The organism is Pseudomonas marginalis, from assembly GCF_900105325.1.
Taxonomy (GTDB): Bacteria; Pseudomonadota; Gammaproteobacteria; order Pseudomonadales; family Pseudomonadaceae; genus Aquipseudomonas; species Aquipseudomonas marginalis.
The window spans coordinates 1-115343 of the sequence record NZ_FNSU01000003.1 but is presented as its reverse complement, the minus strand read 5'-3'; the positions used below and the strand labels follow the sequence as shown (position 1 = coordinate 115343).

General features: G+C 63.1%; 98 protein-coding genes and 6 pseudogenes. 55 read left to right on the top strand and 49 right to left on the bottom strand.

The window, feature by feature from the left end; genetic code table 11:
• Positions 1–1344: 1344 nt before the first annotated feature.
• From BLW22_RS09985 to BLW22_RS09940, 10 genes are all read right to left on the bottom strand, one after another.
• Entirely contained in the window at positions 1345–3144 is a 1800-nt protein-coding gene (locus BLW22_RS09985; protein WP_074845976.1) for a glycosyl hydrolase family 28 protein, read from the bottom strand.
• Positions 3145–3185: 41 nt separating this feature from the next.
• Complete coding sequence (locus tag BLW22_RS09980; protein WP_074845972.1) at positions 3186–3554, bottom strand: 5-carboxymethyl-2-hydroxymuconate Delta-isomerase; 369 nt, start codon at positions 3552–3554, stop codon at positions 3186–3188.
• 62 nt (positions 3555–3616) lie between these two features.
• Positions 3617–4528: a 5-dehydro-4-deoxyglucarate dehydratase gene (gene kdgD, locus BLW22_RS09975; protein WP_065923974.1), complete on the bottom strand. Its 912-nt coding sequence runs from the start codon at positions 4526–4528 to the stop codon at positions 3617–3619.
• Between the two features lie 198 nt (positions 4529–4726).
• On the bottom strand, positions 4727–5503 hold the full coding sequence (locus tag BLW22_RS09970) for an ABC transporter ATP-binding protein (protein ID WP_065947983.1): 777 nt from the start codon (positions 5501–5503) through the stop codon (positions 4727–4729).
• 11 nt (positions 5504–5514) lie between these two features.
• On the bottom strand, positions 5515–6354 hold the full coding sequence (locus BLW22_RS09965) for an ABC transporter ATP-binding protein (RefSeq protein ID WP_065923972.1): 840 nt from the start codon (positions 6352–6354) through the stop codon (positions 5515–5517).
• Between the two features lie 14 nt (positions 6355–6368).
• A complete protein-coding gene (locus BLW22_RS09960; RefSeq protein ID WP_027603510.1) occupies positions 6369–7286 on the bottom strand; it encodes an ABC transporter permease in 918 nt (305 codons plus the stop codon).
• Positions 7287–7328: 42 nt separating this feature from the next.
• Entirely contained in the window at positions 7329–8939 is a 1611-nt protein-coding gene (locus tag BLW22_RS09955) for an ABC transporter substrate-binding protein (protein WP_074845969.1), read from the bottom strand.
• Between the two features lie 45 nt (positions 8940–8984).
• Positions 8985–10022: an ABC transporter permease gene (locus BLW22_RS09950; protein WP_065923970.1), complete on the bottom strand. Its 1038-nt coding sequence runs from the start codon at positions 10020–10022 to the stop codon at positions 8985–8987.
• Positions 10023–10042: 20 nt separating this feature from the next.
• Positions 10043–11653: an ABC transporter substrate-binding protein gene (locus tag BLW22_RS09945; RefSeq protein ID WP_065923969.1), complete on the bottom strand. Its 1611-nt coding sequence runs from the start codon at positions 11651–11653 to the stop codon at positions 10043–10045.
• Positions 11654–11738: 85 nt separating this feature from the next.
• Complete coding sequence (locus tag BLW22_RS09940) at positions 11739–12893, bottom strand: mandelate racemase family protein (protein WP_065923968.1); 1155 nt, start codon at positions 12891–12893, stop codon at positions 11739–11741.
• Positions 12894–13252: 359 nt separating this feature from the next.
• Here BLW22_RS09940 and BLW22_RS09935 point away from each other — a divergent pair, with 359 nt between their 5' ends.
• Both BLW22_RS09935 and BLW22_RS09930 read left to right on the top strand, forming a co-directional pair.
• A complete protein-coding gene (locus BLW22_RS09935; RefSeq protein ID WP_065923967.1) occupies positions 13253–13978 on the top strand; it encodes an oligogalacturonate-specific porin KdgM family protein in 726 nt (241 codons plus the stop codon).
• An 81-nt stretch (positions 13979–14059) separates the two neighbouring features.
• Complete coding sequence (locus tag BLW22_RS09930; RefSeq protein ID WP_074848126.1) at positions 14060–14893, top strand: NAD-dependent epimerase/dehydratase family protein; 834 nt, start codon at positions 14060–14062, stop codon at positions 14891–14893.
• Here BLW22_RS09930 and BLW22_RS09925 read toward each other — a convergent pair.
• Positions 14833–15612, bottom strand: coding sequence for a FadR/GntR family transcriptional regulator (locus BLW22_RS09925; RefSeq protein ID WP_065923966.1), 780 nt, complete (start codon positions 15610–15612; stop codon positions 14833–14835). The genes BLW22_RS09930 and BLW22_RS09925 overlap by 61 nt on opposite strands.
• 314 nt (positions 15613–15926) lie before the next feature.
• Between BLW22_RS09925 and BLW22_RS09920 the strand changes: the two genes are divergently transcribed.
• The 23 genes from BLW22_RS09920 (at position 15927) to BLW22_RS09815 (ending at position 43322) form a co-directional block, all read left to right on the top strand.
• Complete coding sequence (locus BLW22_RS09920) at positions 15927–16592, top strand: response regulator transcription factor (RefSeq protein ID WP_074845966.1); 666 nt, start codon at positions 15927–15929, stop codon at positions 16590–16592.
• Complete coding sequence (locus BLW22_RS09915; RefSeq protein WP_074845964.1) at positions 16579–17970, top strand: sensor histidine kinase; 1392 nt, start codon at positions 16579–16581, stop codon at positions 17968–17970. Before BLW22_RS09920 ends, BLW22_RS09915 begins: the two co-directional genes overlap by 14 nt.
• A gap of 136 nt (positions 17971–18106) precedes the next feature.
• Positions 18107–18307 (top strand): Flp family type IVb pilin, encoded by a 201-nt coding sequence (locus tag BLW22_RS09910; RefSeq protein ID WP_074845961.1) that lies wholly within the window; start codon positions 18107–18109, stop codon positions 18305–18307.
• Between the two features lie 21 nt (positions 18308–18328).
• Positions 18329–18889 (top strand): A24 family peptidase, encoded by a 561-nt coding sequence (locus tag BLW22_RS09905; protein ID WP_074845958.1) that lies wholly within the window; start codon positions 18329–18331, stop codon positions 18887–18889.
• Between the two features lie 15 nt (positions 18890–18904).
• Complete coding sequence (gene cpaB / locus BLW22_RS09900; protein WP_074845955.1) at positions 18905–19810, top strand: Flp pilus assembly protein CpaB; 906 nt, start codon at positions 18905–18907, stop codon at positions 19808–19810.
• A 69-nt stretch (positions 19811–19879) separates the two neighbouring features.
• Entirely contained in the window at positions 19880–21397 is a 1518-nt protein-coding gene (locus tag BLW22_RS09895; RefSeq protein WP_083381357.1) for a type II and III secretion system protein family protein, read from the top strand.
• Between the two features lie 17 nt (positions 21398–21414).
• Positions 21415–22071 (top strand): CpaD family pilus assembly lipoprotein, encoded by a 657-nt coding sequence (locus BLW22_RS09890; protein ID WP_159440241.1) that lies wholly within the window; start codon positions 21415–21417, stop codon positions 22069–22071.
• A gap of 15 nt (positions 22072–22086) precedes the next feature.
• Positions 22087–23304 carry a CpaE/TadZ family protein gene (locus BLW22_RS09885; RefSeq protein ID WP_074845949.1) on the top strand — a complete coding sequence of 406 codons (1218 nt, stop codon included), beginning with the start codon at positions 22087–22089 and terminating at the stop codon, positions 23302–23304.
• A gap of 17 nt (positions 23305–23321) precedes the next feature.
• Entirely contained in the window at positions 23322–24683 is a 1362-nt protein-coding gene (locus tag BLW22_RS09880; protein ID WP_074845946.1) for a TadA family conjugal transfer-associated ATPase, read from the top strand.
• Positions 24683–25684: a type II secretion system F family protein gene (locus BLW22_RS09875; protein ID WP_218023880.1), complete on the top strand. Its 1002-nt coding sequence runs from the start codon at positions 24683–24685 to the stop codon at positions 25682–25684. Before BLW22_RS09880 ends, BLW22_RS09875 begins: the two co-directional genes overlap by 1 nt.
• Positions 25681–26640, top strand: a complete 960-nt coding sequence (locus BLW22_RS09870) for a type II secretion system F family protein (RefSeq protein ID WP_074845941.1) — start codon at positions 25681–25683, stop codon at positions 26638–26640. The genes BLW22_RS09875 and BLW22_RS09870 overlap by 4 nt, the downstream gene beginning before the upstream one ends.
• A 26-nt stretch (positions 26641–26666) precedes the next feature.
• A complete protein-coding gene (locus BLW22_RS09865; RefSeq protein WP_159440240.1) occupies positions 26667–27530 on the top strand; it encodes a tetratricopeptide repeat protein in 864 nt (287 codons plus the stop codon).
• On the top strand, positions 27530–28060 hold the full coding sequence (locus BLW22_RS09860) for a TadE/TadG family type IV pilus assembly protein (RefSeq protein ID WP_074845935.1): 531 nt from the start codon (positions 27530–27532) through the stop codon (positions 28058–28060). Before BLW22_RS09865 ends, BLW22_RS09860 begins: the two co-directional genes overlap by 1 nt.
• The gene (locus tag BLW22_RS09855; RefSeq protein ID WP_074845932.1) at positions 28060–28653 is read left to right on the top strand and encodes a TadE/TadG family type IV pilus assembly protein; all 594 of its coding nucleotides are present in this window, start codon (positions 28060–28062) and stop codon (positions 28651–28653) included. The genes BLW22_RS09860 and BLW22_RS09855 overlap by 1 nt, the downstream gene beginning before the upstream one ends.
• A 109-nt stretch (positions 28654–28762) precedes the next feature.
• Entirely contained in the window at positions 28763–28885 is a 123-nt protein-coding gene (locus tag BLW22_RS35580; protein WP_259194492.1) for a hypothetical protein, read from the top strand.
• Positions 28882–30438 (top strand): TadE/TadG family type IV pilus assembly protein, encoded by a 1557-nt coding sequence (locus tag BLW22_RS09850; RefSeq protein ID WP_143045119.1) that lies wholly within the window; start codon positions 28882–28884, stop codon positions 30436–30438. Before BLW22_RS35580 ends, BLW22_RS09850 begins: the two co-directional genes overlap by 4 nt.
• A 35-nt stretch (positions 30439–30473) precedes the next feature.
• Positions 30474–35612 carry a beta-propeller fold lactonase family protein gene (locus tag BLW22_RS09845; RefSeq protein WP_074845929.1) on the top strand — a complete coding sequence of 1713 codons (5139 nt, stop codon included), beginning with the start codon at positions 30474–30476 and terminating at the stop codon, positions 35610–35612.
• A gap of 133 nt (positions 35613–35745) precedes the next feature.
• The gene (locus BLW22_RS09840) at positions 35746–37413 is read left to right on the top strand and encodes a TolC family protein (RefSeq protein WP_083381355.1); all 1668 of its coding nucleotides are present in this window, start codon (positions 35746–35748) and stop codon (positions 37411–37413) included.
• 64 nt (positions 37414–37477) lie between these two features.
• The gene (locus tag BLW22_RS09835) at positions 37478–38263 is read left to right on the top strand and encodes an efflux RND transporter periplasmic adaptor subunit (RefSeq protein ID WP_074845926.1); all 786 of its coding nucleotides are present in this window, start codon (positions 37478–37480) and stop codon (positions 38261–38263) included.
• A complete protein-coding gene (locus BLW22_RS09830; protein WP_074845923.1) occupies positions 38260–39582 on the top strand; it encodes an efflux RND transporter periplasmic adaptor subunit in 1323 nt (440 codons plus the stop codon). Before BLW22_RS09835 ends, BLW22_RS09830 begins: the two co-directional genes overlap by 4 nt.
• Positions 39579–41684: an HlyD family efflux transporter periplasmic adaptor subunit gene (locus tag BLW22_RS09825; RefSeq protein WP_218023879.1), complete on the top strand. Its 2106-nt coding sequence runs from the start codon at positions 39579–39581 to the stop codon at positions 41682–41684. The genes BLW22_RS09830 and BLW22_RS09825 overlap by 4 nt, the downstream gene beginning before the upstream one ends.
• Before the next feature lie 93 nt (positions 41685–41777).
• Complete coding sequence (locus BLW22_RS09820; RefSeq protein WP_074845916.1) at positions 41778–42362, top strand: biliverdin-producing heme oxygenase; 585 nt, start codon at positions 41778–41780, stop codon at positions 42360–42362.
• 96 nt (positions 42363–42458) lie between these two features.
• Positions 42459–43322 carry a sensor domain-containing diguanylate cyclase gene (locus BLW22_RS09815; protein ID WP_074848118.1) on the top strand — a complete coding sequence of 288 codons (864 nt, stop codon included), beginning with the start codon at positions 42459–42461 and terminating at the stop codon, positions 43320–43322.
• A 62-nt stretch (positions 43323–43384) separates the two neighbouring features.
• On the opposite strand, the gene BLW22_RS09810 is transcribed toward BLW22_RS09815, so the two are convergent.
• The 6 genes from BLW22_RS09810 to hpaA form a co-directional block, all read right to left on the bottom strand.
• Entirely contained in the window at positions 43385–44833 is a 1449-nt protein-coding gene (locus tag BLW22_RS09810) for an amidase (RefSeq protein WP_074845913.1), read from the bottom strand.
• A gap of 16 nt (positions 44834–44849) precedes the next feature.
• Positions 44850–46082 (bottom strand): MFS transporter, encoded by a 1233-nt coding sequence (locus BLW22_RS09805; RefSeq protein ID WP_065947989.1) that lies wholly within the window; start codon positions 46080–46082, stop codon positions 44850–44852.
• 10 nt (positions 46083–46092) lie between these two features.
• Complete coding sequence (locus BLW22_RS09800) at positions 46093–47025, bottom strand: SphA family protein (protein ID WP_074845910.1); 933 nt, start codon at positions 47023–47025, stop codon at positions 46093–46095.
• Between the two features lie 68 nt (positions 47026–47093).
• Positions 47094–48074 carry a helix-turn-helix domain-containing protein gene (locus BLW22_RS09795; RefSeq protein ID WP_065923962.1) on the bottom strand — a complete coding sequence of 327 codons (981 nt, stop codon included), beginning with the start codon at positions 48072–48074 and terminating at the stop codon, positions 47094–47096.
• 168 nt (positions 48075–48242) lie between these two features.
• A complete protein-coding gene (gene hpaR, locus BLW22_RS09790; RefSeq protein ID WP_074845908.1) occupies positions 48243–48665 on the bottom strand; it encodes a homoprotocatechuate degradation operon regulator HpaR in 423 nt (140 codons plus the stop codon).
• Positions 48666–48839: 174 nt separating this feature from the next.
• A complete protein-coding gene (gene hpaA / locus BLW22_RS09785; protein WP_027603496.1) occupies positions 48840–49745 on the bottom strand; it encodes a 4-hydroxyphenylacetate catabolism regulatory protein HpaA in 906 nt (301 codons plus the stop codon).
• Positions 49746–49906: 161 nt separating this feature from the next.
• Between hpaA and BLW22_RS09780 the strand changes: the two genes are divergently transcribed.
• The 8 genes from BLW22_RS09780 to hpaI all read left to right on the top strand — a co-directional run bounded on the left by BLW22_RS09780 (position 49907) and on the right by hpaI (position 57295).
• Positions 49907–50575 (top strand): fumarylacetoacetate hydrolase family protein, encoded by a 669-nt coding sequence (locus BLW22_RS09780; RefSeq protein ID WP_065923961.1) that lies wholly within the window; start codon positions 49907–49909, stop codon positions 50573–50575.
• Positions 50572–51342 (top strand): fumarylacetoacetate hydrolase family protein, encoded by a 771-nt coding sequence (locus BLW22_RS09775; protein WP_074845903.1) that lies wholly within the window; start codon positions 50572–50574, stop codon positions 51340–51342. The genes BLW22_RS09780 and BLW22_RS09775 overlap by 4 nt, the downstream gene beginning before the upstream one ends.
• 5 nt (positions 51343–51347) lie before the next feature.
• Entirely contained in the window at positions 51348–52808 is a 1461-nt protein-coding gene (hpaE, locus tag BLW22_RS09770; protein WP_065947991.1) for a 5-carboxymethyl-2-hydroxymuconate semialdehyde dehydrogenase, read from the top strand.
• Between the two features lie 148 nt (positions 52809–52956).
• Complete coding sequence (hpaD, locus tag BLW22_RS09765) at positions 52957–53814, top strand: 3,4-dihydroxyphenylacetate 2,3-dioxygenase (protein ID WP_074845900.1); 858 nt, start codon at positions 52957–52959, stop codon at positions 53812–53814.
• A 99-nt stretch (positions 53815–53913) separates the two neighbouring features.
• Positions 53914–54306, top strand: a complete 393-nt coding sequence (locus BLW22_RS09760; RefSeq protein WP_065923958.1) for a tautomerase family protein — start codon at positions 53914–53916, stop codon at positions 54304–54306.
• Positions 54307–54357: 51 nt separating this feature from the next.
• On the top strand, positions 54358–55662 hold the full coding sequence (locus BLW22_RS09755; protein WP_065923957.1) for an MFS transporter: 1305 nt from the start codon (positions 54358–54360) through the stop codon (positions 55660–55662).
• Positions 55663–55674: 12 nt separating this feature from the next.
• Positions 55675–56478, top strand: a complete 804-nt coding sequence (hpaH, locus tag BLW22_RS09750; RefSeq protein WP_065923956.1) for a 2-oxo-hept-4-ene-1,7-dioate hydratase — start codon at positions 55675–55677, stop codon at positions 56476–56478.
• Between the two features lie 13 nt (positions 56479–56491).
• Positions 56492–57295, top strand: a complete 804-nt coding sequence (hpaI, locus tag BLW22_RS09745; RefSeq protein WP_065923955.1) for a 4-hydroxy-2-oxoheptanedioate aldolase — start codon at positions 56492–56494, stop codon at positions 57293–57295.
• A 543-nt stretch (positions 57296–57838) separates the two neighbouring features.
• Here hpaI and hpaR (BLW22_RS09740) read toward each other — a convergent pair.
• Positions 57839–58261 carry a homoprotocatechuate degradation operon regulator HpaR gene (gene hpaR / locus BLW22_RS09740; RefSeq protein ID WP_027603487.1) on the bottom strand — a complete coding sequence of 141 codons (423 nt, stop codon included), beginning with the start codon at positions 58259–58261 and terminating at the stop codon, positions 57839–57841.
• A gap of 239 nt (positions 58262–58500) precedes the next feature.
• On the opposite strand from hpaR (BLW22_RS09740), the gene BLW22_RS09735 reads away from it, so the two are divergent.
• The 6 genes from BLW22_RS09735 to BLW22_RS09710 all read left to right on the top strand — a co-directional run bounded on the left by BLW22_RS09735 (position 58501) and on the right by BLW22_RS09710 (position 63376).
• On the top strand, positions 58501–59799 hold the full coding sequence (locus BLW22_RS09735) for an NAD(P)/FAD-dependent oxidoreductase (RefSeq protein ID WP_065923954.1): 1299 nt from the start codon (positions 58501–58503) through the stop codon (positions 59797–59799).
• 31 nt (positions 59800–59830) lie between these two features.
• Positions 59831–60196, top strand: a complete 366-nt coding sequence (locus BLW22_RS09730; RefSeq protein WP_065923953.1) for a cupin domain-containing protein — start codon at positions 59831–59833, stop codon at positions 60194–60196.
• A gap of 57 nt (positions 60197–60253) precedes the next feature.
• Positions 60254–60913, top strand: a complete 660-nt coding sequence (locus BLW22_RS09725; protein ID WP_065923952.1) for a response regulator transcription factor — start codon at positions 60254–60256, stop codon at positions 60911–60913.
• A gap of 85 nt (positions 60914–60998) precedes the next feature.
• Positions 60999–61820, top strand: coding sequence for a molybdenum cofactor biosynthesis F family protein (locus BLW22_RS09720; protein WP_065923951.1), 822 nt, complete (start codon positions 60999–61001; stop codon positions 61818–61820).
• On the top strand, positions 61813–62613 hold the full coding sequence (locus BLW22_RS09715; protein ID WP_074845894.1) for an SDR family NAD(P)-dependent oxidoreductase: 801 nt from the start codon (positions 61813–61815) through the stop codon (positions 62611–62613). Before BLW22_RS09720 ends, BLW22_RS09715 begins: the two co-directional genes overlap by 8 nt.
• On the top strand, positions 62606–63376 hold the full coding sequence (locus tag BLW22_RS09710; RefSeq protein ID WP_065923949.1) for an SDR family oxidoreductase: 771 nt from the start codon (positions 62606–62608) through the stop codon (positions 63374–63376). The genes BLW22_RS09715 and BLW22_RS09710 overlap by 8 nt, the downstream gene beginning before the upstream one ends.
• 23 nt (positions 63377–63399) lie before the next feature.
• Here BLW22_RS09710 and BLW22_RS09705 read toward each other — a convergent pair whose 3' ends face one another.
• The 4 genes from BLW22_RS09705 to BLW22_RS09690 all read right to left on the bottom strand — a co-directional run bounded on the left by BLW22_RS09705 (position 63400) and on the right by BLW22_RS09690 (position 67188).
• On the bottom strand, positions 63400–64029 hold the full coding sequence (locus tag BLW22_RS09705) for a TetR/AcrR family transcriptional regulator (RefSeq protein WP_065923948.1): 630 nt from the start codon (positions 64027–64029) through the stop codon (positions 63400–63402).
• Positions 64030–64044: 15 nt separating this feature from the next.
• Positions 64045–65007, bottom strand: a complete 963-nt coding sequence (feaR, locus tag BLW22_RS09700; protein WP_027603480.1) for a transcriptional regulator FeaR — start codon at positions 65005–65007, stop codon at positions 64045–64047.
• Positions 65008–65123: 116 nt separating this feature from the next.
• On the bottom strand, positions 65124–65744 hold the full coding sequence (locus BLW22_RS09695; protein WP_065923947.1) for a DUF3156 family protein: 621 nt from the start codon (positions 65742–65744) through the stop codon (positions 65124–65126).
• On the bottom strand, positions 65689–67188 hold the full coding sequence (locus BLW22_RS09690; protein WP_074845891.1) for an APC family permease: 1500 nt from the start codon (positions 67186–67188) through the stop codon (positions 65689–65691). Before BLW22_RS09690 ends, BLW22_RS09695 begins: the two co-directional genes overlap by 56 nt.
• 291 nt (positions 67189–67479) lie before the next feature.
• On the opposite strand from BLW22_RS09690, the gene BLW22_RS09685 reads away from it, so the two are divergent.
• Positions 67480–68808 carry an alginate export family protein gene (locus BLW22_RS09685; RefSeq protein WP_065923945.1) on the top strand — a complete coding sequence of 443 codons (1329 nt, stop codon included), beginning with the start codon at positions 67480–67482 and terminating at the stop codon, positions 68806–68808.
• Between the two features lie 45 nt (positions 68809–68853).
• Here the strand turns inward: BLW22_RS09685 and BLW22_RS35930 are convergent.
• Positions 68854–69135 (bottom strand): annotated as a pseudogene (locus BLW22_RS35930) (methyl-accepting chemotaxis protein); the annotation flags it as partial.
• Between the two features lie 15 nt (positions 69136–69150).
• Positions 69151–69393, bottom strand: a pseudogene (locus BLW22_RS35925) (PAS domain-containing protein); the annotation flags it as partial.
• A gap of 684 nt (positions 69394–70077) precedes the next feature.
• Between BLW22_RS35925 and BLW22_RS09675 the strand changes: the two are divergent.
• The 4 genes from BLW22_RS09675 to BLW22_RS09660 all read left to right on the top strand — a co-directional run bounded on the left by BLW22_RS09675 (position 70078) and on the right by BLW22_RS09660 (position 74396).
• Positions 70078–71055 (top strand): helix-turn-helix transcriptional regulator, encoded by a 978-nt coding sequence (locus tag BLW22_RS09675; RefSeq protein ID WP_065923943.1) that lies wholly within the window; start codon positions 70078–70080, stop codon positions 71053–71055.
• Between the two features lie 132 nt (positions 71056–71187).
• Positions 71188–72069, top strand: a complete 882-nt coding sequence (locus BLW22_RS09670; protein ID WP_141691232.1) for a transporter — start codon at positions 71188–71190, stop codon at positions 72067–72069.
• Between the two features lie 22 nt (positions 72070–72091).
• The gene (locus BLW22_RS09665) at positions 72092–73255 is read left to right on the top strand and encodes an MFS transporter (RefSeq protein WP_074845887.1); all 1164 of its coding nucleotides are present in this window, start codon (positions 72092–72094) and stop codon (positions 73253–73255) included.
• A gap of 34 nt (positions 73256–73289) precedes the next feature.
• Complete coding sequence (locus tag BLW22_RS09660; RefSeq protein WP_074845884.1) at positions 73290–74396, top strand: class II histone deacetylase; 1107 nt, start codon at positions 73290–73292, stop codon at positions 74394–74396.
• Between the two features lie 50 nt (positions 74397–74446).
• Here the strand turns inward: BLW22_RS09660 and BLW22_RS09655 are convergent, their stop codons facing one another.
• Positions 74447–75379: a p-hydroxyphenylacetate 3-hydroxylase reductase component gene (locus tag BLW22_RS09655; protein WP_065923940.1), complete on the bottom strand. Its 933-nt coding sequence runs from the start codon at positions 75377–75379 to the stop codon at positions 74447–74449.
• Between the two features lie 56 nt (positions 75380–75435).
• Positions 75436–76605 carry a p-hydroxyphenylacetate 3-hydroxylase oxygenase component gene (locus tag BLW22_RS09650; protein WP_074845880.1) on the bottom strand — a complete coding sequence of 390 codons (1170 nt, stop codon included), beginning with the start codon at positions 76603–76605 and terminating at the stop codon, positions 75436–75438.
• A 263-nt stretch (positions 76606–76868) separates the two neighbouring features.
• On the opposite strand from BLW22_RS09650, the gene BLW22_RS09645 reads away from it, so the two are divergent.
• The 3 genes from BLW22_RS09645 to BLW22_RS09635 all read left to right on the top strand — a co-directional run bounded on the left by BLW22_RS09645 (position 76869) and on the right by BLW22_RS09635 (position 80535).
• Positions 76869–78356 (top strand): aldehyde dehydrogenase family protein, encoded by a 1488-nt coding sequence (locus tag BLW22_RS09645; protein WP_074845877.1) that lies wholly within the window; start codon positions 76869–76871, stop codon positions 78354–78356.
• Positions 78357–78493: 137 nt separating this feature from the next.
• Complete coding sequence (locus tag BLW22_RS09640; RefSeq protein WP_065948005.1) at positions 78494–79555, top strand: aromatic ring-hydroxylating oxygenase subunit alpha; 1062 nt, start codon at positions 78494–78496, stop codon at positions 79553–79555.
• 29 nt (positions 79556–79584) lie between these two features.
• Entirely contained in the window at positions 79585–80535 is a 951-nt protein-coding gene (locus tag BLW22_RS09635; protein WP_065923937.1) for a PDR/VanB family oxidoreductase, read from the top strand.
• Positions 80536–80541: 6 nt separating this feature from the next.
• On the opposite strand, the gene BLW22_RS09630 is transcribed toward BLW22_RS09635, so the two are convergent.
• The 6 genes from BLW22_RS09630 to BLW22_RS09605 all read right to left on the bottom strand — a co-directional run bounded on the left by BLW22_RS09630 (position 80542) and on the right by BLW22_RS09605 (position 88625).
• A complete protein-coding gene (locus BLW22_RS09630; RefSeq protein ID WP_065939635.1) occupies positions 80542–81255 on the bottom strand; it encodes a GntR family transcriptional regulator in 714 nt (237 codons plus the stop codon).
• Between the two features lie 67 nt (positions 81256–81322).
• Positions 81323–83065 (bottom strand): acyl-CoA dehydrogenase, encoded by a 1743-nt coding sequence (locus BLW22_RS09625; protein ID WP_074845874.1) that lies wholly within the window; start codon positions 83063–83065, stop codon positions 81323–81325.
• 29 nt (positions 83066–83094) lie between these two features.
• Positions 83095–84336, bottom strand: coding sequence for a thiolase family protein (locus tag BLW22_RS09620; RefSeq protein WP_065923934.1), 1242 nt, complete (start codon positions 84334–84336; stop codon positions 83095–83097).
• The gene (locus BLW22_RS09615; RefSeq protein WP_065923933.1) at positions 84333–86207 is read right to left on the bottom strand and encodes a feruloyl-CoA synthase; all 1875 of its coding nucleotides are present in this window, start codon (positions 86205–86207) and stop codon (positions 84333–84335) included. Before BLW22_RS09615 ends, BLW22_RS09620 begins: the two co-directional genes overlap by 4 nt.
• A 62-nt stretch (positions 86208–86269) precedes the next feature.
• Positions 86270–87718: an aldehyde dehydrogenase gene (locus BLW22_RS09610; RefSeq protein ID WP_053139707.1), complete on the bottom strand. Its 1449-nt coding sequence runs from the start codon at positions 87716–87718 to the stop codon at positions 86270–86272.
• Between the two features lie 76 nt (positions 87719–87794).
• Positions 87795–88625 (bottom strand): p-hydroxycinnamoyl CoA hydratase/lyase, encoded by an 831-nt coding sequence (locus BLW22_RS09605; RefSeq protein ID WP_065923932.1) that lies wholly within the window; start codon positions 88623–88625, stop codon positions 87795–87797.
• A 213-nt stretch (positions 88626–88838) separates the two neighbouring features.
• Between BLW22_RS09605 and BLW22_RS09600 the strand changes: the two genes are divergently transcribed.
• Positions 88839–89327, top strand: coding sequence for a MarR family winged helix-turn-helix transcriptional regulator (locus tag BLW22_RS09600; RefSeq protein ID WP_065923931.1), 489 nt, complete (start codon positions 88839–88841; stop codon positions 89325–89327).
• Between the two features lie 5 nt (positions 89328–89332).
• On the opposite strand, the gene BLW22_RS09595 is transcribed toward BLW22_RS09600, so the two are convergent.
• Positions 89333–90658, bottom strand: coding sequence for an OprD family porin (locus BLW22_RS09595; protein ID WP_074845871.1), 1326 nt, complete (start codon positions 90656–90658; stop codon positions 89333–89335).
• Between the two features lie 308 nt (positions 90659–90966).
• On the opposite strand from BLW22_RS09595, the gene mhpT reads away from it, so the two are divergent.
• Positions 90967–92175 carry a 3-(3-hydroxy-phenyl)propionate transporter MhpT gene (mhpT, locus tag BLW22_RS09590; RefSeq protein WP_065947035.1) on the top strand — a complete coding sequence of 403 codons (1209 nt, stop codon included), beginning with the start codon at positions 90967–90969 and terminating at the stop codon, positions 92173–92175.
• Here the strand turns inward: mhpT and BLW22_RS09585 are convergent.
• The 3 genes from BLW22_RS09585 to BLW22_RS09575 form a co-directional block, all read right to left on the bottom strand.
• Entirely contained in the window at positions 92153–93100 is a 948-nt protein-coding gene (locus tag BLW22_RS09585; protein WP_065923819.1) for a SphA family protein, read from the bottom strand. The genes mhpT and BLW22_RS09585 overlap by 23 nt on opposite strands.
• An 81-nt stretch (positions 93101–93181) precedes the next feature.
• Positions 93182–93949 carry a coniferyl-alcohol dehydrogenase gene (locus tag BLW22_RS09580; protein ID WP_074845868.1) on the bottom strand — a complete coding sequence of 256 codons (768 nt, stop codon included), beginning with the start codon at positions 93947–93949 and terminating at the stop codon, positions 93182–93184.
• Between the two features lie 57 nt (positions 93950–94006).
• Complete coding sequence (locus tag BLW22_RS09575) at positions 94007–95482, bottom strand: benzaldehyde dehydrogenase (protein WP_074845865.1); 1476 nt, start codon at positions 95480–95482, stop codon at positions 94007–94009.
• Between the two features lie 270 nt (positions 95483–95752).
• On the opposite strand from BLW22_RS09575, the gene BLW22_RS09570 reads away from it, so the two are divergent.
• Together BLW22_RS09570 and BLW22_RS09565 are read left to right on the top strand one after the other, a co-directional pair.
• On the top strand, positions 95753–97510 hold the full coding sequence (locus tag BLW22_RS09570) for a sigma-54-dependent Fis family transcriptional regulator (protein ID WP_074845862.1): 1758 nt from the start codon (positions 95753–95755) through the stop codon (positions 97508–97510).
• Between the two features lie 98 nt (positions 97511–97608).
• Positions 97609–98220, top strand: a complete 612-nt coding sequence (locus BLW22_RS09565; protein ID WP_065926266.1) for a TetR/AcrR family transcriptional regulator — start codon at positions 97609–97611, stop codon at positions 98218–98220.
• A 19-nt stretch (positions 98221–98239) separates the two neighbouring features.
• On the opposite strand, the gene BLW22_RS09560 is transcribed toward BLW22_RS09565, so the two are convergent.
• From BLW22_RS09560 to BLW22_RS09545, 4 genes are all read right to left on the bottom strand, one after another.
• A complete protein-coding gene (locus tag BLW22_RS09560) occupies positions 98240–98719 on the bottom strand; it encodes a DUF3237 domain-containing protein (RefSeq protein WP_074845859.1) in 480 nt (159 codons plus the stop codon).
• 42 nt (positions 98720–98761) lie between these two features.
• Positions 98762–99865 carry a polyamine ABC transporter substrate-binding protein gene (locus BLW22_RS09555; protein WP_074845857.1) on the bottom strand — a complete coding sequence of 368 codons (1104 nt, stop codon included), beginning with the start codon at positions 99863–99865 and terminating at the stop codon, positions 98762–98764.
• A gap of 40 nt (positions 99866–99905) precedes the next feature.
• Positions 99906–101243, bottom strand: coding sequence for an alginate export family protein (locus tag BLW22_RS09550; protein WP_074845854.1), 1338 nt, complete (start codon positions 101241–101243; stop codon positions 99906–99908).
• Positions 101244–101360: 117 nt separating this feature from the next.
• Entirely contained in the window at positions 101361–102623 is a 1263-nt protein-coding gene (locus BLW22_RS09545) for a serine hydrolase domain-containing protein (RefSeq protein ID WP_065926270.1), read from the bottom strand.
• Between the two features lie 252 nt (positions 102624–102875).
• Here BLW22_RS09545 and BLW22_RS09540 point away from each other — a divergent pair, with 252 nt between their 5' ends.
• Positions 102876–104018 carry a pectate lyase family protein gene (locus tag BLW22_RS09540; protein WP_074845851.1) on the top strand — a complete coding sequence of 381 codons (1143 nt, stop codon included), beginning with the start codon at positions 102876–102878 and terminating at the stop codon, positions 104016–104018.
• Positions 104019–104072: 54 nt separating this feature from the next.
• Here the strand turns inward: BLW22_RS09540 and gspF are convergent, their stop codons facing one another.
• The 7 genes from gspF to gspG all read right to left on the bottom strand — a co-directional run bounded on the left by gspF (position 104073) and on the right by gspG (position 112404).
• Entirely contained in the window at positions 104073–105284 is a 1212-nt protein-coding gene (gene gspF, locus BLW22_RS09535; RefSeq protein WP_065926272.1) for a type II secretion system inner membrane protein GspF, read from the bottom strand.
• A complete protein-coding gene (gene gspE / locus BLW22_RS09530; RefSeq protein ID WP_074845849.1) occupies positions 105284–106702 on the bottom strand; it encodes a type II secretion system ATPase GspE in 1419 nt (472 codons plus the stop codon). The genes gspF and gspE overlap by 1 nt, the downstream gene beginning before the upstream one ends.
• A 352-nt stretch (positions 106703–107054) precedes the next feature.
• On the bottom strand, positions 107055–109388 hold the full coding sequence (gene gspD / locus BLW22_RS09520; protein ID WP_074845846.1) for a type II secretion system secretin GspD: 2334 nt from the start codon (positions 109386–109388) through the stop codon (positions 107055–107057).
• Positions 109385–109894 carry a type II secretion system protein GspM gene (gene gspM / locus BLW22_RS09515; RefSeq protein WP_074845843.1) on the bottom strand — a complete coding sequence of 170 codons (510 nt, stop codon included), beginning with the start codon at positions 109892–109894 and terminating at the stop codon, positions 109385–109387. The genes gspD and gspM overlap by 4 nt, the downstream gene beginning before the upstream one ends.
• Positions 109887–111026 (bottom strand): type II secretion system protein GspL, encoded by a 1140-nt coding sequence (gene gspL, locus BLW22_RS09510; RefSeq protein WP_074845840.1) that lies wholly within the window; start codon positions 111024–111026, stop codon positions 109887–109889. Before gspL ends, gspM begins: the two co-directional genes overlap by 8 nt.
• On the bottom strand, positions 111023–111946 hold the full coding sequence (gene gspK / locus BLW22_RS09505; RefSeq protein WP_074845788.1) for a type II secretion system minor pseudopilin GspK: 924 nt from the start codon (positions 111944–111946) through the stop codon (positions 111023–111025). Before gspK ends, gspL begins: the two co-directional genes overlap by 4 nt.
• A gap of 8 nt (positions 111947–111954) precedes the next feature.
• A complete protein-coding gene (gene gspG / locus BLW22_RS09500) occupies positions 111955–112404 on the bottom strand; it encodes a type II secretion system major pseudopilin GspG (RefSeq protein ID WP_027603442.1) in 450 nt (149 codons plus the stop codon).
• Between the two features lie 137 nt (positions 112405–112541).
• Here gspG and gspI point away from each other — a divergent pair.
• A pseudogene (gene gspI / locus BLW22_RS09495) lies at positions 112542–112927 on the top strand (type II secretion system minor pseudopilin GspI).
• A 15-nt stretch (positions 112928–112942) separates the two neighbouring features.
• On the opposite strand, the gene BLW22_RS09490 reads toward gspI, so the two are convergent.
• Positions 112943–113290, bottom strand: coding sequence for a type II secretion system protein N (locus BLW22_RS09490; RefSeq protein ID WP_413038068.1), 348 nt, complete (start codon positions 113288–113290; stop codon positions 112943–112945).
• Positions 113291–113428: 138 nt separating this feature from the next.
• Here BLW22_RS09490 and gspH point away from each other — a divergent pair.
• Positions 113429–113888, top strand: a pseudogene (gene gspH, locus BLW22_RS09485) (type II secretion system minor pseudopilin GspH).
• Positions 113885–114490, top strand: a pseudogene (gene gspJ, locus BLW22_RS35920) (type II secretion system minor pseudopilin GspJ). The pseudogenes gspH and gspJ overlap by 4 nt, the downstream one beginning before the upstream one ends.
• Positions 114491–114500: 10 nt before the next feature.
• Here the strand turns inward: gspJ and BLW22_RS09470 are convergent.
• Positions 114501–115343 (bottom strand): annotated as a pseudogene (locus BLW22_RS09470) (LysR substrate-binding domain-containing protein); the annotation flags it as partial.

The following is a 115343-nucleotide window of genomic DNA, read 5'->3' as shown; positions in this document are numbered from 1 at the left end:
CCGGTGGTGAGCGGGCTTGCCCGCGCCGGGCTGCGTAGCAGCCCCAATAAGAACGCCGCAGTGTGCCAGACAGTTCCGGGGCTGTGTTTTGGGGCTGCTGCGCAGCCCAGCGCGGGGCAAGCCCGCTCACTACAAGGATCCATTCGCCATAACGTTTGCGCTTACGGCGCCGGCTCCACCTCCTTGAACACCAGCCCTTGGCTATCACCCAGGGATAGTTAAGAGCGAACACCGTACCGGTGGTGAGCGGGCTTGCCCCGCGCTGGGCTGCGTAGCAGCCCCAATAAGAACGCCGCAGTGTGCCAGACAGTTCCGGGGCTGTGTTTTGGAGCGGCTGCGCAGCCCAGCGCGGGGCAAGCCCGCTCACTACAAGGATCCATTCGCCATAACGTTTGCGCTTACGGCGCCGGCTCCACCTCCTTGAACACCAGCCCTTGGCTATCACCCAGGGATAGTTAAGAGCGAACACCGTACCGGTGGTGAGCGGGCTTGCCCCGCGCTGGGCTGCGCAGCAGCCCCAATAAGAACGCTGCAGTGTGCCAGACAGTTCCGGGGCTGTGTTTTGGGGCTGCTGCGCTGCCCAGCGCGGGGCAAGCCCGCTCACTACGAGGGTCCATTCGCCATAACGTTTGCGCTTACGGCGTCGGCTCCACCTCCTTGAACACCAGCCCTTGGCTATCACCCAGGGATAGTTAAGAGCGAACACCGTACCGGTGGTGAGCGGGCTTGCCCGCGCCGGGCTGCGTAGCAGCCCCAATAAGAACGCCGCAGTGTGCCAGACAGTTCCGGGGCTGTGTTTTGGGGCTGCTGCGCAGCCCAGCGCGGGGCAAGCCCGCTCACTACAAGGATCCATTCGCCATAACGTTTGCGCTTACGGCGCCGGCTCCACCTCCTTGAACACCAGCCCTTGGCTATCACCCAGGGATAGTTAAGAGCGAACACCGTACCGGTGGTGAGCGGGCTTGCCCCGCGCTGGGCTGCGCAGCAGCCCCAATAAGAACGCTGCAGTGTGCCAGACAGTTCCGGGGCTGTGTTTTGGGGCTGCTGCGCTGCCCAGCGCGGGGCAAGCCCGCTCACTACGAGGGTCCATTCGCCATAACGTTTGCGCTTACGGCGTCGGCTCCACCTCCTTGAACACCAGCCCTTGGCTATCACCCAGGGATAGTTAAGAGCGAACACCGTACCGGTGGTGAGCGGGCTTGCCCGCGCCGGGCTGCGCAGCAGCCCCAATAAGAACGCTGCAGTGTGCCAGACAGTTCCGGGGCTGTGTTTTGGGGCTGCTGCGCTGCCCAGCGCGGGGCAAGCCCGCTCACTACGAGGGTCCATTCGCCATAACGTTTGCGCTTACGGCGTCGGCTCCACCTCCTTGAACACCAGCCCTTGGCTATCGCTGACCTGCCATGGGTTGGCAGCGCCGGTCTGGCTGAAGACCACGTGGTCGAAGCGTGAGTCTTTCAGTCCATCGATACGCGCCTTGGCCGCGCCGCGAAAGCGCACGCGCTCGAACACCAGGCCCTGATGGTAGGCGTTGTGCGCTGCATCACCCTTGACCTCGATCGCCGCCCCCTGGGCATTCTCGACGCTCACGTCGCTCACCCGGATGTCCTTGAACTGCCCCGCGATGGTTGAGCGCTGATAGTCGAGCTTGGCGTTAGGGTCGTTGTAGTCGAGGGTAAAAATGAACGCCTGCTTGACGGTGTTGCGGATCGCCGAGTCGCGGAATGTGACGTTGCGCGCGCCGCCGCCCATGAAGTTGGTGCTCTTCATGCGCAACCCGGCATCGGTGCCGTCCGACACGTTGTCTTCGGCCAGGATGTTCTGGATCCAGGCGCCGGTGTGGCTGCCGGCGACCACCATGCCGTGGCCCTTGCGGAAGTAGTTGTTGAAGATCCACGCGTCTTCCTGCGGCGGCTGGTGCACGGCATCGGCACCGGTGCCGGCCGCAAAATTCACGCAGTCATCGCCGGTGTCGAAGAAGTTGTTGAACACCATCGCGCCCTTGCTGTTGGCGAACTCGATGCCGTCGCCGTTGTTGGCGTCGTAGGTCTTGTGGGTGGTGTTGGCCAGCACCACGTTTTCGGTCTCCAGGTTCATGATGCCGTGGAACGCCGGGTTCACCACGGTGAAGCCGCCGTAGAAGACGTTCTTCACATTGCGCAGGGTAATCAGCGAGGAACGCATCTGCCCGTAGGCATCCTTGACGTTCATGCCGCGTGCCACGGCCTGTTCCACCTGCGCCTTGGCGAGGATGCCGTCCTGGGCATAGCGGGTATTGTCACTGGCCAGGTAGAACGGCAGTGCCTGGCCACGCTCGTCGACGACATCGGCGTTGCGCTTCCAGCCATTGCCATCGAGGGTGCCCTTGCCGACGATGCGGATGTTTTCGAATGACTGATGCTGGCGTGGATCGCGGGGCAACGCGTTGATCAGCGAAGCCGGGCGCACGGTGGTGGAATACGGGTACTGGATATAGCCGGCCAGCGGGTAATCTTCGGCGCGCTCGGAGCCGAGCAGGGTCGCGCCTTCGGCGATCTCCAGGGTCATGTTGCTCTTGAGGTAGAGCGCGCCGCTTTTGTAGGTGCCTTCAGGCAGCAAGACTGTGCAACCGACGGTGCAGGCATCGATGGCGTTCTGGATCGCCTGGGTATCGAGGTGACTGCCGTCGCCTTTGGCGCCGTATTTTTTCACGTCAAATACCGCCGCAACCGGGGTGGTGCGTTGCAGCACCGGGGCGCTGTCGGCGGATTCCTTGCCGTTGCCGTCCACCGAACGCACGGTGAAACGGTACGCAGTGTCGGGCTTCAAGCCTTGGGCAGTGAAGCTGTGAATGCCGATGCGATGGTGGAAGTTGGCGGTGTCTTGCCGATAAAACTGGTCGATGTAGGGTTTGGCCGGTGACACCTGGTCATTGTTGGCATTGGCGCTGCCCAGCAGCGTGCCATTGGCGTAGACCCGGTAATCCTTGATGCCGGCATGCTCGGCAGGTTTTTCCCACACCAGGATGATTTGCCGGTCATCAAAGGCCAGCGTCGGTACCTGCAGTTTTGACGGGGCTTGCAGCGCCCATGACAGCGGGCTGCATCCAAGCGCCACGAGGGCCAGCGCGCAACGCACCGGTTTTTTTTTCGAGGGTTGATACGGCATGTTGTTCTCCTTGTTTTTGCCGGTATTCACACCGAGGGGCGTTACATCTTCCGCCCGGATTCTTCGAGGTATTGGCTGCGATTGACGAAGGTTTCGCGGGGCATTTCGCGTACGTCCATGGACAGCGCCTCGACCTGCGGCAGCAGTTCAATCAGGGCGCCCAGCGTCGCCGAAGCCAGGCTGCGCTGTTGTTCGGCAGTGCGCCCGGCGAACAGGTACAGGGCGACGTGCACGAAGTCGTCTTGAGTGCTGCCACAGCGGTAATGGGTGAAGCCGTTGAGCCGCACCTTGATGTCGCCGGGCTTGAATACGCCGAAGCTGTCGAGGGCATCGTGTACGGTCGCCAGCAGGGTGTGTTCGCCGATGCGCTGGGCCAAGGCCGCCGGGCAATCGATGATGCAGTGGGGCATGGTCAAACCTCAGGTTGATGAAAGGACAGCGGCGCCACACAGGGCGCCGCAGACTGACAGTCTTACTGGGCGCCCAGCGCCTTGATCAGCACGTCCAACTGCTCCACTTCTTCAGGCAGCAAGTCGGTCAACGGCGCGCGCACCGGGCCGGCGTCATGACCGACCAGGCGTGCACCGGCCTTGACGATACTCACGCCATAACCTTCGCAGCGGTTGCGGATCGCCAGGTACGGCAGGAAGAAATCATCGATCAAGCGGCCCACGGTGGCGTGGTCGTCGGCGGCCACCGCGCGGTAGAAATCCATCGCGGTTTTCGGGATGAAGTTGAACACCGCCGAGGAATACACCGGCACGCCCAGGGCCTTGTAGGCCGCGGCATAGACTTCGGCGGTCGGCAGCCCGCCGAGGTAGGTCAGGCGATCGCCGAGGCGACGACGGATCGACACCATGGATTCGACTTCACCGATGCCATCCTTGAAGCCGATCAGGTTCGGGCAGCGCTCGGCCAACTGCTCGAGGCTGTCGGCATTGAGACGGCACAGGTTGCGGTTGTACACCACCACGCCGAAATCCACCGAATTGCACACCTGCTCAACGTGGGCCACCAGGCCTTTCTGGCTGGCTTCGGTGAGGTAGTGAGGCATCAGCAGAATACCGGCGGCACCGAGGCGCTCGGCCTCCTGGGCGTAGGCGATGGCCTGACGAGTCGGGCCCCCTGCCCCGGCGAGGATGGGCACCTGGCCCCTGCAGGTGTCCACCGCAGTCTTGATGATCTGCGTGTATTCCTTGGCTTCCAGGGAGAAGAATTCCCCGGTGCCCCCGGCCGCGAACAACGCGCTGGCGCCGTAGGGTGCCAGCCATTCCAGGCGGCGGGCATAGGTGTCGGCACGGAAGTCACCGGCCGCGTCAAAGTCGGTAACCGGGAACGAGAGCAAGCCGGAAGACAGGACTGTTTTTAGTTCTTGTGGCGTCATGTTCGCAAACCTCAAATCAAAAAATAAAGGGATACCTCGAGAGGTACGTCATCGTATAACTACAAATGATTGTTAGCTAGCCCTGAGTGCCTTAGTTCAGGGCCTTTATATTTAATTCAATAAAAACAGCACATTAATCGCATTTAATAGGAATTGGCGCATTACCAATCAAGAATAGTCATACGATGACTACAGAAATCAGCCGACCCGCCGTCGCTCAGACTCCTGGCTGAAGTCACGGCTGGCCTGCACCAGCATGCGCGTGTAGTCGTGCACGGCCTGGTCCTGGCTCAAGGCCTGGCAGTCGAGCAACTCGACGATACGGCCGTGCTGCATCACCGCTACCCGGTCGCACAAGTGAGTGACCACACCCAGGTCGTGGGTGACCAGCAGATAGGTGAGTTTCTCGCGCTGGCGCAGGTCCGCCAGCAAGTTGAGGATCTCGGCCTGGACCGACACATCCAGGGCCGAGGTCGGTTCATCCAGCAACAACACGCGGGGTTCAAGGATCAATGCGCGCGCAATCGCCACCCGTTGGCGCTGCCCACCGGACAGCTGATGCGGATAGCGAAAGCGGAAGCTGTCGTTCAGGCCGACCTTGAGCAGGATCTCGTTGATCCGATCGTCCTTGTCCCCTACCCCATGGATAATCAGCGGCTCGCGCAGGGCGGTGTCGATGGTGTGCCTGGGGTGCAGGGAGCCGTAGGGGTCCTGGAAGACCATCTGCACTTTGCGAAAGTGCTCCTTGGGAATCTTGTGCTGCAACGGCGCGCCGGCGATGCTCAGCTCCCCGTGCCAATGCCGGTATTGCCCGGCCAGGCAGCGCAGCACGGTGGTCTTGCCCGAACCGGACTCCCCCACCAGGCCGAACGATTCGCCGTCGGCGACACTCAGGCTCACATCGTGCAGCACCTGGTTGATGGCAGCGCCGGTGCCGAAACTCAGGTTCAAGGCGTGCGCTTGGATCATGGGCATGGTCAGGTTCCTTATTGAGTCAGCCAGAGTGGATCGCGCTTGAGCACCGGCAGGTGCACGCGACGGTTATCCATGCTCGGCAGCGCGGCCAGCAGGCCACGGGTGTAGGGATGCTCGGCGTATTGCAGGTCGCAGGCAGCCAGGGATTCGACCACGCGCCCGGCGTACATCACCAACACGCGGTCACAGTAGTTGCGCACCAGGTTGAGGTCGTGACTGACAAAAATCAGCCCCATCTGCTGCTGGTCCACCAGTTCTTCCAGCACGTTGAGCACTTGCTGGCGCACCGAGACATCCAGGGCCGAGGTGGGCTCGTCGGCAATGATCACTTCCGGGCGAGTGATGACCATCATCGCGATCATGATGCGCTGGCCCATACCGCCGGACACCTCGTGGGGGTACAGGTTGTAGACCCGCTTCGGATCGCGGATATGCACCTGCTCGAGCATCTGCATGACCCGTTCGCGCGCATCACTGCGACTGGCCTTGTGGTGGGCCAGGTAGGCTTCGGCAATCTGGTCGCCCACCTTGACCACCGGGTTCAGCGAGTACTTGGGGTCTTGCATGATCATCGAGATGCGCTGGCCGCGAATCTTCTGCATCGCCTTTTCACTGGCCGAGAGCAGGTCGACCTCGCCAAACGCCATGGCCTTGGCGGTGATTCTGGCGCTGGGCGGATGCAGCTTGAGCAAGCTGCGCCCGACGGTAGACTTGCCTGAGCCGGACTCACCGACAATCGCCAGTTTCTCCCGCCCCAAGGTAAAGGATACATCGCGCACGGCGTGGGTTTCTTTCTGGCCACTGACGAAGCGCACATTCAGCCCTTCGACATTCAGCTTGATGGCAGACATAAGGTGTTCTCCGATTATTCGCTGCGCGGATCAAGGATGTCCCGCAGGCCATCGCCCAACAGGTTGAAGGCCAGGCTGACCAACATGATCGCCGCCCCGGGAACCGCCACCAGCCACCAGCACTCGAGCATGTAGCGGCGCCCGGTGGAAATCATCGCGCCCCACTCCGGCAGCGGCGCCTGGGCACCCAGGCCGAGAAAGCCCAAAGCGGCGGCGGTGAGGATGATCCCGGCCATGTTCATGGTCAGGCGGATGATCACCGAGGACAGGCACATCGGCACGATATGGCGCAGGATAATCCGCGCCGGCGACGCGCCTTGCAGTTCCACCGCGACGACAAAGTCGGCGTTGCGCAGGGACAGGGTTTCAGCCCGCGCGAGCCGCGCAATCGGTGGCCATGAGGTCAAGGCAATCGCCACCACCGCATGCTCCAGGCCAGGGCCCAGGGCGGCGATAAAGGCCAGTGCCAGGACCAGGCTGGGGAAGGAAATAAAGATATCGGTCAGGCGCATGAACACGGTGTCGACCGCTCCGCCGAAGTAGCCCGAGACGGTGCCGATAAACAGCCCGATGGGACCGACGATCACGGTTACCAGGGCAATGATGTACAGCGTGATCCGCGAGCCATAGACCAGCCGACTGAAAATATCCCGACCGTATTCGTCGGTGCCGAACCAGTGCGCCGAGCCCGGCGCCTGCAAGGCTGTGGCGAGGTTTTGCGCGACCGGGTCATGGGTGGCGATCCATGGCGCAAAGGCCGCGACCACCACCAAGAGCAGCGCAACCAGCAGGCCCGCCAGGGTCATGGGGTTGCGCAACAGGTGACGCAGCACCCGCAGGCCGCTCTTGCAGAAGGCATCGAAACTGGAGCCCGGCGAGCGATCCACCGGCCGCTTCGCCGCCGTGTCGATGGAAGACAGATTGGCATTCATAAGCATCTTCTCTGTGTGAATTCTGAAGGGCCGCAGCCCCACTCAACGCTGCTTGTAGACACCCAGGTAACGGGTGGCCTCGGCATCGTCACCACTGAAACCCTTGACGTCGGCAGCGCTGACCACGGTGTCGGTCATCTGCGAGATCATCAGGATCGGCCCCACCTGCTGGTCATAGAGCGTCTGCGCCTGGTGATACAGGCTGACCCGCTGTGCCGAATCGCGCGTCACGCCCGCCTGGTCGATCAGGCTGTTGAGCTGCGGATTGAAGAATGAAGCGCGCCAGCCCTGGAAGTTCGGCAAGCCGGCGTCATCGCTGTTATCGGGGTTGTAGGCGAAGGTGCGCAGGCTGAAATACGGATGCGGATAGCGCTCGGCGCCACGGGCCACGATGATCTCGAAATTGCGCGCGCGCATGGCGCCGTAGACCTGGTTGCCGGTGCCGGTGACGATGCTGGCCTTGATCCCGCCTTCGGCCAGGGTCGCCTGCAGGCGCGCGGCGATGTCGATAAACGGCGGCTCCGACAGCGTGCGAATGGTGGTGTTGAAACCGTCGGGGTAACCCGCCTCGGCGAGCAGCTTTTTCGCCTTGGCCACATCCATGTGATAGCCCGGATCCGGCAAGCGCGCTTCCAGCCCCAGCTGCATCGGCTGCTGATTGAGCTTGCCGTAATACGGCATCACCTGTTCATCCAGACCCTTGTAGTCGATCAGGTTGCGCACGGCTTCACGCACCTGAGTCTTGGCAAACTCGGGTTGCTTCATGCTCATCGCCACGTAGTACATGGTGCCGCGCGGCAATGATTGCACCTGAATCTTGTCCGAGCCGTCGATGGCGCGAATGTCCGGTGCCGCCATGCCGTAGGCCAGGTCGAGGTCGCCGCGCTCGAGCATCAGGCGCAAGGATTGGGATTCGGTCATGTGCCGCACCACCACGCGCTTGAGCTTGGCCGCGCCGCCCCAGTAGCCGTCGAAACGGGTCAGCAGCAGCGAATCGTTGGCGCTCCATTTGGTCAGCACGAAGGGGCCACTGCCGGCCTCGTTGGTCACCAGCCAGCCGGCGCCGAGGTCGCCGTTTTTCTCATGGGCCAGGGCGGTCTTGCGGTCCACTACCACAGCGCTCGGCGAGATCGCCAGGGAGTCCACCAGCAGCAGCGGGTCCATGGTCTGCGGCAGGTCGATGACCAGGGTGTGGGCGTCCGTGGCGCGGATCAGCGATTGGATATTCTCGACGCTGTAGCCATAGGCCTTCCAGGTGGTGGCCAGGCCGAAATTGAGCTTCATCACCCGGTACAGCGACCACGCCACGTCCTCGGCGGTCAGCGGGTTGCCCGAATGGAATTTCACATCCGGGCGCAGATGAAAGGTCACCTGCTTGCCGTCTTCGCTGATGTCCCAGCGTTCGGCCAATTGCGGCAGGTGTTTTTCCGGGTTGCCCCGGTCACGCTTGATCAGCGTGTCGTAGAGGTTGGCGTTGACGCCGGAGGCATCCAGGCCAGGCGCATTGGCCGGGTCGATGGAGAACAGGTTGACCATGCTCATGCCGACGATCAATTGATCGACGGGGGTCTTGGCGCTGGCCGTTGTCATCGGCCCAAGGGCGAGCATCGCCGTCAACAGGCCAAGGTGCAGTGTTGAAAATACCGTCTTCATGCAAAATTCCTTCTTTTTATAGTTTTATCGGTACGGCGCAGTGCGTTAACGGGTACGGGGGTCGAACACCTTGTACAAGGCGTCGCTGATCAGGTTGAGCGCGACGAAAATCAAGCCGATCACCAACACGCAGCCCATCACCGCGTTCATGTCGCCGAGCATCAGGCTGCTGGTCAGGTACTGGCCGAACCCCGGCCAGGCAAACACGGTTTCGATCAGCACCGCGCCCTCCAGCAACGAGCCGTAGGCCAACGCAACCACCGTCAGCAACTGCACGAGGATGTTGCGAAACGCATGCCCCCACACCACCTGGCGCCGGGAAAGGCCCTTGACCCGCGCGGTGATGATGTACTCCTGGGACAGCTGCTCGAGCATGAAGCTGCGGGTCATGCGGCTGATATACGCCACCGAGTTCAGACCCAGGATCAGCGCCGGCAACACGATGTGGCGCAGAGCGCTGGCGAAGGCCTCCCAGTCACGTGCCAGGGTCGAGTCGATCAGCAGCAGGCCGGTGACCTCGGGCACCATGCCGTCGTAGGCCAGGTCGATGCGCCCCGCTCCACCGGCCCAGCCGAGCCAGGCGTAGAACACCAGCAGCCCCATCATGCCCAGCCAGAAAATCGGCGTGGAGTAGCCGAACAAAGTGATCACCCGCGCCACGTGATCGCCGAGGCGCCCTTGGTTGCTGGCGGCACAGACGCCCAGGGGCAAACCGATCAGCACGCCGAACAGGATCGCCAGGGTGGCCAGCTCAATCGTCGCGGGGAAGACGCGCAGGATGTCGTCGAGTACCGGGTGGCCGGTCAACAGCGCATTGCCGAAGTCACCGTGGAGCAGGTCGTTGAGGTAAAGACCGAATTGGGTCCAGATCGGCTTGTCCAGGCCCATCGACCGGTACACCTGATCGTAGGTTGAACTGTCGGCATCCGGCCCGACGACCGCCAGCACGGGGTCGAGCGGCATGACCCGGCCGATGATGAACGTCAGGGCCAGCAGGCCGAGCAAGGTCACCAGCACCGTACCGGCACGCCGGGCTGTGTTGGACGCGCGAGCGCCCATGACAGAGGCAGTCATAACAAACATAGTGAGCTCCTGATAATCGGTCAGCGCTTCTTGTAGACGTCTTTGTAGCGCGTGGTCGCGGCGGTATGGCCCTGGAAGTCGGCCACGTCTTCGTACACCACCACGGTGTCGGTCATTTGCGAGACCGGCAAAATGGCCCCGACCTGCCGGTCGACCTGCTCCTGGATGTCGCGGTACTGGGCCAGTTGCTTGCCTGTGTCAGGCTCGACTTCCGCGCGCTCGATCAGCTGGTTCAGCTCAGGGCTGTAGAAGGATGTGCGCCAGCCCTGGAAGTTGGTGAGCTTGGCCTCATCGCGGTTATCCGGGTTGTACACCAGCGTACGCAGGCTGGAGTGCGGATGCCGTTCCGCCCCGCCACCGCCGCGGCCGACGATGATGTCGAAGCTGCGCTCACGCATTGCGCCGTAGATCTGGTTGCCCGTGCCGGTGATGATGCTGGCATCGATACCGGCCTGGGCCAGGGTCGACTGCAGGTTGGAGGCAATGTTGATAAACGGCGGTTCGGCGAGCACGCGAATGGTGGTCTTGAAACCGTTCGGGTAACCGGCCTCGGCCAGCCAGGCCTTGGCCTGCTTGACGTTGAGCGTGTAACCCGGATCCGGCAGGCGTGCGGCCAGGCCCAGGGGCAGCGGCCGTTGGTTGATCACGCCGTAATGGGGCATGACGGTCTGGTTGATGCCCTGGTAATCGATCAGCGCACGCACGGCCTTGCGCACACGCGCATCGGCGAACATCGGTTGCTTCACACTCAGGGCGACGTAGTACAGGGTGCCGCGCTGCAAGGTCTGGGTGCGGACCTTGGCGCTTTTCTGCAGGGCTTCAATGTCCGGCGCAGACATGCCTTTGGCGATGTCCAGGTCGCCGCGCTCGATCATCAGGCGCAACGACTGCGACTCGGTCATGTTGCGCATGACGATGCGCTTGAGCTTGGCCGGGCCGCCCCAGTACCCGTCGAAACGGCTCATCAGGATCACGTCGTTGGCGCGCCAGTCATTGAGCACGAACGCACCGCTGCCGGCGGCGTGAGTCACCAGCCAGGCGGCGCCCATGTCGTTGTTCTTCTGGTGTTCGAGGACTTTTTTGCGATCGAGGACAAACGCACTCGGCGAGGTCGCCAGGGTGTTGAGCACCAGCAGCGGGTCGGTGGGCCGCGGCAACTCGATCACGAAGGTCGTGGCATCCGTGGCACGCATGTAGCGCTCGACGTTCTCGGCGGTAAAGCCGTAGGCCTTCCAGGTGGAAGCCAGCGCCAGGTTGAGCTTGAGCACGCGCTGCAACGACCAGGCAACGTCTTCGGCACTCAGGTCATTGCCGGACTGGAATTTCACGCCGGTGCGCAGGTTGAAGGTCAGGGTCTTGCGGTCGTCACTGACCTGCCAGCGCTCGGCCAGCGCCGGCACCAGGCGATCCGGCTGGGCAACGTCCTGCACCAGCAACATGTCATAGAGGTTGGCGTTGATCTCCGACACATCCAGGCCGGTGGCCGCCGCCGGGTCGAGGGACAGCAGGTTGATCATGCTCATGCCGACGATCAATTGATCGGCCGGGGTTTTTGCGAAACTTGCAGGTACAGCGGTGACAGCCAGCGCGGCGACGAACACCCGCGCCCACAGCGAAGGGAAAATGCTCATAACAAGAGTGCCTTTTTTATATTTATTCTTGTATTGGTAGGTGCTCTTGATCAGCCCGACTCATGCCGGACTGACCGTGTGCACGTCAGAAGCTTTTAAGCGTATTGGTCTCGATGAAGTTGAAATCGATGTCTTCACCCAAGCCCGGCAAGTCGGACAGATGCACAAAACCGTCGCTGTCCATCGGGTCTACCAGACGCTTGAGGTAGGCCGGCACTTCGTCGTAATCCAGGTACGGGTGCAACAGGCCACGCTCATACCAGGTGCAGTTCTTGATCGCGCCGACGACAGCCAGGTTGGCCGCACCGTTGCCATGAATCTCGCAATCCATGCCGAAGGATTCAGCCAGGTGCGCAACCTTCAGGCACGGCGCAATGCCGCCGACGCCCGCCACACCGGCGCGCAAGATATCGCACACATCGTGCTTGACCCAACTGGCGCGGCTCAGGTGTTTGCCGGACAGGGTTTCCGGACCCAGCACCGGAATGTCCAACTGCCCCGCCAGCCAGGCATAGGACTCGGCGGACTCTTCCATCATCGGCTCTTCGAACCAGGCGAAGTCGAGCTTCTCCAGCTCACGCCCGATGTACAGCGCTTCGGTGCGGCTGTACCAATGATAACCATCGAGCATCAGGGCGATGTCCGGGCCGACCGCTTCGCGTACCGCCGCACAAGCCTGCACGTCGATGCGCGGGCTCGGGGCGAAGGACACCGGCGGCATCCAGGTGTGCAGCTTGATGGCCTTGTAGCCGCGCTGCACCAGGGTCTCGGCAAAACGCCCGTAGTCTTCCGGGGTCGCCAGGCCACCGGGCAGTTCGTCGCCACACATGGTGGAGCCGTAGGCCGGCACCTTGTCGCGGAAACCGCCAATCAACTTGTGCACCGGCACACCCAGTTTGCGCCCGGCCCAATCCCACAGGGCCTGCTCCACCAGCGCCAGAGCGCGGTCGGTCAACTGGCTGGCACTGCCGCGCTGCCAGTGCGCGAGGTCGTGCCAGATTTTTTCGCGATCGAAAGCGTTCTGCCCCACCAGCACTTTGCGCACGAAACCATCCAGTACATACGGGCGGATCAGCTCCGGGGCGCCGAAGGCATAACCCTCCTGGCCGTCTTCGGTCTGGATGCGCAGCAAAGCCATCTGCGCCTGGGTGACATCACCGGGGTGCGCATGGCCGGCACTGTCCACTGCGCGGCGGGTCGGGTAGGAAAATACCTGGACGTTGACTGCTGTGATTCTCATGGACGTCGTAAGCCTTCTTATTGGATTTGTGACGGAAGTGTCGTCTGTTGCGACCGATCATAGGTCATCGTACAACACTTGAAAAGACCCAATAACCCGCCCCTCACCTGCATGAATTTTCAGTAAATCCCGGCAAAACCCTTATTTTTAAAGACAACCAAGGAATAACCCGGATTGCTGTAAAGCCCTATTCACTGGGCACATATATTTCAAGATGTTTCAAAACCACCGATAACCCATAGACGAGTCATCTTGTCGTACGATAACGTATATCGGCACCTTAGATGAGAGCCATCCGCAACAACCCACTGCCGTAGCAACCGTCAAACGACCCTAACAAAAACAAAAAAGAAGACCGTATGAACACCACCCTACGCACGCTCGTTACTGCCCTGACCCTCGGCCTGCCGCTGTATGTCAGCGCTGACTCTGCCAGCATCAACTACCGCCACCAGTTCACCGAGGAGGACAGCGCCCACGCTGACCGAATCAAGCTCAACTACCGCCTGGACAGTGGCCTGGGATTTGAAGCGGAAATGAAATACCGCACCGCCGGCGACCGTGAAGACGTCGCCTACGACAACATGGTCAACAACGGGCACGAGTTCACCGTGAGCTACAACTACAAACTCAGCGCGCAATCGACGTTGACCCCGGCGTTCCAGATGGACAGCTCGAAAGACTCGACCACCTACAAGTTCGGCCTCAAGTACAACTACAAGATCAACGACGCCTTCTACGCCGCCACGCGCTATCGCCTGGATGCCAAGAAGCTGGACCGCGACCAGGTCAACGAGGACTTGCCCGACCACATCAAGGATGACCAGACCACCCATCGTTTCGAGGGCTGGCTCGGCTACACGCCGGCCAGTAAGTGGGCGTATGAATATCAGTTCATCTACTTCAAGACTGACTACATCCGCTACGACAACAAGAAGAGCGATTACGAACAGAACCTGATCGTCAAATACAAGCTCACCAAGGAATGGGCCCCGTTCATGGAGATTGGTGATGTGAAGGTCAACGCCACGTCCGAAGACCGCCAGGCGCGGTGGCGCCTGGGCATCCAGTACAACTTCATGTAAAGCCCCCACGACTTGCCTGGCGAGTGCGCATCGCTCGACAGGCAAGCCACCTGCATTCAGCGTTCAATGGAAGACCTGACCATGACCACACCACCCAAACCCTTCACGCGCATCTTGCTCACCGGCGCCGCCGGCGGCCTGGGGCAAATCCTGCGGAACACCTTGCACGCCCATGCCGACATCGTCCGCGCCTCGGACATCAGCCCCATGGCCCCCAGCCGTGGTGAGCACGACGAGGTGATCACCTGCAACCTGGCCGACAAGGCCGCCGTTGCGGCGTTGGTCACCGGCGTCGACGCCATCGTTCACCTGGGCGGGATTTCCGTGGAGCGGCCGTTCGAGGAGATTCTCGACGCCAATATTCGCGGCACATTCCACATTTATGAGGCGGCGCGACAACAGGGGGTCAAGCGGATTGTGTTTGCCAGTTCCAACCACGTCACCGGTTTCTATCCCCAGGACGTTGAACTGGACGTGCACTCACCGCGCCGTCCGGATGGCTACTACGCCCTCTCCAAGGCCTACGGCGAAGACCTGGCGGCGTTCTACTTTCACCGCTATGGGATTGAAACCGTGAGCCTGCGCATCGGCTCGTCGTTCCCCGAGCCGCGCAACCGGCGGATGCTTTCGACCTGGCTGAGTTACGCCGACCTGGACCGTCTGGTGGCGCGCGCCCTGCTGACCAAGGAGGTCGGGCACAGTGTGGTATATGGCGTCTCGGCCAATCGCGATCGCTGGTGGAGTACTCGGCACACGGAACACCTGGGCTTTGCACCCAAGGACAGCTCGGAACCGTTTCGCGCCAAGGTCGAGCAGCAACCGCCGGCGGCGGCCGATGAACCGGGCAGCCGGCTTCAGGGCGGCGCGTTCACCGCGGCCGGGCCGTTCGACAACTCGGCGGCGGCAGCTTCATAGGCCCGGCGCATACGCTCGCGGCTGTTGGACAGGTGCAGGCGCATCGCTGCCCGAGCCGCATCGGCGTCACGGCGCAGGATGGCTTTGTAGATGTCCTCATGCTCACGACTCAGGCGCTCCAGGAAGGGCTCCTTGTTGTCGTTGGCCAAGCGTTTTGAGTGCAGGCGTGTACGCGGCAGGATGTTGACCCCCAGGTGCAACATGATGTCGGTGAAGTAGCGATTGCCCGTGGCCAACGCGATCTGCTGGTGAAACTGAAAGTCTGCCGACACCGCGTAGTCGGCACTCACCGCCCGCGAGTTCAGCGCATCCAGCGAGTCGCGCATCACCTGCAATTGCTCGTCGGTCCGCCCCACGCACGCGAGGCCGGCGGCCTCTACCTCCAGGCTGATGCGCAACTCCAGCACGGCCAGCACATCCTGCAAGGTCACGATGCTGTCCGGGTCGATGCGAAACCCGCTGGGGCTCGGGATATCCTTCACAAAGGTACCGACGCCGTGCCGGGTTTCCACCAGGCCCGAGGCCTGCAGGCGCGAAATGGCCTCGCGCACCACCGTGCGGCTCACACCATGTTCGGCCATCACTTCGGATTCGGTGGGCAGCTTGGTGGCACGCGGCAGCTCACCGGAACAGATGCGCCGGGAAAGCTCGGTGACCAGTTCTTCGGCCAGGCTGCGATGCCGGCGGCGAACGGTAGGCTGGACGTTCGGGTTGTCCATCAAGAACGGGTATCTCGGTTGTCGGAGGAACGCGCATCATAGCGCATTCGGTTGTACGACAACCTTTCCTGTAGCTCGCAGCGCACCCGCGCGGTGATCTCACGCACCAGCGCGGCTAAACACAGCCTCCCCCCTGGGCCGGGCACTCGCCACGCCGACCAAACGATAAAAAAGCCAGATGGAGCATTTACTCCTGGCTCGCCACAACTGATAATGATTCTCAACTCACCCATTTAACAATTCTTAACTGAGCATTTTCCACGGCGCTTGGTACAAGACCCCCGCCTCTATCCCACACTAGAAAGGAGTTCTGCATGCGTGTTCTGGTGGTAGAAGATGACAGCTCAGTCAGCCACTGGCTTGGCAGCAAACTGCATGCCTACGGCCACACCTGTCGGCTGATAGACAATGGCGAAGGTGCGTTACAGATTCTCAAGAATGAAGCCTTCGATGTGGTAATCCTCGACCGCATGCTGCCGCGCATGGATGGGATAGAAGTACTCAACCGCCTGCACGGCGTGGCGCGCCCGCCCATCCTGATCCTGTCGGCCAACGACCAATCCAGCGATCGCGTGGAAGGCCTTCGCGCCGGTGCCGACGATTATCTGGGCAAGCCCTTTGACTTTACCGAGCTGTTGCTGCGCCTGGAGCTGCTGGCCAGGCGTCACAACCAGACCGCCCAGGAAGACTGCATTCAGGTCGAAGACATGCAGATCGACCTGGCGCGCCGGGAAGTCACTCGTGCCGGGCGGCGCATCGACCTCACCGATAAAGAGTTCAAACTGCTGCAGGTATTGGCAGAACATGTCGGCCAGACCGTGACCCGGGGCATGTTGCTGGAGAAAGTCTGGGGTTATCACTTCGACCCACAAACCAACCTGATCGACGTACACCTGTCAAAATTACGCAACAAACTCGACAAGGGCTTCGAGCGCGCAATGATTCGTACCGTTCGGGCAATCGGCTATGTATTTGGTTAACCGCAACCTGAAACTGCTGCTCAACACCAGTAACTTTCGCCAAGCCACCACGATTGCCTTCATCTGCCTATTGGTAGCCCTGGCGTCGATCATCCTCAGCAACCAGTTGCTGGTGGTTGTGATGCGCAGCCATGTGCGCGACATGATCCTCACCGACGTACGCACCCAGCAATATCACGGGCGCTTGAGCGATGCCCGCGAAGCCGCGCGCAACCTGCTCAACGGCCAGGCCCTGGAGGTGCGCAAGGACCGCCACTCGATCGTCTTTGACGAAGCTGGCAACGCCCTGTTCGGTGATGCCCGGCTGCTGCCGAAGATGGACTGCCCTGCTCCGTGCAATACCAACTGGCGCCATGGCACGCTGCGCACCGCCAAAGGACGCGAAGCAGACATCCTTGGCCTACTGATGCCACTGCCGGGCGGTGGCCAGTATTTCAGCGCCTATGACTTGCGCCCCATGCTTGAACGCACGCGCATGATCCCGCTGATCGCCGGTGCCGGACTGCTGGTCATCCTGCTGTCCATCGTGTTGATCAGCCTGCCGTTCAGCATGCGCAACCTGTACCGCATCAACAGCATCCGCGATGCACTGGCACGTTATGCCGGTGGCGATCACAGCGTGCGCGTACCCTATGCCCAACAAGGTGATGAGTTCGACCGCCTGGGCCTGGAGATCAATCAGGGCCTGTTGCGCATCAACAAGCTGATGGACGAAGTGAAGAACATCAGCACCCACATCGCCCATGAACTGCGCACCCCCCTCACGCGCCTGCAAAGCCGCCTGCTGAGCGCAGTGGACATGGTCGACGGCCAAGCCCGCGTTGAGCTACTGCAAGCGGTGCAGGACAGTGAGCGTATCCAGAACCTGTTCCGCGCGGTGATGAGGGTCGCCGAAGTGGAGACCGGGCGCCTGGCCTATCAGTTCGAAACCTTCCCCGCCCATGGCCTGCTGGCAGATGTGGTCGAGTATTACCTGCCGCTGGCCGAGGAGCGCTGCTGCCCGCTGCTGATTCAAGCCCCCCGCGACTGCTGGCTCTACGGTGACAAGGCCCTGCTGTTCCAGGCCATGGCCAACATGATCGACAACGCCCTCAAATATGCACCAGCTGGCCTGCCCATCACGCTCAAGGCGTATCAGAACCCGGAGTACTGCTACCTCTGTGTCGCCGACCTCGGCCCAGGCATTGCCGCAGCCCAACGCACTACCGCAATTGAGCGGTTCCAGCGCCTGGACACCAGCGGTGGCACACCGGGCAATGGCCTGGGGCTGACCATGATCCGTGCGATTGCCGAACTGCACGGCGGGGACTTGATCCTGGAAGACAACCAGCCTGGCCTACGCGCCATGATCCAGCTGCAAAAGCACCCGACGGCCTGAAACAGCGCGTTCCTTAAGCATTCTTAATAATTCGGCTGTTGATCTCCAATTGAGAATAAATCCTAATATCACCACCTCGCCGGGAGCGCCTCTTCTCCTGGCACCCCTTTGTTTTCAACCCTTCAGGAGCCTCTCCATGGCCAACCGCCTTAAAGCTTTTCTCGCTGACGAAAGTGGTGTGACCGCCATCGAATACGGGATTCTCGCCGCCGCCATGGCCGCCGCGATCGGTGTGATCTTTGGCTCCGAAGGGGTGTTCGTCACTGCGCTCAAGGAACGTTTCGCGTCCATCGCCGACCAGATCACCAACACCAACAACCCCGGTACCAGCAAGTAAGCGCTGGCGACGGAGCGAGTCATGCCATCCACGCTTGCCTTCCTGGTGCTGATCCCGGCCTTGTGCTGGGTGATCTGTACCGACCTGCTGTACCGGCGCATCCACAACACCCTGGTACTCACTCTGATCGCGCTGTGGGTCGCCTTGCCAGTGATGGCATTGCTTGGTCAGGGCCCGTGGGCAGCGTTTGGGCACGGCGAGATCATGCATGAACTCACCGGTTCTCTGACCGGCGCCGTCATCGTGCTGCTGGTGGGTTACGGCCTGTTCAGCCTGGGCCAAGTCGGGGCCGGTGACGTCAAGCTGATGGCGGTTATGTGCCTGTGGATCGACTGTGATGACCTGATGGCTTTCCTGATCATTACCGCGCTCTCCGGCGGCATGCTCGCCCTGGCACTGCCGCTGCTGACCCTGATGGAAAACACCTGCGCGCGGGGCTGGCTGAAGGTCGGCCGGCGTTACCCGCAACTGAACATTCCAGTGCCCACGGTGCTCACGCCAGATCGTCAGCAAGGCATTCCCTACGGTTTGGCCATTGCCAGCGGTGCGTTCTACACCTTGTTGTTTCCTATTCACTCTTGATCTCGGGCTGATCCCATGAAAATCCCCTCCATTCTTCTGCTGGCCGGTGCCCTGGTCGTGGCCGGCGGTGCTGCCCTGCTCGCCCGGGCCTTGCTCGCCACTCCACCGAAACCGCCGGTGGTGCAACAGGTCGTGGCGCCGGTCGTCGAGCCCGAGCCCAAACAAGCGGTCCTGGTGGCCTCACGCAACATCAAGCCGGGCGAATTCATCGATACCGCCAGCGTGGAATGGCAAACCACCGAGCACACATACTCGCCCCGGCAGTACTTCCTGCGCGAACAGGACACCATCGACGTGCTGCTCGGCGCCACCGTGCGCCAACCCATCGCCAAGGGCCAGCCGCTGATCAACAACCTCGTGGTGCGTCCTGGCGAACCTGGCTTCGTCGCCGCCGTGCTCAAACCGGGGATGCGTGCCGTGGCCGTGCCGACCAATGCCGTGGCCAGCAGTTCCGGCCTGGTCTCGGCCGGCGACCGGGTCGACGTGATCCTGAGCCTGAACCTCGCCGCCGAAAGCAAAAGAAGCACGGGTGCGTCCGACGGCCTGCCGAAGCTGGCGTCCCAGACCTTGCTGCGTAACGTCCGCGTCCTGGCCCTGAACAACGTTACCCGCAGCGACATCAGCCTGCGTGAAAGCCCAGCCGACCTGGCCTTACGCAAGAAGCAACGCCGCGACACCGAGTTCTACGAAACCGTGACCCTTGAGGTGCCTCCGTCACAGGCCGAACGCCTGGCGCTGGCGCGGGAAATCGGCACCCTGCAACTGGCGCTGCGCGGCATCGCAGAAACCTCAGGCGACGGCCCGCAACCAGGCAGCCAGAGCGCGACCACCTTGCGCCAGGCCACCCGGATCTACGACGGTTTCAACCCACCGATCCAGGCGTTTCGCGGCGCCCAGCTGGAAATGGTCAAGGTCAACTAAGCCGACATTCACCCCTATTCACAGCCAGCCGTGACGCTGGCCGTACTCGCCTACTCGGAACCCGACACCATGAAGTTCGCCTCGAAGACTCCGGCGTTGACGCTGGCGTGCGCCCTGAGCATCAGCTCGACCTGGCCAACCATCGCCCTGGCCGAAGAACCCGCCCAGGACTATCCCGAAGATCAGGTCATCGGCCCGGTGCATCCCGACACGCCCGAAGACGCCCAGGCTGATGGGGCCGAGCAGGTGTTCTACACCCCACCGGCCAGAAACCCGCGCTTGCCGGCCAAGCTCACCGAGGTCAAAGAGACCGAAGACATCCAGTTGCTGGTCAAGCAAGGTCGCCTGCTGCAACTACCGCGCGCGGCGGCCAAAGTGCTGGTGGCCGATCCCAAGGTCGCCAGCTTCCAAATGCCTTCGAGCAGCAGCGTGTTCCTGTTTGCAGAAGGGGCTGGCACCACCACCCTGTATGCGCTGGACCACAACGACGACGTCATCGCGGCAATCCGCCTGGTGGCCCGCCACGACCTGGCGGCCCTCAGCGAGCAAATCAATAACGAAATCCCCGGCGCCCACGTCGAATTTGGCCCCTCCTCGGGCAATGGCCTGATCGTGCGCGGCCAGGTGCGTACCCCGCAACAAGCCAAGCAGGTGATCAGCAGCGTGCAGGCCTACCTCGGCTCCAGCGATGACAAAAACGGTGGCCAGGGCGGTGGTGGTGGCGCAGGCGGTGACGTACCGCCACCCCGGGTGATCAACCAGTTGAAGGTGGAACTGTCGGCCCAGGTCAATATCAGCGTGCGCATCGTCGAAGTGTCGCGCAGCCTGAGCAGCCAATTGGGCATGAACTGGGAAGCCACGCTGAAGAACAACAACTACTTCTTCAGCAACGCCAGCAGCTTGTTTACCGCCACCAACAGCGGCATCACCCCGCTGCGCACGGCCACCAATGCGGTCGCGGGCGGCTCCCACACCCGCGGATCCACCAGCGTCGCCGGGCTGCTCACCGCGCTGTCCGAAGACGGCCTGGCCACGGTTCTCGCCGAGCCCAACCTCACCGCCATGTCGGGTGAGACTGCAGGCTTCGCCGCCGGTGGCGAAGTGCCGATCGTGATCATCACCAACAACAACGTGAGCATCGAGTACAAACAGTACGGGGTGATCATGCGCATGACCCCCACCCTGCTCTCGCCCAACCGCATCAGCCTGCACGTGGCCCCGGAAGTCAGCGACCTGTCGGACGAAGGCGCCGTGACCCTGGAAGGCAACGTGATCCCCGCGTTCAAGGTGCGCCGCGCCGACACCACCGTCGAACTGGCCAGCGGCCAAAGCTTCGCCCTGGCCGGCATGTTGCGCAGCAACATCAACCAGAGCGTCACCGGCGTGCCGGGGCTCAAAAATATTCCCGGCCTGGGCCGCCTGTTCGAAACCGAGAACAGCGACCAGCAAGACACCGAACTGGTGATCATCGCCACCGCCTACGTGGTCGAGCCCACCAGCCCCGGCGATTTGCAGACACCCGGACGCGGCATTCGCGCCCTCGACACCCAACTGCCGAGCCAGGCATCCGCCGGCTACCTGTACTGAGTCACGGAGAGATGCCCATGCCTGCGATCAAACCCTTGTTGCCCCTGCTGGCCGTGGCCCTGCTGCTGGCTGGCTGCGATCACCAGATCAACCAGATGCGCGAAAACCGCTTCCAGCCGTACAACCAGGCCCAGGCGCCGAGCGTCAAGCCCCAAGCATTAATGGCCGCCCTGCATACCAATGGCACTGGCAGCCTCACGCCCGACTCCCTGGCCAACCTCAACACCCTGCTGCGCAGCCAGGGCCGCCTGCATAACCAGACCCTGACGCTGCGGCCCTTCACTCCGGCCGGTGAAACGCTGAGCAAACGCCTGGCCACGGTCCTGCGTGAACTGGGCACACCGGTACAACAAATCATCGTCGAGCCGGTACAACTGCGCGCCGGCAACACCAGTGATGAAGACCTGCAAGTGGTCTCCGAGGCCATGGTGGTGACAGTCCCGGACTGCGTCATTGCCGATGGCCAGAGCTGGACCGTCAAGCCGTTCCAGGCCACCGGGCAACTGGGCTGTGCCAATCGCGCCAACATTGCGCGCATGGTCGCCGACCCGCGTGACCTGGTCCGCGCCCAGGCCTTGGACAGTGGCGATGGCAACACCGCAGTCAACAGTGTGACCCGCTACTACGACGATGAGCCGCGCGAGTTGCTCGACATCGACTTCAGCAAGAACTGACCCTGGAGCCACGCCATGAACGACTCGAAAACCTCGGGCAGCCTGCCGGACCTGCTGCTGTTTGCCGCCAACGCCGAGCAGGCGCGGCTCTACGGCGAACACCTTGTACGCCTCGGCTACGCGGACGAAAGCGCGCGTACCGGCGGCGTCGGTGCGGCCATCGAATGGACCCGCGCCCATCCGGTGCCAGCCCTGTTACTGGTCGACCTGGACGACGAAGCCCTGCCGCTGCACGCGATCAATGAGCTTAGCGAGAGCTGCGATCCGGCGTGCCAGATCATCGCCCTGGGCAGTCGCCAGGACATCAACCTGTACCGCACGTTGTTGCACCATGGTCTGTTCGACTACCTGATCAAACCCGTCCCGCTGGACCAGTTGGCCGACACCCTCACCCGCGCTACCGGCAGCGATCAGCACCTACCCGCGCGTACCGGCCGCACCATCGCGGTCACCGCCGCGAGTGGGGGGGCGGGCACCAGCACCGTAGTCAGCGGCCTGGCGCGCTTGCTCTCGGAGCACCGTCATACCCACTGCGCGGTGGTCGACTTCGACCGTGCCAACGGCGACCAGGCATTGCTGCTGGGCTATGAGGGCGAAGCCGGACTGACGGCCGTATTGGCCAGTGAAGAAATCGACACGCGCTTTTTGCAACGGTCCATGGGCCAGATCAACGAACGCCTGTTCCTGCTCGCCCAGGAAGCCAACCTGCATTCCGCTCCGACGCTGGATGCCGAGCACTTGATGAACCTGGGCGGCAACCTTTGCCATATGTTCAACCAGGTGATCTGGGACCTGCCCGCCGGGCGGCCCTCGGGGGCCCTGGAGGTACTGGACAACGCGCAGACGCGGATTATCCTCACCGACCTCACCGTACAGGACGCCCGCCACACCCTGCGCCTGCTGCGCGAAATCGGCGACGAGAGCAGCGGCCAGCACCTGCTGCTGGTGGTCAACCCGACACGGAATGCCGGTGCGGGCCTGATTGATCGGGCGCAATTCGAAGCCTTCGTGGGCCGGCGCATCGACCTGGTACTGCCCCATGTCGGCAATGTGCTGAGCCAAAGCCTGTTGCGCGGACCGCTGAGCCTGGCCGGCGTACCGGCGTTCGAAAACGCCCTGCTAGACCTCGCCGACCTCGCCTGCGGCCGCCAACCGGCCAAACGCTCGGGCACCCCATTGAGCATCATCACCCGCTTGAAGCACGCCCTTGGGCGCCCACGTACAGCGGCCTGAGCCAAGGAGAACCGCGCATGCTCATCCGTCAACCGAAGAAGCCCCAGGCCCGCGCAACACCTATGCCTGCCGCCGCCCCTGCCCCTCAGGAAGTGCGCGCCACCAGTGTGCAACGCAGCGCCGCCAGCAAAGCCGTGGACCTCACCGCCCTCGCCCACCGCAAGCTGATTCGCAGCCAGCTTTACGATCAGATCGACCCGCTCAAAGCCGCGAGCCTGGGCCGTGACAAACTACGGGTGCAGATAGAAACAGTGATCCGCCGCATCTGCGATGACAATCGCCTGCAGCTGTCGCGCCAGGAAGAAGAAAGCATCGGCGAAGAGATGCTCAACGAAATGGTCGGCATCGGTCCAATCCAACCGTTGCTCGCTGACGACTCGGTCAACGACATCCTGGTCAACGGTGCCGGCCAAGTGTTTGTCGAGCGATTCGGCAAGCTGGAACTGTCGCCCATCACCTTTATCGACGAAGAGCATGTGTTCAACACGGCCCAGCGCATCGCCGCCGCCGTCGGCCGGCGCATCGACGAAAGCCACCCGATGGTGGATGCACGCCTGGCCGATGGCAGCCGGGTCAACGTGATTACTTACCCGCTGGCCATCGACGGCACCACCATCTCCATTCGTAAATTCATGCGCCGCAACATGTCCCTGGAAATCCTCGCCGAGCGCGGCGCGATGTCGGCGCAGATGGCTGAGGTGCTGCAACGGGCGATGCTGGCCAAGCTCAATATCATCGTCTCGGGCGGCACCGGCGCGGGCAAGACCACCTTGCTCAACGCCCTGTCGCAGAAAATCAGCGATGCCGACCGCATCATCACCATCGAAGATGCCGCCGAACTGCAACTGCAGCAAATCCATGTGGTGCGCCTGGAAACCCGCCCGGTCAGCGCCGAAGGCACCGGCAAGGTCGACCAGCGCGACCTGGTGCGCAACGCCCTGCGGATGCGCCCCGACCGCATCATCCTCGGCGAAGTGCGTGGCGGTGAAAGCTTCGACATGCTCCAGGCGATGAACACCGGCCACGATGGGTCGCTGTGCACCGTGCACTCCAATACCCCGCGCGACGCGATCATGCGCATGGAAAACATGGTGATGATGGCGAGCATGCAACTGCCGCTGGAAGCGATCCGCCGCCAGATCGCCAGTGCGGTCAACCTGATCGTGCAGATCGAACGCATGCGCGACGGCGCGCGGCGCGTGGTGTCTATCACGGAAATCTGCGGCATGGAAAACGACGTGATCCAGACCCAGGAGCTGTTCGGCTTCAAGACCACCAGCGTCGATGCCAAGGGTCATCTGATCGGCGAGTTTGTCGCCAGCGGCCAGCGCCCGCAGTTCTATACCAGCCACGCCCATTTGTTTGAAGGGCAATGCTGATGGACGCCCTCCTCGACCTGTTTACCCTGCTGGTGTTTGTGCTGGTGCTGCTGGTTTTCCTGGCGGCGCGCAGCCTTAACCGCCGACGCCGTGCCGACGAGGCCAACCGCCTGCGCCTGGAACGCCTCAAGGCCTTGTTCGACAGCCACGAAGCCCCGGCAGCCAGGCCTTCCGGAGCATTGGCCGAGGCCGAAAGCGTGCTGCGCGAATTGGAAAATCCGCCCCTGGAAACCCTGCCAGTGCTTGGCCCGGCCATCGCACGGGTGTGGCTGAACCTGCGAGTGCTGGGTTGGCACAGCAGCTTGCGCACGCGCGTCATCCTGCTGAGTCTGTGCAGCCTGATGATCGCGGTGCTGCTGGGCCGTGAAACGCCGATGCCGCTGCTGTTCGGCAGTCTGTTCGGCTTGCTCGCTTTTTTTGGTATCGGCAACGTGCTGTACCGCAACGCATTGGGCAAGCACCTCAAGGAACTGCGCCTGAGCCTGCCCCAGGCCATTGACGCAATCACCCGCACCGCCCGCGCCGGAGTGCCGATCAGCAACGCCTTCACGCTGGTCGCGGAAAATATCCCCGGCCCCCTGGCGGTGGAATTTGCCCTGATCGACAACTGGCTACGCCTGGGTGTGCCACTGCGCCAAGTGATGCAGGATTCGACGTTACGTGTGCCGCTGAACGAGTACCGGTTTTTCGCGGTGATCCTGATCATCAACCAGGAAGCCGGTGGGCGCCTGGGCGAGACCCTGGATCGGCTGTCCGCCACCCTGCGCGAGCGCCACGAGTTGCAGCTGAAGATCCAGGCCAAGACCTCCGAAGCCCGTGCCTCGGCAAAGATTGTCGGCGCGCTGGTGCCGTTGTCCCTGGGCTACATGTACCTCAATTCGCCCAAGGATTTTCACTTCCTGCTTAACGATCCCACCGGCAACAGCGTGCTGTTCTATGCCTTCGGCAGCGTGACCCTGGGCCTGTTGATCACCCACATGATGGTGCGCAGAGTGCTATGAACCCACTTGATGATCCCCTCATCCAAGGCGCTCTCGGCCTGCTGTTATGCGGCCTGGGCGTTGCACTGATCGGTGCGTATCGGCAGCAGCGGCCAGACGATCTGGCCCTGCGCCTGGGTAAAAAGACCATGGATGCCACGCACGCGCCTATCGACGACAACATTCTGCGTGGCCAGGGCCTGCAACTGTCACCGCGCCTGCGCGCGCTGTTGCTGCCCCTGGCGCAGGTGGGCGATAAGCTGGCCGGCACCGCCAGCGACCGCGAACACTTGCGCCGCCTACTGGGCATGGCCGGCTTTCGCAGCCGCGAAGCCCTGGGCCTGTTGATGAGCGGCAAGTACGTCCTGGGCCTGGCGCTGCTGTGCACGGTGTTATTCGGCGTGCTGGAACCTGGCTCGCGCATGAGCCTGAACGGTATCGCCGGTGGCCTGATCGCATTGTTTGTCGGCACCACATTGCCGGAGCTCTGGCTCAAGGTCCGCGCCGGCCAACGTGGCGGGCGTCTGGATCGCAGCCTGCCGGACGCCCTGGATTTGATGGTGATCTGCGCCGAAGCCGGCCTGCCGCTGGGCCGGGTGCTGCAAGTGGTGTCCCGCGAGATGAGCCTGTCGGCCGTGGAAATGGCCGATGAGTTGCGCTACACCCAGGCCGAATTGCAGATCCTCAGCGATCGTCCCAAGGCCCTGCTCAACCTCGCTGAACGCACCGGCGTGCGCAGCGTGGAAGTGATGGTCGCCACGCTGATTCAGGCCGAGCGCTACGGCACGCCGTTGTCCCAGGCGCTGCGCACGATTGCCGATGAAAGCCGCAAGACCCTGATCCTCAACCTTGAAGAAAAGGCCGGCAAGTTGCCGGCGCAACTCAGCGTACCGCTGATGACCCTGATACTGCCGCCGATCATCGCAATGATGGGTGCCCCGGCGATGGTGCGCATCATCCGCCTGCTGGGCAGTTGAGCATGATTTTTCGGAGCCCCACTACTATGTCCCGTGCCTTGCCTTTTGTGCTGTTGTTCAGCGTGTTGACCCTCGGTGGCTGCAGCAGCCTGTCGTCGTTGAACCGTGATACCACTGCCGTCACCGGCCTCGACAGCAAGGAAGCCAAGGAAGCCCTGCGCCTGGCCCGCGTGCTGCGCGACAATAGCCGCCTGCCAGGCGCCTATGAAATCTACGAGCGCATGGACCAGCGCCAGCAACTCAAGGGCGTGTACCTGATCGAGTACGCCAGCGTCGCCGCCCAGGTGCGCCCGCCCCGCGAGACCTTTGCGCTGTACAACCGTGCCCGCCAGGAATTGGGCGGCAATCTGCAAGCAATGCCCGGCGACCAGCGTGTGGCGCTGTGCAGCGGTCTGGCCCGCGCGCGCCTGGCCATGGGCGGCGCGGCCCTCGCGGCCAAGGACTTCCAGTGCGCCCTCGAGGTGGAGCCCGAAAACCCGCAAAATCTCAATGGCCTGGGCGTCGCCTTGAATATCCAGGGGCAAAACCGGGCCGCTCGCGAAGCGTTTGAAAAAGCCCTGACCATCGACCCCTCGAATGTCGCCGCCACCAACAACCTGGCCCTCAATTGGCTGCAAAGCGGCGACAGCGCCAAGGCCATCGGCCTGCTCACCCAGCCCCGGGAAAGCCGCGACGCCTCACTCAAACTCAACCTGGCCCTGGCCTACGTGCTCGACGGCCACGACGACACCGCGCGCCGCGTGCTGCTGGAAAGTATCGACCCAAGCTACGCCGAACCGATCCTGCGCGACTTCCAGGCCACCCGCGAGCGCATCGCCAACGGTGCGCCGCTGGCCAGCGAATTACTCGCCGCGAGCCAGCGCCCCCTGGCACTCGCCGAGCAACGTTGATGAGCCGTGCGCTGAAGCGTCTGTGGCGCGGACAGGATGCCGTCACTGCCACCGAAACCGCGTTCATCCTGCCGGTGCTGCTGTTCGCCGTGATGATCCTGTTCGAACTGGCGCGTATCGCCATGGTGATCGGCATCGGCAGCCTGGCCCTGGAACATGCGGTGCAGGATTTTCGCGCAGAAGAGAGCTTCTACCTGAAAAGCGCCGACGCCCTGCAAGTCGACATAGAGACCCGCATGCTCAGCTACTCCTATGGCTTTCTCGGCGAGAACAACCTGGAGATCGATGTGTTGCCGTTCGACAACCTGCACCTGTTCGGCCAGGACCGCCAGAGCGCCACCGCAGCGGAACAGGCGGAGCAGGCGCAAAACTTCAAGTCGCCGCCGATCCTCAGCATCACTGTGGACCTCAGCCAGACCTTCATGACCCCGTTGCCCGGTCTGTTCGGGCTGGGCAGCGGCTTCCAGTACCAATACCGCGACCTGCTGGGCAACCTGCCCAGCGAAGACCCCAGCGAGGACGACACCTGATGCGCAGCCTGCCCCGCCGCCAACGCGGCACGGCCATGATGGAGGGCATCCTGGTGCTGCCCCTGCTGATCGGCACCGCACTGGTCAGCGCCGACCTGTACAACGTGCACCAGGCGCGGGCCTACATGGAGCAGTCGGTGCACAACATCGCCTCGGTCCTCGCCGCCCAGCCCAGCCTGGACAGCGATGGCCTCGACGCATTGCTGCGCCAGGCTGCGTCGCCGAAAATCCTCGGCGACTACCAACTGGTGATCAGCAAGGTGTCCCTGGACCGCAACATGACCTGGAAGCCCCTGCAACGCGGCGCCGTCACTGGGATCTGCCCCAGCTACAGCCAGGGCCAGCACTACGTCGGCGGCTTGCCCGAGGAACAACCGCCGAGCAACGACGAGACCGGCGAGACCACCACCAGCAAGCGCTCCTTGCTGGTGGTGCAACTGTGCCGCAACACCAATACCTTGCTGCTGGGCAGCGGCTTGCTGATGGACAAGGACATCGAGGCCCTGGCGTTCAGCCGCATGCTGTATGACGAGCCGGAGTTGGATAAGCAATTGTCCCGGGAGGCTGGGCTGGAAGACGAAGATGCGGGCTGATGGCCTGCCTTGGCCCTCCATATTAAGCATTCTTAATGAACCGACGATTGCCCGATATTGGGAATAGTTCTTATCTTTGCCCGCACTGCGCAGCCAACGATGAGCCCTTATGACACGCCCGCTTTCCCGGTTTCCCACCCAATGGTTGTTGCTCTTGCTGGTCAACGCGGGTTTGGCCTACGAAGGCCTGCACCTGCCCTGCGACGTCTTGCCTGCGGTCAAACCTACATGAAAAACACCCTCAAGCGCCTGTGCCGCGAGCAGCACGGCGGCGTCGCGCCGTTTATGGTGTTGGCCATCGGCGGCGCGCTGCTTGCCACGGCGTATGCCGTCGACCTGTCGCGCATGACCAACAACGCCGGCCAGGTCAAGCGCGCCACCGACGCCGCCGCGATTGCCATTGGCAATCAGCAACTGATGGACAGCCGCACCACCGCCGCCGAGTTGAAAAAAATCGCCTGGGGTTATGTGCAGAACAACCTGGGCATGGACAGCGATCTGTTCGAACAGTTGGAGTACGACTCCCTGACAGTCAGCAGCGCCGGCGGCGGCGATGCCCCGGTGACCCTGCGTGTGGAGGTGAGTCTGCATGCACAGGCGTTTTTGATCGGCGGCGAGCGTCGGCAACAGCAGGTGCACTCCACCGTCGAAGTGGTGTCACGGCCCACCGAAGTCGCGCTGATCCTGCCCACCACCCTCAGCGAAACCGCACCCAACCTCGCGGCGCTGCGGCGTTTGGGCAAGTCCTTCGCCGGCAACTTGCTGGGCGAAGAAAGTAACCAGGACAGCGACAATAAAGTCTGGTTGTCGCTGATTCCCTACAGCCAATCGGTGAACGTCTACGACCCCAAGGATCCGCAACGCATCAACCGCTGGGCAGCGCCCGGCGCGCTGAATCCGATTGAACTGCGCAGCCTGTTCCGCACGGGCTACAGCAGCCTGGCCGACCGGCGTATTCCCGATCGCCGTGCCAACCTGCTGTGTGTCTACCGAGGCCTGGGCCTGGGCCAGAATTACTACTGGGATCAGCCGCCGGCCGGGCAATTCAAGATCCATTACCGCCATGACCTGCCGGTCAATGGCAGCCCCGGCGCTCCGGCGATTTCCTGGCGCGGGCCCAACCCGGACTTCGGCGAGGCCGACGGGGTGGTCGATACACGCTTCATGGTCGCCGACAAAGGCTGCCCGAACGCAGCCTTGCTGCCCTTGACCCAGGACCGCGATGAGATCGACAAGCGCCTCGACCTGATCACCACCCGTTTCAACACCAACTACGCCATCGCCATGGGTTGGGCCGGCTCGGCCTTGTCACCGAACATGCGCGGCATCAACGGCTGGGGTGACAACGAGTTGCCCCTGGACTTCAACGAAGACGGCAACGCCGACAATGTGAAGATCATCGTGATGCTGGCCAATACCACCGGCAACTGGTTCGACACTGACAGCTACAACGCCGAAGTCGGCCAGGCCATCGATGGCGAAAGCAATACCACCCCGTCCTCGGACGTAGCCGGGCGCCGCTTCGTACGCCTGTGCGACAGCTTCCGCCAGCGCAACCTCAAGTTCTACTTCATCGGTGTGCGCCCAGGCGACCCGCAGGATTTCGGCCGTCAGCTGTTTGATCGGGTCGCCGGCCCCGGCCTGCGCGTGTGCACCAACGGCGACAAAAACATGGTGTTCGCTGACGCCGAGAACTTCGTCGAGGGTGAAGACCAGATCGACACCTTGCTGCAAAACATCGCCGACAAGATCAAGCACGAGCGCTATGCGCGGCTGATCGAGTAATGCCAACGCCCCCTCTTTCCGCCAAGGATCCCGCCATGACTGCGCCCACACTGCCCCGCTCCCCACGCCTGCATACCCTGGCGCTGGCCCTTGAACCCAGGATGATGTTCGATGCGGCGGCAGTCGCCACGGCGGCCGATACCGCGGCCCAGGCCGAAGCGCAAAACCAGGCGCCGACCCTGAGCGCCGAGGCCAGCCATGCCGCCCACACGGGGGACGAGACTGACGCCAACGCCTCGCGCACCGTCAGTTCCAGCAGCACCCTGGATGTGGCAGCGGATCCCGCACAACTGCCGAGCATCGGCGGCGACTCCGGCGCTCTGGACTATGCCGGCACCACGGATGCCAGCACCCTGGCCGGCGCGCGGGACAGCGTGGTGTCCAGCGATGGCAAGTTTGTTTACGTGGCGAGCATTCCGTCTGAAGGATCGGCCTCGGTCAGTGTTTTCAGCCGCGCCGCCGACGGCAGCCTGAACCAGGTGCAGAGCCTGCCGGCGACCGACATACCCGGCTTGGCTGGGGCACTCAAGGTGCAGATCAGCAGCGACCAGAACACGCTGTATGTGATCGGCAGTGACACCAATAGCCTGGTGGTGTTCAGCCGTGACAGCAGCAGCGGCCAATTGACCCTCGGTTCGACCCTGGAAGGTGGCGATAGCCAGACCATCACCGCCATCGCCAGCCAGGGCAACCGGGTGTTCGTCGCCGGCGCGGATCAAGTGCGGGTCTACGAGCAAGGCAGCAATGGCCAGTTGAGCCTGCTCAACACCTACACTGACGGCCTCGCCGGCATGGAGGGCCTGCAAGGCGTGGCGCAGATGCTGGTGTCGGCCGACGGGCGCTTCCTGTTTATCGGCGCCAACGGTGATAACAACATCGCCACCGCCCTGCAGATCAATAACGACGGCAGCCTGAGCCTGATCAACAGCCTGGCCGGCAGCAGCGCTGACAGCAGCTATTTCATCAAGGCCCTGAGCCTGTCGGCCGATGGCAAAAGCCTCTATGCGCTGAACGACGACACACAACAATCCCTGCAAGTGCTGGCCATCGGCGCGGACGGCCGGCTGAGCCTGGTCGGTAGCCTGGAGGTCGAAGGCGTTACCGACATCCAGGTCTCGGCCGACGGCAGCGCGGTGTTTGTAATCGGTAGTGCGATCCAGGTGTTCAGCCGCGACAGCAGCGGCAACCTCAGCCCACGCCTGAGCTTAAGCGGCTGGAATAACCCGTGGGATATCCGTTTCGCCGACCTCACCAGCGTCAGCCTCAGTCCTGACGGCAAACAGTTGTATATCAGCGGCTCAGTCAACTGGAACGAGACCCTGATGACCCTCAACGTTGGCCTGCCCGAAGTCACCTACACCGAGGGCGACAGCGCCGTGGCGCTGCTACCCAGCGGCCACCTGGCCGATGCGCAACTGGACGCCGCCGACGATTACAACAACGCCAGCCTGACCATCACCCGCGAAGACGGCACCAACAGTGCCGACGCTTACACCTTCATCAATGGCAACGGCCTGAGCCTGGTCAACGGACAAATTCTCAAGGACGGTATTGCGATTGCGCGTTTCAGCGCAGCCAACGGTGTGCTTAGCCTGACCTTTATCGCCAGCACCCGTGCAGCGGATGCCCAACATGTGTTGCGCCAGATTGCCTATTCCAACGGCAGCCAGGACCCCGCCGCCAATGGCGGTGCGCCACGCTTCGCGATTGTGCTGAACGACGGCGACGGCAACAGCGCCACCGCGCTGGTCAAGGTCAACCTGGTCGGTGTCAACGACCCGGCGATCCTCGACAGCACCGTGCTTGATCCGACGCTGCACGAGGACGATGAGTTCGTCAGCCTGTTCAAGGACACCGCCATCGATACCATCGAAGCCACCCAGCCGATCTGGCATGTGGTGCTGACCCTCGACGCCGCCAATGCCCATGACCTGCTGCGGGTGGGCGGCGAAAAAATCGACCTCGACACCGCCACCAGCGGCACCCGGCAGACACCGGGCGGGCTGTCCTACAGCATCGGCATCAGCGGCAATGTCACCACCGTGACCCTGTACCTGATGCGTCAAGCCGGCGAGACCGCCGCGCTGATTGACAGCATCGGCTACAACAACAGCGGCACCGGCCTGGCCGGCACCCGCAACATCGGCCTGAGTATCAACGAATACCACACCGGCACCGGTGAAACCCGTACAACCTTGGCCGACACCGTCAAAGTCACCCTCGCCGGCCCCAATGAGGCCAACACCGCACCGACCCTGGCCAACAGTGGCAGCGTCAGCTACACCGAGCGCAGTGAGGCGGTGTCGCTTGCGCCGAATGCAGTGGTGCAAGACAACCAGATGGACCGCTTCAACAATGGCCTGGGCAACTACAACGGCGCGACCCTCAGCGTGACCCTCAATGGTGCCACCAGCCTGGACAAACTGGCCTTCAGCGCGGGCAACGGCCTGACCCTCAACGGCACCGCGCTGCAAAAGGACGGCGTAACCATCGGCCAATTGAGCAACGCCAATGGCGTGCTGAGCATCCGTTTCAACGACGATGCCGGGACTATCCCCACCACCGCCGATGTGCAGAACGCCTTGCGCCAGATTACCTATGCCAGCGACAGCCTCGCACCGGCCGCCAACGTCGCCATCAGTGTGACCCTGAGCGACCGCAGCCTCACCTCCAGCGTGCTGGCGCTGAACCTCGACATCACCGCGATCAACGACACGCCGGTGGTGGGCAACGACCCGCTGCTGTCCCAGGGGGAACTGACGATTGTGCAGAACTTGACCCAGGTGCCTGGCCTCGGCAGCCTGACCGAGGTGAGCCTCTCGGCCGACGGCCGCAGCGTCTACGTAAGCGACGGCAGCGCCGCCATCGCCCTGCTCGCGCGCGATCCCGTGACGGGCAGCGTGAGCTACGTGAAAACCCTGGCCGACAGCGGCCTGGACTCGGTCAAGCAGCTGCTGGTGTCGGCCGATGGCGACCAGGTCTACGCGCTGGGCGGCGCCAGCGGCAACGCCCTGGTGGTGCTGCAACGAGACGCAACAAGCGGTGAACTGAGCGTGCAGCAAACCCTCAGCAGTGACGACAGCAACAACTACGCACTCTTCAACCCGATCAGCGTGCAAGAGTCAGCCGACGGCAAGAATATCTACCTGCTGACCGACAACGGCGTGACCATCCTCAGCCGCAGCAATGGCCAGTTGAGCTACCTCAATAACCTCGGCAACGATGCCTGGTCGGCGCCTTACCAGCATCAGCCGGTGGCGCTGGTGACGGCCGGCGACTATGTGTTCGTGGTCACCGACCCCACATCAGACAACCTTGCCAATACCCTGATCGCCTATAAGCGCGCCGCTGATGGCAACTTGAGCGTGGCCGGATTCGTGCGTGACACCCAGGCCGACAGCGCCGGTAAAACGGTGTCCATGGCCGATCCAAAATACCTCGCGGTATCGGCCGACGGGCAACTGCTCTACGTGGCCGGGGCGAGTTCGGTGCAGGTCCTGCGCTTCAATGCCGTCGACGGCAACTTTACCAGCCTGGGCGCCCTCGTCAGCGATCTGAGCAAGGTGAGTGATATCGCCTTATCGGCCAACGGCGAGTTGCTCTACCTGAGCAGTGCCGATGGCGACGTGCAGCGCTACAACACCACTAATCAGGGGCTGATCCTGATCAACACCCTGCGCGCCAGCGATTCGCCGGCGCTGGTCAACGCAGGGCAGATCGGCCTGTCGGCTGACGGTGGCGTACTGGTGCTGGGCACAGGTGTTGCCGTGTTGCGCGCCGAGGCCATGGCGCCGATACCTTATGAAATCGGCGCGACACCAGTGACCTTCAGCGAACATTTGTTGCTGTCGGATGCCGAGCTGGACGCGGCGAACAATTATCAGGGCGCCAGCCTCAGCGTCAGCCGCAGCACCGGCGCGGTGGCCGACGATCACTTCGGCTTTGTCGAGGGCAACGGCATCCGCCTGGTTGATGGGCAATTGCTGCAAGACACACGCGTGCTGGCAAGTTTTGTCGACAGCGGCGGCACCTTGACCGTGACCTTCAGCACCACCGTCAGCAGCGCCCAGGCCCAGGCGATCCTGCATCAGTTGACCTACAACAACAGCGCCATGTCCACCGCCAAGGGTGCCCTCGTGCTGAATGTGGTGTTGAACGACGGTGAGCAAAACAGCCAGGCGCGACAGGTGACCCTGCAAGTGCTCAACACCGAGGCGAACCAGGCGCCGCAAGTCAGCCCCGGCGCCTATGTGCCGCCGAACGCCGAGGTGGGTACACCGTACCAAGTGGTATTGCCGGCTGACCTGTTCAGCGACCCGGATGGCGATACGCTGACCCTGCGCGTGGACGGTTTGCCTGAGAGCCTGCATTTCGATACGGTCAGCCGCACCTTGTCCGGCACCCTCGACAGCGCGGGCACGCTGACCTTCACACTGGTCGCCAGCGACCCGGCTGGCGCCAGTGTGTCGCGCACCCTGACGCTGGAGGTCGAGGCCGCGCCGGTGGTGACCGAGCCAGTGACTGAGCCGGTGACTGAGCCGGTGATCGCGCCAGTGCCCATGGTGACCCCGGTAGTGCCCGGTCAGCCGTCCGGCTGGATTGCACCGGTGCCGGTCCGCGAGCAGCCGGCCAGCACCTGGGGCCGTGCACCCCAGGCAGACTTTACCCGCGCTCCGGTCGACCCGGTGACACTGCCGACCTGGCTCGGCCTGGGCAGCGTGGATGGCTTGCGTGACCACGATCCGGCAGGCCTGGAAACCATCAGTGTCCCGACTGCCAATCACGCCCTGGTGCCCGTTGAACGCGGCAGCCTGCTGACACGTTTCCAACTGCCCGACAGCCCTGCCGGGGCTACCTTGCGCCAGGCCGACGGCAAGCCGCTGCCGGCATGGATTCGGTTTGACAGCCATACCGGCCGCATCCACGTCGAAAGCCGGCATCTGGCCGAGTTACAGCGCTTGAAGCTGCACCTGGAAACGCGCGACAGCCGCGGCATGCCTGTGCAGATCCCAGTGGAGCTGCACGTACCGGACAACGCCGGCGTCGAGACCGATACTGCGGTTCAGGCAACCCTGGAGGCGCAGCTGCAAGCCAGCGGCCAAAGCGGCCTGCTGGCGCGCGGCCAGGCGTTGCTGCGCGCACTGTTGGGCGGTGACGACAAAAACGCCGCCTGAATCAGCCGGGTTCATTAAGCAATCTTAATGAACCCGGCATGGCCGATATTGCGAATAATTCTTATCTTTGCCGCCACTGCGTCACGCCACGCCAAGATGGCAGCCTGCACCGCACTTTTTCAGGGGAATACATGTGATCAAGCAGCAACCGCTCGCCCAACGCCTGCCGTTACGTCTCGCTATCGGCCTGGCCGCACTCACGCTGAGTGCCTGCGCGGTGACACCCGAACCCGAGACCCTGGACCAGCATATCGCCCAGGCCAGCGCCGACCGTGCACGGATGTTCAACGGCCAGGAGCCGGTTACCCGCCCCATCAGCCTGGAAGAAGCCATGGCCCGCGCGGTGAAATACAACCTGCAACAGCGCCTGGGCCTGATGGAGCGTGCCCTGGAAGATAACCTGCTGGACGTGCAGAGCCTCGACATGCTGCCCAAGCTGGCCGCCCGCGCGGGCTGGCGGGGTCGCGATAACATTTCGGCGTCGTCCAGCGAGTCGATCCGCACCGGTAACCAGTCCTTGGAGCCGTCCACCAGCCAGGATCGCAGCAGCCGCAGCGCCGACCTGCAACTGTCATGGAACGTGCTGGACTTCGGCCTCGGTTATTTCGGCGCCAAGGCCCAGGCCAACAAAAGTCTGGCCGCCGAAGAACGCCGCCGCCGCATCGTCGCCGACATCATCGCCCAGGTGCGCAGCGCCTATTGGGAGGCGGCCACCGCCGAACGCCTCAAGCCAGAAGTACAGCAAGCGCTGGTAGAGGCACGCAGTACCCTGGCCAATGCGCGCCAGACCGAACAACAGCGTCTGTTGGCACCGTTGGACGCCCTGCGCTTCCAAAAAGGCCTGCTGGAAATGGTGCGTCAACTGGAAGCCGTGGACGGCGAATTGGCCAGCGCCAAATCGCGCCTGGCCGCGTTGATGAACCTGCCGCCGGCCACCGATTACCGCTTGGTGCTGCCAAGCGATCAGCAGATGAAGCAACCCGCCTTGGCTTACAGCCTGGATGATCTGGAAGCCATGGCCATGGTCAAGCGCCCGGAAGTGCGCGAAGAAAGCTACCTGGCGCGCAACGTCGTGCTGGAAACCCGTTCGGCGTTGCTGCGCCTGCTGCCAGGGGCTTCGCTGTTCGTCGGCAGCAACTACGACAGCAACAGTTTTGCCGTGAACAATCGCTGGGCCGATGCCGGGGTGCAGGTGAGCTGGAACCTGATGAGCGTGCTGTCCTACCCCGTCATCACCCGTGCCGGCGAAGCGCGCAGTGCGGTGGCCGATGTGCGCCGCCAGGCACTGCGCATGGCGGTACTGACCCAGGTTAACGTGGCGTGGCAGCAGTTCCAGCAGGCCAACACGCTGTTTGATCGCTCCAACGAACTGCAGCGCATCCAGCGTGGCATCCTGCACCAGACCGAAAACGCGGTGCAAAGCGACGCCCAAACCCTCGTGGAACGCGTGCGCACTCGTACCGAAACGGTCTTGGCCACACGTATTCGTGACCGCAGCTACGCGCAGTTGCAAAGCGCCTACGGTGCGGTGTACCAGGCGGCGGGGCTGGACCCGTTGCCGGAGCGTATGGCCGACAACAGCGTGGCCGCGCTGAGCCAGGCGATCCTCGACAACGGCGTCGCACTGGCCCAGGGCAAGACCCAGGTGCCCCGCCTGCCAAGGCTCAACCCGAGCCACGTGATCGTTACGACGCCGGCACCGGTGGCCGTAGCGCCGCGCCCGGTGCAGAGCCTGGATATGTGGAACAGCCTCGGCTCTCTGCAAGGCACACCCGTGGTGCCCGTCACCCAGAAACGCTGATGGCCGCCCCGGTCGCCCGAAGGTGGCCGGGGCTATCCCCCGATTTGCCGAGACCCACCGCCCCATGCGTAACTTTCACTGTGTCGCGTTGCCCCTGTGCCTGTCGTTCACCGCTATGGCCGCCGTGGCTGAGGAACCTGCACCGCTGCAAGCGCCCTCCAGCCAGGTCGCGAATTCGCCACAACTGCGCGTGCAACTGAGCGCCAGCCGGCGTACGGTCCTGTCCAGCGAACTGGCGGGCAAGGTGCTGGAGTTGGACGTCAAGGAAGGCGCCAGCTTCAAGAAGGGCCAGCGCCTGGTGACCTTCGATTGTGCCGTGCACCGCGCACAGTTGACCCATTCGGCCGCCGCCGAAGCCGCCGCCGGCAAAAAACTCGACGTGGCCCGGCGCCTGGATAAGCTGCAGTCGATCAGCGTGTCCGATCTGTCCCAGGCCCAGGCTGAAGTGAACATGGCCCGGGCCCAGCGTGGCGTGGGCCAGGTGATGGTGCAGCGCTGCGCCATCGACGCGCCGTTTTCCGGGCGCGTCGCCGAACGCAAGGCGCAACCGGGCGAATACGTGGCAGAAGGCGAGGAGCTGCTGGCGATCTATGACGACAGTTCGTTTGAAGTAGAACTGATCGTGCCGTCACACTGGATGGTCTGGCTCAAGCCTGGGCATCGGTTCAAGGTGCGCCTGGAAGAAACCGCCCAAGAATATCCCGCCGAGGTCACCCGCCTGGGCTCAGTGATCGACCCCATCAGCCAGTCGATCAAAGTGTTCGGGCGTATCACCAGCAACGACCCGCAATTGCTCCCCGGCATGAGCGGTAATGCGCTGCTCGTACCGCCCGACGCCCCCCGGCCATGAGCGCCAATAACGTCCTGGCTGACCTGCTGCACCTGGAACAACGCCTGCGCGCCGCCGGCGGCCTGGAGGCGCTGGGTTTCCTGCTGGTGAATGACACCCGCCTGCTGCTTGACTACCGCCAGGCGCTGCTTTGGCACGGTACCGACCAACGCTGGCAAACGCTGTCCGGGCTGGCCGTGGTGGAGCGTGACGCGCCCTTCACCAGCTGGCTCGGCCAACGCTGTCGAGACTGGCAGGCTTCCGATAACGCCGGGGTGATCCATCCGATCGACCGCCACAACCTCTCCCCTGCCGATGCAGCGATATGGGGTGAGTACCTGCCACAGGTGCTGCTGTGGCTGCCGATCAAAAACCCTGCGGGCGAGCTGTTGGGCGCACTGCTACTGGCCCGGGACGCGCCGCTGAGCAACGCGCAGCAGCAGTTGCTGGAACTCTGGCTGGACGCGGTCGGGCATGCCTGGCAGGCCTTGCTGAATCCGGGCACGCGACGCTTGCGACGCCCCGACTTCAAGCGTCGCCAGGTGCTGATCGGCGCGGGCCTGTTGCTGGCGCTGTTACTTATCCCGATCCGTCAGTCGGTACTGGCCCCGGCGGAAATTGTCGCCCTGCACCCCAGCGTGCTGCGCGCGCCGATGCAGGGCGTCGTCGAACGTATGCTGGTGCAACCGAATCAAACCGTGAGCGAAGGCCAGGCGCTGGTGCAACTGGATGCCCGTGAACTGCAAAGCCGCCTTGAATCTTCTCGCCAGGCGTTGTCCATCAGTGATGCGGAGTTTCGCCAGGCCCAGCAGCAAGCCCTCAGCGACGAGCGCAGTAAAGCCAGCCTGGCGGTACTGCAAGGTCGGCGTGAGCAGGCGTTAAGCGAGGTGGCGTTTCTCCAGGAAAACCTCAAGCGCACCTTGATCACCGCGCCGCGAGCCGGCGTGGCGGTGTTTGACGACTCCAGTGATTGGGTCGGACGGCCCGTGTCCTTGGGCGAACGCATCATGCTGGTGGCCGAACCGCAGCAGACCCAACTGGAAATCCTGCTGCCGGTGGGCGACGCCATCGACCTGCAACCGGGCGCCGCCACCTTGCTGTTCCTCAACACTGACCCGTCGGCCCCCTTGCCGGCCACTTTGCAACGCCTGGCCTACCGCGCCAGCCCAACGCCCGACGGCGGTATGGCGTACCGTCTCAAAGCTGAATTCGATAGCGCCGACCCGCGCCTGCGCGTCGGCCTCAAAGGCACAGCCAAGGTCTATGCGGGGCGCACCAGCCTGATCTACTTCCTGCTGCGTCGCCCCCTGGCCACCGTGCGTATCTGGCTGGCCCTGTGAACCTGCCGCCGCTGCGCCAGGAACTGTTGCTGCATGAAGGCCCGCAACATCGCGACGGCTCTCCTTCCTGGACCCTGGAAGACCCGACGCGCGGACAGTTCTTTCGCCTGGGCTGGGCCGAGGTGGAGATCCTGGGACGCTGGGCCTTGGGCGAGCCCGAGGCGATTGCCCACGCCGTCAGCCAGGCCACCACCCTGGGGTTGGAGAAAGGCGACGTCGAACAGCTCAAGTTTTTTTTGCAGCACAACCAATTGCTGCAAAGCACAGGCGACGAGGACAACGCGCAGCTGGCACGGATCGCTGACGGGCAAAAAACCGGTTGGGGTCGCTGGTTGCTGAAGAATTACTTGTTCGTGCGCATCCCGTTGGTGCGCCCGGACCGCTTCCTGGAACGCAGCCTGCCATGGGTGCAGGTGTTCTACAGCCGTGGGTTCTTGCGACTGACCGTCGGCGCGGCGTTGCTAGGGCTGCTGTTGGTCGCTCGCCAATGGGACAGTTTCATCCACACCTTCCTGCACTTTTTCACCCTGGAAGGCGCCGCCTTGGCTGGCCTGACCCTGCTGCTGACCAAGGTGCTGCATGAACTGGGTCACGCCTATACCTGCAAGCGTTATGGTGGGTGCGTCGCGACCATGGGCGTGGCGCTGCTGGTGATGTGGCCGGTGCTCTACACCGACACCTCGGGCGCCTGGCGTTTGCGCAGCCGCCGACAGCGCCTGGCCATCGGTGCCGCCGGCATGCTCGCCGAACTGAGCCTGGCAGCCTGGGCCACCCTGCTGTGGAGTTTCCTGCCCGACGGCATGTTGCGCAGCGCTGCCTTTATGCTGGCGACTACCACCTGGGTGCTGACCCTGGCGATTAACCTCAGCCCGTTCATGCGCTTTGACGGTTACTTCCTGCTGTCGGATCTGCTGGAGGTGCCGAACCTGCAACAACGCGCCTTTCGCCTGACGCGCTGGCGCGTGCGCGAAGGGCTGTTCGCCTTCAACGAACCGCGCCCGGAACGCTTCGAGCCGTGGCTGGAGCGCACACTGGTGGCCTATTCCATCGGCACCTGGATCTACCGCTTCTTTCTGTTTTTAGGCATCGCGCTGCTGGTCTATCACTTTGCCTTCAAGCTGCTGGGCATTGTGTTGTTTATCGTCGAGATCCTGTACTTCGTACTGCTGCCCATCCTCAATGAACTGCGCGAATGGTACGCGCGCCGCAAGGACTACCGCATGAACCGTCATGGCCTGACCACCTTGCTGGTGCTGGGCAGCGTATTGCTGCTGGCCTGCATTCCCTGGAGCAGTCGCGTGCACGCCCCGGCCTTGCTGCGCGCCGAACAACAGGCCGGGTTGTATGTGCCGATTGCGGCGCGCCTGGAACGTATAGAGGTGCTGCCGGGGCAGCACGTGCAGGCCGGCCAGGCGCTGTTCCAACTGGAGGCACCGGATTTGCGCCAGGAGCTGCAAAGCCTGGATCGGCGCATCCTGACCCTGCAATGGCAGGATAGCTTCCAGGTGCTCAACCACGAAACCGCCGCCAACCTGCTGGTGGTGCGCCAGGAGTTGGCGGCTGCGCGGGAACGCCAGCGATTACTGCGCCAGCAGATGCGCCAGCTCACCGTATACGCCGCGTTTGACGGCGTGCTGGCCGACCTGGCCGAGCCGCTGGAACCCGGTGAATGGCTGGCCGCCGGTGAATGGCTGGGCACGTTGACCGGCGCCCAGGGCGGGCGGGTCGAGGCGTTTGTCGAGGAACAGGACCTGGCGCGCCTGAGCCCAGGCAGTCGTGCGCGTTTCTACCCGGAAAACCTGGCATACCCGTCCCTCGATGTCAGCCTCGAAAGCCTCGGCCAAACCGCCGTGCGGCGCCTGACGTCCACACCGGAGCTGGCCTCGGTGTACCAGGGCGCGATTGCCGCAACCCTCGATCACGAACGCTTGCCCCAGCCGGAAAAAGCCCTTTACCGCGCCTTGCTGCGCACCGATCCTGGCAGCCCGACGCCGAGTATCGCGCTGCGCGGTACAGTGGTCCTGGAGGGTCAGTCACACAGCCTGGTGATGGGGATCTGGCGCAGGATCCTGGCCGTGCTGATTCGCGAGTCGGCGTTCTAGGCGCTTGCATGAAGCGTTCTTAATAGTTGCGTGATTGTCGGCAGGGTTCTCGATTCGCCATGATTCCTGCCTCTTAATTGTGCAGGTGCCAGCATGACCACCCAGCCCCCCCAAGCCCCTGAATTGTCGCGAGCCAAACGCATCAAGGCCGCCACCACCCGCGACCACGACAACGTCAACGAACTGGTGATGCAGGCACGCCCGTTCGACAGCCGTGAGCGCTACGTGCAATTCCTGCAATTGCAACATGCGTTCCATGGCGCCATCGACGGCCTGTACAAGGACGTTGAGCTTAACCGACGCCTGCCGGGGCTGAGCGAATTGCCACGCTTTGAAGCCGTCAAGCGTGACCTGCTGGACCTCGACCAGGTCGTGCCCGACGCACCCGCGCCGGCCGTTGTGAACGGGTCATTCGAAGCACTGGGCTGGCTGTATTGCAGCGAAGGTTCCAACCTGGGCGCGGCATTTCTGTTTAAGGAAACCCAGCAACTGGGTCTGGGCGAAACCCACGGCGCCAGCCACCTGGCCGCCCATCCCGGCGGCCGAGGCCTGCACTGGCGGCAGTTCATCGCCTTACTCGACAGCCAGGCGCTGGATGCTGAGCAGGAACAACAGGCGATTCAAGGCGCGATCAATGCGTTTGATTTTTACCGGGCGAAGGTGCGCTGCGTGTTTTAACGTCAGGGAGGGCACTAAAATGTGCAGGATTGCTCAACGCCCCCGCTCATGATCGGGCTATGATCGGCCGATATGAACCGGACGCTCGATGCCCCCATGCCCATTGACCTGCACGCTCTCTACCCCAAACTGATCCACCTGATGCTGGATACGGTCTTTGTCGTCGACGGTGACAACCAGATTGTCTTCGTGAGCGATGCCTGTGAGGCATTGCTCGGCTACCGTGCCGACGCACTGGTTGGCACCCTGATCACCCACTACATGCACCCTGAAGACCTGGCGCGCACCCGCGCCTCCATTGTGCGGGTCATGAATGGCCAATCCCATGTCGACTTCCGTAACCGTTATATACGCAAGGACGGCAGTGTCGTGCACATCCTGTGGGCGGCCTTCTGGTCCGAAGAAGTGGGCGCGCGAATCGGGGTCGCGCGGGACGTGACGGCGCTCACCCAGGCCGAGGAAGAACTGCGCTTCCTCGCCCACCATGATCCGCTGACCGGCCTGACCAACCGGTCACTGTTCAATGATCGGCTGGACCAGGCGCTGCACAGTGCGAAGTCCCGCAACCGCAGCCTGGCATTGCTGTTTCTGGACATCAATGACTTCAAGGGCATCAACGATGTGCATGGCCATGCCATGGGCGATCGCGTGCTGTGTGTGATTGCACGACGGCTGGAACGCTGCGTACTCGACAGCGACCTGGTGGCGCGGATGGGCGGTGATGAGTTCACGGTGCTGCTGACGGATAACCCGTCGCGGGAGGCTATTTCTGCCAAGGTGGTGCAGATACTCGCGGTCATGGCCGAGCCGCTGGGTGCCGAGTTTGGTGGGGTGAAGATGCCGTCCTGCAGTATCGGCGTGGCGGTTTACCCCCAGGACGGAGAGGACGCCGATAGCCTGCTCAGCCATGCGGACGGAGATATGTACCGGGTAAAAAGGCGTCGATCTGCGGCAGAGTGACAAGGCGGGGTTTCGCATCGGGCAGATCGGTCACCCGCCCAATGCAGAACCCCCTCTGACGCTTACAACCGACAGGCATTGACCGACGGTACCCGACCGCGCCAGGGCTGGGCCCGCTCCAACTGCCCCGCGAGGGCAAACAAGGTATTTTCTTCGCCAAAGCGCGCGGCGAAATGAGCGCCCATCGGCAAGCCGGCAGCGCTCCAGTACAACGGCACCGACATCGCCGGTTGCCCGCTGGCATTGAACAGTGCCGTGAACGGCGAGTAGCTGTGGAACTGTTCAATCAGATCTTCCAGGCTCAGACGGTCGTCCTGCAGATCCAGCTCACCGATTGGCACCGGCTCGCGTGCCAGGGTCGGCGTGAGGATCAGGTCGTAATCCTGCATGAATACCGCCAACTGCCGACCCAAGGCATGAATCCACTCCACGGCCCCCGCGTACTGCGCACCACTGACATCGCCCTTGCTGCGCAAAATGATGCGGGTGCGGGCTTCCAGCTCCTCGGGCTGCACGGCGGAACCGCGCATCTGCCCCAACACATCGACATAATGGCGCGTGCTTGCACCGATGATGGTGAAGACCTGATCGAGAAACGCCGGCAGCGCCACCGGCAAGCTGACCGGTTCAACGCGGTGGCCCAGGGATTCGCACAACCTGGCGGCCTGGCGCACGGCTTGCACACTTTCGCCGGAGGTCGGCCAAGGCCCGAGCTGCTCGACCAGGGCGATCCGCAGCGGCCGAGGGTCCTGCTGCAGCGCGCTGACATAGGGCTGTGCCTGCAGCGGCGCGGCATAGGGTGCGCCCAGGTCGATCCCGGCCGTGGCATCCAGCAGCGCGGCGCTGTCACGCACCGACAAGGTAATCGCATGGGGGGTGCCCATGCCGGCCCAGCCCTCGCCGACCATCGGCCCGGACGGCAACAGCCCACGGCTGGGCTTGAGGCCGAACACCCCACAGCAGGACGCCGGCACACGCAAGGAACCGCCGCCATCGTTGCCATGGGCAAACGGTACGACGCGCGCCGCCACCAAGGCTGCCGCACCGCCACTGGAGCCGCCGGCACTGTGGGCGATGTTCCAGGGGTTGCGCGTGGCGCCAAAGCGGTTGGACTCGGTGGAATAGGAGGTGCCGAACTCGGGTGAGGTGCTGGTACCGACAATCACACACCCGGCACGGCGGATACGGCTTACGTGTTCGGCTTCAAAGTCAGCGCGAGCGCCTCCCAACGCCTGCGAGCCATTGGTCATCGCCGCGCCGTTGACCGGCGAAAACAGGTCCTTGATCAGAGTCGGTACCCCGGCAAACACACCGGGGCCGGGGCGCGACGCGCGTACCGACTGGCGGGCCGAATCGTAAAGCCGCTCGGCCACCGCATTCAGCTGCGGTTCGACCCGTTCGATACGCTCGATCACCGCTTCCAGCAGCTCGCCGGGCTGCACCTCACCGCGCCTGACCCATTCGGCCAAACCGGTGGCGTCCTCGCTGTCCAGCAGGTTGTGGATGTCCATGTTCGTCTCCTATTGATTATGAATGACTTGATCCGAATGCCTGAGTCAGCGCTTTGCGCCGTGCTTGCAGGCCTGCCAGCGCCCAGGCCAGGGCCGAGGCAAAACTGGCGCAGGCCAGCCACAGGATTGAACGACGCACGTCACCCGAGTAAACGCTGAGCACGGCCACCACCAGCGGGCTGACAAATTGACCGAAATACAGAAACGCCGTGAACCCACCCAAGCCGCGCCCACGGGTTTTCGCGCTCAGGGCATTCATCACCGGCGCCATCGCGTTGGGCACCAGCAGCCCGGCGCCCAGGCCATGGATCAGCACGGCCACCAACACCATGCTGTAGCTCGGTGCGCGCATCAGCAGCCACAATCCCAGGCCCAACAGGCTCAGCAACAGCGCATTGCAGCCGGGGATACCGATGCGCCGGCGCAGCAGCGGCCAGGCTAACGAACCGCCCAGGGTCGCCAGCAGACTGCCCCCCGCCGACAGCCCGATCATCGTGCTTGAAGTAATGCCGAGGCTGACGAGTAAAACCGGCGCCTGGATCGGCACGATAAAACTCAGCACCATCCCACTGAGGATCAGCAGATAACCGAGCACCAACGGCAGCACGGCCACCCTGCCCTGTTCAGCCACCTCGACGGGCTGGCGAGCGGCCGCGGGTTCCCACAGCACCTTGATCATCATCGGTATCAACAGCAGTGGCAGCAGGTACAGCAGGAATGGCAGGCGCCAGGAGTGTTCGCCCAACGCGCCGCCCACGACATAGAACAGCGAGCCGACCAAACCGATGGTGACCACTTGCCGATTGATGTAGCGCAGCCGTTCCTCGCCGTGCCAATAGTCGGCAATCAGCGTCGCGCAACAGGTCATCACCGCCGCCTCCGCCGCGCCGAACAGCAGGCGTACACCGACGATGGCGGGCAAGTTATCCAGCAGCGCCGGGATGGCCCCGAGCACGGCATACAACAGCGTGGCGATCACCAGCAACGCCTTGCGCCCGACCCGGTCGGCCAACCAGCCGGCCAGGGGGGCGCACAGCGCAATCGCGAGTGCCGGCCCGGTGACCGCCAAGGGCACCAGCAGGTCGGCGCGCGGTTCCAGCGCACCGAACTCGGCGCCCAGCTTGGGCAGGATCGGCGCCACCATGGCCGCGCCCATGATGGTCAGGCTGCTGCCCAGCATCAGCACCAGCCCTTCACGGCGCCCGGTGGCTTGCCGTGGCGAGGGGGAATCGGAATGTGATGAGTTCATGGCCAGCCCCTTAGAAACTTTGAGAAATGCGCAGTGCCACGGTGTAACCCTCGGCACGGTTGCGGGCTTCGGTTTCCTTGTAGGCGTGCAGCCAAATGGGCGGCAGGCCGGGCTTGAAGTAACTCACGGCCGGCCCGACCGCCAGCACCCGCGCCCGGTTGCCCGATTGCAGCCCTGGCGCGTCGTCATCGCTGAACTGACGGTAGTAGTAACCACCCAGGCCCAGGGTCCACGGCCCTACATGCTGGCCCACGGCAAATTCGTGGCGGTATTCGACACCGTTCTTGTAGTCGGTCGCGGGGTTGCGGGTATTGACGTCAACCTCAAAGCTGGAAGAAACCTCGAAACCACTGTCGGTGATGTAGGTGGCGTTGACGATCGGCGAGAACGTCCAGTGATTGAGCCCTGGGGAGATCAAACGATTCTTGTCGTAGTCACCGGTGGGCGCCTGGATCTGCAGTTGCGTGTTGATAAACAGGTTCGGCGACAGATTCCATTGCAGGATCACCGGCAGAAACTGCATGTCGGCCATTCGAAACGGATCGGCTTCCAGGCTCAGCGGACCCACCGGTGTGGGCACCTTGACGGAAGCGTCCATCTTGAAAAAAGGTACCACCACGCCGAAACCATAGTTGGCGCCCAGCACCGTGTGATCGGTCATGCGCATGTAGGCGACGCCGATGGACAACACATCCAGTGAGAAGTGGTTGTCGACGGAGCGACCGTTACGGTCCTTCTGCACATTGGCCGAGTAAAACGCCGTGCGCAGCCCCACGGTCCCGAACGGCGTGGCCGGCGGCATCATCCCCGCGCCGAAATCGTACACGCCGACGGCGGTGGTCGGCGCACCGTTCTCGGTGGCCTGGACACTGGCACAGCAACCCAGCAGCCCCAGGGTGAACAGCGTCATGCGTGTGGCGCTTGCATTATTGTGGTGAATCATCGAATGCCCCTCCCATCAAGTGGTGTGGGCCATCCTAGTAACGCGCAGAGTGCGGCGGTTATCCGTTTTCAGCAGAGTTGCGTGCGACGCAGGGTCTGGGAAGGGCTTTCGCCGAACATGGTGCGGTAATCGCTTGCAAACCGGCTCAAATGCCAGAAGCCCCAGCGCGCCGCCACTTCCTGTACGCCGTGGGCTTGGGTGCTGGTTCGCAGTTCGCGGCGCACCGCATTGAGGCGCAGTGCCCGTAGATAGGCCACCGGGTTGATGCCCAGGGTCTCCTGAAAACAGTACTGGAGTTTGCGCCGACTGGCGCCGATGTGGTTGCACAGGTCGAGGATCGACAGCGGCTCGTCCAGGTGACTCAATGCATATTCGCGGGCGCGATCGACCATCCTTTTGCGCGCCGTGGGGTTGAGGGGTGGCGCCTGGTCCGGGGCGATCAACTCCAGCATATGCAGCATCACCGCATCGCGGATGCCGCGGCGGATCGAGTCATGCCCGAGCACGGCATCACAGCCCGCCAGCTCATCGAACAACGCCGCGAGGTCACGTTGCACGGATGAATCACCCAAGCGGTAACACCTGGGAAGATCGGTAATTCGAAATTGAATGCCCTGGCACTCCAGCACATGTTCCAGGGCGTGCTCTTCGATGGCCACGCCGAGCAGGTCCAAGTGCTGTGGAGTGTGCAGCTCGGGCAGGTTTTCACCGTGGGCCACCAACAGGCTGGGCTCGTGGATCGGATGCCCCGAGCAATACACCGGGCCGTCGGCACTCAAGGGAATGCTGAAGGTGATCGCACCTTTCCAGGCCACACCACTCTTGACCATGGCCTGATTAGAGCGGTCGCGCACCAGTTGCATCCAGTCCGAGCGGAACTCCAGCAACTCACCGGCAAAGGAGCCGGGTGACAACTGATCGTAGCGAACCTGCCAGCCGCCCATATTGCGAGCGTGCTCATCGATGTCGCTGGTCAGGAAACGCTGGAGGGGTAACGCCGGTGGAAGCACCACCGAGGCCGCAGGCATCAGTACATTATTATTGTTCATTGACCCAACCTTTTTCAGTTGCAAGGCTTACAGGTCGTATCGCACGCAAGTTCCATTCCGAACCCGGGGCAGCTCGTGCATGTGTGCCGAAAATGGATAGTGAGGATGTGCGCCCGCGATGCCCTCTACGGGCAAAGATGTTCACCTATTAATGAAATATTGGCGCGTTCAAGGCTTGATGTTTTTCAGCTCATTGAGCAAGCCCAGCAACTGCTCCATCTTCTCGGCGCCAAACTGCTCTTCGATCTTCTGGTAGTTGCTTTCCATGCCTTCGCTCATGGAGACGAAACACTGCTGGCCGCGCTCGGTGAGGCCCACGAACACCCGGCGCTGATCCTGGCTGGACTTCTGCCGGCGCACCAGGCCGTCGCGCTCCAGGCGGGTCAACACTCCGGTCATGCTCGGTTTCAGGATGCAGGCCTGCTGGGCGAGCTGATGGCTTTCGAGTTCGCCCTGCTGGCGCAGGATGCGAATGACCCGCCACTGTTGCTCAGTCAATTCATGCTTGTTCAGGGCCGGGCGGAAGAACGCCATTGCGGCTTCACGGGCTTGCAGCAGGGTCAGGGTCAGCGAAGGTCTGGGGTTGGCCATGACGGCACCACTTGAATGGGCGAGTCGGCAGCTTAGTGTCGCCGGCCAACCGCTGCAAGCGGCCTGGGGGGCTGTGAAAAGTACAATCGGTTCGGCGTAAAAGCCATTCTGTTGCACCGCGGCGATGCTCATGATGATCCGCACAAGATCAACAAGACCTACCTTATGCCTGGCTCAACGCAACCCCGATTGGCGCTGGCGGTACTCCCCCGGAGTGAGCTGGGCGTAACGCTGGAAAAAACGACTGAAATAGGCCGGGTCCTTGAACCCCAGCTGATAGCAGATTTCGTTGGCCGAGCTGCCGGTAAACAGCAGCAGGCGCTTGGCTTCCTGCATCAGGCGCTCCAGGATCAGGCGCTTGGACGGCAAGTCGGCAATGCGTCGGCACACATCATTGAGCCGTGCTTCTGTCACCCCAATGCCCTGGGCATACCGCGACAACGGCCAGTGTTGCTGGTAGTGCGCTTCGATCAGCTCGTTGAAGCGGTGGAAGATTTTCAAGTCTTCGTGGCGGGCGGGCGTGGCTTTCAACGAGTTCGAACACAGCCGCAACAGGCTGATCATGATCAACCGCGTCAGGCTATCCAGGGCTGCGCTGCGCCCGGAACGCTGGGCTTTTACCTCTTCGCGCAGTTCCTCGAACAGATAATCCAGGCGGCGGATATCGCCCGCGTATTGCGGCGCCAACTGCGTCAGGGCGACACACGCGGCCGGCAATTGCACACCGGCCGGCGCCAGGCTGGCGTCGGCTTCGATCAGTTGCCACACCAGTTGCTGACGCACCGTCAGCACATGCCCGTCACTGTCGGCCTCGGTCACAAACGAGTGCGGCACCGTGGGTGGCGTGAGGAAGAACATCGGCCCGGACTCGACGTATTGCTGGTCGTCCAGGTACACGCGCACGGTGCCGCTTTTTACGTAGTGAACCTGGAAGAACCGGTCATGCCGGTGAACGGGCATGTTGCGCCCGAAAAAATCCGCCAGGTTGGCCAGCTTGTCGTAATGGACTTCGGCGTCGCTGTAGCGCTGGTCGTACACCTGGCCAATGTTGATGTTCGGGATGGGTTGACGGTCGCTCATCGCACGCTACTCGTTTTTATTGTGATTGCCCTGATGCAGCGGTGCTCACCCTGCAAGCACCCCGTGGACAGTCTACACCCTTGACGATAGTTAACATCTTAATTATAACTGTTAACACATTAACTAAATGCAAGGCCGCCATGGCCCTGCCAGGAGAACCCATGAGCCGTGCCTTGCATGACATCGCGACCGGCACCCTTTTCGGTGTCGCGCTGAACTACCAGGGGTTGCTCAAGCAGCGCCTCGCCGAATTCGAACAGCCGCCGTACCAGAAACCGCCGGTCAAGCCGGTGCTGTTCATCAAGACGCCCAACACCCGCAACCAGCACGGCGCCGAGGTGGTGCATCCCGGCCAGGGCGAACGCCTGCAACCTGGGCCGGCGTTGGGGGTGGTGATGGGCAAGAGCGCCAGCCGCGTCAGCGTAGATGAAGCCCTCGACTACGTGGCCGGCTACACCCTCGTCAATGAGTTCAGCCTGCCGGAAGACAGCTACTACCGCCCCGCCGTCAAAGCCAAATGCCGCGATGGGTTCTGCGCCATCGGGCCCGAGCTGATACCCACAGGGCAGGTGTCGAACCCGCACAATCTTGCGATCACCCTGTACGTCAACGGCGAGGTTCGCCAGCACAACACCACGGCCAACTTCGTGCGCAATATTCCATTGCTGATCGCCGAGATCAGCGAATTCATGACCCTGCACGCGGGCGATGTGCTGATCACCGGCACGCCCGAAGGCCGGGTGGATGTGCAGCCCGGCGACACCGTGGAGGTCGAGATCAGCGGCCTCGGCCGCCTGGTCAACCACATCAAGGCAGAGGAGCTCTCATGAAACACGCCCGTATTCGCTTTGAAGGTGAAGTCCATTCGGTACAGGTCGAAGCTGAAAACGCCGTGCGCCTGGCCGACGGTCGCCTGCTGGCCGAAGACCAGGTGCAATGGCTGCCACCGGCGACCGGCAGCATGTTCGCCCTGGGCCTGAACTATGCCGACCACGCCGCTGAACTGGCTTTCAAGCCGCCGACCGAACCCCTGGCCTTCATCAAGTCCGTGGGCACGTACACCGGCCACAACCAGGTGAGCTGGCGCCCGGATAACGTCGCCTACATGCACTACGAGTGCGAGCTGGTGGCCGTCATCGGCAAGCCGGCGCGCAACGTCAAGCGCGAAGACGCCCTGGATTACCTGGCGGGCTACACCGTGTGCAACGACTACGCCATTCGCGACTACCTGGAAAACTACTACCGACCCAACCTGCGCGTGAAAAACCGCGACGCCACCACGCCCGTCGGCCCGTGGATCGTCGATGTGGCCGATGTGCCGGACCCGAGCAACCTGAAACTGCGCACCTGGATCAACGGCGAGCTGCGCCAGGAAGGCAGCACCCAGGACATGATTTTCGACATTCCCTACCTGATCGAATACCTGTCCAGCTTCATGACCTTGCAACCCGGCGACATGATCGCCACCGGCACGCCCGAAGGCCTGGCCGACGTCGTGCCTGGCGATGAAGTGATTGTGGAAGTCGAAGGCGTAGGCCGCCTGGTTAACCGAATTGTCAGCGAAGCGGCGTTCTTCAGCGCCCGTAAAGAGGCTTGAGCAGCATGATCAAACATTGGATCAACGGCCGTGAGGTCGAAAGCAAAGACGTGTTCGTCAACTACAACCCGGCCACCGGCGAAGCCATCGGTGAAGTCGCCAGCGGCGGCGCCGAGGAAGTCGCGCAAGCCGTGGCGGCGGCCAAGGAAGCCTTCCCGAAATGGGCCGGCACCCCGGCCAAGGAACGGGCGCGCTTGATGCGCAAGCTCGGCGAACTGATCGAACAGAACGTGCCGCACCTGGCCGAACTGGAAACCCTCGACACCGGCCTGCCGATTCACCAGACCAAAAACGTATTGATTCCCCGCGCCTCGCACAACTTCGATTTTTTCGCCGAAGTCTGCACGCGCATGGACGGCCACAGCTACCCGGTCGATGACCAGATGCTCAACTACACCCTGTACCAGCCGGTGGGTGTCTGCGCGCTGGTGTCGCCGTGGAACGTGCCGTTCATGACCGCCACCTGGAAAACCGCGCCGTGCCTGGCCCTGGGCAATACCGCGGTGCTGAAAATGTCCGAGCTGTCGCCGCTGACCGCCAACGAACTGGGGCGCCTGGCGGTGGAAGCCGGGATTCCAAAAGGCGTGCTCAATGTCATCCAGGGTTACGGCGCCACCGCTGGCGATGCCCTGGTGCGTCACCCCGATGTACGCGCGATTTCCTTCACCGGCGGCACCGCCACCGGCAAGAAAATCATGCAGACCGCCGGGCTGAAAAAGTACTCCATGGAACTGGGCGGCAAGTCGCCAGTGCTGATCTTCGAAGATGCCGACCTGGAGCGCGCCCTCGACGCTGCGTTGTTCACCATCTTCTCGTTGAACGGTGAGCGCTGCACCGCCGGCAGCCGGATATTTATCCAGGAAAGCGTGTACCCGCAGTTCGTCGCCGAGTTCGCCGCGCGCGCCAAACGCCTGATCGTCGGCGACCCCCAGGACCCGAAAACCCAGGTCGGCTCGATGATCACCCAGGCCCACTACGACAAGGTCACCGGTTACATCAAGATCGGCCTTGAAGAAGGCGCCACCCTCCTCGCCGGTGGCCTGGAGCGTCCGGCCAACCTGGCGGCGCACCTGAGCAAAGGCCAGTTCATCCAGCCCACGGTGTTCGCTGACGTGGACAACTCCATGCGTATCGCCCAGGAAGAGATCTTCGGCCCGGTGGTGTGCCTGATCCCGTTCAAGGACGAAGCCGAAGCCTTGCAACTGGCCAACGATACCGAATACGGCCTGGCGTCGTACATCTGGACCCAGGACATCGGCAAGGCGCATCGTCTGGCCTATGGCATCGAAGCGGGCATGGTGTTCATCAACAGCCAGAACGTGCGCGACCTGCGCCAACCGTTCGGCGGCGTGAAGGGCTCCGGCACCGGCCGTGAAGGCGGCCAGTACAGCTTCGAAGTGTTCGCCGAGATCAAGAACGTGTGCATCTCGATGGGCAGCCATCACATTCCACGCTGGGGCGTGTAACCCGGACACAACAACGCGTCCTGTAGGAGCGAGCTTGCTCGCGAAGAATCCGCAGGCGCCGCCGGCTAACAGAAGTGCTGCGTTATCGTTGATGTTTTTCGCGAGCAAGCTCGCTCCTACAAAAGAATAAATACTCAGGAGAATGATCATGGGCGAAGTAGTTCTGGCAGCAAAGATCTGCCACGTACCCTCGATGTATTTGTCGGAGCTGCCTGGCAAGCACCACGGCTGCCGCGAAGCGGCGATTGCCGGGCACAAGGAAATCGGTCGGCGCGCCCGCGAGCTGGGCGCCGATACCGCCGTGGTGTTCGACGTGCACTGGCTGGTCAACAGCGCCTATCACGTCAACAGCGGCGAGCACTTCAAGGGCATCTACACCAGTAACGAACTGCCGCACTTCATCAAGAACATGGCGTACGAATACCCCGGCTGCCCGGAGCTGGGCGAGCTGATCGCCGCCGAGGCCAATGCCGCCGACGTGCGTACCCTGGCCCACAACATCCCGAGCCTGGAGCTGGAATACGGCACCCTGGTACCGATGCGCTACATGCACATGGGCGTACCGGACGAGCAGACCTTCAACGTCGTTTCGATTGCCGCCTGGTGTGCCTGGCATCGCCTGCAAGACAGCTTCACCTTCGGCGCCGCCGTGCGCCGGGCCATCGAGAAGAGCGACCGCAAAGTCGTGGTGCTGGCCTCGGGTTCGCTGTCGCACCGCTTCTCCGACGACCGCAATGCCGAAGCCAATATCCATAACTGGACCCGTGAATTCGACAAGCAGGTCGACCTGCATGTGGTGGAACTGTGGCGCCAGGGCCGCTGGAAAGAGTTCTGCGCCATGCTCCCGGACTACGCCGAGCATTGCTTTGGCGAAGGCAAGATGCACGACACCGCCATGCTCCTGGGTTTGCTCGGCGGGCCGGACTACGACAAGCCGGCCGAGATCATCACCGAACCCTTCGGCAGCTCGGGCACCGGGCAGATCAACGCCATTTTCCCGGTTTGAATAAGAACAGCTACAAGCTTCAAGCCGCAAGCTACAAGCCGATCACGCTCACTTGCCGCTTGAAGCTTGCCGCTAAAAGCTACCGACGCAGGAGGTTCCATGCCCCACTTCATCGCTGAATACACCGACAACATCGAACAGCAGGCCGACCTGCCGGGCCTGTTTGAAAAAGTCCACGCCAGCCTGGGCGCCAGCGGCGTGTTTCCCCTGGGCGGCATCCGCAGCCGTGGCGTGCGCCTGGACACCTGGCGCATGGCCGACGGCAAGCATGACTACGCCTTCGTGCACATGACGTTGAAGGTCGGCCATGGCCGCGACCTGGCGACACGGCAGCACGTCGCCGAGCGCCTGTTCGAGGTCATCACCCAGCACTTCGCCGCGCTTCAGGCCCAGCGCCTGCTGGCCTTGTCGTTTGAAATGCTCGAACTGCACGAGCAGCTCAATTTCAAGCAGAACAACGTGCATGCGTTCCTCAAGGCGCAGGTCGGCTAAAGCACCCTGCCCGTTCACACCCTCGGCCTCTCAGACAAAAAGTATAAAACCATGAGCACAGCCCATACCGCCGCCCCCCTCGGCCAGGTCGCACGCGACCGTACCCACAGCACCATCACCTGGCGGCTGATGCCGTTGTTGCTGATCTGCTACCTCTTCGCCCATCTCGACCGCATCAACATCGGCTTCGCCAAGATGCAGATGAGCGCGGACTTGAACTTCAGCGACACCGTCTATGGCTTCGGCGCCGGCCTGTTCTTCGTGGCCTATGCGTTGTTTGGCGTCCCCAGCAACATGGCCCTGGACCGTGTCGGCCCCAGGCGGTGGATTGCCACGCTGATGGTGGTGTGGGGCGTGCTGTCGACCTGCATGTTCCTGATCGACGGCGCCATGGGCTTCTATGTGCTGCGCTTTTTACTGGGGGTGGCCGAGGCCGGTTTCTTCCCGGGCATCCTGGTGTTTCTGAACCGCTGGTACCCGGCCGGGCGTCGCGCGCAAGTCACCGCCCTGTTTGCCATCGCAGTACCGATGGCCGGGGTGATCGGCGGCCCGCTTTCCGGCGGCATCCTTGAACACTTCCACGACCTGGGCGGCCTGCGCGGCTGGCAATGGATGTTCGTCATCGAAGGCGCCCCCGTGATTCTGCTCGGGCTGGTGGTGCTCAAGTGCCTGCCGGACAGCTTCGAGACGGTCAAGTGGCTGGCGCCGGAACAGAAGCAACACCTGCGCGAGCAACTGCACCAGGAAGAACACCGCAAATCCATCACCTCGTTCTCCGCGATTCTTCGCAACCCACAGGTGTGGCTGCTGGTGGCGGTGTACTTCGCGGTGATGCTGGCGGTCAACACCCTGGCGTTCTGGATGCCGACGCTGATCCACGGTGCCGGCATCGGCAGCGACGGCAAGGTCGGCCTGCTCAGTGCGGTGCCGTACCTGGCCGGGTGTTTTTTCATGATTGGCTGCGGGCGCTCATCCGACCACCAGCGTGAACGCCGCTGGCACCTGTGCGTGCCCTTGCTGATGTCGGCCGTGGGCATTGCCATCGCCGGGCTCGCCCCCGCCAACCCGGCCGTGGTGCTGGGCGGCCTGATCGTCGCCGGCATGGGCGCCAGCGCGGCGTTGCCGATGTTCTGGCAACTGCCTCCCGCGTTCCTCTCCAATAACACCCAGGCCGCCGGGATCGCCCTGATCAGCTCGTTCGGCAGCATCGCGTCATTCTTCGCGCCCTACCTGATCGGCTGGATGCGCGACACCACCCAGAGCGCCAGCCTGGCCCTGTACGTCCTGGCGCTGCTGATTGCTCTCGGTGGCCTGCTGGTGCTGCGCACCCGGGCAGCCATCGTCAACCCTCAATAAGAGACTCTTGCCATGCTTGATCAATCGCTCATTTTGCAAGCCGCCGCGCGCCTCGACCAGGCCGAACGTTCACGCGAACAGGTGCGTCAGTTTTCCCTCGATCACCCGGCGATCACCCTCGAAGACGCCTACGCCATCCAGCGCGCCTGGGTGGAACAGAAAATCAGGGACGGGCGCAAGCTGGTCGGCCACAAGATCGGCCTGACCTCCCGGGCCATGCAGGTCTCGTCCAATATCACCGAGCCGGATTTCGGTGCGCTGCTGGACGACATGTTCTTCGATGAAGGCACCGACATCCCCTTCGAGCGCTTTATCGTGCCGCGCGTCGAGGTGGAGCTGGCGTTTATCCTGGGCAAACCGCTGAAAGGCCCGAACGTGACGGTGTTCGACGTGCTCGACGCCACCGAATGGGTGATCCCGGCACTGGAGATCATCGATGCACGCATCCAGCAGGTCGACCCGCACACGAAGGCGACCCGCAAGGTCTTCGACACCATCTCCGACAATGCCGCCAACGCCGGCGTGGTCATGGGCGGGCGGGCCGTGCGCCCCACCGAGATCGACTTGCGCAAGGTACCCGCGGTGCTCTACCGCAATGGCGTGATCGAAGAGTCCGGCGTCTCCGCCGCCGTGCTCAATCACCCGGCCAAGGGCGTGGCCTGGCTCGCGAATAAACTGGCCGCCTATGACGTCACCCTGCAACCCGGACAAATCATCCTGGGTGGCTCCTTCACCCGTCCGGTGGCGGCCAACCCTGGAGATACCTTCCATGTCGACTACGACATGCTGGGTTCGATTGCCTGCCGATTCGTTTAACCGGAGAGTGCTCATGGACATGCCTGTCAACACCTTCAAACATCGCCTGCGCAGCGGGGAAGCCCAGATCGGCCTGTGGCTGGGCCTGGCCGATGCCTATTGCGCGGAACTGGCCGCCAACGCCGGTTTCGATTGGCTGCTGATCGACGGCGAACATGCGCCCAACGACCTGCGCGGCATGCTCGGCCAGCTCCAGGCCGTGGCGCCCTACCCCAGCCAGCCGGTGATTCGCCCGGTGATCGGCGACACCGCGTTGATCAAGCAAGTGCTCGACATTGGCGTACAGACCTTGCTGGTGCCCATGGTGGAGAGCGCAGAACAGGCGCGTACGCTGGTGAAAGCCATCCATTATCCGCCCAAGGGCGTGCGCGGCGTCGGCAGTGCGCTGGCCAGGGCTTCACGCTGGAACAGCATTGCCGGTTACCTCGACCACGCCGATGAGCAGATGTGCCTGCTGGTGCAGATCGAAAACCGCGAGGGCCTGGCCAACCTGGAGGCGATTGCGGCGGTGGAAGGCGTCGACGGGGTGTTTATCGGGCCGGCGGACCTGAGCGCGTCGATGGGCCATCGCGGCAACCCCGGCCACCCCGAGGTGCAGGCCGCCATCGAAGACGCCATCGCGCGCATCCGCAACGCCGGCAAAGCCGCCGGCATTCTCAGCGCCGACCAGGCACTGGCGCGGCGCTACATCGAACTGGGCGCGGCGTTCGTGGCGGTGGGCGTCGACACCACGGTGCTGATGCGCGGGCTGCAAAGCCTGGCGGCGGCCTTCAAGGATTCACCGGCGCCTGACAGCGCGGCCGGCGGCGTCTACTAACGTAGCAGCTGCCGAGCCCCGGCGAGGCTGCGTAGAGCGCGACTCGATCTTGAATCGGCAGCGCGGCCTACGCAGCCTCGCTTGCGCTCGGCAGCTGCTACGAGGGTAGACCGTGGCATTCGTAGCAGCTGTCGAGCCTCGGCGAGGCTGCGTCGGCCGCGACTCGAGCTTGAATCGGCAGCGCGCCTGACGCAGCCTCGCTTGCGCTCGGCAGCTGCTACGAGGGTAGACCGTGGCATTCGTAGCAGCTGTCGAGCCTCGGCGAGGCTGCGTCGGCCGCGACTCGAGCCTGAATCGGCAGCGCGGCCTACGCAGCCTCGCTTGCGCTCGGCAGCTGCTACGAGGGTAGACCGTGGCATTCGTAGCAGCTGCCGAGCCCCGGCGAGGCTGCGTAGAGCGCGACTCGATCTTGAATCGGCAGCGCGGCCTACGCAGCCTCGCTTGCGCTCGGCAGCTGCTACGGGGGGAGACCTTGGTGGGGGGTTGGCATTCGTAGGATTTGCGCGGTGTTGGATAAGACGGTATCCACGGGGGGTAGTTTAACTAGCGCTTGAGAGTTTTCAGTTCGTTGAGCAAGGTCAGCAACGTCTGCAACTTCTCCTCGCCAAACCCCGCCTGCAAGCGCTGGTAATTGGCTTCCATGCTCTGGCTCATTGAGTCGAAACAGGCTTGCCCCTTCTCGGCCAGCCGCACCAGCACGCGGCGTTGGTCCTGTTGCGCCTTGCGCCGCTCCACCATGCCTGCCGCTTCCATGCGCACCAGCACCCCGGTCATGCTCGGCTTGAGAATGCACGCCAGCTCGGCCAGGCGGTTGATCTCAAGCTCCTCATGCTGGCTGAGGATCCGAATGACCCGCCATTGCTGCTCGGTCAGCCCGTGTTGATTGAGCGAAGGGCGAAAAAACCCCATGGCGGCTTCACGCGCATGGAGCAAAGTGAGGGTCAGGGATTGGCGCGGTTTGGACATGGATGGCGGCGTCGCAATTGGTTAACAGATTAACAACATTCTAGCATTGGCGATTGTTGCCCGTGTGCGGCTTTACCGCGCGGCCGGATTCAGGGTTGATGATTGGCAGCCACGGTCAAGAGCGGCGGCACACAGAATCAAGACACCTACCGCTCGGAAGGCACTTAATACACCCCAACAGGCACAGAGCTTCGTGTCGGCTCTGCAGTGCGTTTCCCTTCACTTTTCCAGGCTGCGCCATGATCAATATCGAAACGCCGACCTACTACTCGGCAACCAAGAAATACAACCTCAGCTTCCCCACCCTCGAACAGGACGTGGAAGCCGATGTGGTGGTGATTGGCGGCGGTTTCTCCGGCATCAACACCGCACTGGAACTCGCCGAAAAAGGCATCACCAACATTGTGGTGCTCGAAGCGCGCTACCTGGGTTTCGGCGGCACGGGCCGCAATGGCGGGCAGATCATGGCGGGGATCGGCCATGACCTGGAGAAGATCAAGCAACAAGTCGGCGACGAAGGCCTGCGCCAGATCTTTGAAATCAGCGAGCTGGGCGCCGGCATCATCAAGGATCGCATCGCCAAGTACGCGATCGACGCCGATTTCTGCCACGGCTACGGCTACATGGGCTTCAACGCCCGCCAGGAAAAAACCCTGCGCGCCTGGGAGAAGGACTTCAAGTCGATCAACACCAAGGACGAAATCCGCTTTATGGCGGGGTCCGAGGTCAAGCAGATCATCGGTTCCGACGCCTATACCAGCGCGCTGCTGCACATGGGCGGCGGGCACGTGCACTCGCTGAACCTGCTGCTGGGCGAAGCCAAGGCCCTGGCCGGCCACGGTGTGCGCATCTTTGAGCACAGCCCGGCGCTGGAAGTCAGTTATGGCGAACGCATCACCGTGCGCACCGGCCGCGGCTCGGTCAAAGCCTCCAAGTTGCTGTGGGCCTGCGACAGTTTCCTCAACAAGCTGGAACCGGAACTGCACAAGACCACCGTCAATACCTATGCCTTCCAGTTGATGACCGAGCCGTTGTCGGACGAGATGATCAACCGCATCAGCCCGATACGCGGCGCCTACAGCGATATTCGCCCGGTGATCGACTACTACCGGGTCACCAACGAAAACCGCTTGCTGTTCGGTGCCGCCACACCTTTCGTCGAGCACATCCCGCTGGACCTCAAAGCCTGGAACCGCAACCTGATGCTGAAGATTTTCCCCTACCTCAAGGACGTGAAGATCGACCTGGCGTGGGGCGGGCCGATGGCGACCGGGGCCAACCTGTTCCCGCAGATCGGCACGCTCAGCGGGCGCCCGAATGCCTTTTATGTGCAGGGCTACGCCGGCTTCGGGGTCACGCCCAGCCACATCATCTGCAAGGTCTTGGCCGAGGGCATGAGCGAAGGCTCGTCGCGCTACGACCTGATCAGCGCGGTCAAGCATGCGCAGATCCTGGGCAAGGACCATATCCGCCCGCTGCTGCTCACGGCCGGCAAAAGCCTTCATCAACTTTCGGGCTATTTCAACGGTCGCCGTTGAGCCCCGCTGTTTCATTCACAGGAGAACTGCCATGCCCGTTACCACCCTGAAGAAAGACATCCAATTATCGGACCTCGATGCCTGGGGCACCGTTGCCGACCTCGGCTCCGAGATCCTCGAAGGCGAAGTCAAAGCCTTTGGCAAAATGACCTTCGGCGCCCCGACCGACGCCGTCAGCAGCGCCTATTTCGGCACCACCCAAGGCAAGTTCCGCATGGTCTACCCGTTCGCCGAACAAGCCACGGTGGTCACCGGTGAAGTGGTGCTGACCGACGAAAGTACTGGCCAGAGTACCCGCTACAAAGCCGGCGACAGCTGGTTCGTGACCAAGGGCACGCCGGTGCTGTGGGAGGTGGTAAGCGAGAGTTTTGTGAAGCACTATTTCGCGGTAGTCTGATCGCTCCCCTCTGCCGGCTTCGGCCGGCAGCGTTTTTTACGGCGCAGGTGACTGACCATGCACGCCATCCCCGCTCAGGAAGTCGCAGGCCATTGCCTGCAGGCTTTCACTCAACTGGTGCCCGCCAGCCAGGCAGCGTTCTATTGCGTGGACCGCCAGTTGCAGGCCCGTGATTTCAGGCTGCAAGGCATGAGCGGTGAGATGCACCGCGACTACCTGGACAACTACCGCCAATTCGACCCGTTGCAACCGCGCAATTGCCTGTCCAGCGGGCTGGCGGTGGTGCCGCTGGGGTTCGCCATGGCCCGCCAGCCCCTGCGTGACAGCCGCCGCTATCAAGACTTCCTGCAACGCTACGGTGTGGTCGATGTGGTGGAGATCGTGGCCCATCGCGCGGACCAGCCCCAGGCGGCCATCTCCTTGCTGCGCACGGCGGAGCAAGGGGTGTTTACCCCCGACCAACTGGCTCAGCTCAATGCCTTGCAGGCATTGCTGCAAATGGCGGTGGCCAATATGCAGCCCTGCGACGATGCATTGGCCGGTCTCACGCCCAAGGAACGCCAGATTGCCTGGTTATTGCGTCAGGGTGCGAGCAACAAGCAACTGGCCCTGGAGCTGGATGTCGGCCTGCCGACCATCAAGACCCACTTGATCCACCTGTTTCGCAAAACCGGTGTGAGCAGTCGTACCGAACTGGTCGCCGCGCTGTTTCTTTAAGCCGCCTCAACCCTTTGGTTGATAGGCGCGCCAGGTTGCCAACCGCATGATCCGGGGTGTCCATTCCCTCAACCGGAGCCATGCAATGACCACTTCATCCGACTGGATCACCGTAGGCGCCCTCGCCGATGGTTTTGCCCCCGACGCGTTTATCCTGCCCAACCTGGCCGACCTCAACGGCAAGGCCTTCACCCTGCACTTCGCCAACGGCTGGCAGATCGAGCATCGCTTCGACACCGAGCAGTTGCACTGGCACGCCGCCGACGGTCACTCCAGCGGTTCGGCCGCCTACCGCGCCACCTCGGTCCGCCCGGGCCTGTACCTGGTCGACTTCATCAAGCATGAAGCCGGCCAGGCCTGGTCCATCAGCCTGGTGCTGGACACCACCACGTCGTCGTTCACCGCCGTGATCGGGCGCATGCCGGACCGCGAACAAACCGAGCAAGGCCTCTACAGCCGCGCCCTGGCCGGCAAGGCCCTGACCTCGGTGGACGTGGACTTCCTGCACGGCAGCCTGGATCAACCCTGGCAGCCGGGCCAATGCCCCCACGCGCCCACCCAGGAACTGACCGGCCTGCGCAATCTGTATCGCTACAGCCCCAGCGAAGTCTACGAGCACATCTACCTGAACGATCAGTTCTATGCCTGGCAATGCCTCAAGGGCGTGGAGCAAGGCCTGTGCGATACCGATCGCTGCCACTACTACAAGATCGCCGATCAGCTGTACCTGTTCGTCTGGCGCGAAAAGATCATCCCGACCCTCGGCCTGGTGCTGATCGACCTGCAACAACACCGCAGCGACGGCAAGATCTTCGGCTATGCCGGTGCGTCGTTCGATGAGCTGTCGAACTTTCCAGTCAGCTCCTACTGCCAAGTGCTCAACCGCACGGAGTATCCCGATGCCTGATCCACGCACCGTTGTCATCACCGGTGCCGGCACGGGCATCGGTGCCGCCTGCGCGCGCTTGTACGCCGCCGAAGGGGCCAACCTGGTGCTCATCGGCCGTCGCCGCGAGCCCCTGGAGCAGGTTGCGCAGGACACCGGCGGCCTGGTGTTGGTCGGCGATGCGGCCTGCCCGGCCACCTGGGAGGGTTTCGTTGCGCAGATTGGTCAGCGCTACGGCCGCCTCGATGTGCTGCTGGCCTGCGCCGGCGGGCATGGCGTGGGCAGCGCCACCCAGACCAGCCCACACACCTGGGAGGCGGCCTTGCGCAGCAATCTGGACAGCGCGTTCTACAGCGCCCGCGCCTGTCTGCCGCTGCTGATCGAAAGCGCCGGCAATATCGTGCTGCTCGGCTCCATCGCCTCCCTGGCCGCCGGACCCGAAGTATGCGGCTACACCGCCGCCAAGCATGCGCTGCTCGGGCTCAATCGCTCCCTGGCGCGGGATTACGGCCCACGCGGTGTGCGGGTGAACGCGGTGTGTCCCGGCTGGGTTACCACGCCCATGGCCGACGAGGAAATGCAGCCGTTGATGAGCTTCCACGGCGACACCCTGCCGCAAGCCTATGCCCGCGTATGCGCCGACGTGCCGTTGCGGCGCCCCGCCAGCGCCGAGGAAATCGCCAAGGTGTGCCGCTTCCTGGCCAGCCCGGATGCCGCGATCATCACCGGGGCCAGCGTGGTCGCCGATGGCGGTTCGAGCATCGTCGATGTACCCACACTGGCTTACGTCCATATGGAGCGTGCACATGCCTGAAGACTTGGATTTCAGCGGCAAGACCGTGCTGGTCACCGGCGGCGCCCAGGGTATCGGCCAGGCCATCGTCGAGGCGTTCGCCTGGCGTGGCGCCCGCGTCATGATCGCCGACCTGCGCCTGGCACAAGCCCAGGCATTGGCCGAGGGCTTGCGTGCGCGCGGCTGCCGGGTCGAGGCCATCGCGCTGGACCTGGCCGAGGCGACGGCGGTGTTCGAAGGCATCAAGGCTATAGAACAGGACTGGGGTCGCCTGGATATCCTCGTGCACAACGCCGGCTACTTTCCGTTGACAGCGTTCGCGCAGATCACCCCGGCCATGCTTGAACGCACGCTGGCGGTCAACCTCTCGGCGCTGTTCTGGCTGACCCAGGCCGCCTTACCGATGTTTCAACGCCAGGGCGGTGGCTGCGTACTGGTCACCTCATCGGTCACCGGGCCACGGGTTGCCTATGCGGGGCTCAGCCACTACGCGGCGTCCAAGGCCGGGGTCAACGGTTTTATCCGCAATGCCGCGCTGGAGCTGGCGACTTACCAGGTGCGCGTCAACGGCGTCGAGCCAGGGATGATTGCCACGCCGGCCATGGATAACCTGGGCGACAGCCAGGTCAATGCCGACATCGCCAGCCGCGTGCCCCTGGGACGCCTCGGTGCCGCTCAGGATATTGCCGGGGCCATGCTGTTCCTGGCCTCCGACCTGGCGACCTACATCACCGGGCAGACCATCGTGGTGGACGGCGGCTCGACGTTGCCAGAGGTGAAGTGACCTCTATCGGGATGTAAACCGGATCAAATCTGGGAGGGGCGGTGTATCCGTTGAATAGCGCTCGCCCCTTCAAGCAGCGACAGTGAATCACTGAACACCCGCGACAACGCCGCAAGCCGCTTGACGTAACCCTGGGGCGTCGAATAGATCAGCTCCACATGCAGGCTGTCGACGATACCCAGGTAAGCGTCACAAAACACCTCGAGCGCCTCGGGCCGTACCATCCTGTATCGTCCTTGCGCGGCACGCTGGAAATCCTCGCGAATGCTCGCCAGGTACCCCTCAAATCCTGCCGTAATCACGCTGCGAATATCCGCCGGCGGAAAGTAGGCCGTGCGCAACAGGAAGCGCAGGTGCGCCGACCCCGCATAGCGCCCGCGCAACCGCTCAAGGTGCAATTGCCCAGGCACGCCAGGGTGCCCGGCCTCTTCCTTGAAGCACTGCGCGATGTACTGATGTTCATGGGCCAGGGCAATCTCGAAGACCGTCTGAAACAGCGCGTCCTTGCTGACAAAGTGCGCGTACAGCGAGGCCTTGCGCATGCCCGCCCCGACCGCGATTTCGTTCAGCGATGAAGCGTCGTAGCCGTAAGCGGCAAAGTGTTCGACCGCGACTGCGCAAATGTTATGGGCCGACAGGGTGAGCGGTTTCATTGATCCATCGATACCCTATGCCGCACCGACCGCTTGCTGCAGATGAGTGGAACGAAAATCCTTGGGCGACAGCTCGAATTGCTTCTTGAACGAGCGGCTGAAGTGCGCAGAATCGGTGAAGCCCCACTTGTAGGCAATCGAGGTGATCGACTCGCTCTTGAGGAACGGGTTGGTCAAGTCGTCCGCGCTGCGCTTGAGCCGCGCACGCTGGATGTAGCGGCAGACGCTGTCGTCCTGTTCTTCAAACAAGCGGTACAAATGCCGCACCGAGATGTTCAGACGGCTGGCCAGGCCTACCGGGCTCAGGCCGGGTTGGGTCAGGGACTCGTCGATGACTTTCTGCACATAACTGCGCAGGTTGCTGCCCTGCAAGGACACGCCGCTGTCGCCTGGGGCGTCATGCAGTTCAAAGGCTGACCCGAGCAGGGAGACAAACGCCGCTTGCAGCGCCTCGGCCTCTTCAATCGAATCCTGACCCTCCAGGCCCTCGCGGCACAGCTGGTCCATCAACACGTGGAGCATGCGCCCGCAGGCCTTGCTCGAAGAGATCTTGCCGAAGGTTTTCGAGGCGCTGCCCAGCTGCTTGCACACTTCATTGCGCGAGAGTGACAGCGAGGCATGTTCGATAAGGCCAAACGGGCTGATCTCGATCGAACCCGTGGAGTCCATCAGCAGCATATCGCCGGGGGCCAATTGAATGACCTGGCCGTTCTGGGTGATCTGGCAATAGCCACTGCGCTGGCTGACCAGGAAGCAATGCTGGTCCATATCGTGATCGGCATTGGGCCGCTCGCGTTTGATCAGGCCGGCGTTGGTGCGCAGGTTGGCCAGTGACAGGCCGCCCCGGGAGTGCTTGGACACCTCACCGATGAACAGTGAGCGGTTGAAGGCCAGTTCCGTGTCGAAATGGCCGCAGGCCGCTCGCAGATCCCGAGTCCAGGTTTCCAACCCATAGTGCGCAGACTGATAGGTGCTCATGGCATCTCCACAATGGTTTCTTGTTTTTGTCGGCCAATAGTTAACATGTTATCTATATAGGCGCAACAAGTACGTGATACCGACTGTAGAAGCACTAATGATGCCAATTGCTCGACTCAGAGCGCGCCCAATACCCGCTGCAAACCCGCCAGTACCGTGAGCAGCCCGGCCCGCTGCGCGCCGCTCAAGGGGATGTAGCGCCGGAACGCCGGCATGCGGTTGACCACCTCGCTGCCGCCCATGTGTTCAAGCCGTACGTGCCATTGCTGCCCGCTCAAATCGAGGTGCAGGCGCTTGAAGTCCAGCCCCATCAACGCTTGATGCAGGTCGGGGTCATCGTTCAAGGCCGCCTGGAGCCTGGCCAGCAAATCCGGCGCTCCCGCCCGTTGCCGGCAGGCCAGCCCCGTGCGCCGGATCGACCCGCTGTGGTGCAGTTCAAAGCGCGCACTGCCCTGCTCTGAGGCGGGCACCGTGAACCTGAATTCGGTCATCACCAGGTGCATCAGCAATTGCGCTTCGGTGCGCTCGGCCACGTCGACCTGAAGGCCGATGTCGTCCAGGCAAAACCTTGCCTGGGCAGGCCCCGTCGAGGTGAAACTCGCCAGCCCGAGGTTGCGCCGCACGTACTCAAGCGTGACCCCAGGCCGGTAACCGGACGGGGCCCGTTGGGCGCTGAACAGCTCAGACAGCTTTTGCAGCCTGCTCGAGATAAGGGTTGTGAGGGTTGCCAGGCTCATGGGAAAACTCCTTGGCCAGCACTTCTTCTACCGAAGCCGGCTTGAATGGATTGACCTTCTGTACCACCAGTGTCCAGAACAGCGCATATGAAGCCGTGATCCCGAGCATCACCCCGAACGGCACATAAATGTCCGCAGGGTTCATGCCCGGCGGGGTAATGAACCACATGCCCAGCAAGATGCCGACGCTGGAAAGGATCTGTGGCAACGGGAAGAATGGCGAGCGATAGGCCCGTGGCAGGTCCGGACGACGAATGCGCAGGATCACCACCGACAGCGTCACCAGCAGATAAGAGAAACTCCACGCACACACCGCCGCCAGCACCAGGTGCATGATGTTGTCGGTGTTGCCGCCCAACCACAGGGCATACAGGCACGGAATCAGCATCGCCGCCAGGATGCACAGCAGCGGCGTCTTGAAGCGCGGGTGCAAATAAGTGAAGACCTTGGGCAACGCGCCGTCCACCGCCATGCCGTAGAGAATCCTCGGCACACCCGCCATCAGCGTATTGATGGTGGCGGCACCGGCGAACAGGAAACCGATCCCCAGCCACAACGGGCCAATATCGCCCATGACCTGCTGGGCAAAGCGTGGGATCGCCATGGGCGTGTCGAGCAGGTGCACGCCGGTGGCGGCATCCAGCACCACGTTTTCCACCTGGCGCTTCATCGCCGCGCCATAGATGAACATGCAGATCGCCACGCTCAACAAGCCGAAAATCATGGCCTTGGGCATGACCTTGGCCGAGTTGCGCAGGTCAGGGGCCAACGGCGTGACGAACTCGCAACCGACGAACATGAACATGGCCATGCCCACCAGCGACAGAATGGTGACCAGGTCGGTACCCACCAGCGATACGCCGAACCAGCCCTCCAGCTGCACCGCCGGGGCCGCGATCAGGCCGAGCACGCCGAACACCATCAGGGTGGTCCACATGCCGAAAGTCAGGATGATCTCGGCCCTGCCGAAGGCGCTGACGCCAAAGGCATTGAGAACACCGAACACCACGACAAACCCCACTCCCAGCAACCAGGAGCCGCCGGCGGACTCCGCCAGGGTGTTGAGGTGTTCGAAGTTCACCAGGGCCATGACCCCGGACAGAATCGTCTCGGCGGTGCCGGCGAACACGTGCACGATCAGGTACGCCGACAGGGTGCCGGTGATCGCAAAGAAACGGCCCATGCCGCAATTGATGTAGTCGTAGACCGAGCCGGTGGTCGGCAGGATCGACGCGGCCTCGGCAAAGGTGGTTGCCTGGGCCAGCATCATCACCACCGCAATCAGCATGGCCACCGCGAAGGCGCTGCCGCCGATACCGAAGCCCATGGTCGCGGTGAGAATCACCGGGCTGGCCATGATCAGGCCAATGGTGCTGGCCAGCGCGGTCGGAAACCCGACGCTGCCGCGTTTCAAATGCTGTGTAAGTCGGTCATTGATCGACATGGTGCGGATCCTCGAAAGCGGATTTCTGAGTGGATGCATCGAGCCGTTCAAGGAGCCGGCGATAAAGCCCTCCCCAGCCAGTCCCTGATCGAAACGGCATCGTGCGCAAAATCACTGTGCACTTCCCGAGCACCGAGCGTCTTGCCCATGTCTGCCGTGGCTTTTGTTGCTGCCTGCCAAGGCATACGGCTTGGCGGGCAGGATCAATTGCGTGGCACGCAGGTGAAAGACTTCCTCCGCCTGGGGTCATCTTAATGCGCCCTCGACCTAACCATGCTGGGGACTATAACAATGGAGCACACCTTGAAAATACGCACGCAATCCTTGGCCGTCGGCCTGGGTATCGCGCTGTTGATCGGCCATTCACCGGCCCAGGCCTATGAGCTATACGCCGACGAGGACACCCACCTGAATGCGGACTTCCTGGCGGTCTACGGCCTGTTCAACAGCCGTCACAACTACGACGGCACAGCGGGCGGCTCGACCTGGCGCGAGGGTTTCATCAAGTACGGGGTGAGCGGCGACCAGGGCCTGGCCGGGCACGGCACCGCGTATGGCGCGCTCAATTGGGTCAGTTCCGGCACCTGGGGCGACGGCGATGCGGCGGGCAACACCGATGGCAGCGAACGCACCACCAAAATCGAAGACGCCTACCTGGGATGGCGCTCGGCCGACCTGTTTCCGGCGCTGGGCAAGGACGGTGTGGATTTTTCCCTCGGGCGCCAGGTGGTCAAGATCGGCCGGGGGTTCCTGATCAACGACGACGGCCCCAACCTCGGCAAAGGCCCGGCTGACGGTGCGCTGAACCGTGGCGGCGCCTATTACCTCGCGGCACGCCACGCCTTCGACCGCACGGCGGTGCTGCGCCTGGGCGGGCAAGAGGGCCTGCACGGCTCGGTGCTGTGGCTCAAGTCGGACAACCGCGCCCAGGCCGAAACCGAACTGGCGGCGGGCACCCTCGACTACACGGCCGCCGCCGGCACGCTGGGGCTGACCTGGGTCCACGGCATGAACGTCACCGACCAGTGGGCCAGCGACTTCCAGAAACAGCGCGAGGGCCTGGACACTTACAGCGTGCGCGGCGAAGGCAGCGCCGGTATCGACAACGCCAGCTTCGCCTTCGAATACGCCTGGCAAGACAAGGACGCGGGGCCGGAAAAAGCCTGGTACGCCGAGGCCGGCTACACCTTCGCCGATGTCGGTTGGTCGCCAAAAGTGACCTACCGCTACACGCGCTACTCGCAAAAATGGGACCCGCTGTTCACCGGGCTCAGCACCGGCTATGGCACCTGGTTCCAGGGTGAAGTCGCCTCCAACTATGCCGGCCCGTTCAACAGCAATACCGGCATCCATCACGTCGGCCTCAAGGCGACGCCCCTGGAGAACCTGACGGTCGGCGCGCTGTACTTCGACTTCAATACCCTGCGCAAACACGACGCGCTGAACCTCGACGCCCGGGAGCTGGACCTGTACGCCGAATGGGCGGTCAACAGCCACCTGATCATCAGCCCGCTGGTGGGCATCTACCAACCCAAAAAGGATGCCGACTCCGGCGGTAACCAAGTGGGTGGCAACGGCACCAACCTCTACAGCCAGTTGACGGTGGCCGTGCCCTTCTGACCGGCCTCAGGAGCTGCGCAACGCAGCTCCCTCCTAGCGTTCGTGCTGATGCAGCATCGTCTGGATCTGATGGGTCGCCTGACGGGTGTTTTCCGCCAGCTTGCGCACCTCATCGGCCACCACCGAGAACCCGCGCCCGACCTCGCCGGCCCTGGCCGCTTCAATGGCGGCGTTCAAGGCCAGCAGGTTGGTCTGGTCGGCAATGCCCTTGATCACACTCACCACCGTGGCGATCTGGCCGTAGGTGGCCTGATTGTGTGCGAGCAGCTGTTGATGGGTGGTCTTCGCCGACTGCTCGTCGCTGATATCGCGTACCGCGCCGATCACCCGCGTCAAACGCCCCTGGGCATCGCGCACCGCTCGCCCACGCTCGCGGCACCAGATGTAGTCACGGGTCTTGTGGCGCATCCGGTATTCAAACACGTACTCACCGCTGCCCTGGGGCGCAAGGATTTCCCGATCGAAGATCGCCATGATCTTCGGCAGGTCATCGGGGTGGGTGATGCTGACCTGCGCGTCCCAGCCATCGGGCAGCTCATGGGGCGCGTAGCCCAGGAGCAGACGGAACTGATTGAAAATCCGCATGCGACTGGCGGGATCCTGCACGTCACCGTTGACCACGGTGATGTCCCAGCAGCCTTCGGTCATGGTGCAGAGCAGCAGCTCCCAGATCTGCGTCTCGTGTTGATGCGCAAGGGCGCGCTGCGCATGCTCACGCAACTCGGCTTCCAGCGCCTGTTCACGCTGCCCGGCCTGCTCCAGTTGCCGGCGAAGCACGGCAAGTGCCTGTTCGCTGCGCGCCCCTTCGGCAGCCTGATCGCGGGCTGATTCCTCGAGCAACAGCAACTGCCGCGCAGCCCGCGCACGTTGTGTGGCGAGTTGCTCCAGGTCGGCCTGCACCGACGGATAAGCGTGCAGTGCCTGGGTTCCCAACACCTCTCCCGCCAGCAGTTGCTTGAGGACGGCGGCAAGGTCCTGCATCGGCTGTTTTTTCTTGAAGAACATCGGCCTGGCCCTTTCTGATCGAGTCGAAACCCCGGATCTGATCGCAAACCGAGCGTGATTGCTTGTACGAGCCTGCAAGGCCTTTGCGCGTGGCTGCCATCCAAAAAAACCCTGCGTCGGGCGCTATCGTGCATCTGTAGGATGGTGATCGGCTTTCAACCCGTCGATACTTGTCTCCAGGCCCTGCCCACGTCAAAACGACGTTCCGGCCCTTAATGACTTCGTGACGAAAACAATAAAAATGTCGCACAGAGGTACATACGAATGAGCCGTCATGATCATGGTCACGCCAGCCTGCTGGAGGCATTCAGCGCGATGACACTGGAGCTCCAACGCCTGGCGCAGGACAAAGACATAGAACACTTCCACGAAGCGGCGCTGAGCTGCATCCGCCAACTACTGCCCTTCGACAGCGCCTGGTGGGGCCGGGCTGCGCTGATTGACGGCCTGCCGGAAGAACACAGCTCCTACCTCTACAACCTGCCCCGCAGCTACCTGGCCGATTGGCAATCGATTCGTCATATCGATGTGACCATCGCCAGGGTCAACGACGTGCCGGGGCAGGCGGTCATCGTCGACATGCGCAACCCCGCCAACGGCCCGGGGCTCAACTGGCTCGGCTCGTGCTACGCGATCGGTGAATTGCTGTGCGTCGTGTACATCGACCCGCAAACCCACCTCAGCGATCACCTCACGCTCTACCGGGCGCCCGACGCCCCACGCTTTACCGAGCAGGACTGCCTGCTGCTGAACAACCTCATGCGGCACCTGGTGGCGGCGGTCTCGGCCAATCAGATTCGTACCCTGGTCGCCATGCGCGAAGCCCTCACCCACCCGCGCAATCTCGCACTTGCCGTGTGCGACCAGCGCGGCACCCTGCACTGTACGGAACGTGGCTTCGTCGACTTGCTGCTGAGCGAATGGCCGGACTGGACCGGCCCTTGCCTGCCGGTCGCGATGGACGCCGGGGGCTATGACGGCAAGCACCTGCAGGTCGAGGCCTCGACGGTCGGCGACCTGCTCCTGCTGGCCGCCCGCAGCCGTACGGTGCTGATGCAACTGAGCCCTCGGGAGAATGCGGTGGCCCAGGGTTTCGGCGAAGGCAAGACCTACAAGGAAGTCGCCCGCGACCTGGGCATGTCGCCCAATACCGTGCGCCATCACATCCGCGCCATCTACAGCAAACTCGGGGTCAAGGACAAAGCCCGAATCGCCCATTTGCTGCACGCCCCGCCTGATTGATCTGCACCACTGACCCGCGCTGACTTTTTCGCTGTCGTTTTGACGGCCACGGGACACCTTTGCGCTTTTTTTGTCCCCTCTGCCACCCACGGGCGAGCCGTTCGCCACACAACACCTCAAAGAAGAGATGCCATGCCCATGATCCACACCTTCACCCGCACCACCACACTGGCCCTGCTCGGCGGCCTGTCGAGCCTGCACGCCAGTGCGGCCGACCTCAACGCCCGGGACTTTTTCGGCGCCCCCTCGGGTACCAGCCTGGGCGTGCTGTACCTGCCGGCAAGCCGCGCCAGTGACTTCCACGGCCCGGCCGACAGCACCGGCAAGGCCGACCTGAAGGTTAACGCCGTGGCGTACCGCCAAGTGTTCTTCACCGACCTCTGCGGCACCCTCTGTACCCCACAGTTCATCGTGCCTTTCGCCGACATCAACGCCCGCCTGCCGGGTGCCGGCCAACGCAGCGCAGAAAGCGGTTTCGGTGATCCCCAGGTCGGCGGCACGGTGTTTTTCATCAACGATCCGGCCTCGCGCACCTACAGCGGCCTACTGACCCTGATCACCCTGCCTGTGGGCGAATACCACGGTAACAATCCCGATGTATCCCCCGGTGCCAATCGCTGGGGTACCACCTTCGTTTACAACTACACCCAGGGCATCGGTGAAAAATGGGTGCTGGAAGCCAACCTCGAAGCCCAACTCTATGGCAAGAACGACGACTACTTCGGCAGCGACCTGAAACAGGACCCGCTGTACCGCCTGCAAGCCTTCGCCTCCTACGACTTCACACCCAGCACCTACGGCGCACTGCGACTGATCCACGCCGATGGTGGCGAATTGCGGATCAATGACCAGCGCATCGACAACACCCACAAGCGCTACACCCAGGTGGGCTTCGAGGTTGGTCACTGGCTGGATAAACAGAACCAGTTGATGTTCGGCCTCTCGCAGAACGTCGCCACCGACAACGGCTATCACGGTACCGACGCGCTGCTGCGCCTGGTCCATGTGTTCTGAACCCCCTCATCGGAGCTTGCCCATGAACACCCAGACCCAACCGCTGACCGATGAACGCGCCCGCGCCTCATCCCCATTGGCATTGCTGGCCGCCATTGTGCTGTTCGCTGCCATCACCCCGACCATTCTGATGACCGCACCGGCCGTGGCTGCGCAACTGGCGACGCAATGGCAATTGAGCCCGTCACAGATCGGGGACCTGTTCTCCACCGAACTCGGCGCCATGAGCCTGGCCACCCTGCCCGCACTGTGGTGGCTCAAGCGTGTCGACTGGCGCCGCGCCGCCTTGCTGGCCGGGTTGCTGTTCATCGCCGCCAACCTGCTTTCAATGCTGGCCCACGACTACCCGATACTCCTGGCACTGCGCTTTTGCAGCGCCCTGGCCGGTGGCTCGTTGATGATCATCTGCCTGTCCAGCGCGGCCTCCACGGCCAATCCCGGGCGTGTCTACGGGTTATGGGTGATGGGGCAACTGGTGGTCGGGGCAATCGGTCTGAGCATCCTGCCCCGGCTGTTCGAGCACTACGGGCTGTCAGCCTGCTACCTGATCCTCGCCGCCTTGATGACGCTCTTTCTGCCCCTGGCACGGCACTTTCCCCAGGGCAGCCCGGCGCCTGAAAAAGCCGCCGAGCGCATCGCCCTCGCCTCCCGGTGGAAAGCCGCACTGGGCATTCTGGGCCTGCTGAGTTTCTACGTCAGCCTGAGCGGTGTCTGGACCTTTATCGGTTCCATCAGCAGCCATGCCGGCCTCTCTGCCGAGGCCAGTGGCGAGATTCTGGCGCTCGCCACGGTGATGGGCATCGTCGGGGCCGGTTGTACCTCGCTGATCGGCGACCGTCTGCCACGCCTGTTGCTGTTACTGCTGGGGTACGCGTTGATGGCAGGCGCCGTGCTGTTGCTGCTGGGCCAGCCCGACATGCTGCGTTTTGCCTTGGCGGCGCTGCTTTTCAAGTTCACCTGGACCTTCATCCTGCCGCTGGTCCTGGCCTGCCTGGCCGACCTCGACCGCTCCGGAAAATTGATGAACACCTCCAACCTGGTGATCGGTGGCGGCCTGGCCATCGGCCCGACCGTGGCTGGCCGGATGATCGAAGCCAGCGGCGGCTTCCAATCACTGCTGATCGCAGGGGCGTGCATCACCGTGCTGTCCCTGGTGTTGATGCTGAGCAGCCGCCCGAATGCCTGACGGGCCCTTTTACCCCAACGAAAATGGAAAGACGATGAGCCGAAAAAGTGCATTTTTCTTCGACGAACTCAGCCTCTGGCACAGCGCCGGGTTGCACGCCTTGACCTTACCGGTGGGCGGGTGGGTGCAGCCGCCTGCCGCCGCCGGCCACGCCGAGTCACCGGAAACCAAGCGTCGCTTGAAGAGCCTGCTGGACGTTTCCGGTCTGACCCGCCACTTACAGGTGCGCAGTGCCAACGCGGCCACCGATGAAGACCTGCTGCGGGTGCACACGCCCAACTACCTGCAACGCTTCAAGGCGATGAGCGATGCCGGGGGCGGCGAATTGGGCCCCCACGCGCCCATCGGGCCAGGCAGTTATGAAATAGCCAGGCTCTCCGCCGGGCTGGCCATGGCAGCAGTGGATGCGGTGCTGTCCGGCGAAGTCGACAATGCCTATTCTCTGTCACGCCCACCCGGTCACCACTGCCTCGCCGACAACGCCATGGGCTTCTGCTTCCTGGCCAACATCGCCATCGCCATCGAAGCCGCAAAAGCCCGGCGTGGCCTGGGCAACGTCGCGGTGATCGACTGGGACGTGCACCACGGCAACGGCACCCAATCGATCTTCGAAGAACGCGGCGACGTGCTGACGATTTCCCTGCATCAGGACGGCTGTTTCCCGGCAGGTTACAGCGGTGAAGCCGATCGCGGGCGCGGCGCGGGGCTGGGTGCGAACATCAATATCCCGCTGCCTCCCGGCAGCGGTCATGAGGCGTATCTGCACGCGATGGAGCGTATCGTGATTCCGGCGCTGGAGCGCTTCGAGCCGGAATTGATCATCGTCGCCTGCGGCTACGACGCCAACGCGGTCGACCCACTGGCGCGAATGCTGTTGCACAGTGACTCGTTCCGGCACATGACCCGTCTTGTACGCCAAGCAGCCGAACGCCTGTGCCAGGGCCGCCTGGTGCTGGTGCACGAAGGCGGCTACTCCGAAGCCTATGTACCGTTTTGCGGGTTGGCGGCCATTGAGGAATTGGTGGGTGTCAGGACGCAGGTCGGTGACCCGATGCTGGAGTTTGTGCAGTTGCAGCAACCGAACGCGGCGCTGGCGGCGTTTCAGTTACGCTTGATCGATGAGTTGGCCGAAGCCCGCTGAGCGTGACGCAAAAAAATCCGATGTCGTTGCCGGCATCGGATTTTGAGCAATCAGCAGTGGCTGATCAGTCCCTTCAACACCGTCTTGAAGGTGTCGATCTGGTCCTGGCTGAACTCGGCGAACACCTTGTCCTGCTGTTCCCGCGCGATGGCCCAGAGGTCTTCGGTCTGTTCAATGCCCGCAGCGGTCAGGCGTACGCCGTGTTCATCATCGTCGACCAGCCCCTTGCGCTTGAGGTTGGCCACGGCGTCGTCGATTTCCCGCACCGGCATCGCCACTTCCCGCAGCAGGTCGCCAGCGCTCAGGCGGGCATCGTTCTCCAGCACCATCAGCATCCGCGCCTCGCTGGTGCGCAGGCCGGTGGACAGTTGCCGGGGCTGGTAGCTGGACTGGTAGGCGCGTACCGCCTGGGTCATCAGGTAATACAGGTTATGGTTCAGGCGCCCCTGGAAGTGGCTGCTCGGCGGTTGGCTTTCGTCGCGCCTGGTCATGCGCGTATGGGGCAGGACCATGGAGTAGGCGCCCTGGTGGTAGAGCAGCGGCGAGCGCCCGAAATCGTCGAAGGCCACCACCTTGCCGATCATGATCCAGTGATCGCCGCCATCCACCTGCTGGTATTTCTCGCAGTGAAAACGTGCCGCACAATCGGCGAACACCGGCGCCCCGCCCTCCCCCGGTTCATAGGCGATCTCGGCGAAGCGGTCGTCCTTGGGCCGGGCAAAATTGTTCGACAGGTCGATCTGGTCCGCCGCCAGCACGTTGACCGCGAAGTGGCTGGCCTCCTCGAATACCCCGTGGCTGCTGGAGCGTTTGTCGATGCTCCACAGCACCAGTGGTGGGTCCAGGGACACCGAGTTGAAGCTATTGGCGGTAACGCCCACCTTGCGGCCGGAGGCGTCGGCGGCGGTGACCACGGTCACGCCCGTGGCAAAGTTGCCCAGGGCCCGGCGAAAAGCGCGTGGGTCGAAGGTCGATTCAGACATGCAAGACTCCCGGGCTGCGTCAGGCGCAGCCCTGATTGTTGTTTTCAAAAGCAGCTTCAGATCATGCTCGGATCGGGCTCCAGGCCCATCAACTCGCGGCCGAGGATCTGTGCACAGACGTCGTAGTCGGTGTAGGCATGGGCGCCGGTCATGTGCGAGTCGCGGAACAGGCGCTGCATCTCGTTGTGCTCGAACCAGGCGTTGCCGCCGGCGGCTTCGAACAGACGGTCCACTGCCTGGATGCACATCTTGGTCGCGTAGGCCTGGTTGGTGCGCCAGAACGCCAGGGTCTCGCGGCTGGGGTAGCGCTGCTGCTCACTGTGTTCGGCGTGTTCGTCCCAGGTTTTCTCGAGGAAGGCGCGCGCGGCGGCCACCTGGTGCGTCGACTCGGCCAGGCGCATCAACGCCGGGGTCGCGGCACCGACTGCCGCGCCGGTGTAGGCGCGCACGCGGGTCCTGGTCTTTTCGCGGAACACCTCCAGCATTCGCTCGGCGACGCCCAGGCTGACGGTGGAAAAGCCACTGGCAAAATAAGGCCGGTACGGTGAGTAGAAAATCTTGCTGTCGGGGTACAGCCCAAAGCCGGCGGACTTGCCTTCCATCATGTCCTTGGCTTTCTGGATGCGGTGTTCCGGCACCCAGGCCTTGTCGATGATCAAGGTCTTGGTGCCGCTACCTTTCATGCCGGCGGCAAACCAGTCATCGCGGATCTGGTAGTCACTGCGCGGCAGCACCGCGAAGCAGTAATCCTGGGTGCCCTGGGCGTTGTTGCGGCGGAAACCCACGATCGCCCAATCGGCGTGATCACAGCCGCTGCTCCAGCCCATTTCTCCGCTGAACAGCACGCCGCCCTCGACTTCCTCGGTGCGCCCGAACGGCGCGATGCTGCTGCTCGCAGTGGCATCCGGGTCAGCGCCCCAGACCTCCTGCTGCAGTTGGGCCGAGAACAGTGCCAATTGATGGCTGTGGGTACACAACAGGCTCATGGCCCAGGCCGTGCTGGCGCATGCCCCGGCGAGCAAGGCGATGCAGTCGGCAAACTGCGGCAGCGACAACTCCATGCCGCCGAACACTTTCGGCTGAAACACACGGTGCATGCCGATGCTCTTGAGCAGCGCAATATTCTCGGCGGGCACTTGGCGGTCCTGCTCGGCCACGAAGGCATTGGCGGCGATGGTCGGCAGGATGGACTTGAGGTCTTCAAGGAGCGGGTTTGGCTTTTTCATGGATGGCCCTGCTTATTATTGGATGTCCGGGCAGCGCCAGAAATCAAGGCGTGGCGCCGGATGCAGGGCCAGTATGGAGCGTGCCTTCCTGGCAGGACATGCACCTTCCAGAGTCAAGATTGTACTTTTCAAAGGCTCAGGCTGATCCGCCGCGTACAGGCGCTGGCAGCCACAGACATGCCACTGGGCAGCCACAGTCAAGCCCGTTCCGGCCACGGGGATTAACCTCGGGCTTTTCAATCTCTGCCACCAGGAAAAACCCCATGAGCGATATTCCACTGCTGCCCCAGGTTGAAGCCTTCCTCCGTCGAACCCATGGGTTGTTCATTGACGGTGGCTACGTCGAGAGCCATTCCAGCCAGCGGTTGGAGGTGATCAACCCGGCCACCGGCCAGGTCATCGCCGATGTCGCCGACGCCGACCCGGCCGACATTGACGCGGCCGTGGCGTCGGCGAGCCGAGGCTTCAAGCAGTGGTCGCAGGTCGCACCGGCAGTGCGCGGCAACGTGCTGTTCAAACTGGCCGATCTGCTGGAGCAACACCGCGAAGAACTGGCACAGATCGAAACCTGCCAGTCGGGCAAGATCATCCAGATTTCCCGCGCCTTCGAAGTCGACCAGGCCGCGCACTTCCTGCGTTACTACGCCGGCTGGGCCACCAAGATCAGCGGCCAGACCATCACTCCGTCGCTGCCCTCCTTCGCCGGCGAGCGCTACACCGCGTTCACCCTGCGCGAGCCGGTCGGAGTGGTGGTCGGCATCGTGCCGTGGAATTTCTCGACCATGATCGCCATCTGGAAACTCGCCTCGGCGCTGGTAACCGGTTGCAGCATCATCATCAAGCCCAGCGAGTTCACGCCGCTGACCATCCTGCGCATCGCCGAACTGGCGATTGCCGCCGGCCTTCCCGCCGGTGCGCTGAACGTCTTGACCGGCGGCGGCAGCGTAGGCAAAGGCCTGATCGAACACCCCGGCACCGACAAAGTGTCGTTCACCGGCTCCGTGCCGACCGGAATTGCGGTGGGCCAGAGTGCCATGGGCGCCGGGCTGACCCGGGCCACCCTTGAGCTGGGCGGCAAGAACTCGGCCGGGTTCCTGCCCGATGTGGACCTGGACAAGGCCGTCAACGGCATCATCGAAGCGGGCTTTTTGCACTCCGGGCAAATCTGCGCCGCCGCCGAACGCTTCTTTGTGCATCGTTCGCAGATCGAAACGGTGATGGGCAAACTGGCCCAGCGCCTGAGCACGCTGAACATCGGCTCGCCTCTGGACGAGCGCACCGAATTCGGCCCGGTCACCAACCGCCAGCACCAGCTCAAACTCGGCGAGTTCTTCACCAAGGCCCGCGCCGAAAACAACCGCATCATTCACGGTGGCAACCTGATCGACCGTCCTGGCTGTTACGTCGAACCGACGATAATCCTCGCCAACAGCGTCGACGACACCCTGCTCAACGAGGAGACCTTCGGCCCCATTGCCACGTTCTTGCCGTACGACAGCGAAGAAGAACTGCTGGCCTTGATGAACAACACACCCTACGGCTTGAGCGCCAGCCTGTGGACCAACGACCTCAGCAAAGCCTTGCGCATGGTGCCCGCCATCGAGGCCGGCACGGTGTGGGTGAACATGCACACGATGCTGGACCCGGCGGTGCCGTTTGGCGGCAACAAATCCTCGGGGATAGGCCGGGAGTTCGGCAGTGCGTTCATCGATGACTACACCGAGCTGAAGTCGGTGATGATTCGCTACTGAACCCAATCAGTGGATCCACTGACATATAATAGTCCGATAATCGCCCAATAAAACAACCATACAAGATTGACTCTCCATCATGCCGGTCATTTAATGGATCCATTAAATAAAAACAATCCGCCGCCTGGAGAGTCATCATGTACCCGAAGAACACATGGTATGTCGCCTGCACCCCCGATGAAATCGCGCACAAGCCACTCGGTCGACAGATCTGTGGCGAAAAGATGGTGTTTTATCGTGGCCAGGAAGGCGCCGTGGTGGCGGTCGAGGACTTCTGCCCCCATCGCGGCGCGCCGCTTTCACTGGGGTATGTCGAGAACGGCAACCTGGTCTGCGGCTACCACGGCCTGGTCATGGGCGGCGACGGCAAGACCGTGGAAATGCCCGGCCAGCGGGTACGTGGTTTTCCCTGCAACAAGACCTTTGCCGCCGTTGAACGCTACGGCTTCATCTGGGTATGGCCCGGCGATCAGAGCCAGGCCGACCCGGCGCTGATCCATCATCTGGAATGGGCCGTGAGTGACCAGTGGGCCTATGGCGGCGGGCTGTTCGATATCCAGTGCGACTACCGCCTGATGATCGACAACCTGATGGACCTGACCCACGAAACCTATGTGCATGCCTCCAGCATCGGCCAGAAGGAAATCGACGAAGCCCCGCCCGTGACCACGGTGGACGGCGATGAAGTGGTCACCGCCCGGCACATGGAAAACATCATGGCCCCGCCGTTCTGGCGCATGGCCCTGCGCGGCAATAACCTTGCCGATGACGTGCCGGTGGACCGCTGGCAGATCTGCCGCTTCACCCCGCCCAGCCATGTGCTCATCGAAGTCGGCGTGGCCCACGCCGGCAAAGGTGGCTATAACGCCGCCCCCGAACACAAGGCCGCGAGCATCGTGGTCGACTTCATCACCCCGCAAACCGACACTTCGATCTGGTACTTCTGGGGCATGGCGCGCAACTTCAACCCCCACGATGAGGCACTGACCGCAAGCATTCGCGAGGGCCAGGGCAAGATTTTCAGCGAGGACCTGGAGATGCTCGAACGCCAGCAACAGAACCTGCTGGCCCATCCGCAGCGCAACCTGCTCAAGTTGAATATCGACGCGGGTGGCGTGCAATCGCGCAAGATCCTGGAGCGACTGATTGCCAAGGAACGCGCCCTCGAACCGCAACTGATCGCCACCACCACCGCCTGAACAGCGCGACAACTTTGCGAGGACTGAACATGATCGATGTGGTGGTGGTATCCCGTAACAACGAAGCCCAGGACATTTGCAGCTATGAACTGGCCAGTGTCGATGGCCAGCCGCTGCCGGCCTTCAGTGCCGGCGCGCATATTGACCTGCACCTGCCCGATGGGGTGATCCGGCAATATTCCCTGTGCAATCACCCCGAGGAACGTCATCGCTACCTGATCGGCGTGCTCAAGGACCCGGCCTCCCGGGGCGGCTCGCGCAGCCTGCACGAGCAGGTCCACGAGGGCACCCGCCTGACCATCAGCGAGCCACGCAACCTGTTTCCCCTGGTCCACGACGCGCGTCGCAGCCTGCTGTTTGCCGGTGGCATCGGCATCACCCCGATCCTGTGCATGGCTGAGCGCCTGGCCCATGCGGGAGCCGACTTCGAACTGCATTACTGCGCCCGCGCCAGTGAGCGCGCGGCATTTGTGCAGCGGCTCAAGGCGTCGCCGTTTGCCGAGCGGGTGTTCCTGCATTTCGATGAGCAGCCGCACACCGCGTTGAACATCGCCGAAGTGCTGGCGGCGCCTGCCGATGACGTGCACCTGTATGTCTGCGGTCCTGGCGGGTTCATGCAGCATGTACTCGACAGCGCACGCGCACAGGGCTGGCAGGAAGACTGCCTGCACCGCGAATACTTCAGCGCGGCACCGGTGGACAGCAGCCTCGACGGCGGCTTTTCGGTAAAGCTCGGCAGCAGCGGCCAGGTCTTCGAAATCCCCGCCGACAAGACCGTGGTCCAGGTCTTGGAAAGCCATGGCATCGAGATTGCCGTGTCCTGCGAACAAGGGATTTGCGGCACCTGCCTGACCCGTGTGCTGGAGGGCATACCGGAGCACCGCGACCTGTTCCTCACCGAACAGGAACAGGCCCTGAATGACCAGTTCACCCCCTGCTGCTCGCGCTCGAAAACCCCGCTGCTGGTACTCGATATCTGACAGGGTTCACGACGCGGGCAAAATCACCTTCATGCGCGCAGCGGCGGTGGCTGAACTGAAGATCTCGGCATAGCGCAACGTCGCATTGGCGTGCTCGCGCATGATGGCTTCGGCCCGCGCGCCCTGGCGATTGACCAGGGCATCGAAAACCGAATGATGCTGCATGTGGGCATAGTTGAAGCGTCGGTACTCGCGGGCCATGTCCTCGCGATCCACCGCCAGCGCCGTCACCGAGGCGAACGGCAGGTGATCATTGCGGGCCAGCGCGTCGGCGATCGCCGGGTTGTGGCTGCCTTCGACGATGACCTGGTGAAAGCGCATGTTCAGGTCGTGATAGACCTCAAGGTCATCCTCGGTCACATAGCCCTTTTCGAACAGTTGATCGCCTTCCACCAGGCAGCGCTCCAGCGCCGCACGCGCCGCGTCGGATAAACCAAGCTCGGCGGTCTGACGCGCTGCCAGGCCCTCAAGCACGCCGCGCACTTCGACGGCGCCGGCAATGTCGCTGGGGCTGACCGAACGCACCTGATAGCCGCGCCCGCCAAACGGCACCAGCAGTCCTTCCTGTTCGAGGGTACGAAAGGCCATGCGCACCGGCATGCGCGACACGCCGAACAGCTGCGCCGTGGGAATCTCCATCAGCCGCTCGCCCGCCGCCAACTCCCCGCTGGCAATCATCTTGCGCAGTGCAACCAGCACCAATTGACCGGGTTTACTCATCCAGGCAACTTCCAGAAAACGTGAGCCGCCATGGTACCGCAAGTAGTACCGCAAGCACCTGGCCGCGTCAGATGAACGCCAGCGCTGCCCGTGCCCCGTCTATGGCGCCCAGGTGCTGGGCCAGCCGCGACGGCAGGTAATCGAAAAAGAACCCGGCGCTTTGCAGCTTGGCGGCACGCAGCGGATCGTCTTCGCGCAGGGCCCTGGAGACCCGCGCGGCCCGCGCCCAGGCAAAGGCCAGCAACGCGACGCCACAGAGCTGGAGGAAATCCGGCGCCGCCCGATAGGGGTATTCACTGTCCTCGTGGGTGCGTTCACGAATGGCGTGCACCACACTGGCCAACGCGTCGCACAGGCTGGCCAACGCAGCGGAAAAGCCTGCGCATTCCTCATACTGCGCGCCCTGCCCGGCCTCGGCGCGCAACTCGGCCAGCAGCAGGCCAAAGGCTCGCCCCTCATCCCCCAGCACCTTGCGCAGCAACAGGTCATTGGCCTGGATCTCGTTACTGCCCTCGTAGATCATCGCGATGCGACTGTCGCGCAGGGTTTGCTCGATGGCGAACTCGGTGACGTAGCCGTAACCGCCGAACACCTGCAGCCCATGGCTGGCCTGGCGAAAGCCCTGTTCGGTGAAAAACGCCTTGATGATGGGCGTCAGCAGCGGCGCCAAGCGGGCGGCCGACGAGTCCTGGTCATGCTCGGCCTGATCAAGCAGGTGCGCCGCCCAATAGCCGATGGCGCGCATGCCCTCGCTGGTCGTGCGCAGCTCCAGCAACACGCGGCGCATGGCCGGGTGATAACGGATCGGGTCAGCCGCCTGGGCGACCACCTCTTCCGGCCGGCATGGCGCACGCATCTGCAAGCGCTCGGCGGCGTACTGGCGGGCGTTCTGCCAGGCCGCCTCGACATGCCCCAGGCCTTGCAGGCCCACATGCAGGCGCGCCGAATTCATCATCACGAACATCGCAGCCAGGCCGCGATGGGCCTCGCCGATCAGCCAGCCCTGGGCGGCGTCGAACACCAGGGAACAGGTGGCGCTGCCCTTGATGCCCATCTTGTGTTCGATGCCGTCGCAGTGCACGCCATTGGCCTGGCCATCGTCCAGTTGCTTGGGCACCAGGAACAGTGAAATACCACGGCTGCCCGGCGGCGCATCGGGCAGGCGCGCCAGCACCAGGTGCAGGATATTCGCCGTGAGGTCATGCTCGCCGCCGGAGATAAACAGCTTGCTGCCGCTGAGGCGATAACTGCCATCCGCCTGGGGCTGCGCGCGACAGCGCAGCAAGCCGACATCGCTGCCGGCCTGGGACTCGGTCAGGCACATGGTAGGCAAGGCCTGGCCACTGACAATGTCGGGCAGGTAGCGCGCCTGCAACCAAGGAGCGGCGTGGGTCTTGAGGCACAGGTAGGCGCCGTGGGCGATGCCGGTGTACATGGCCCAGCCGTGGTTGCTGGCATAGAGCATCTCTTGCAGCGCCGCATCGAGCAGTTGCGGCAAGCCCTGGCCGCCGTGTACCTCGGCACACGCCAGCGCCGGCCAGCCCCCTTCGACATAGGCGCGATAGGCCTCGACGAAGCCGTCCGGGGTGCTGACCCGGCCCGCCTGCCAGCGGCAGCCCTGGCGATCACCGCTGCTATTCAACGGCGCCAGCACGCCCTGACTGAAGCGTGCCGCCTCCTCCAGCACCTGTACCGCCAGCGGCAGGTCCAGGGCCGCGAATGCCGGGTGGCGCTGCCAGGTATCGGGCGCCTGCAGCCAGTGCTCCAGGACAAATTGCATATCGCCCAGGGGCGCCTCATAGCTCCACATCGGGACACCTCATCGACTAAGAAAAACCATCAAGCGCGGTAAGCAGGGTTCTCGATCAGCAACGCCATGCCCTGCCCGCCGCCCACGCACGCTGCGGCAATCCCGTAGCGCAGGTTGTGCTGGCGCAGTTGCCGGGCCAGGGTCATCACCAGGCGCAGGCCGGTAGCGGCCAGGGGATGCCCCAGGGCAAGCGAGCCGCCCTGGACGTTGAGGCGGGTGCTGTCCAGGTCCAGTTCATGGGCCACCGCCAGTACCTGGGCGGCCTGGGCTTCGTTGATCTCGAAGCGGCCGATGTCACTCAGGTTCAAGCCGCTGCGTTGCAGCAGCAGGCGGATCGCCGGTGCCGGGCCGATGCCCATGAACTCGGGGGCCACGCCGACCACCGCGCTGGCCAGCAGCCGCGCCAGGGCCGGACGTGTGCAGGCCGAGGCACGCCCCACCAAAGCCGCCGCCGCGCCATCGACCACCGCGCAACTGTTGCCGGCGGTTTGCACGCCGCCTGGATGCACGGCGCGCAAGCGTGCCAGGGCATCAAGGTCGGTGGGACGTGGGTGGCTGTCGGCGCTGACGGCACTCGCCCGACGCGCCAGGCTGATGCCCCTGGGCTGGTACCCCTCAAGCTCGAACACCTGGTTATCGACCGTGACGATTTCTTCCGCCCACGCGCCGTCACATTGCGCTTGCAAGGCGCGCTGATGGCTGTCGCAGGCGTGGCGGTCCACGGCCTTGCGGCTCAGGCCATAACGGCGCGCCAGGTTGTCGGCGGTGGCGATCATGTCCAGGCCGGGGGCCGGGTCGTACAGGGCCTCCCAGAGAAAATCCTTGAATTGCACTTCGCCGCCGAGTCGAAATCCATCCCGATGGGTGTAGGCCGCAATCGGATTGCGCGACATGGATTCACTGGCCACGCACAGGGCCAGTTGCACCTCGTCGCGCAGTTGTTCAGCGGCCTGGCGCAGCAGCTCGAAACCGGTGGCGCAGATGCGCTGCACCCCCAGTGCCGGGACTGCTTGCGCCACCCCGCTGTACAGGCCGATATGCCGTGGCAGCAAGTAGGCATCGAAACTGGCCTGGGCCATGGAGCCGGCCAGCACGCTGTCCACCGCCAGGGGGTCGATGCCGGCCCGGGCCAACACTTCACGGCCGACCTTGATGCCCAGATCGATGGGCGACACCTGGGACAGTGCGCCGCCAAGGTCGACCCACGGCGTGCGCACCGCCTCGAAAATCACCGCATCGGCAAACGCCGAGTACTGCCCGGCGCTGTTCAAGGCTTGGGCCCGGCGCGCAGGATCGCAGGGTCTTCACCGCGATACAGCGCCTCGACCCTGGCCGCGCGCCATTGCAGCACGGCGCGCTGGTTGATCGAGCCTTTGTCGGTGATTTCCCCGCGATCGATGGACGCTGGCTCGTCGAGCAGGGCAATCCATTCCAGGCGACTGGCATTGCCGGTGGCCTCGCGGTTGAGGCGCTGCAACCAGTCGCCGAACCACTGGCGTACCGGCGCGCTGGCCAGCACCTCAGCGTCGCTGGCGTCGGCACTCAAGCCGGCCAGCCGACGGCACTCGTAGAGCCGGGGGAATACCAGGGCGCCCAGGCATTCGCGGTCCGGCGCAGCAATCACCAGGTCTTGCACATAGGGCGCGCCATCGAGCACCGCGCGATTGCGCAACGGGCCGACACTGACAAACACCCCGGAAGACAACTTGAAATCCTCGGCGATGCGCCCGTCGAACATCAGCCCCAATTGCGGCTGGTGCGGGTCGGCGAGCTTGATCGCGTCACCTGAACAGTAGAAACCCTGGTCGTCGAACACCTCGGCGGTTTGCTCCGGCGCCCGCCAGTACCCCGGCATGATGTGCGGCCCGCGGAAGCGCCCTTCGAACTTGCCGTCCAACGGCACCAGGCGCACCTCGCAGCCGGGCGCAGGCAAGCCGATATAGCCGGCCATGGACAACGGCCCGGTGGTGAAGGTGCAGGACGGCGCGGCTTCGGTCATGCCCAGCCCGGCCATCATGCGGATACGTTCACCGCAGTGCTGTTCGGCCACGCGGTCGAGGCGATCCCAGATACTTTGCGACAGGCCGGCGGCGGCGAAGAAGAACAGTTTCATGCGCGCAAAAAAACGCTCGCGCAACTCGGCGTCCTGTTCCAGGGCGTTGACCAATTCTTCCCAGCCCTTGGGCACCGTCAGGTAGGCCGTGGGCGAGATGTCCTTGAGGTTGCGCAGGGTCTCGGCAAAGCCCTGGGCGGTCGGCTTGCCATCGTCGAGGTAAAACGTGCCGCCGTTGTAGAGCACAATGCCGACGTTATGGCTGCCACCGAAGGTGTGGTTCCATGGCAGCCAGTCCACCAGCACCGGCGGTTCCTCACCGAACACCGGAAATGTCTGCAACAGCATTTGCTGGTTGGCGCAGAGCATGCGCTGGGTGGTGACCACGGCCTTGGGCAATTTGGTCGAGCCCGAGGTGAAGAGAAACTTGGCGATGCTGTCGGGGCCGGTGGCCTGGAACGCCGCGTCGGCCTCGGCGCCGCCCGGCGTTTGCAGCAGGCTGGCGAAGCTGGCCTGAGTGCGCCCAGGCACGTGGCCGCGAACGCTGATCAGCGGGGTCTCGGCCGGCAGGACGGCGTCGATGGCACGCTGGTAAGCGGCCCCATCGCTGACGAACACCAGCCCCGGTTGCAGCAGGTCGCACACATGCCGCAGCTTGGCGAAATCCTGGGACAACAACGAATACGCCGGCGACACCGGGCAGTAGGGAATGCCGGCGTACATCGCGCCGAGGGCAACCTGCAAATGCTCGATGTCGTTGCCCGACAGCAACGCCAGCGGCTTATCCGCCGACAACCCGTAACGCAACAGGCCCTGGGCAATCGCACGCACGCTGTCGAGCATCTCGCGGTAGCTGACCCGGCGCCAATCACCACCGGCCTGGCGTGCCGCGATAAACGTCTGCTCGGGGCGCACCTGGGCCCAATGCACCAGGCGATCGAGCAGGCGCGCCGGCAACTCGGCCAGGGGCTCCAGGGAGCGCATATGCAGCACGCCGTGTTCTTCAGTGACCGCCACCGCTGCGTGGCCAATGGAGACCTCGCGGTATCGCGGTGCGGGCTGGGGTTGCGGTCTGAATTCGGAACTCACAAGGGTGTCCTCCAGCAAGGCGGATCAACGCCGCCTTGTTATTGTTATGTCGCGACGCCTGCTCAGATCGGGTAATGCCGTGGCCCGTTCTGCAAGGTCACCCAGCGCAATTGCGTGAAGTGCTCGATCGAGGCCTTGCCGCCAAAGCTGCCGTAGCCGCTGGACTTGACCCCGCCAAACGGCATCTGCGCCTCGTCATGCACGGTCGGGCCATTGATATGGCAAATGCCCGACTCGACACGCTGGGCCAGGGCCAGTGCACGCCCGGTGTCACGGCTGAAGATCGCCGCCGAGAGGCCGAACTCGGAGTCGTTGGCCAGGCGCAGCAACGCTTCATCCCCGTCACCACGCAGCAGCACCGCCACCGGGCCGAAGGATTCTTCGCGGTACAGGCGCATATGCTCGGTAACGCCATCGATCAGAGTCGGCTGCAGGATGCTGCCGTCCAGTTGGCCACCCACCACCAGCCGCGCGCCCTTGGCGAGGGCATCGTCGATCAGGGCCTTGATGCGTGTGCCGGCGCCGGCATCCACCAGGGAACCCAGGACCGAATCCGCCGCCACGGGATCGCCCGCGCGCAGGGTCGCGACCTTGGCCGCGAGCTTGGCGGTGAAGGCATCGGCGACCTTGGCATCGACAATCAGGCGCTCGGTGGACATGCAAATCTGGCCCTGGTTGAAATAGGCGCCAAAGGCCGCCGCTGCCACCGCCGCGTCGAGGTCGGCGTCGTCGAGCACCAGCAACGGCGCCTTGCCGCCCAGTTCCAGCAACGCCGGCTTGAGGTGACGCGCCGAGAGCTCGCCGACAATCCGCCCCACATGGGTCGAGCCGGTGAAGTTGACCCGGCGCACGGCCGGGTTGGCGATCAGGCGCTCGACAATCGCAGCGGCATCCGCCGGGGCATTGCTGATGACATTGACCACGCCATCGCCCAGGCCGGCGTCCTGCAACACCTGGCCAATCAGGCGATGCACCGCCGGGCTCAGCTCCGAGGCCTTGAGCACCACGGTGTTGCCGCAGGCCAACGGCATGGCGATGGCACGTGTGGCGAGGATCACCGGGGCATTCCACGGCGCGATACCCAGCACCACGCCGCAAGGTTGACGCAAGGCCATGGCGAAACTGCCGGGGACATCGGAGGGGATCACTTCACCGGTGATCTGGGTGGTCATCGACGCCGCTTCGCGCAGCATATTGGCCGCCAGGCGCACGTTGAAGCCATACCAGTTGGCCATGGCGCCGGTCTCGCCGGCGGCGGCAATGAATTCGGCGCTGCGGGCCTGCAACTGCTCGGCTGCCTTGAGCAGCCGAGTGCGGCGTTCGTTGGGCGCCAGCGCCGCCCACGCGGGGAATGCGGCGTGGGCGGCCGCTACGGCGGCGTCGGCATCTTCCAGGGTGGCGGCAGCCACCCGCGAGACCACTTCACCGGTCACCGGGTTGCGGCGCTCGAAGGTTCGACCGTCACGGGCGGGGCACGACTGGCCGCCGATCAACAGGGGCACGTCCAGCATGGTGATTCCTCTTTATTGTCTTTATCGGGAATACGTTCAAGCAGGGTACAACGGCGCGGCCAGGCGGCCGCGCCCTTCAGCGTTTATACGCCTGCAGGCCAGGCTTGATGCTCTTGTCGTCGAGGAACTGCTTCATGCCCTGCTCGCGACCGCCTTCGGTGTCGAGCAGGCGCGACTGATCGAGCTTGGCGTAGAGGTAATCCTCGTTCTGCTCCCAGGTCAATTCGCGGCAGCGCTTGAAGCCATGCTTGGCGGCACGCAGCACCACCGGGTTTTTCTCCAGCAGGTTGCGCGCCAGTTCGATGGTCACGTCGCGCAGTTGAGCCAGCGGCACGCTTTCGTTGACCAGGCCCATTTCGGCGGCTTTCTGCCCGCCAAAGGTCTTGCCGGTCATGATGTAGTACAGCGATTGGCGATGGCCCACGGTGTCGGCCATGGCCTTGCTCACCAGGTTGCCCGGCGGGATGCCCCAGTTGATTTCCGAAAGGCCGAAGGTCGCTTCGTCCGCACAGATCGCCAGGTCGCAGGCCACCAGCGGGCTGAAGCCACCGCCGAAGCACCAGCCATTGACCATGGCGATGGTGGGTTTGGCGTACATGCGCAGCAGTTTCCATTGCCATTGCGAGGCTTCGCGGCGGATTTTTTCCTGGAGGATTTCCGGGCCGGCGTCCACCTCGCGAAAGTATTCCTTGAGGTCCATGCCGGCAGTCCAGGCTTCGCCGGCGCCGGTCAGCACCAGCACGCCGGCGGCAGGGTCCTGCTCGAGGGTTTCGAGAACGTCGATCATTTCCCGGTTCAGGGTCGGGCTCATGGCGTTGCGTTTTTCCGGACGATTGAGAATGACCCAGGCGATGCCTTCTTCGATCTCAACCTTGACAGTGGTCCAACGGCCTTCGTAATTGCTCATGGCGGTACGCTCTTGTTCTGGGTTTGAAGATGATTCGAAATTAAACCGCAAATATAGTTATGTCAATTAACTATTAATACGGATAACCAATATTTTTACGCGATGAAACCTGCGTTTTCCAGGCGTTGTGAAAAGCCGGCATAGCCATGGCGCGTTAACCCCGGCAAACTAGATAGCCTTCTTAACCTCCACCCTTTGAGGATTGCACTGCCAATGGCCAAGCCTTCCACCATCGCCGCCGCCAGCCAGGCCCTGCCCGACAACGACGAGGTACGGCCGCCGCTGGATTCAGCCCTGGACGATCTGATCGGCTACGCCATGCGCCGCGCCCAGCTCAAGCTGTTCCAGAACCTGATCGGCCGGCTGTCGGACCACGACCTGCGCCCTGCACAGTTCTCGGCCCTGGCGATCATCGAGCAGAACCCCGGGCTGATGCAGGCCGACCTGGCTCGCGCACTGGCCATCGAGCCGCCCCAGGTAGTGCCGTTGCTGAACAAGCTGGAAAGCCGCGCCCTCGCCGTGCGGGTGCGCTGCAAGCCGGACAAGCGCTCCTACGGGATCTTCCTCAGCAAGAGCGGCGAAACCCTGCTCAAGGAACTCAAGGCCATCGCCGCCCAGAGTGACCTGGACGCCACGGCCGCCCTCGACGGCCAGGAACGTGAAGAGCTGCTGCGCCTGCTGAAGAAGGTCTACCAGGACTGAGCGGCTTACCAGAGCGCCACGGTGTAGAGCACCAGGAAACGGGTCTGGTTTTCATCGCGAAACGCCGCGCCGCTCGGGAAGTCATTGCGGTAGATCGACTTGCGCGCCATGAACCCGACGTTCTTCAGCGGGCCGTCCTGGATCACATAGCCCAACTCCATCTGGAACTCGCGCTCCTTGCGGTCCTCGGCATTGAAAGCGGCCAGTTCGATGTTGTCGCCGCGCACATAGCGCAGCCGAGTCTTCAACCCCGGCACACCCGCTGCGGCGAAGTCATAGTCGTAGATAGCCTGCCAGGTGCGCTCCTTGGCGTTGAGAAAGTCCGAACTCATGGTCAGCTCGCTCATGCCCATCAACTCGGTGCCGGAGATATAGGGTGTGGCCGTCTCCCCGCTTGAGTGCATGTAGCCAAGGCTGACGCGATGGCCGCCGAGGCGGTAGCCGAACAGCGCCGAGAGGTTGCGGTTATCCACGTTGCCCGCCTTGGCACTGCCATCCTCGCGGCTGAAAAAACTGCGCAGGTCGCTGGTGAGCACGCCATCGCCCAGCGGCAGGTTGTGCAACAGCGCCAGGGTGTCCTGCTGGTAGAGGTCGGCGACCTGGGAGTGATAGACGCGCAGGCTGAGGTCTTTGTTGACCTGATAGTCCCCGCCCACATACGCCAGGTGCGACGTGGTGGCGGTGGCGTTGAAACGCCGGTTGGGCGAGGCGATGGTCATGGCCTGGTAGTCGGTGGAGTCGCGCTTGTTGATGCGGTCGATGTAGCCGGTGTTGAAGGTCAGGCCCTCGATGTCCTTGGAGCTCAAGGTGGTGCCGCGAAAGGTTTGCGGCAGCAGGCGCGACGGACTGGCAAAGGCGAACGGCAGGAAGATCGACACATCGCCGGCCTTCACTGTCGTTTGCGCAAACCGCAGCTTGGCAGTCGGGGCCAGGCGCGAGTACTCATCGGCGGCGCGCTTGTCGCTGGCCGACACCGGCAGCAACTCGGTGCCGCTGCGGTCCGGCGACGAGTCGAGCTTGACCCCCATCAACCCGCGCACATCCAGGCCGAAGCCCACCGGGCCCGGGGTGTAGCCCGATTCCAGGTTGAGGATGAACGCCTGGGCCCATTCCCGCGCGGCGGTCTTCGCCCCGTCGTCCTTGTAGTCGCGGTCCAGGTAGTAATTGCGCAAGGTCAAGGTGCCATGGCTGTCGTCGATAAAGCCTGCGGCCCACAGCGAAGTGGGCAGCACGCTCAAGGCCAGGCATGCCATGAGCAGGCGTGGGGTATTGTTCGACACACAGGCGACGGGCGCCGCTGCAACGGCGTGCTCCATAGGGAGTTCTGGCATGTTCGATGTCCATTTTTTGTTGTTGTTTTTGGGGTGGCACACGCTCGGCCCGGTCGGCTTCGCGAGCCAAGAATGGAAACAGCCGACGGTGCCCGTCAACCGCAACTGAGCGATAATCGAACATTAATAAAGCTATCTATTTTTTAGTTGTATATGAATCAACATCGCAAGCTTATGAATTGCATGAATTTATTCATGTTTTATGGGCAGATTAATCCACGATTCATTTTTTAGTTATCTTTGTTATCTTAATCACCAGCAGCCACTCGCGCTCGTCACCACAACAAAAACAACAATGAGGTTTGCCCATGGACAGTCCATCGCGTCGTTCGACGCTGACTATTGCGTTGTGCTTTATCGTTGCGCTGATCGAAGGGTTCGATCTGCAGGCCGCCGGCACTGCCGCCGCCGGGTTACGTCAAACGTTCGCCCTGGATCCGAAGATGCTCGGCTGGGTGTTCAGCGTCGGCATCATCGGTCTGCTGCCGGGGGCGTTCTTCGGCGGCTGGGTCGCCGACCGCATCGGGCGCAAGAAAATCCTGGTGGGTGCCGTGCTGCTGTTCGGGCTGTTTTCCCTGAGCACCGCGTTTGTCGACAGCTACGCCAGCCTGTTGCTGGTGCGCTTTCTCACCGGCCTGGGCCTGGGCGCCGCACTGCCCAACCTGATCGCGCTGTGCGCCGAAGCGGTGAGCGAACGCAACCGGGGCACGGCCATCAGCGTGATGTACTGCGGGGTGCCGCTGGGTGGCGCATTGGCCGCGGTGGTGGCGATGTTTTCCAGTGAGCACTGGCAGACCACCTTTATCATCGGTGGCCTGGCGCCGTTGCTCGCCGTACCGTTGATGATCCTGCTGCTGCCGGAGTCCAGCGCCTTTCGCCAACAGCGCGACACTCCGCACGGCGCCCGCCCTTCTACCGGCCAGGCGCTGTTCGGCGAAGGTCGCGCCCGCACCACACTGGCCTTGTGGCTCAGCTATTTCTTCACCCTGACCGTGATGTACATGCTGCTTAACTGGCTGCCGTCGCTGTTGCTGGAGCAAGGTTTCAGCAAGCCCCAGGCGGGCATGGTGCAAATGCTCTTCAATATCGGCGGCGCCCTCGGTTCGCTGCTCGGTGGCGTGCTGCTGGACCGCTGCAATGCCGTCAAAGTGGTGCTGGGCGTGTATGCCGGATTGCTCGCAGCGTTGGCCGGGGTCGGGTTGTCGGTGGGCATCGTGCCCATGGCCATCGCCGGTTTTGCCGCCGGCCTGTTCGTGATGGCCGCGCAGTTGGTGCTGTACGCATCGGCACCGCCCTCCTACCCGACCTCGGTGCGCGCCACCGGTGTCGGTGCCGCGGTGGCCGTCGGCCGCCTGGGTTCGGTGGCCGGGCCGCTGGCGGCCGGGCAACTGCTCGCCGCCGGCGCCGGCACCGCCGGGGTACTGCTGGCGACCTCCCCCGGGGTGGTGATTGCCGCACTGACCATCATCAGCGTGATGGTGCGTACGGCGCCCACTAGAACTTATGCAGCCAATTGAGCACCAGTTTGTTGCCCTGCGTGCGGTTCTCCGCCTGCTGCTCGAAGTAGGCATTTACCGATAGCACGTCTTCCTTGCTGAACCCGTAGACCAGGCCTGGGCCGATGGCCCAGACCTTCTCCCGACGCCCGCTCACGGCGTGCCCATCGACCTGGGTGTCGGTGATCTGCTTCAACCAGTAGCCGTTAACCCCTACGCTCAGTTGCTGGCTCACGGCATATTGCAGGGTCAGGTTGGCATGCAACGCCTGCCCGGCCTGGGTATCGGAAACATCCCCGAAGCCTGCCTGCGGATCATCGTTCTTGCCATTCCACAGGTACATGAACCGCCCGCTCGTCGACCACTTCGGGCTGAACCAGTACGTCGCCGCGTAATACGGGTTGAATGACCAGAAATTACTGCCTGGGTTGATCGAGCGCTTGCGGTCATAGGCGCCCACCGGCACCGAGATATCGGCTTCGATACGCTGGGTCAACAGCGGGCTGCCATCGGCACGGCTCAGGGTCGGCAGTTGCAGGAAGGGCCCCACAATCACATCACCAAAGCCGGCGCGAGAACTCAGGGCCGCATTGTTCAACCCGTCGTCGACATCCACATGGGCCAGGGAGGTGTTGATCAGGGTGAATCCGGGCATCGCGCCATTCGCCAAGGGTTGGCCGAGGTAGATGATCTGCGTGGTAGGCGCCACCACTTCCACGTCCTGGTTGGGCAGTGCCAGCTTGTGGCCGTTGGCATCATTGAAACGGCTGGCCCGGGAGTACGTCAGGTATTCCTCCAGATACCACCCAGGGCCGGCGGGTGCCGGTGAGCCGTCGTAGAAACTGGTACTGCCCAGGTTGAGGCCGGGCAAGTCGTAAGCATGTGCAGTCGATGACAGTGCGATAAAGGTCCCGGCCGCAGCCGCCCGCAAGATAGGCTTGAGCATCTTGTATGTCCTGTATTTTTGTTGTTGTTCAAGACCCCCGGCACGGTGGATCCGCACCGGGGCTTACCGCTGTAGCAACCCCTACACGTAGGTCGCCGCCAACCCACCGTCCACCGGCAGATTGACCCCGTTGATCCAGCGCGCGGCGTCGGAGCAAAGGAAGGCGATCACCGCCGCCACCTCATCGGCCAGGGCCGGACGGGTCATGCGCTGGCTGTCCGCCGCCACCCGCTCCGGCCCGAGCATGCTGACAAAATCGTCGAGAATCGGGGTAAACACCGGCCCCGGCGCCACGCAGTTGATACGCACCGAGTGATCACGAAACCAGCCTTGGGATTGCTGGAAGCTCCACACGATCAGCGCCTCCTTGAAGTACTGATAACAGCTGGCCTGCTCCACCGGATTGGCCGCCAGCCATTGCTGCCCGGCCTCGAAGCTTTGCGTCACGGCCAGGGCCTTGTGCAGCTCCAGGCGTTGCGGCCACTGCGCACCGAGCACCGAAGCGACATTGACGATGCTGCCGCCCGCCGCCATGCGTGGCAGCAGCGCTTGAGTCAGGTGCCGCAACCCCAGGTAATTGACCGTGGCCACCGCCTGCACGGGCGCGGTACCGGGCACGCCGGCGATGTTGCACAGCCCATCGACCCGCGCCGGCAGGCGTGCCACCAGGGCATCGATGCTGGCCGGATCGCCCAGGTCAGCCTGGAAGAAGCCATCCAGGGTCAGTTGCGGTGCATGGCGATCAACGCCGATCACCGTGGCACCCTGGAAGCGCGCGAGCCGCGCCAGCTCGGCGCCAATGCCGGAGGCGACGCCGGTGACGACCAGGGTTTTGTTGTGCAGGTTCATGTTCAAGCCCTCTTGTTTTTGTATAGGCATAGGTGGATCAAAGCGATGAGCCAGGGCTCAGAACGGATAGACAGGTGCAGTGTTCTTCACCGTGACCCACTGCCACTGGCTGTACTCGTCCCAATCGGCCGGCCCGCCTACGCTGCCGCCATTACCGGAAGCGCCTCGCCCACCAAAGGGGTTGATGCATTCGTCGGCGACGGTCTGGTCATTGATGTGCAGCAGGCCGCAGTCAAGCCGCTCGCCGATGGCCATGGCACGCCCCACCGACGGTGAAATGATGGCGGCCGAGAGGCCGTACTCGGTGCGGTTGGCCAGCTCGATGGCCTCGTCGTCCGTGGCAAAACTGACCACCGTGGCCACCGGCCCGAAGATTTCATCCTCAAACGCGCGCATCCCTGGCCGCACACCGCTGAGCACGGTGGGCTGGTAGAACAATTGGTCGTATTCGCCACCCGCCTCCAACCGTGCGCCCGCTTGCAGGCTGTCGCTGACGATCTCGTGCACGCGCTGCAATTGCCGTTGGTTGATCAACGGGCCGAGCGCGGCTTCACCGCGGGCGGCATTGCCCACGGTCAACGCCCGGGCCTTGTCCACCAACTTGCGCGTGAGGCGTTCGGCGATGGATTCATGGGCGAGAATCAAGCCGGTGGCCATGCAGATTTGCCCCTGGTGCAGCCAGGCGCCCCAGGCGGCATTGCTCGCGGCCAGGTCGAGGTCGGCGTCTTCGAGAATGATCAGCGGGTTTTTGCCGCCCAGTTCCAGCGCGACTTTTTTCAGGTGTCGTCCGGCCACTTCGGCGACTTTGCGCCCCGCCGCCGTCGACCCGGTGAACGCAATCATCTGCACATTCGGATCGCGGCACAGCGCCTCACCCGCCGGCGCGGCGCCGGGCAACACCTGCAGCAGGCCCTTGGGCAAACCCGCCTCCTCGAACAGCCGGGCGATGAGAAAACCACCGCTGACCGGGGTCTGCGGGTCGGGCTTGAGCACCACCGCATTGCCCGCCGCCAGGGCCGGCGCCACCGAGCGCAGCGACAGCACCAGCGGAAAATTGAACGGTGAAATCACCCCGACCACGCCATGGGGCTGACGCCGGGCATAGGACAGGCGACCGGCCGCACTGGGCAGCACCAGCCCGTGAGGTTGGGACAACAGCCCCGCCGCCTGATGCAGCAGCACAATCGCTTCGCGCACTTCGTGTTCACCCTTGAACAACGCGCCGCCGGTTTCCCGCGCGACGTACAGCGCCAGTTCGGCAAAGGACTGCTGGGCCAGGTCCGCCGCCTTGCGAAACACCTCGGCGCGCTCCCGTGGGCCGAGTGCTGCCCAGGCCGGCTGCGCCAACGCCGCGCTGCGGCAGGCGACGGCGATGTCGGCCGGGTTGGCCATGGCGCAGCGCATCAGGGGTTCGCCGGTGGCGGGTTCGATCACCGGGATCACGGACCCCGAGGCGGGTATCCAGTCGCCGTTGAACAGGCATTCGGACGCAATGGCCCGCTGTAGCAAGTGGGTGGTTTCAGGTACTGACATGGCAACTCCCGGTTCTTGTAATTGTCATCGCCTGCACAGGGTGCAAACGCCGCATCAAGCCTTGAGCAAAGGCTGTGCCGCTTGCACGCAACAACGCTGACATAAAGCATCGAGGGCTCTGGGACGGGGCCTGGCACACACCGCTCATACCTCACCCGCCAATCGACTGCAAAAACCGCAGCGCTGCCACTTGTTCAATTGATAAGGTTATGTTTAATAACTATCTGAGCAGTTACTCATATCGATCACTCGCTTTGCAGGGGCATAACAATGACTAATCCCCCCAGCGCGCTGCCCGACGACCGGGTGGCCAGCGCGCCCTACCATCCGCGCGGCGACAGCCGCCAACTCAGTGACAGCAGCTCGCCCACCCCGGCGGAACTGACTGACTGCCTGTTCTTCTCGCCCGAAGACGGGCGTATCTGGCTCAACGATCAACGCATGGTGTTGCTGCACGGTTCGTCGTTCGGTGCCCTGCGCCGGGAAGTCATCGAGCGCCTGGGGCTGGAGCAGGCGCGTGGCCTGTTCACCCGCACCGGTTATGTCTCCGGCGCGCGGGACGCGCGGTTGATCCGCGAGCGCTGGCCACAGGCCGATGCCGCCGCGGTGTTCCGCGCCGGGACCCACCTGCACACCCTGGAAGGCATGACCAAGGTTGAACCGCTGCACTTCAAGTTCGATGCCGACTCGGGGTTCTATGAAGGCGAGTTCCTCTGGCACCACTCCTGCGAGGCCGATGAACACGTGGGCGCCTACGGCATCGGCCAGGACCCGGTGTGCTGGACTGAAACCGGCTATGCGATCGGTTTTGTCAGTGGCCTGTTCGGGCAAATGGTGATTTTCCGCGAGGTGGAATGCCGGGGCATGGGCCACCGCTGTTGCCGGGTGATCGGCAAGACCGCGGAGCAATGGGGTGACGTCGAGCAGGACCTGCGCTACCTGAATGTGTCCCAGGCCGTCACCAACGCCACGGTCGCGCCCACGCCCGACCACCCGGTGAACCACAGTGCCAGGGCCAACCCGCCGCAAACACTGGTGGGTGCGAGTGCGGCCTTCAACGCCGCGACACAAGCCCTGCAACGTGTCGCACTGACCCCGGCAACGGTGTTGATCAGCGGCGAGTCAGGGGTCGGCAAGGAGATGTTTGCGCGCCAGTTGCACCAGCTCAGCCGCCGCCAGGACAGCCCGTTCGTGGCGCTCAATTGCGCCGCCATTCCGGACAACCTGATCGAGGCCGAACTGTTCGGTGTCGAACGCGGCGCCTATACCGGCGCGACGCACTCGCGGCCTGGACGTTTCGAACGGGCCCAGGGCGGCACGCTGTTTCTGGATGAAATCACCAGCCTCAGCCTGGCCGGGCAAAGCAAGTTGCTGCGGGCCTTGCAGGAACGGGAAATCGAACGGGTCGGCGGAGTGCGCGGTATCAAGGTGGATGTGCGCGTGGTGGCCGCCACCAATCTCGACCTGCGTAAAGCCGTAGCTGACGGCAGCTTTCGTGAAGACCTGTTCTACCGCTTGAATGTCTACCCCATCGCCCTGCCCCCGCTGCGCGAACGCCGGGACGACATCCCGCTGTTGATCAATGCGTTCCTCACGCGCTTCTGCCAGGAATACGCGCGAACGCCGGCGGGCCTGACCATGCGCGCCCTGAAGGTGTTGCTGCGCTATGACTTCGCGGGCAATGTGCGCGAACTGCAAAACCTGATCGAACGCGGCCTGATCGCCAGTGACGAAGGCCAACCCATTGACCTGGTGCACCTGTTTCGCAACGAACCGATGCCGGCCGATCCCTACGGCCTCGACGACCACGGCAGCCTGTCCAACAGCGCACCGCCGCCGTGCCTGGCACTGTTCGACACCCTTGGCCAACTGGAACCGGGGTTTTCCATCGAAGGCCTTGAATCGCGCCTGCTCAATGAAGCCCTGCAACGCAACGCCGGCAACCTGGCCGCCGCCGCCAGGCTTGTGGGGCTCAGCCGCGCTCAATTTGCCTACCGGTTGAAGAAGCATCAGCGGCAAATCCCTTGAATGCCAATTAGTGCTTTAAAAGCTTTACCCAATTAAGTATTTTGCAGGGATACCGGGGCGATAAGCGCCCCTCTTTTTACTCGTGACAAGGATCTCCTGTGAGCGGACTGCGTGAACGTCAGAAAGCCGAACGCCGGCAAGCTATCAGCAAGGCCGCGATCGAGCTGTTTGAGCGCCAGGGTTTCCAGAACACCACCATCGAACAGATCGCCAGCCAGGCCGGGGTGTCGCCGCCGACGGTGTTCAAGTACTTCGGCAACAAGCAGGAAATCATCCTGGAAATCCTGCACCACGCCGATCAGCGCGCAATCAGCGACACCCGCCGCGAGATCCACACAATCGACGATCCGGTCGAAGCGCTGTGCCACCTGGAAAGCCTGCTCACCGGCTATGCCCTGGAAGTCATGCACCCCAGCCTCTGGCGTGAACTGCTGCCGCTGATCCTGTTCGGCGGCAGCAATGAACTGCCGGCCGGTTATCGCGCCATGAACGATGCGCTCAGGGCGCAAATCAGCGAACTGCTGCGGGAACTGCAACGGGCCGGCAAGCTGCGCCCACAACTCGATGTGGAATTGGCCGCGTTCCTGTTGAACGACTATTCGCACCTGCAACTGTTCAGGCTGGTGAACCAGGAACACCCGGATATCGACGCGCACTCGACCCAGGTCAGGCGTATCACCGAGCTGCTGTTCTACGGCATGCAGGCCTGACAGCTTCCAGGGCCGGGCCTCAGTAAAAGCGATAGCAACGAATCACCACCTGGTCGGCGCCCGGGTAATGCACCAGGCCGATAAAACTTGAACGGGTGAGCCAGTCCAGCCGCCCCTTGGGCACCTGAAACACCGGGGTGCAGGTGCAGCGGTACTCCGTCTCAGGAATCGGCCATTGGCCGTCGCGCTCCAGTTGGCGTCCGTACTCAGTCATGCTCAGCACACCCCGGTTACGGATGTTGATCACCTCGCCTTCGTCGGTCCTCACGCTGTAGCGGGCATCCAGTTGACCGATGCCATCGGGGCGCAAAAGAAAGCAATCTTCTCCGCCCGCCAGGACCTGGCCGCTGATGCCGACCCCATCGAAATCCCCGCCCACAATCGGGTAATTGCAGCGCAGGCCTTCAACGCTGTCGCCCAGCATCACGCCCGGCCCTATCGCGACGCGAAGGGTCAGCACCCGCTGCAAGTTGGGGGCAATGTCAATCCGTTCAGTCATGGCAAGCTCCAAGCCCGGCGCACACGCACCGGGCCACACTGATCAGCGGTTGCTCTTGATGGCCGTCCAGGTGCGGGTACGGATGCGCTCCGCGGCAGCCGGGATCGGCTCCAGGGCGAACAGGGTCTTGCGCGCTTCCTCCGGCACATACATGTTGGGGTCGTTGCGGATGCTGGCGTCCACCAGCGCAGTGGCGTCCTTGTTCGGGTTGGGGTAGCCGATCCTGTTGCTGATGCGCGCAATCACGTCCGGGCGCAGGATGTAATTGATGAACGCATGGGCCTCCGCCAGATCGGGTGCCTTGGCCGGGATCATCATCACGTCCGCCCACATCGGCGCGCCTTCCTTGGGCAGTGCCATCTCGACCTTGACGCCCTTGCCGGCGGCATCTGCCAGTCGCGTGGCCAATGCGACACCGCCGGACCAGCCCACGCCCACACAGATATCACCGTTGGCCAGGTCCATGCCGTAGCGCGACGAATTGAAGTAAGTGACGTAAGGGCGAATCTTCATCATCACGGCCTGGGCTTGCACATAGTCCTCACGCTTTTGGCTATTGGGGTCGAGGCCCTTGTAGTGCAAGGCAATCGGCAGGATCTCGTTGCCGGCGTCGAGGAAACCCACGCCACAACTGGCGAGCTTGGCGAGGTTTTCTTCCTTGAAGATGATGTCCCAGCTGTTCATCTGCACGTCGGGACCCAGGGCCTTGCGCACCTTGTCGACGTTGTAGCCGATCAATGTGGTGCCCCATAGGTAAGGCACGGCGTAGCGGTTGCCGGTGTCACCCACGGCTTCCAGGGATTGCATGAACTGCGGGTCCAGGTGCTGCCAGTTCGGCAACTGCTGGCGGTCCAGCGGCTGCACGGCCCCGGCCGTGATCAAGTGCCCCAGGTTGGCGGTGCCGGGGAACACCACGTCATACCCGGAGTTGCCCGTCAGCAGCTTGGACTCCATGGTTTCGGCACTGTCGAACACATCGTAAATCGGGCGAATGCCGGTTTCTTCCTGGAAACTCTTGAGCACTTCGGGTGGCAGGTATTCGATCCAGTTGTAGATCCGTACGGTGCGTTCTTCAGCCAGGCAAAAACCACTGATGAGCAACGAGGCGACAGTGCCCAGCACGGTGTTACGCAAAAATCTGTTCATGATCAAAACACTCCAGCGCGGCCGCGATGGCTCGCAGCACTTAATAGCGGTAGGTGAAATACAGTTCCAGCGCACTGAACATCTGGTCGTTACCGAACACCTGTTTGGCGGCGGCCAGCGGCTTGACCCAGTTGTAGGACAGCGACGTATAGAACGACGGCGTGGGCGTCCAGTCGAGGAAAACCACACTTTCGTCAGCAAAGCGCCGATCGCTGACCGGCGCGCCCATGTAGTTTTTCTCGTCCAGCCAGAACTGGTAGTGAATCGCGCCGAGGGTCAGGGTGTCGTTGAGGTGGGTCTTGAGGGAGAACTGCTGGACGTTTTCGTTGCTGTTGAACAGCAGGTAGTTGCCGACCACGTCCCCGACCAGCCAGGTGCTCCAGTCGACGAAGCCTTTGCTCAGTGGGTCCCAGGCTTTTTGCCGGTTGTCGGTGAGGTTGTCGTCGCCGGAAAAGCTCGCGTAGCGGTAGCCGAGGATCGGCGTCAGCGGCACGGTGCTGAAGGCGTAGTCGGCCTGGGCGTACCAGGCGTTGGCATCGTAGTCGACACCCTCGCCGCTGCCGCGCTCCAGCGCGTATTCGGCATTCAGGGTCAGCGCCTGGACGACGGGCACCTTGGCGTTGAGCGCCCTGACGTTGTACACCTGCATCCCGTCCCGACGGCGCGGCAGCGTGCTGCCTCGGGGGCCAAGGGCATTGACCTTCATGGCCATGGCGCCGAGCGTAACCTGGTCATCGAGGTTGTAATCCACGTTCACGCCGGTCATGCGGAAATCGCCCAAGTCGTCATCGGTACGCAAGGTGAAGGCCTGGGACTTCAGCGCGTCATGATCCCAGGCCAGGATCGCTGAGTCCTTGAACGCAGTTCGCGGGCCGAGCCAGTAGGCGCCGTCCTTGTACTGGTCGAGGTTACCGTCCATGACGATGAACCCCGTACCGATCATGTAGTTCTGGCGGCCGGCGGTGAACTTCCACTCGCCGACGCGAAAACCGCCGTAGAGTTCTTCGGCTGCGACCTTGCCGTCGGAACTGCGGCTGAAGCCTCCCGCATCGCCATCGCCGAAGGTGCTCGCCGCCACCAGGGAACCGCCCGCGAGCAGGCTGAAATCCGGTTGCAACGCATACTCAAGCTTGCCCCCCGGCTTTACGTAGACCTCTTGCCAGTTGATCCGGGCGCCGCCGTTTTTACCGTTGCGTGCATCGACCTGGCCGCTGCCGAAGTTGACGCCACGGGTAAACAGCGTCGCCCCACCCGCCGTGAGATTGACTTCACCCTTGAGATCGCCGTCCTCAAAGGTGTAGCCCGCCAACGCGACGTGGGTGGTCAAGGGTAAGCCGAACGCTAACAGCGCTCGGGAAAAACGCTTGGTGAAAACCATAAGAAGCTCCTGTGGAATTATTGTTGTTACAGGGCAGTCAATGGCGACGCAGAGCGCCGCCAACACCTGGGCAAGCCAGGTGAATAGAACGCAAGACTCTTATTTTTTGGGCGTGGGTCAGCGACTCAGGTGGGCGGCGATCGCGCGCAGCATGCGCACGCTGTCGTTATCGAACGGGCTGACTGCATCGGTGAGCGACGATTGCTTGACGATCACCACGCCGGACGGCTTATCGATAAACAGGTATTGGCCGTGGATCCCCCCAGCCATCAGGGCCTGGCTGTGGTCGTTGAACACGTACCACTGGCTGCGATAGGACGCACCCGGCGTCCAGCTGGAGAACTCGGCATTTTGCGCGTAGATCGCCGGATCAGAACCGGCGGCGATACGCGCCACAGTCTCGGGCGACAACAGCTCGACCCCGTCCTGGCGACCGTCGTTGGCCAGCAGGCGACCGAAGCGCGCCATGTCTCTCAAGGTGGCACTGAAGCCCGCCCCGGCAACGTTACGGCCCCAGGGATCGGCCATGAAATAACCGTCGCGTTCGCACCCCAAGCGCCCCCAGATCTGTTCCAACATCTGACTGCACGCCTGGCCCGAGGCACGTTCCATGACCCATGCCAGGACTTCGGTGGTGGCGGTCACGTAATGGAAAAAGCCGCCGTGTGCGCCACGTTTTTTCAGTGACGGCAGGTATTGGTACAGCGATTCAAACTGGGCGTATGGCGCCGGTGCCGGCTGGAAACCGCAGGCATAACCGTACTGCGAACTCTCGGAGGCGGGATCGTCATACACCTCGCTGTAGTCGATGCCCACGGCCATATCGAACAACTGGCGCACGGTGGCATCGCCAAACGCACTGCCCACCAGCTCAGGCACGTAGTACGCGGCGGACAGCTCAGGCTTGAGCATGCCGTTGGAAACCAGTTGTTCGCCGAGGGTGCCGATCAGCGACTTGGTCACCGAAAACATGATGTGCCGGTCATCCGCGCGCTGGCCGTTGAAGTAGCGCTCGAACAACACCGTGTCGCCCTGCATCACTAAAAAAGCGTCGGTCTGGCTGGCCACAAGGTGTTCGATCACGCTGATGCTGAGCCCGCATTCGCTGTCGAAACACAGCGGGTCCAGCGCTGTGGGCGCTTCCTTGAGCTGACCGGCAGGCCTTGAACCCGCCGCCACATCAATCGTGGGACGCAGCCGCGCCAGATGACGGAACCCCCACTGGCTGAAGGGCGCGCGCATCCAGTTGTGCCACGTTACCCGGTGATTCGGCTCGGCCGGGAAGCCCTGCATCAGCACAGGTGCCACGTGGGTTGCAAAGCACGACTCATTGGCCTCGACGTAAAGAGTCGCCAGTACAGACGGGGTTTTAAGGCTCATCGGGATAACCCTGAAGATGACTCTGCATGGGAGCAGATGCACAGGAATAATTATCCGATATTTTGTTTTAGTCAATAAAACTTTTTACTCGTTAATTTTAAAAACAGTTGTACGACAACGAATACACGCATGATAGTATTTCTCATGCAGCGGACGTTCGATTCGCTGCACCAGTGGCAAGGACGTCCGCTCGAGAAACGCGCATGCCTGTGCGCGTTTAAACACTCAAGTTAATCAAGGATCTGATTACTCATGACAACCCCCTCAACCTTCACTGCCTCAAAACTGGCCAGTGCCGTTATCGGTGCCCTGCTGCTTTCCAGCGTTCCTGCGCATGCCGCGGACATCTGGCTGGATTCGGCCACCACTGGTTGGGCCACTCAGAACGGCGGCACCAAGGGCGGCTCGCGAGCTGCGGCGAATAATATTTACACGGCAAAAAACGCGGCGGAGCTGAAAACCGCACTGAGCGCGTCGGTGGGCACCAACGGCCGCATCATCAAGATCACCGGCATCATCGATATCAGCGAAGGCAAGGCTTATACGACGACTGCTGATATGAAGGTACGCGGTCGCCTGGATATTCCTGGCAAAACCACCATCGTCGGTACCACCAGCAATGCCGAGATCCGTGAGGGTTTCTTCTATGCCAAGGAAAACGACGTCATCATCCGCAACATCACCATCGAAAACCCTTGGGATCCCGAGCCGAAGTGGGACCCCACGGACGGCAGCGCCGGCAACTGGAACTCGGAATACGATGGCCTGACCATCGAGGGCGCCAATAACGTGTGGGTCGATCACGTGACCTTCACCGATGGCCGCCGTACCGATGACCAGAACGGCAGTGCCAACGGCCGTCCGAAGCAGCATCACGACGGCGCGCTGGATGTAAAAAACGGCGCCAACTACGTGACCATCTCGTACTCGGCGTTCAAGTCGCACGAGAAGAACAACCTGATCGGTTCCAGCGACAGCCGCACCACCGACGACGGCAAGCTCAAGGTCACCATCCACAACAGCCTGTTTGAGAATATCTCTGCCCGTGCGCCGCGCGTGCGTTTCGGCCAGGTGCATCTGTACAACAACTACCATGTGGGCAGCACCAGCCATAAGGTGTACCCGTTCTCGTACGCTCACGGTGTGGGCAAGAACTCGAAGATCTTCTCCGAGCGTAACGCCTTCGAGATCGCCGGTATCAGCGGTTGCGACAAGATCGCCGGCGATTACGGTGGCAGCGTCTACCGCGACACCGGCTCGACCCTCAACGGCAGCGCATTGAGCTGCTCGTGGAGTTCGAGCATCGGCTGGACCCCACCGTACAGCTACACTCCGCTGGCTGCCGATAAGGTCGCCGCCGACGTCAAGGCCAAGGCCGGCGCCGGTAAGCTCTAAGCAGCGGTGTCACCTTCGTGAAATGAAAAGCCCTCGGTGACGAGGGCTTTTTTGCTACTGCACCAGTTGGTTGATCTCGATGATCGGCAACAGCACCGCCATCACGATCACCAGCACCACCGCGCCCATCACCACGATCATCAGTGGCTCCAGCAGTGCGGTCATACCCATCGCCCGGCGCTCGATATCGCGGGACAGTGTCTGCGCGGCGCGATCGAGCATCGGCGGCAGCGAGCCGGTCTTTTCGCCGCTGGCGATCAGGTGGATCAGCAGTGGTGGAAATACTTTCTCGACTGCCAGCGCCGTGGCCAGGCTGACGCCTTCGCGCACCTTGGCGGTGGCGTCGCTCACGCTTTGGCTCAGGCAGTCGTTGGACAAGGTCTGGCGGGCCGCTTCCAGTGCACGCAACAGCGGCACCCCGGCGCCGCCGAGAATCGCCAGGGTCGAGGCAAAGCGGGCGGTATTGAGCCCAAGTACAAAACGCCCGATCAGCGGCAGGCGCAACACGCGACGATGCCAACCCAGACGCGCCAGCGGGTTGCGCAGGTACACACGCCAGCCCCAGAAACCCGCGATCAAAGCACTGAGGCACAGCCAACCCCAACCGCGAATGAAATCACTGGCATTGAGCATCGCCAATGTCAGCCCGGGCAAGTCCTGGCGCGCCTGGGAAAACGCACTGACCACCTGGGGCACCACGTAGCTGAGCAGGAAGATCACGATGGCGATCGAGACCAGCCCTACCACTCCAGGATAGATAAACGCGGTGAGGATTTTACTGCGCAGGTTATTGCGTTCTTCGATGTAGTCGGCCAACCGCTCCATCACCTGGGCGAGATCGCCGGACTCCTCCCCCGCCGCAATCAGCGCGCGGTAGATCTCCGGAAAGTCCCGTGGCCGCGCGGCCAAGGCATCCGCCAGGCGCATGCCGCTGCGTACATCGGCACGCACCGCACTCAGGGCCTGGACGATGTGTTTGCGCTCGGCTTGTTCCACCGTGGCACTCAACGCGGCCTCCAGTGGCAGGCTGGCGCTGAGCAGGCTCGCCAGTTGCCGCGTGGCCCAGGCCAGGTCGTTGTCCGACAGCTTGGCGCTGAACAGGCCCGCGCCAGCCCCCGAGGCCGTATTTTGCTCAAGGTGCACCGACAAGGCCGTCAAGCCACGCCGGCGCAAAATCCCGAACGCCTCCCGCTGACTGTCGGCTTCCAGGTGTCCGCTCTCGATCTTGCCCATGGCATCGGCGGCTTCGAAACGGTAGCGATTCATCAGGCGTCCCGTGTCACGCGCAGGATTTCTTCGGGCGCGGTGGCGCCGCTGCGCACCCAGCGCTCGCCGTCTTCACGCATGCTGAACATCCCCGCGCGGCGAGCCGCCACGCGCAGATCCTGCTCGCCGGCGCCCTGGTGGATCAGGCTGCGCACCTCGTCGTCGACGCAAAACAATTCATGGATACCGGTCCGCCCGCTGTAGCCGATCTGGTTGCACTGCGCGCAGCCCACCGGGTGCCAGGTGCCGGGCGCGGCCGGGTCTTCCTGTTTGCAATGCGGGCACAGGCGGCGGACCAGGCGTTGCGCCAGCACGCCCAGCAGTGACGAGGCCAGCAGGAACGGCTCGACGCCCATATCGATCAGGCGGTTGACCGCCGACACCGCATCGTTGGTGTGCAGGGTCGCCAGCACCAGGTGCCCGGTGAGCGAGGCCTGCACCGCGATTTGCGCGGTCTCCAGGTCGCGGATTTCACCGATCATGATGATGTCCGGGTCCTGGCGCAGGATCGCCCGCAGCGCCAGGCCGAAGGTCATGTCGATCTTGGCATTGACCTGGATCTGGCTGATGCCCGGCAGGTCGTATTCCACCGGGTCTTCCACGGTGAGGATATTGCTGGTGCTCGCATCCAGCCGCGCCAGGGCGGCGTACAGGCTGGTGGTCTTGCCGCTGCCCGTGGGCCCGGTGACCAGCACGATGCCGTGGGGCTGGCGGATCAGGGTATCGAGCCTGGCCAGTACCGAGGGCGCCATGCCGAGGGTTTCCAGTTGCAGACGGCCGGCTTGCTTGTCGAGCAAGCGCATCACCACCCGCTCGCCATGCCCGGTGGGCACGGTCGACACGCGAATATCAATCGGCCGCCCGGCCACGCGCAGGGCGATACGCCCGTCCTGGGGCAGGCGTTTTTCGGCGATATCGAGCTGGGCCATGATCTTGATCCGCGACACCAGCGCACCATGCAGCGCCTTGCGCGGCGACACCACATCCCGCAACGTGCCGTCGACGCGGTAGCGCACCACCGAATGGCTTTCATAGGGCTCGATGTGAATATCACTGGCCTCGTCCCGCGCTGCCTGTGTGAGCAAGGCGTTGATCATACGAATCACCGGCGCGCCATCCTGGGTGTCGAGCAGGTCGGTGATTTCGGGCATGTCCTGCATCAGGCGGTCGAGGTCGACCTCGTTCTCTGCCGCGCCCACCACGGCGGCGGCGCTGCCCGTATCGGCATAAGCACTGGCGAGAAGGCCGTCGAGTTCATCGTCGCGTACCTGCTCAACCCGCGACTGGCCGAACTGGCGCCGCACTTCGCTGATCGACCAACCGGGGGTGGAGGGGCAGACGGTCAGCAGCATGCCGTCGTCGCCGGGACGCAGGAGGATGCGTTGGGATTTGGCCCAGGCGTAAGGGAGAAGGCTCACAAGACATCTTCCTGACCGAGCGCGGTCACAAAACAACGTACCCGCGATGCGAAGCGAGCCGCTTTTGATCTTGATCTTCGGCGCCCCGTAAAACCACGCTGGCCGAACGCAGGCTTGAATCCGTGGGTAACCCGGCAGGACGCCGGGTTAGCCGTCCTGGGCCAGGGATGGCCCATGACGGCGGCCCACGGATTCAAGCCTGCGTTCGGGCACACCGAGCCTAGGCGAGGTGCCGAGTGGTGGGGCGAGGACCTTTTGGTTACTTTTGGGTCCTTCCAAAAGTGACCCGCTGTAAGAGCGGAACCATAGGTGGCCGTTACCGCAGGAATGGATATGTACACGGTCAAAATGTTCACGGTCGCCCCCCAGAAACCGGCACCGCCCGAATCACCGCCCTCGGCCCCTGCTGCTGCCCGCCCGGAATCCCCTTCTCCACCGCCGGTAACTGCGGCGCCTGCACATCCGGCATCGCCCAGCTGTGTTCCGGCTGGGAATGGCCCTGGGCACGGCGCATGTAGTCATAGCGGTTCAGGGTGATCGCGCGCCCGGCCCCACTGTCGCGGATGATATACGGGCGCAGGAACACCATCAGGTTGGTCTTGGTGACCGCCCGGCGTTCATTGCGAAACAGCACACCCAGCCCCGGAATGCTCGACAGCCACGGCACGGCTTCATTGCTCTGGCTGTAACCGTCCTGGAGCAGGCCGCCGAGGACCATGATCTGCCCGTCGTCGAGCAAAATACTGGTGTCGATCGCGCGCTTGTTGGTGACGATCCCGGCCGACGCGGCGCTGCTGGACGCGCGCTCATCGATGCTGCTGACTTCCTGGTAAATATCGAGTTTGACCGTGCCACCCTCGGAGATTTGTGGGCGCACATTCAGCTTCAAGCCGACCTCTTCACGGGTGACCGTCTGGAACGGATTATTGCTGGTACCGCCGCCACCGGTCACGTAGCTGCCACTGACAAACGGGATAGTCTGGCCAACAAAAATACTGGCCGCCTCGTTATCCAGGGTCAGCAGGTTCGGCGTCGACAGTACGTTGCTGCCGCCTTTGCTTTTAAGCGCGCGGGCCAACACCTTGAGGTCCATGACCTTGCCAATGCCGGGCACATCCACGGTACCGTTGATAAAGCCGAGGCTGAGCCCGCCGGGCAGCACGTCAACGCTGGTCTTGCCATTCAGGTTGAACCCCGCGCCGCCCAGGTTAGTCCCGCCAATCACGCCTTTGCCGGCCAGGTCGCCGCTCTGCCACTGCACGCCGAACTCATTGGCATCGTCCTCGCCGACTTCAACGATAAGGCTTTCAATCACCACTTGGGCGCGGCGCTGGTCGAGCATGTCGATGACTTCACGCAGGTTGCGGTACAGCGGCTCCGGGGCAGAAATCAGCAAGGTGTTGGTGGTCGAGTCGGCCTGGAGGGTCACGCCACCGGCGGTGAAGGCGACGTTTTGCTCATTCGTTTGCCCGCCGGCCTGGCTGCTCGAGCTGCTGTTCGTCTGCGCCGACTCATTGGCGCTGGTGGTACTGCCTTGGCCACTGCCCTGCCCGGTCTGGCTGCCGGAGATATTGGCACCCATTGTGCTGAGGGCCGACCGCGCATTGTCACCGCCACCGCTGTCGCTTTCACCGGTCAGCAAACCGCGTAACGACTGCGCCAGTTTCGCGGCCTGGGCGTTGCGCAGGTACACCACGTGCAAATTGCTTGGGTTGGCTTGGGCGTTATCCAGCTTGTAGATCAAGTTACGCGCCAACTCGGTTCGCTCCGGGCTGCCGGCACGAATCACGATCGCGTTGGAGCGCGGGTCGCCCACCACCGTGATTTTCTGCGTCGGATCGCTGCCCGGCTGCTCCAGCAGTTGCGAGACCATCTCGGCGATATCCACGGCGATCCCGTTTTGAACCTGCACCACGTCGGTGTCGATGGCGCTCGGTGTGTCGATGCCGTCGATAAGCTGCGCCACCCGCGCCAGGTTCTCGGCGTAGTCGGTGACAACGATGGTGTTGTTGCCCGGATAGGCGTTGATCGGGTTGTTTGGCGAAACGATCGGGCGCAGTACCGGGATCAGGTTCACCGCGTTTTCGTATTGCAGGCGGAAGGTGCGCGTGAGCATGCCGCTGCCGCCCGGCTTGTCGGCACTGTAGATCGGCCCGCCGAGCAGCTTGGCATCGGCCTCGGGCACCACGTGCGCGATACCGCCCACATCCACCACGCTGAAGCCCTGCATGCGCAGTGCCGCCAGCAGCATGTCGTAGGCCTGATGCGCCGGCACCTGCCCTTCGGAAACCAGCGTGAGGGAGCCCTTGACGCGCGGGTCGACCAGGAACTGCTGCCCCGTCGCACGGGACAACGCCCGCACCACGGCTTGAATGTCGGCCTCGACGAAATTCAGCGTGACCGGTTGATCGCCCAAGGGTTTGCTCGGCGCCACGCCGCTGTGACCGGCACCGCTGCCACGTGTGGGGTTGGTAACCTTGTGCAAGGGCCGCGACTGCCGTTCGATTTGCACTTGCGCACGCTGCCGGTCTACCAGGGCATCGCCGCTGCGCTGGGTGGTGGCCAGGGGCAGGCCGAGCTCACTGTCCTGGGGTAAATCCGCCGTGGGCTGCGCGCTGCACGCACTCAGTGCGAGCAACAGAAACGGCGCAGCCGTACGGACATAATGGGAACCTGACCACTTCATGATGCTTCCTTAGCGCCGTGCATCCGATCCATACGGACGGTTCCTGTGAGAGTGCCTGCCGTGTTGTCGACCGAGGCTTCGCCGGCGCGCTGCAAACGAGCCTCCACCACGTCCAGCGAGAATTGCCCTGGGTCACTCAATAACCAGCCGAGCACCGCATCGGCGGGGGCCGAGTCCAGTGTCAGTTGCCAGGACGCATCCTGGGCCTGTAACCGGTAGTGCCCCGCCAGTCCGGCGGCGTCGAGGGATTGCCGCAATGAGTGTTCAAGGTCCAGCCCGACAGGCGTGGTGACCCCGCGAAGCAACAGCGCCAGTGCCTGGCTCTGGGCGCGCAGCTTCGGGGTTTCGGCTTGCCAATAGTCAATGTTCTTGAGCGCTGGCTGGATCAGCGACAGCCAGACCAACAGGCTGGCGAGAAACACCACCGCACCGCTGAGCATGGTTTTTTCCCGCGGGGCCAGCGCTTTCCAGCGCCCTTTGAAGGCCATCAGTCTCGGATTATTCATCGTCGTTTTCCACGCTGGAATCACCCTCTCCCGACGCGGGTTCGGCCATCGCACTCAGCGTCCAGATGCGCTCGTTGCGGTGGGCGGAAAGTCCCGCCTGGCTCAGCGCAGCCTGTACAGCGCCGTCGGCAGCGGGAGTGGCTTCGGCGGTCATCTGCAGCTGCAACTGGCGCTCGCTGAAGGTCAACCGCTGGACGCTGCCGGCCATGAACGGCAGCGCCATGGCGGCTTGCTGCACCAGGTAAGCAAAGTCGTGATTGAGCTGCGCGGGCCCTCCCCCTTGCCGGTTCGCCAACTGCTGGCGAGCCTGTTGCAGAGGGTTGAGAATCACCGGCAGCTCGGGAAATGCGTGCTTCACGCGCTGGCTCATCTGCTGCTTGAGCTGCTGCCCTTGCGCAACCTCGCGGGCGGCGTAAAGGTTGAGCCCGGCCACCCAGACACCCACGGCCAACGCACAACAGCCCAACGCCCGCCCCCAACCGGCCGCCTGTGCAGTGCGCCGACCGACCCCGGCGTGCAATCCCCAGCCAGGGGCAGCGCCGCTCCAGCGCTGATGGTCCACGGGCCACAGCACACTTTCGCCGGTGGCGGCGAGCGCTTCCAGACGGTCCTCAACCAACGGTTCCACCGCCCCATGGGCGAGGGTGAAACGCAGCAGCAACTGGCCCTCTACCACACACCCATTGACCTGCCCGGCCGCTGGCACGGCTAAGCGGTAAGGCGCTGGATACAGGCCGCCCAGCTTCAATCCGTGCAGGCCAAGCAACTGATCGAGGCGATCCAGTACAGCCTTGGGCAGCCAGCTCAGGTGCACCTGTCCATCGGCATCTCGAGCGCTGTGCGCCACATGCATCTGCTCGCTGGGCCCCAGGATCAAGGCCTGCGCAGCGCAGGTAACGGCCGCATCGATACGGGACGCTGACAGCGGCGGAAGTTCAATGCGCGTAAGTACCGTGTCCATGGGGTGAAGGAAACACTCGACGGCCTGAGACTTGACCTGTTGTCCCAGCTGGCCAAGGGTGCTGATGCCGGTATGACTGACGTGCCCCTTGCGGTCCAGTTGCGCGAACTCAAGCTCGGTGTCCGACGTCAAGGACTCCAGCGGCGGCAAGGCAAGACGCAGGCGCGTCATACGCCCAGCCTCGACCAGATCACCCTGGGCATTGCGTCTTCCGGACGATGCAGCAGCGCAGCCAGGTGCACACGGCGCTGATTGCGGCGGGCTTGACCCTGGAGCAGGAACCACTCACTGGTGATCCCGACATTGAGTTCATCCACGTTCAGGTTGGGCAATCGCGCACGGTTAACGAAGTCGCCGCGATTGATAAACCACTGGCCGCGATCGCGCTCGGCGACCAACGCCTTGGCCTGCGCCCAGGACAAACCCGGCACCACCGCGGCCAGCACCTCCGCGCTGGCCGTATTGCTGTTGACCCAGGTGTTGACCGGAAGAATGCTGACGTAGTGCTCCAGCCGTGCCAAGACCCGCTCATTGAGGCCTTCGATACCGCGTAATTGATCAAGACTGCGCAGCATCGGCTGGGTGGCGGGTAATGGCGGGGGCGGCTGCCCCACTGTTGAGGCAACCGGCCTATGTGGGTAGGCCGCAATCACGCGTTGGCTGATGCGCTGCGCCAGGCGGGCCTCGACACCGATCATCTCGCACAACCGCTCAAAGCTGCGCATCTGCCCGAGATCAACAGACTCTTGGGCGATTAAATTGCGCAGGTTGAACTTGCCTTGCAGGTCCTCAAGGCGGCCTTCGAATTCGCCGTCCTGAGCGGCGTTGATCGGCCGGGCCCATGGCTGGTCAAGCCGCGTCAGCACATCCTGCTCGCGGGCGTCCCGAAGCAATCGCCGGCTGACTTCCAGGCCGCCCAGCAGTGATGCACTGCCCTGCACTCGCGCCTGCTCGGCCTCAAGTGAACGGGTAAAAACGCTCTGGCGGGCGAGCATGCCGGCGGCGAACACAGCGACCACCGCCGCGATCAGCATCGCGCTGATAATCGCCATGCCGCGCTGTTTCGCCCCTGTGGGCGAGTGTGATTTCATGGCCGCGCTTAGAGCTGCCAGGATCCGATATCGGCATTCACACCGTCGCCATCAGGCTGTCCGTCGGCACCGAGGGAGAAGATGTCGACTTCGCCGTTCGCGCCGGGATTCAAGTAATGGTAAGGACGGCCCCAGGGGTCGTTGGGCAGGCGCTCCAGATAAGAACGCCAGTTGGTATTTTTTGCATCTGCCGGGCGCTCGACCAATACCTTGAGGCCCTGGTTCATGTTGGGATAGGTGCCGTGGTCGAGGCGATAAAGCTTGAGCGCCTGCATCAGGCCGGCAACGTCCTGCTTGGCCGCAATCGCCCTGGCCTGGTCCGGACGGTCCAGCACTTTAGGCACGACAATCGCCGCCAGAATGCCGAGGATGACCACCACCACCATGATCTCGATCAGCGTGAACCCTTGCTGAGCGTGGCGGGCGCGAGGCCCATATTTGATGCGCGCGAAATCCATATCCACCATCCTTGGCTTGATCCTAATTCGGCGCGCAGTGTAACAAAACTAACTATCTGGATAGCAAAAATAATTGGCCGCTGCCCGCGGCTCTCTGAGTGCTACTCTACGGCGTGTTTTTACGCCAAGAGTGACCCATGGAGCTGTCGCGCAAGGAGCAAGGTTTTACATTGATCGAGGTGCTCGTGGCCTTGGCGATCATTGCCGTGGCGATGGCGGCGGCGGTCCGCGTTGCAGGCTTGATGACCCAGAGCAATGGGTTGCTGCGCGACCGCTCGATGGCGCTGCTGTCGGCCCAGGGCAGGCTCGCCGAACTGCGCCTGGAGGGACGCCTGCCCAGGGGCACAAAGCGTTTGACTGTGATCAGGGCCGCTTGCAGTTGCGTTGCGAGCAGAGCATCGCACCGAGCGCCGATGGACGCCTGATGCGCGTCACCCTGCAGGTGTCGGAGCGCAAGCGCGAGGCGCCACCGTTGGCGCGGGTGGAAACGCTGCTCAACCCGCCGAAGGCAACGCCCCAATGAGCGTTCAGGGTCGGGTCAAGCGCGGTAGCACCACCAGTCCGGCAGCGTGCTGACCTTAATGCGGGTGTGCTGCGTGCCCCGCTCAATCACCACCGCATCGCCCTCGATCGCCGCCAGGCGCACACCCTGGGCCAACGACTCACCCACCCGAAAACTGCGCGGCGGCCCCTCGTTCAGGCTCAGGATCGCCACCGCCCCGCGCGCGCCCGCCATCAGGCCGGAGACCTTGATGTCCACCGTCGCCGGCTGGTTGGGAAAACCACTGCAACGCCGGGGTATCCGGGCGAGCGGCCAAAGCCGGCGGCTCGACTGCGGCACCTGGGACTCGGCGACGTCAGCAACACTGAAGACCAGACCACACACCCGCGAATGCCGTGGCCAATGCCACTGCCTGCACCACTTGCGGCGCGGTCAAACGAAAAATAGCGACCACGACAAAACCTCCTTGTTGTCCTGCCGGGCAGTCTACAGGAGAGACCCACGACGAAGGAGCGTTGTGTCATGACCAAGGCCAATCAGCAAGGCTTCACCCTGATCGAGTTGATGGTGGTCCTGGTGATCATCGGCATCGCCTCAGCGGCGATCAGCCTGAGCATCAAACCCGACCCGTTGCAATTGCTGCGCAAGGACGCCAACCGCGTGGTCCAGATGCTGCAGATCGCCAGGCCGAAGCCCGGCCGACGGCCGCCCCATCACGTGGCGGGCCGACAATAAAGGGTTTCGCTTCAGTCGGCGCAACGCGCCCGGCGAGGGTTGGGATCACTTCATGAGCGACCCGCAACTGCGTCCCCGTGCCTGGGAAACACCCTCGATGAGCGTACGTGTAACCCCCAGGCAACCGGTGGTACTGAATGCCGAATGGTTTGCCTCGCCCTTGCAACTGCAGCTCTCGGATGGCCAGCACCGCCTCACCCTTCACCGCACGGCGACAGGACAAATACGCGTGGCGAACCAACCATGAAAACAGACCAGCACGGTTTTACCCTCATTGAAGTCATGGTGGCGATCATGCTGATGGCCATTGTCAGCCTGATTGCCTGGCGCGCCTCGACAGCGTGAGCCGTGCCGACAGCCATCTGCAGGCCAGCACCGAGCAAACCGAAGCGTTGTTGCGCACACTCAACCAGCTGGACCGCGACCTGGCCCTGCGCGCCAGCGTTGAACTGAGAACGCCAGCCTTGAACGATGACGAACAGCCCGACGGGCTCGCCGCAATCAGCGTTCGCAGCTCCGACCAGCATGATTTTCAACTGAACGTGATTCGTAACGCAGCCCTTCCCGAAAACGGTCTGCAAACGGGTGCGCTGGTGGCTGGAGGGTGACACGCTGTACCGCGCCACATCCGCAGCCAGTGATCGATATCCGTTGCCTGCGCCCAAAAAAGCAGTGGCCGTCTTATCCGGTGTCAGCGACCTGCAAGTGCGCATCTGGGAACCGGGCCAAGGCTGGCGTCAGCTGGCCGGCAACCGTAAAGCCGATCCCATCGGCCTGGAAATCAGCCTGACCCGCCAGACGCCGCAGGGGGAAGAACGCTATCGGCAAGTGGTGGGGCCGCTGCAATAACCTCATCTTTTCAAAGCCGCTTCGCCTTCGCCAGCTCAGCGATCAGAAAATCCCTGAACGCCGAAACCGCCGCGGTAGATTGCGCCCAGCCATGCTTGCAGTTCGATGCGCCGCGCCTGCATGCCTTCATCAAGGATCGGCAAGCATTGCAACTGTTTGTCCGCCACCTGTTGGTGCAAGGTCATTTCGCTGGCCAGGCTGATGCCTCCCTCTTCACGGACGAAACTGTAGAGCGCGGCAACGTAATTGGTGGTCAATACCGGGTCGAACAACAACCCCTGGACGCCGCAACAGATGTCGAAGAGTTGCCGTATCGTAGTGTCGGCCTTGGGTAACGCAATGGGCCAGGGTTGCAACTCGGCGAGGTTGACAGACTCCCGCCCGGCCAAGGGATGGGCATTGGAGACCACGGCAAAATCGCCCCGCTCAGGACATGTTCGACCTTGATTTCCTTTTGCGGCGTCAGGCTGAACGTCATCGCCAGGTCGGCTTCACCGGAGCGAACCTTCTCGGTCGCTTCAGCGGGCGCACAGACCTCCAACGTAAAATGAATGCCCTGATACTCACGCCTGAACGCGCTGATGCTCCTGGGCATGTATTCCAGGGCAAATCCTTCCGAACAGGCAACATGCACATGGCCCCGTTGCAAGCCGTGCAGCTCGGTAATTTCCAGCACCACCTGCTCGGCCTCAAGCTGCGACTTGCGCGCATACGCCGCCAGTCGCGCCCCCGCCTCGCTGAGCACCATGCCGCGGGCGCGACGCTCAAACAGGCTGGCATCCAGGGCCAACTCAAGCTTGGAAATTTGCCGGCTCACCGCTGATGCCGCCACATTCAGCCGCATTGAGGCCTC

Coding starts and splice junctions, on each gene's coding strand:
- BLW22_RS09985 (WP_074845976.1), bottom strand. CDS start 3,144: ATGCCGTATCAACCCTCGAAAAAAAAACCGGTGCGTTGCGCGCTGGCC.
- BLW22_RS09980 (WP_074845972.1), bottom strand. CDS start 3,554: ATGCCCCACTGCATCATCGATTGCCCGGCGGCCTTGGCCCAGCGCATC.
- kdgD (WP_065923974.1), bottom strand. CDS start 4,528: ATGACGCCACAAGAACTAAAAACAGTCCTGTCTTCCGGCTTGCTCTCG.
- BLW22_RS09970 (WP_065947983.1), bottom strand. CDS start 5,503: ATGCCCATGATCCAAGCGCACGCCTTGAACCTGAGTTTCGGCACCGGC.
- BLW22_RS09965 (WP_065923972.1), bottom strand. CDS start 6,354: ATGTCTGCCATCAAGCTGAATGTCGAAGGGCTGAATGTGCGCTTCGTC.
- BLW22_RS09960 (WP_027603510.1), bottom strand. CDS start 7,286: ATGAATGCCAATCTGTCTTCCATCGACACGGCGGCGAAGCGGCCGGTG.
- BLW22_RS09955 (WP_074845969.1), bottom strand. CDS start 8,939: ATGAAGACGGTATTTTCAACACTGCACCTTGGCCTGTTGACGGCGATG.
- BLW22_RS09950 (WP_065923970.1), bottom strand. CDS start 10,022: ATGTTTGTTATGACTGCCTCTGTCATGGGCGCTCGCGCGTCCAACACA.
- BLW22_RS09945 (WP_065923969.1), bottom strand. CDS start 11,653: ATGAGCATTTTCCCTTCGCTGTGGGCGCGGGTGTTCGTCGCCGCGCTG.
- BLW22_RS09940 (WP_065923968.1), bottom strand. CDS start 12,893: ATGAGAATCACAGCAGTCAACGTCCAGGTATTTTCCTACCCGACCCGC.
- BLW22_RS09935 (WP_065923967.1), top strand. CDS start 13,253: ATGAACACCACCCTACGCACGCTCGTTACTGCCCTGACCCTCGGCCTG.
- BLW22_RS09930 (WP_074848126.1), top strand. CDS start 14,060: ATGACCACACCACCCAAACCCTTCACGCGCATCTTGCTCACCGGCGCC.
- BLW22_RS09925 (WP_065923966.1), bottom strand. CDS start 15,612: ATGGACAACCCGAACGTCCAGCCTACCGTTCGCCGCCGGCATCGCAGC.
- BLW22_RS09920 (WP_074845966.1), top strand. CDS start 15,927: ATGCGTGTTCTGGTGGTAGAAGATGACAGCTCAGTCAGCCACTGGCTT.
- BLW22_RS09915 (WP_074845964.1), top strand. CDS start 16,579: ATGTATTTGGTTAACCGCAACCTGAAACTGCTGCTCAACACCAGTAAC.
- BLW22_RS09910 (WP_074845961.1), top strand. CDS start 18,107: ATGGCCAACCGCCTTAAAGCTTTTCTCGCTGACGAAAGTGGTGTGACC.
- BLW22_RS09905 (WP_074845958.1), top strand. CDS start 18,329: ATGCCATCCACGCTTGCCTTCCTGGTGCTGATCCCGGCCTTGTGCTGG.
- cpaB (WP_074845955.1), top strand. CDS start 18,905: ATGAAAATCCCCTCCATTCTTCTGCTGGCCGGTGCCCTGGTCGTGGCC.
- BLW22_RS09895 (WP_083381357.1), top strand. CDS start 19,880: ATGAAGTTCGCCTCGAAGACTCCGGCGTTGACGCTGGCGTGCGCCCTG.
- BLW22_RS09890 (WP_159440241.1), top strand. CDS start 21,415: ATGCCTGCGATCAAACCCTTGTTGCCCCTGCTGGCCGTGGCCCTGCTG.
- BLW22_RS09885 (WP_074845949.1), top strand. CDS start 22,087: ATGAACGACTCGAAAACCTCGGGCAGCCTGCCGGACCTGCTGCTGTTT.
- BLW22_RS09880 (WP_074845946.1), top strand. CDS start 23,322: ATGCTCATCCGTCAACCGAAGAAGCCCCAGGCCCGCGCAACACCTATG.
- BLW22_RS09875 (WP_218023880.1), top strand. CDS start 24,683: ATGGACGCCCTCCTCGACCTGTTTACCCTGCTGGTGTTTGTGCTGGTG.
- BLW22_RS09870 (WP_074845941.1), top strand. CDS start 25,681: ATGAACCCACTTGATGATCCCCTCATCCAAGGCGCTCTCGGCCTGCTG.
- BLW22_RS09865 (WP_159440240.1), top strand. CDS start 26,667: ATGTCCCGTGCCTTGCCTTTTGTGCTGTTGTTCAGCGTGTTGACCCTC.
- BLW22_RS09860 (WP_074845935.1), top strand. CDS start 27,530: ATGAGCCGTGCGCTGAAGCGTCTGTGGCGCGGACAGGATGCCGTCACT.
- BLW22_RS09855 (WP_074845932.1), top strand. CDS start 28,060: ATGCGCAGCCTGCCCCGCCGCCAACGCGGCACGGCCATGATGGAGGGC.
- BLW22_RS35580 (WP_259194492.1), top strand. CDS start 28,763: ATGACACGCCCGCTTTCCCGGTTTCCCACCCAATGGTTGTTGCTCTTG.
- BLW22_RS09850 (WP_143045119.1), top strand. CDS start 28,882: ATGAAAAACACCCTCAAGCGCCTGTGCCGCGAGCAGCACGGCGGCGTC.
- BLW22_RS09845 (WP_074845929.1), top strand. CDS start 30,474: ATGACTGCGCCCACACTGCCCCGCTCCCCACGCCTGCATACCCTGGCG.
- BLW22_RS09835 (WP_074845926.1), top strand. CDS start 37,478: ATGCGTAACTTTCACTGTGTCGCGTTGCCCCTGTGCCTGTCGTTCACC.
- BLW22_RS09830 (WP_074845923.1), top strand. CDS start 38,260: ATGAGCGCCAATAACGTCCTGGCTGACCTGCTGCACCTGGAACAACGC.
- BLW22_RS09820 (WP_074845916.1), top strand. CDS start 41,778: ATGACCACCCAGCCCCCCCAAGCCCCTGAATTGTCGCGAGCCAAACGC.
- BLW22_RS09815 (WP_074848118.1), top strand. CDS start 42,459: ATGCCCATTGACCTGCACGCTCTCTACCCCAAACTGATCCACCTGATG.
- BLW22_RS09810 (WP_074845913.1), bottom strand. CDS start 44,833: ATGGACATCCACAACCTGCTGGACAGCGAGGACGCCACCGGTTTGGCC.
- BLW22_RS09805 (WP_065947989.1), bottom strand. CDS start 46,082: ATGAACTCATCACATTCCGATTCCCCCTCGCCACGGCAAGCCACCGGG.
- BLW22_RS09800 (WP_074845910.1), bottom strand. CDS start 47,025: ATGATTCACCACAATAATGCAAGCGCCACACGCATGACGCTGTTCACC.
- BLW22_RS09795 (WP_065923962.1), bottom strand. CDS start 48,074: ATGAACAATAATAATGTACTGATGCCTGCGGCCTCGGTGGTGCTTCCA.
- hpaR (WP_074845908.1), bottom strand. CDS start 48,665: ATGGCCAACCCCAGACCTTCGCTGACCCTGACCCTGCTGCAAGCCCGT.
- hpaA (WP_027603496.1), bottom strand. CDS start 49,745: ATGAGCGACCGTCAACCCATCCCGAACATCAACATTGGCCAGGTGTAC.
- BLW22_RS09780 (WP_065923961.1), top strand. CDS start 49,907: ATGAGCCGTGCCTTGCATGACATCGCGACCGGCACCCTTTTCGGTGTC.
- BLW22_RS09775 (WP_074845903.1), top strand. CDS start 50,572: ATGAAACACGCCCGTATTCGCTTTGAAGGTGAAGTCCATTCGGTACAG.
- hpaE (WP_065947991.1), top strand. CDS start 51,348: ATGATCAAACATTGGATCAACGGCCGTGAGGTCGAAAGCAAAGACGTG.
- hpaD (WP_074845900.1), top strand. CDS start 52,957: ATGGGCGAAGTAGTTCTGGCAGCAAAGATCTGCCACGTACCCTCGATG.
- BLW22_RS09760 (WP_065923958.1), top strand. CDS start 53,914: ATGCCCCACTTCATCGCTGAATACACCGACAACATCGAACAGCAGGCC.
- BLW22_RS09755 (WP_065923957.1), top strand. CDS start 54,358: ATGAGCACAGCCCATACCGCCGCCCCCCTCGGCCAGGTCGCACGCGAC.
- hpaH (WP_065923956.1), top strand. CDS start 55,675: ATGCTTGATCAATCGCTCATTTTGCAAGCCGCCGCGCGCCTCGACCAG.
- hpaI (WP_065923955.1), top strand. CDS start 56,492: ATGGACATGCCTGTCAACACCTTCAAACATCGCCTGCGCAGCGGGGAA.
- hpaR (WP_027603487.1), bottom strand. CDS start 58,261: ATGTCCAAACCGCGCCAATCCCTGACCCTCACTTTGCTCCATGCGCGT.
- BLW22_RS09735 (WP_065923954.1), top strand. CDS start 58,501: ATGATCAATATCGAAACGCCGACCTACTACTCGGCAACCAAGAAATAC.
- BLW22_RS09730 (WP_065923953.1), top strand. CDS start 59,831: ATGCCCGTTACCACCCTGAAGAAAGACATCCAATTATCGGACCTCGAT.
- BLW22_RS09725 (WP_065923952.1), top strand. CDS start 60,254: ATGCACGCCATCCCCGCTCAGGAAGTCGCAGGCCATTGCCTGCAGGCT.
- BLW22_RS09720 (WP_065923951.1), top strand. CDS start 60,999: ATGACCACTTCATCCGACTGGATCACCGTAGGCGCCCTCGCCGATGGT.
- BLW22_RS09715 (WP_074845894.1), top strand. CDS start 61,813: ATGCCTGATCCACGCACCGTTGTCATCACCGGTGCCGGCACGGGCATC.
- BLW22_RS09710 (WP_065923949.1), top strand. CDS start 62,606: ATGCCTGAAGACTTGGATTTCAGCGGCAAGACCGTGCTGGTCACCGGC.
- BLW22_RS09705 (WP_065923948.1), bottom strand. CDS start 64,029: ATGAAACCGCTCACCCTGTCGGCCCATAACATTTGCGCAGTCGCGGTC.
- feaR (WP_027603480.1), bottom strand. CDS start 65,007: ATGAGCACCTATCAGTCTGCGCACTATGGGTTGGAAACCTGGACTCGG.
- BLW22_RS09695 (WP_065923947.1), bottom strand. CDS start 65,744: ATGAGCCTGGCAACCCTCACAACCCTTATCTCGAGCAGGCTGCAAAAG.
- BLW22_RS09690 (WP_074845891.1), bottom strand. CDS start 67,188: ATGTCGATCAATGACCGACTTACACAGCATTTGAAACGCGGCAGCGTC.
- BLW22_RS09685 (WP_065923945.1), top strand. CDS start 67,480: ATGGAGCACACCTTGAAAATACGCACGCAATCCTTGGCCGTCGGCCTG.
- BLW22_RS09675 (WP_065923943.1), top strand. CDS start 70,078: ATGAGCCGTCATGATCATGGTCACGCCAGCCTGCTGGAGGCATTCAGC.
- BLW22_RS09670 (WP_141691232.1), top strand. CDS start 71,188: ATGCCCATGATCCACACCTTCACCCGCACCACCACACTGGCCCTGCTC.
- BLW22_RS09665 (WP_074845887.1), top strand. CDS start 72,092: ATGAACACCCAGACCCAACCGCTGACCGATGAACGCGCCCGCGCCTCA.
- BLW22_RS09660 (WP_074845884.1), top strand. CDS start 73,290: ATGAGCCGAAAAAGTGCATTTTTCTTCGACGAACTCAGCCTCTGGCAC.
- BLW22_RS09655 (WP_065923940.1), bottom strand. CDS start 75,379: ATGTCTGAATCGACCTTCGACCCACGCGCTTTTCGCCGGGCCCTGGGC.
- BLW22_RS09650 (WP_074845880.1), bottom strand. CDS start 76,605: ATGAAAAAGCCAAACCCGCTCCTTGAAGACCTCAAGTCCATCCTGCCG.
- BLW22_RS09645 (WP_074845877.1), top strand. CDS start 76,869: ATGAGCGATATTCCACTGCTGCCCCAGGTTGAAGCCTTCCTCCGTCGA.
- BLW22_RS09640 (WP_065948005.1), top strand. CDS start 78,494: ATGTACCCGAAGAACACATGGTATGTCGCCTGCACCCCCGATGAAATC.
- BLW22_RS09635 (WP_065923937.1), top strand. CDS start 79,585: ATGATCGATGTGGTGGTGGTATCCCGTAACAACGAAGCCCAGGACATT.
- BLW22_RS09630 (WP_065939635.1), bottom strand. CDS start 81,255: ATGAGTAAACCCGGTCAATTGGTGCTGGTTGCACTGCGCAAGATGATT.
- BLW22_RS09625 (WP_074845874.1), bottom strand. CDS start 83,065: ATGTGGAGCTATGAGGCGCCCCTGGGCGATATGCAATTTGTCCTGGAG.
- BLW22_RS09610 (WP_053139707.1), bottom strand. CDS start 87,718: ATGCTGGACGTGCCCCTGTTGATCGGCGGCCAGTCGTGCCCCGCCCGT.
- BLW22_RS09605 (WP_065923932.1), bottom strand. CDS start 88,625: ATGAGCAATTACGAAGGCCGTTGGACCACTGTCAAGGTTGAGATCGAA.
- BLW22_RS09600 (WP_065923931.1), top strand. CDS start 88,839: ATGGCCAAGCCTTCCACCATCGCCGCCGCCAGCCAGGCCCTGCCCGAC.
- BLW22_RS09595 (WP_074845871.1), bottom strand. CDS start 90,658: ATGCCAGAACTCCCTATGGAGCACGCCGTTGCAGCGGCGCCCGTCGCC.
- mhpT (WP_065947035.1), top strand. CDS start 90,967: ATGGACAGTCCATCGCGTCGTTCGACGCTGACTATTGCGTTGTGCTTT.
- BLW22_RS09585 (WP_065923819.1), bottom strand. CDS start 93,100: ATGCTCAAGCCTATCTTGCGGGCGGCTGCGGCCGGGACCTTTATCGCA.
- BLW22_RS09580 (WP_074845868.1), bottom strand. CDS start 93,949: ATGAACCTGCACAACAAAACCCTGGTCGTCACCGGCGTCGCCTCCGGC.
- BLW22_RS09575 (WP_074845865.1), bottom strand. CDS start 95,482: ATGTCAGTACCTGAAACCACCCACTTGCTACAGCGGGCCATTGCGTCC.
- BLW22_RS09570 (WP_074845862.1), top strand. CDS start 95,753: ATGACTAATCCCCCCAGCGCGCTGCCCGACGACCGGGTGGCCAGCGCG.
- BLW22_RS09560 (WP_074845859.1), bottom strand. CDS start 98,719: ATGACTGAACGGATTGACATTGCCCCCAACTTGCAGCGGGTGCTGACC.
- BLW22_RS09555 (WP_074845857.1), bottom strand. CDS start 99,865: ATGAACAGATTTTTGCGTAACACCGTGCTGGGCACTGTCGCCTCGTTG.
- BLW22_RS09550 (WP_074845854.1), bottom strand. CDS start 101,243: ATGGTTTTCACCAAGCGTTTTTCCCGAGCGCTGTTAGCGTTCGGCTTA.
- BLW22_RS09545 (WP_065926270.1), bottom strand. CDS start 102,623: ATGAGCCTTAAAACCCCGTCTGTACTGGCGACTCTTTACGTCGAGGCC.
- BLW22_RS09540 (WP_074845851.1), top strand. CDS start 102,876: ATGACAACCCCCTCAACCTTCACTGCCTCAAAACTGGCCAGTGCCGTT.
- gspF (WP_065926272.1), bottom strand. CDS start 105,284: ATGAATCGCTACCGTTTCGAAGCCGCCGATGCCATGGGCAAGATCGAG.
- gspD (WP_074845846.1), bottom strand. CDS start 109,388: ATGAAGTGGTCAGGTTCCCATTATGTCCGTACGGCTGCGCCGTTTCTG.
- gspM (WP_074845843.1), bottom strand. CDS start 109,894: ATGAATAATCCGAGACTGATGGCCTTCAAAGGGCGCTGGAAAGCGCTG.
- gspL (WP_074845840.1), bottom strand. CDS start 111,026: ATGACGCGCCTGCGTCTTGCCTTGCCGCCGCTGGAGTCCTTGACGTCG.
- gspK (WP_074845788.1), bottom strand. CDS start 111,946: ATGAAATCACACTCGCCCACAGGGGCGAAACAGCGCGGCATGGCGATT.
- gspG (WP_027603442.1), bottom strand. CDS start 112,404: ATGGATTTCGCGCGCATCAAATATGGGCCTCGCGCCCGCCACGCTCAG.